Origin of the sequence: Micromonospora psammae (assembly GCF_036902725.1) — a bacterium.
Lineage (GTDB): Bacteria > Actinomycetota > Actinomycetes > Mycobacteriales > Micromonosporaceae > Micromonospora.
Genome location: NZ_JBAKHM010000006.1, coordinates 1 through 113609, shown reverse-complemented (window position 1 = coordinate 113609; position 113609 = coordinate 1). Strand labels below are relative to the sequence as shown.

104 protein-coding genes, 2 pseudogenes and 1 riboswitch (1 of these 107 running past the window's edge) are annotated in these 113609 nt (G+C 74.5%); of the genes and pseudogenes, 36 read left to right on the top strand and 70 right to left on the bottom strand.

The genetic code is table 11. The features are described 5' to 3' along the window. Positions 1-1696: the 3' portion of a DEAD/DEAH box helicase gene (locus tag V6U79_RS11625; protein ID WP_334614647.1), read on the top strand. Its footprint begins 14 nt before the window's first position; the window shows 1696 of its 1710 coding nt (coding positions 15-1710); the start codon falls outside the window, past its left edge; the stop codon is at positions 1694-1696. A gap of 93 nt (positions 1697-1789) precedes the next feature. On the opposite strand, the gene V6U79_RS11620 is transcribed toward V6U79_RS11625, so the two are convergent. After that, a complete protein-coding gene (locus V6U79_RS11620) occupies positions 1790-2254 on the bottom strand; it encodes a MarR family winged helix-turn-helix transcriptional regulator (RefSeq protein WP_334614646.1) in 465 nt (154 codons plus the stop codon). A 55-nt stretch (positions 2255-2309) separates the two neighbouring features. On the opposite strand from V6U79_RS11620, the gene V6U79_RS11615 reads away from it, so the two are divergent. After that, positions 2310-2798 carry an SgcJ/EcaC family oxidoreductase gene (locus V6U79_RS11615; RefSeq protein ID WP_334526713.1) on the top strand — a complete coding sequence of 163 codons (489 nt, stop codon included), beginning with the start codon at positions 2310-2312 and terminating at the stop codon, positions 2796-2798. A 70-nt stretch (positions 2799-2868) separates the two neighbouring features. On the opposite strand, the gene lon is transcribed toward V6U79_RS11615, so the two are convergent. From lon to V6U79_RS11590, 5 genes are all read right to left on the bottom strand, one after another. After that, positions 2869-5199 carry an endopeptidase La gene (gene lon / locus V6U79_RS11610; RefSeq protein WP_334526710.1) on the bottom strand — a complete coding sequence of 777 codons (2331 nt, stop codon included), beginning with the start codon at positions 5197-5199 and terminating at the stop codon, positions 2869-2871. 43 nt (positions 5200-5242) lie between these two features. Beyond that, positions 5243-5485 (bottom strand): hypothetical protein, encoded by a 243-nt coding sequence (locus V6U79_RS11605; RefSeq protein WP_334614645.1) that lies wholly within the window; start codon positions 5483-5485, stop codon positions 5243-5245. A 91-nt stretch (positions 5486-5576) separates the two neighbouring features. Then, entirely contained in the window at positions 5577-6752 is a 1176-nt protein-coding gene (locus V6U79_RS11600; RefSeq protein ID WP_334614644.1) for a putative manganese transporter, read from the bottom strand. 70 nt (positions 6753-6822) lie between these two features. Beyond that, complete coding sequence (locus V6U79_RS11595) at positions 6823-7692, bottom strand: manganese catalase (RefSeq protein ID WP_334526703.1); 870 nt, start codon at positions 7690-7692, stop codon at positions 6823-6825. An 86-nt stretch (positions 7693-7778) separates the two neighbouring features. Next, on the bottom strand, positions 7779-8495 hold the full coding sequence (locus V6U79_RS11590) for a sensor histidine kinase (RefSeq protein ID WP_334614643.1): 717 nt from the start codon (positions 8493-8495) through the stop codon (positions 7779-7781). 65 nt (positions 8496-8560) lie between these two features. On the opposite strand from V6U79_RS11590, the gene V6U79_RS11585 reads away from it, so the two are divergent. Together V6U79_RS11585 and V6U79_RS11580 are read left to right on the top strand one after the other, a co-directional pair. Further along, positions 8561-9199, top strand: coding sequence for a response regulator (locus V6U79_RS11585; RefSeq protein ID WP_334526697.1), 639 nt, complete (start codon positions 8561-8563; stop codon positions 9197-9199). A gap of 250 nt (positions 9200-9449) precedes the next feature. Further along, positions 9450-9797 carry a histone-like nucleoid-structuring protein Lsr2 gene (locus tag V6U79_RS11580; RefSeq protein ID WP_334526695.1) on the top strand — a complete coding sequence of 116 codons (348 nt, stop codon included), beginning with the start codon at positions 9450-9452 and terminating at the stop codon, positions 9795-9797. A 268-nt stretch (positions 9798-10065) separates the two neighbouring features. On the opposite strand, the gene V6U79_RS11575 is transcribed toward V6U79_RS11580, so the two are convergent. Together V6U79_RS11575 and V6U79_RS11570 are read right to left on the bottom strand one after the other, a co-directional pair. After that, on the bottom strand, positions 10066-11382 hold the full coding sequence (locus tag V6U79_RS11575) for a hypothetical protein (RefSeq protein WP_334614642.1): 1317 nt from the start codon (positions 11380-11382) through the stop codon (positions 10066-10068). A 301-nt stretch (positions 11383-11683) separates the two neighbouring features. Next, the gene (locus V6U79_RS11570) at positions 11684-12562 is read right to left on the bottom strand and encodes a hypothetical protein (protein WP_334614641.1); all 879 of its coding nucleotides are present in this window, start codon (positions 12560-12562) and stop codon (positions 11684-11686) included. A 140-nt stretch (positions 12563-12702) separates the two neighbouring features. Here V6U79_RS11570 and V6U79_RS11565 point away from each other — a divergent pair, with 140 nt between their 5' ends. Continuing rightward, a complete protein-coding gene (locus V6U79_RS11565; RefSeq protein ID WP_334614640.1) occupies positions 12703-13797 on the top strand; it encodes a DICT sensory domain-containing protein in 1095 nt (364 codons plus the stop codon). A 57-nt stretch (positions 13798-13854) separates the two neighbouring features. On the opposite strand, the gene V6U79_RS11560 is transcribed toward V6U79_RS11565, so the two are convergent. Beyond that, positions 13855-14703 (bottom strand): phytanoyl-CoA dioxygenase family protein, encoded by an 849-nt coding sequence (locus V6U79_RS11560; protein ID WP_334614639.1) that lies wholly within the window; start codon positions 14701-14703, stop codon positions 13855-13857. 218 nt (positions 14704-14921) lie between these two features. Here V6U79_RS11560 and V6U79_RS11555 point away from each other — a divergent pair, with 218 nt between their 5' ends. From V6U79_RS11555 to V6U79_RS11545, 3 genes are all read left to right on the top strand, one after another. Then, positions 14922-15641: a helical backbone metal receptor gene (locus V6U79_RS11555; protein ID WP_334526683.1), complete on the top strand. Its 720-nt coding sequence runs from the start codon at positions 14922-14924 to the stop codon at positions 15639-15641. A 287-nt stretch (positions 15642-15928) separates the two neighbouring features. Continuing rightward, positions 15929-16489 carry a hypothetical protein gene (locus V6U79_RS11550; protein ID WP_442933326.1) on the top strand — a complete coding sequence of 187 codons (561 nt, stop codon included), beginning with the start codon at positions 15929-15931 and terminating at the stop codon, positions 16487-16489. 235 nt (positions 16490-16724) lie between these two features. Next, complete coding sequence (locus tag V6U79_RS11545; protein WP_334526821.1) at positions 16725-17102, top strand: FKBP-type peptidyl-prolyl cis-trans isomerase; 378 nt, start codon at positions 16725-16727, stop codon at positions 17100-17102. A gap of 115 nt (positions 17103-17217) precedes the next feature. On the opposite strand, the gene V6U79_RS11540 is transcribed toward V6U79_RS11545, so the two are convergent. Then, positions 17218-17583, bottom strand: a complete 366-nt coding sequence (locus V6U79_RS11540) for an anti-sigma factor antagonist (protein ID WP_334526677.1) — start codon at positions 17581-17583, stop codon at positions 17218-17220. A gap of 172 nt (positions 17584-17755) precedes the next feature. On the opposite strand from V6U79_RS11540, the gene V6U79_RS11535 reads away from it, so the two are divergent. Continuing rightward, a complete protein-coding gene (locus tag V6U79_RS11535; RefSeq protein ID WP_334614638.1) occupies positions 17756-18775 on the top strand; it encodes an SMP-30/gluconolactonase/LRE family protein in 1020 nt (339 codons plus the stop codon). Positions 18776-18862: 87 nt separating this feature from the next. Here the strand turns inward: V6U79_RS11535 and V6U79_RS11530 are convergent, their stop codons facing one another. The 4 genes from V6U79_RS11530 to pdhA all read right to left on the bottom strand — a co-directional run bounded on the left by V6U79_RS11530 (position 18863) and on the right by pdhA (position 24066). Beyond that, positions 18863-20134, bottom strand: coding sequence for a L,D-transpeptidase (locus V6U79_RS11530; protein WP_334614637.1), 1272 nt, complete (start codon positions 20132-20134; stop codon positions 18863-18865). 385 nt (positions 20135-20519) lie between these two features. Then, positions 20520-21848, bottom strand: coding sequence for a dihydrolipoamide acetyltransferase family protein (locus V6U79_RS11525; RefSeq protein WP_334614636.1), 1329 nt, complete (start codon positions 21846-21848; stop codon positions 20520-20522). Next, positions 21845-22861 (bottom strand): alpha-ketoacid dehydrogenase subunit beta, encoded by a 1017-nt coding sequence (locus tag V6U79_RS11520; RefSeq protein WP_334526666.1) that lies wholly within the window; start codon positions 22859-22861, stop codon positions 21845-21847. Before V6U79_RS11520 ends, V6U79_RS11525 begins: the two co-directional genes overlap by 4 nt. Further along, positions 22861-24066 carry a pyruvate dehydrogenase (acetyl-transferring) E1 component subunit alpha gene (gene pdhA, locus V6U79_RS11515; RefSeq protein ID WP_334614719.1) on the bottom strand — a complete coding sequence of 402 codons (1206 nt, stop codon included), beginning with the start codon at positions 24064-24066 and terminating at the stop codon, positions 22861-22863. Before pdhA ends, V6U79_RS11520 begins: the two co-directional genes overlap by 1 nt. Before the next feature lie 72 nt (positions 24067-24138). Here pdhA and V6U79_RS11510 point away from each other — a divergent pair, with 72 nt between their 5' ends. After that, positions 24139-24645 carry an Lrp/AsnC family transcriptional regulator gene (locus V6U79_RS11510; RefSeq protein WP_334614635.1) on the top strand — a complete coding sequence of 169 codons (507 nt, stop codon included), beginning with the start codon at positions 24139-24141 and terminating at the stop codon, positions 24643-24645. Positions 24646-24648: 3 nt separating this feature from the next. On the opposite strand, the gene V6U79_RS11505 is transcribed toward V6U79_RS11510, so the two are convergent. Continuing rightward, complete coding sequence (locus tag V6U79_RS11505) at positions 24649-25623, bottom strand: DNA polymerase domain-containing protein (protein WP_334614634.1); 975 nt, start codon at positions 25621-25623, stop codon at positions 24649-24651. A 114-nt stretch (positions 25624-25737) separates the two neighbouring features. Here V6U79_RS11505 and V6U79_RS11500 point away from each other — a divergent pair, with 114 nt between their 5' ends. Then, positions 25738-26358 (top strand): L-threonylcarbamoyladenylate synthase, encoded by a 621-nt coding sequence (locus tag V6U79_RS11500; protein ID WP_334526658.1) that lies wholly within the window; start codon positions 25738-25740, stop codon positions 26356-26358. A gap of 117 nt (positions 26359-26475) precedes the next feature. Here the strand turns inward: V6U79_RS11500 and V6U79_RS11495 are convergent, their stop codons facing one another. The 7 genes from V6U79_RS11495 to V6U79_RS11465 form a co-directional block, all read right to left on the bottom strand. After that, positions 26476-27021 carry a hypothetical protein gene (locus V6U79_RS11495; RefSeq protein WP_334614633.1) on the bottom strand — a complete coding sequence of 182 codons (546 nt, stop codon included), beginning with the start codon at positions 27019-27021 and terminating at the stop codon, positions 26476-26478. A gap of 63 nt (positions 27022-27084) precedes the next feature. Then, positions 27085-29166, bottom strand: a complete 2082-nt coding sequence (locus V6U79_RS11490; protein ID WP_334614632.1) for a YehQ family protein — start codon at positions 29164-29166, stop codon at positions 27085-27087. Continuing rightward, entirely contained in the window at positions 29163-30275 is a 1113-nt protein-coding gene (locus V6U79_RS11485) for a VWA domain-containing protein (RefSeq protein WP_334526650.1), read from the bottom strand. The genes V6U79_RS11490 and V6U79_RS11485 overlap by 4 nt, the downstream gene beginning before the upstream one ends. Beyond that, on the bottom strand, positions 30275-32614 hold the full coding sequence (locus tag V6U79_RS11480; protein ID WP_334526647.1) for a DUF5682 family protein: 2340 nt from the start codon (positions 32612-32614) through the stop codon (positions 30275-30277). Before V6U79_RS11480 ends, V6U79_RS11485 begins: the two co-directional genes overlap by 1 nt. After that, entirely contained in the window at positions 32614-33717 is a 1104-nt protein-coding gene (locus V6U79_RS11475; RefSeq protein ID WP_334526644.1) for an ATP-binding protein, read from the bottom strand. The genes V6U79_RS11480 and V6U79_RS11475 overlap by 1 nt, the downstream gene beginning before the upstream one ends. After that, a complete protein-coding gene (locus tag V6U79_RS11470; protein WP_334526642.1) occupies positions 33714-37364 on the bottom strand; it encodes a DUF4132 domain-containing protein in 3651 nt (1216 codons plus the stop codon). Before V6U79_RS11470 ends, V6U79_RS11475 begins: the two co-directional genes overlap by 4 nt. A gap of 137 nt (positions 37365-37501) precedes the next feature. Beyond that, entirely contained in the window at positions 37502-39448 is a 1947-nt protein-coding gene (locus V6U79_RS11465; RefSeq protein ID WP_334614631.1) for a Xaa-Pro dipeptidyl-peptidase, read from the bottom strand. Between the two features lie 180 nt (positions 39449-39628). Between V6U79_RS11465 and V6U79_RS11460 the strand changes: the two genes are divergently transcribed. Continuing rightward, entirely contained in the window at positions 39629-41878 is a 2250-nt protein-coding gene (locus V6U79_RS11460; RefSeq protein ID WP_334526636.1) for a WD40/YVTN/BNR-like repeat-containing protein, read from the top strand. Positions 41879-41941: 63 nt separating this feature from the next. Here V6U79_RS11460 and V6U79_RS11455 read toward each other — a convergent pair whose 3' ends face one another. Then, positions 41942-42169 carry a hypothetical protein gene (locus V6U79_RS11455; RefSeq protein ID WP_334526633.1) on the bottom strand — a complete coding sequence of 76 codons (228 nt, stop codon included), beginning with the start codon at positions 42167-42169 and terminating at the stop codon, positions 41942-41944. Between the two features lie 150 nt (positions 42170-42319). Between V6U79_RS11455 and V6U79_RS11450 the strand changes: the two genes are divergently transcribed. From V6U79_RS11450 to V6U79_RS11435, 4 genes are all read left to right on the top strand, one after another. Continuing rightward, positions 42320-43051, top strand: a complete 732-nt coding sequence (locus V6U79_RS11450; RefSeq protein ID WP_334526631.1) for a histidine phosphatase family protein — start codon at positions 42320-42322, stop codon at positions 43049-43051. Continuing rightward, positions 43035-43904 (top strand): NAD(P)H-hydrate dehydratase, encoded by an 870-nt coding sequence (locus V6U79_RS11445; RefSeq protein ID WP_334614630.1) that lies wholly within the window; start codon positions 43035-43037, stop codon positions 43902-43904. The genes V6U79_RS11450 and V6U79_RS11445 overlap by 17 nt, the downstream gene beginning before the upstream one ends. A 146-nt stretch (positions 43905-44050) precedes the next feature. Then, positions 44051-45535: a S8 family peptidase gene (locus tag V6U79_RS11440; RefSeq protein ID WP_334526625.1), complete on the top strand. Its 1485-nt coding sequence runs from the start codon at positions 44051-44053 to the stop codon at positions 45533-45535. A 116-nt stretch (positions 45536-45651) separates the two neighbouring features. Next, positions 45652-46152: a hemerythrin domain-containing protein gene (locus V6U79_RS11435; RefSeq protein WP_334526623.1), complete on the top strand. Its 501-nt coding sequence runs from the start codon at positions 45652-45654 to the stop codon at positions 46150-46152. A 51-nt stretch (positions 46153-46203) separates the two neighbouring features. On the opposite strand, the gene V6U79_RS11430 is transcribed toward V6U79_RS11435, so the two are convergent. Together V6U79_RS11430 and V6U79_RS11425 are read right to left on the bottom strand one after the other, a co-directional pair. Continuing rightward, on the bottom strand, positions 46204-47070 hold the full coding sequence (locus V6U79_RS11430) for a metallophosphoesterase family protein (protein WP_334614629.1): 867 nt from the start codon (positions 47068-47070) through the stop codon (positions 46204-46206). Between the two features lie 62 nt (positions 47071-47132). Further along, on the bottom strand, positions 47133-47939 hold the full coding sequence (locus V6U79_RS11425; protein ID WP_334614628.1) for an SDR family NAD(P)-dependent oxidoreductase: 807 nt from the start codon (positions 47937-47939) through the stop codon (positions 47133-47135). Between the two features lie 153 nt (positions 47940-48092). Then, a riboswitch (ZMP/ZTP riboswitch) is annotated at positions 48093-48182 on the top strand. Between the two features lie 17 nt (positions 48183-48199). Here V6U79_RS11425 and V6U79_RS11420 point away from each other — a divergent pair. Beyond that, the gene (locus V6U79_RS11420) at positions 48200-49618 is read left to right on the top strand and encodes a glycine hydroxymethyltransferase (RefSeq protein ID WP_334614627.1); all 1419 of its coding nucleotides are present in this window, start codon (positions 48200-48202) and stop codon (positions 49616-49618) included. Positions 49619-49845: 227 nt separating this feature from the next. Here V6U79_RS11420 and araB read toward each other — a convergent pair whose 3' ends face one another. The 7 genes and pseudogenes from araB to V6U79_RS11385 all read right to left on the bottom strand — a co-directional run bounded on the left by araB (position 49846) and on the right by V6U79_RS11385 (position 58049). Beyond that, a complete protein-coding gene (gene araB, locus V6U79_RS11415) occupies positions 49846-51519 on the bottom strand; it encodes a ribulokinase (RefSeq protein ID WP_334614626.1) in 1674 nt (557 codons plus the stop codon). Positions 51520-51614: 95 nt separating this feature from the next. Beyond that, positions 51615-51866 carry a hypothetical protein gene (locus V6U79_RS11410; RefSeq protein WP_334526609.1) on the bottom strand — a complete coding sequence of 84 codons (252 nt, stop codon included), beginning with the start codon at positions 51864-51866 and terminating at the stop codon, positions 51615-51617. Positions 51867-51951: 85 nt separating this feature from the next. Next, positions 51952-53329: pseudogene (locus V6U79_RS11405) on the bottom strand (aminotransferase-like domain-containing protein). Beyond that, positions 53278-54426 carry an alpha-hydroxy acid oxidase gene (locus V6U79_RS11400; RefSeq protein WP_334614624.1) on the bottom strand — a complete coding sequence of 383 codons (1149 nt, stop codon included), beginning with the start codon at positions 54424-54426 and terminating at the stop codon, positions 53278-53280. Before V6U79_RS11400 ends, V6U79_RS11405 begins: the two are co-directional and overlap by 52 nt. Positions 54427-54565: 139 nt before the next feature. Beyond that, positions 54566-55483: pseudogene (gene lipP1 / locus V6U79_RS11395) on the bottom strand (LipP1 family hormone-sensitive lipase); the annotation flags it as partial. After that, the gene (locus tag V6U79_RS11390) at positions 55480-56709 is read right to left on the bottom strand and encodes a cytochrome P450 (protein ID WP_334614718.1); all 1230 of its coding nucleotides are present in this window, start codon (positions 56707-56709) and stop codon (positions 55480-55482) included. The pseudogene lipP1 and the gene V6U79_RS11390, both read right to left, overlap by 4 nt. 59 nt (positions 56710-56768) lie before the next feature. Next, positions 56769-58049, bottom strand: a complete 1281-nt coding sequence (locus V6U79_RS11385) for an SGNH/GDSL hydrolase family protein (RefSeq protein ID WP_334614717.1) — start codon at positions 58047-58049, stop codon at positions 56769-56771. A 359-nt stretch (positions 58050-58408) separates the two neighbouring features. Here V6U79_RS11385 and V6U79_RS11380 point away from each other — a divergent pair, with 359 nt between their 5' ends. Next, complete coding sequence (locus V6U79_RS11380; protein ID WP_334614623.1) at positions 58409-59971, top strand: class I adenylate-forming enzyme family protein; 1563 nt, start codon at positions 58409-58411, stop codon at positions 59969-59971. After that, positions 59968-61191: an MFS transporter gene (locus V6U79_RS11375; protein WP_334614622.1), complete on the top strand. Its 1224-nt coding sequence runs from the start codon at positions 59968-59970 to the stop codon at positions 61189-61191. The genes V6U79_RS11380 and V6U79_RS11375 overlap by 4 nt, the downstream gene beginning before the upstream one ends. Before the next feature lie 115 nt (positions 61192-61306). Here V6U79_RS11375 and V6U79_RS11370 read toward each other — a convergent pair whose 3' ends face one another. The 6 genes from V6U79_RS11370 to V6U79_RS11345 all read right to left on the bottom strand — a co-directional run bounded on the left by V6U79_RS11370 (position 61307) and on the right by V6U79_RS11345 (position 65099). Further along, the gene (locus V6U79_RS11370) at positions 61307-62641 is read right to left on the bottom strand and encodes a GNAT family N-acetyltransferase (RefSeq protein WP_334532732.1); all 1335 of its coding nucleotides are present in this window, start codon (positions 62639-62641) and stop codon (positions 61307-61309) included. A 37-nt stretch (positions 62642-62678) separates the two neighbouring features. Beyond that, entirely contained in the window at positions 62679-63203 is a 525-nt protein-coding gene (locus V6U79_RS11365) for a hypothetical protein (RefSeq protein ID WP_334614621.1), read from the bottom strand. After that, on the bottom strand, positions 63190-63627 hold the full coding sequence (locus V6U79_RS11360) for a MarR family winged helix-turn-helix transcriptional regulator (RefSeq protein WP_334532728.1): 438 nt from the start codon (positions 63625-63627) through the stop codon (positions 63190-63192). Before V6U79_RS11360 ends, V6U79_RS11365 begins: the two co-directional genes overlap by 14 nt. A gap of 139 nt (positions 63628-63766) precedes the next feature. Continuing rightward, on the bottom strand, positions 63767-64324 hold the full coding sequence (locus V6U79_RS11355; RefSeq protein ID WP_334532726.1) for a dihydrofolate reductase family protein: 558 nt from the start codon (positions 64322-64324) through the stop codon (positions 63767-63769). Between the two features lie 106 nt (positions 64325-64430). Further along, positions 64431-64781, bottom strand: coding sequence for a hypothetical protein (locus V6U79_RS11350; protein WP_334532722.1), 351 nt, complete (start codon positions 64779-64781; stop codon positions 64431-64433). 72 nt (positions 64782-64853) lie between these two features. Next, a complete protein-coding gene (locus tag V6U79_RS11345) occupies positions 64854-65099 on the bottom strand; it encodes a hypothetical protein (protein WP_334532719.1) in 246 nt (81 codons plus the stop codon). Positions 65100-65297: 198 nt separating this feature from the next. On the opposite strand from V6U79_RS11345, the gene V6U79_RS11340 reads away from it, so the two are divergent. The 5 genes from V6U79_RS11340 (at position 65298) to V6U79_RS11320 (ending at position 68913) form a co-directional block, all read left to right on the top strand. Next, positions 65298-65729 carry a YbaB/EbfC family nucleoid-associated protein gene (locus V6U79_RS11340; protein ID WP_334614620.1) on the top strand — a complete coding sequence of 144 codons (432 nt, stop codon included), beginning with the start codon at positions 65298-65300 and terminating at the stop codon, positions 65727-65729. After that, positions 65719-66042, top strand: coding sequence for an ESX-1 secretion-associated protein (locus V6U79_RS11335; protein ID WP_334532715.1), 324 nt, complete (start codon positions 65719-65721; stop codon positions 66040-66042). Before V6U79_RS11340 ends, V6U79_RS11335 begins: the two co-directional genes overlap by 11 nt. Then, on the top strand, positions 66039-67787 hold the full coding sequence (locus tag V6U79_RS11330) for a WXG100-like domain-containing protein (RefSeq protein WP_334532713.1): 1749 nt from the start codon (positions 66039-66041) through the stop codon (positions 67785-67787). Before V6U79_RS11335 ends, V6U79_RS11330 begins: the two co-directional genes overlap by 4 nt. A 32-nt stretch (positions 67788-67819) precedes the next feature. Beyond that, positions 67820-68089, top strand: coding sequence for a hypothetical protein (locus V6U79_RS11325; RefSeq protein WP_334532711.1), 270 nt, complete (start codon positions 67820-67822; stop codon positions 68087-68089). A gap of 428 nt (positions 68090-68517) precedes the next feature. Then, positions 68518-68913: a hypothetical protein gene (locus V6U79_RS11320; protein ID WP_334532708.1), complete on the top strand. Its 396-nt coding sequence runs from the start codon at positions 68518-68520 to the stop codon at positions 68911-68913. A gap of 1296 nt (positions 68914-70209) precedes the next feature. On the opposite strand, the gene V6U79_RS11315 is transcribed toward V6U79_RS11320, so the two are convergent. Both V6U79_RS11315 and V6U79_RS11310 read right to left on the bottom strand, forming a co-directional pair. Continuing rightward, complete coding sequence (locus V6U79_RS11315) at positions 70210-70419, bottom strand: hypothetical protein (RefSeq protein ID WP_334532697.1); 210 nt, start codon at positions 70417-70419, stop codon at positions 70210-70212. Between the two features lie 10 nt (positions 70420-70429). Beyond that, on the bottom strand, positions 70430-70939 hold the full coding sequence (locus tag V6U79_RS11310; protein ID WP_334532694.1) for an SLOG cluster 4 domain-containing protein: 510 nt from the start codon (positions 70937-70939) through the stop codon (positions 70430-70432). A gap of 141 nt (positions 70940-71080) precedes the next feature. Here V6U79_RS11310 and V6U79_RS11305 point away from each other — a divergent pair, with 141 nt between their 5' ends. Next, positions 71081-71776 carry an SGNH/GDSL hydrolase family protein gene (locus V6U79_RS11305; RefSeq protein WP_334614619.1) on the top strand — a complete coding sequence of 232 codons (696 nt, stop codon included), beginning with the start codon at positions 71081-71083 and terminating at the stop codon, positions 71774-71776. Between the two features lie 69 nt (positions 71777-71845). On the opposite strand, the gene V6U79_RS11300 is transcribed toward V6U79_RS11305, so the two are convergent. The 12 genes from V6U79_RS11300 to V6U79_RS11245 all read right to left on the bottom strand — a co-directional run bounded on the left by V6U79_RS11300 (position 71846) and on the right by V6U79_RS11245 (position 83121). Further along, positions 71846-73204 carry a hypothetical protein gene (locus tag V6U79_RS11300; protein ID WP_334614618.1) on the bottom strand — a complete coding sequence of 453 codons (1359 nt, stop codon included), beginning with the start codon at positions 73202-73204 and terminating at the stop codon, positions 71846-71848. Next, complete coding sequence (locus tag V6U79_RS11295; protein ID WP_334614617.1) at positions 73201-74175, bottom strand: alpha-ketoacid dehydrogenase subunit beta; 975 nt, start codon at positions 74173-74175, stop codon at positions 73201-73203. Before V6U79_RS11295 ends, V6U79_RS11300 begins: the two co-directional genes overlap by 4 nt. Continuing rightward, the gene (locus V6U79_RS11290; RefSeq protein ID WP_334614616.1) at positions 74175-75146 is read right to left on the bottom strand and encodes a thiamine pyrophosphate-dependent dehydrogenase E1 component subunit alpha; all 972 of its coding nucleotides are present in this window, start codon (positions 75144-75146) and stop codon (positions 74175-74177) included. Before V6U79_RS11290 ends, V6U79_RS11295 begins: the two co-directional genes overlap by 1 nt. Then, positions 75143-75940, bottom strand: coding sequence for a DUF3050 domain-containing protein (locus tag V6U79_RS11285; RefSeq protein ID WP_334614615.1), 798 nt, complete (start codon positions 75938-75940; stop codon positions 75143-75145). Before V6U79_RS11285 ends, V6U79_RS11290 begins: the two co-directional genes overlap by 4 nt. A 2-nt stretch (positions 75941-75942) precedes the next feature. Further along, complete coding sequence (locus V6U79_RS11280) at positions 75943-76872, bottom strand: phytanoyl-CoA dioxygenase family protein (protein WP_334614614.1); 930 nt, start codon at positions 76870-76872, stop codon at positions 75943-75945. Beyond that, positions 76869-77957, bottom strand: coding sequence for a 4-hydroxyphenylpyruvate dioxygenase (hppD, locus tag V6U79_RS11275; RefSeq protein WP_334532674.1), 1089 nt, complete (start codon positions 77955-77957; stop codon positions 76869-76871). Before hppD ends, V6U79_RS11280 begins: the two co-directional genes overlap by 4 nt. A 73-nt stretch (positions 77958-78030) precedes the next feature. Then, complete coding sequence (locus tag V6U79_RS11270) at positions 78031-79290, bottom strand: beta-ketoacyl-[acyl-carrier-protein] synthase family protein (protein WP_334614613.1); 1260 nt, start codon at positions 79288-79290, stop codon at positions 78031-78033. Next, positions 79287-80903, bottom strand: coding sequence for a class I adenylate-forming enzyme family protein (locus V6U79_RS11265; RefSeq protein WP_334614612.1), 1617 nt, complete (start codon positions 80901-80903; stop codon positions 79287-79289). The genes V6U79_RS11270 and V6U79_RS11265 overlap by 4 nt, the downstream gene beginning before the upstream one ends. Beyond that, complete coding sequence (locus V6U79_RS11260; RefSeq protein WP_334532705.1) at positions 80900-81388, bottom strand: beta-ketoacyl synthase chain length factor; 489 nt, start codon at positions 81386-81388, stop codon at positions 80900-80902. Before V6U79_RS11260 ends, V6U79_RS11265 begins: the two co-directional genes overlap by 4 nt. Positions 81389-81492: 104 nt before the next feature. Next, on the bottom strand, positions 81493-82617 hold the full coding sequence (locus tag V6U79_RS11255) for a beta-ketoacyl-[acyl-carrier-protein] synthase family protein (RefSeq protein WP_334614611.1): 1125 nt from the start codon (positions 82615-82617) through the stop codon (positions 81493-81495). Beyond that, positions 82610-82855: an acyl carrier protein gene (locus V6U79_RS11250; RefSeq protein ID WP_334614610.1), complete on the bottom strand. Its 246-nt coding sequence runs from the start codon at positions 82853-82855 to the stop codon at positions 82610-82612. The genes V6U79_RS11255 and V6U79_RS11250 overlap by 8 nt, the downstream gene beginning before the upstream one ends. Beyond that, the gene (locus V6U79_RS11245) at positions 82855-83121 is read right to left on the bottom strand and encodes an acyl carrier protein (RefSeq protein ID WP_334532658.1); all 267 of its coding nucleotides are present in this window, start codon (positions 83119-83121) and stop codon (positions 82855-82857) included. The genes V6U79_RS11250 and V6U79_RS11245 overlap by 1 nt, the downstream gene beginning before the upstream one ends. A gap of 17 nt (positions 83122-83138) precedes the next feature. Between V6U79_RS11245 and V6U79_RS11240 the strand changes: the two genes are divergently transcribed. Beyond that, positions 83139-83744, top strand: a complete 606-nt coding sequence (locus V6U79_RS11240) for a 4'-phosphopantetheinyl transferase family protein (RefSeq protein WP_334614609.1) — start codon at positions 83139-83141, stop codon at positions 83742-83744. Between the two features lie 29 nt (positions 83745-83773). Here the strand turns inward: V6U79_RS11240 and V6U79_RS11235 are convergent, their stop codons facing one another. Continuing rightward, positions 83774-85165, bottom strand: a complete 1392-nt coding sequence (locus tag V6U79_RS11235; RefSeq protein WP_334532652.1) for a class I adenylate-forming enzyme family protein — start codon at positions 85163-85165, stop codon at positions 83774-83776. A gap of 387 nt (positions 85166-85552) precedes the next feature. Continuing rightward, complete coding sequence (locus V6U79_RS11230) at positions 85553-86005, bottom strand: pyridoxamine 5'-phosphate oxidase family protein (RefSeq protein WP_334614608.1); 453 nt, start codon at positions 86003-86005, stop codon at positions 85553-85555. 132 nt (positions 86006-86137) lie between these two features. On the opposite strand from V6U79_RS11230, the gene V6U79_RS11225 reads away from it, so the two are divergent. The 3 genes from V6U79_RS11225 to V6U79_RS11215 are packed head-to-tail and all read left to right on the top strand — an operon-like array spanning position 86138 to position 88691. Beyond that, positions 86138-87193 (top strand): LacI family DNA-binding transcriptional regulator, encoded by a 1056-nt coding sequence (locus tag V6U79_RS11225; protein WP_334614607.1) that lies wholly within the window; start codon positions 86138-86140, stop codon positions 87191-87193. Positions 87194-87210: 17 nt separating this feature from the next. Then, positions 87211-88197, top strand: a complete 987-nt coding sequence (locus tag V6U79_RS11220) for an arylamine N-acetyltransferase family protein (RefSeq protein ID WP_334614606.1) — start codon at positions 87211-87213, stop codon at positions 88195-88197. Continuing rightward, complete coding sequence (locus V6U79_RS11215) at positions 88128-88691, top strand: NADPH-dependent FMN reductase (RefSeq protein ID WP_334532640.1); 564 nt, start codon at positions 88128-88130, stop codon at positions 88689-88691. Before V6U79_RS11220 ends, V6U79_RS11215 begins: the two co-directional genes overlap by 70 nt. A 185-nt stretch (positions 88692-88876) precedes the next feature. Here V6U79_RS11215 and V6U79_RS11210 read toward each other — a convergent pair whose 3' ends face one another. The 11 genes from V6U79_RS11210 to V6U79_RS11160 form a co-directional block, all read right to left on the bottom strand. Then, complete coding sequence (locus V6U79_RS11210) at positions 88877-89803, bottom strand: phosphotransferase (protein WP_334532637.1); 927 nt, start codon at positions 89801-89803, stop codon at positions 88877-88879. A gap of 61 nt (positions 89804-89864) precedes the next feature. After that, positions 89865-90077, bottom strand: a complete 213-nt coding sequence (locus tag V6U79_RS11205; RefSeq protein ID WP_334532634.1) for a hypothetical protein — start codon at positions 90075-90077, stop codon at positions 89865-89867. 5 nt (positions 90078-90082) lie between these two features. Then, positions 90083-90406: an antibiotic biosynthesis monooxygenase family protein gene (locus tag V6U79_RS11200; RefSeq protein WP_334532632.1), complete on the bottom strand. Its 324-nt coding sequence runs from the start codon at positions 90404-90406 to the stop codon at positions 90083-90085. After that, a complete protein-coding gene (locus tag V6U79_RS11195; protein WP_334614716.1) occupies positions 90403-91653 on the bottom strand; it encodes a beta-ketoacyl synthase N-terminal-like domain-containing protein in 1251 nt (416 codons plus the stop codon). The genes V6U79_RS11200 and V6U79_RS11195 overlap by 4 nt, the downstream gene beginning before the upstream one ends. A 62-nt stretch (positions 91654-91715) precedes the next feature. After that, entirely contained in the window at positions 91716-92984 is a 1269-nt protein-coding gene (locus V6U79_RS11190) for a beta-ketoacyl-[acyl-carrier-protein] synthase family protein (protein ID WP_334532630.1), read from the bottom strand. Continuing rightward, complete coding sequence (locus V6U79_RS11185; protein WP_334532627.1) at positions 92981-93385, bottom strand: cupin domain-containing protein; 405 nt, start codon at positions 93383-93385, stop codon at positions 92981-92983. The genes V6U79_RS11190 and V6U79_RS11185 overlap by 4 nt, the downstream gene beginning before the upstream one ends. Then, entirely contained in the window at positions 93378-94088 is a 711-nt protein-coding gene (locus V6U79_RS11180; RefSeq protein ID WP_334532624.1) for an SRPBCC family protein, read from the bottom strand. Before V6U79_RS11180 ends, V6U79_RS11185 begins: the two co-directional genes overlap by 8 nt. Continuing rightward, on the bottom strand, positions 94085-95521 hold the full coding sequence (locus V6U79_RS11175) for an acetyl-CoA carboxylase biotin carboxylase subunit (RefSeq protein WP_334532621.1): 1437 nt from the start codon (positions 95519-95521) through the stop codon (positions 94085-94087). The genes V6U79_RS11180 and V6U79_RS11175 overlap by 4 nt, the downstream gene beginning before the upstream one ends. 15 nt (positions 95522-95536) lie before the next feature. Continuing rightward, positions 95537-96067 (bottom strand): acetyl-CoA carboxylase biotin carboxyl carrier protein, encoded by a 531-nt coding sequence (accB, locus tag V6U79_RS11170; protein WP_334532700.1) that lies wholly within the window; start codon positions 96065-96067, stop codon positions 95537-95539. Beyond that, entirely contained in the window at positions 96046-97776 is a 1731-nt protein-coding gene (locus V6U79_RS11165; RefSeq protein WP_334614605.1) for an acetyl-CoA carboxylase carboxyltransferase subunit alpha, read from the bottom strand. The genes accB and V6U79_RS11165 overlap by 22 nt, the downstream gene beginning before the upstream one ends. After that, positions 97773-98114 carry a TcmI family type II polyketide cyclase gene (locus tag V6U79_RS11160; RefSeq protein ID WP_334522113.1) on the bottom strand — a complete coding sequence of 114 codons (342 nt, stop codon included), beginning with the start codon at positions 98112-98114 and terminating at the stop codon, positions 97773-97775. The genes V6U79_RS11165 and V6U79_RS11160 overlap by 4 nt, the downstream gene beginning before the upstream one ends. 406 nt (positions 98115-98520) lie before the next feature. Here V6U79_RS11160 and V6U79_RS11155 point away from each other — a divergent pair, with 406 nt between their 5' ends. The 6 genes from V6U79_RS11155 (at position 98521) to V6U79_RS11130 (ending at position 103612) form a co-directional block, all read left to right on the top strand. Next, positions 98521-99405: an AfsR/SARP family transcriptional regulator gene (locus V6U79_RS11155; protein ID WP_334522115.1), complete on the top strand. Its 885-nt coding sequence runs from the start codon at positions 98521-98523 to the stop codon at positions 99403-99405. A 121-nt stretch (positions 99406-99526) separates the two neighbouring features. After that, positions 99527-99874, top strand: a complete 348-nt coding sequence (locus tag V6U79_RS11150; protein WP_334522119.1) for a TcmI family type II polyketide cyclase — start codon at positions 99527-99529, stop codon at positions 99872-99874. Between the two features lie 13 nt (positions 99875-99887). Beyond that, positions 99888-101240 (top strand): FAD-dependent oxidoreductase, encoded by a 1353-nt coding sequence (locus tag V6U79_RS11145; protein ID WP_334522121.1) that lies wholly within the window; start codon positions 99888-99890, stop codon positions 101238-101240. 236 nt (positions 101241-101476) lie between these two features. Then, positions 101477-102697, top strand: a complete 1221-nt coding sequence (locus V6U79_RS29780; RefSeq protein WP_442933279.1) for a helix-hairpin-helix domain-containing protein — start codon at positions 101477-101479, stop codon at positions 102695-102697. Positions 102698-103014: 317 nt separating this feature from the next. After that, complete coding sequence (locus V6U79_RS11135) at positions 103015-103221, top strand: hypothetical protein (protein ID WP_334522123.1); 207 nt, start codon at positions 103015-103017, stop codon at positions 103219-103221. Between the two features lie 187 nt (positions 103222-103408). Beyond that, on the top strand, positions 103409-103612 hold the full coding sequence (locus V6U79_RS11130) for a hypothetical protein (RefSeq protein ID WP_334522125.1): 204 nt from the start codon (positions 103409-103411) through the stop codon (positions 103610-103612). 155 nt (positions 103613-103767) lie between these two features. Here V6U79_RS11130 and V6U79_RS11125 read toward each other — a convergent pair whose 3' ends face one another. The 5 genes from V6U79_RS11125 to V6U79_RS11105 form a co-directional block, all read right to left on the bottom strand. Then, positions 103768-105129, bottom strand: a complete 1362-nt coding sequence (locus V6U79_RS11125) for a hypothetical protein (protein ID WP_334522128.1) — start codon at positions 105127-105129, stop codon at positions 103768-103770. A gap of 259 nt (positions 105130-105388) precedes the next feature. After that, positions 105389-107494: an APC family permease gene (locus tag V6U79_RS11120; protein WP_334522131.1), complete on the bottom strand. Its 2106-nt coding sequence runs from the start codon at positions 107492-107494 to the stop codon at positions 105389-105391. Between the two features lie 110 nt (positions 107495-107604). Further along, positions 107605-108000 (bottom strand): hypothetical protein, encoded by a 396-nt coding sequence (locus tag V6U79_RS11115; protein ID WP_334522134.1) that lies wholly within the window; start codon positions 107998-108000, stop codon positions 107605-107607. A 146-nt stretch (positions 108001-108146) separates the two neighbouring features. Next, positions 108147-108917, bottom strand: coding sequence for a DUF5995 family protein (locus tag V6U79_RS11110; RefSeq protein WP_334614604.1), 771 nt, complete (start codon positions 108915-108917; stop codon positions 108147-108149). A gap of 115 nt (positions 108918-109032) precedes the next feature. Continuing rightward, a complete protein-coding gene (locus tag V6U79_RS11105) occupies positions 109033-111957 on the bottom strand; it encodes a helix-turn-helix transcriptional regulator (RefSeq protein WP_334614603.1) in 2925 nt (974 codons plus the stop codon). A gap of 189 nt (positions 111958-112146) precedes the next feature. Between V6U79_RS11105 and V6U79_RS11100 the strand changes: the two genes are divergently transcribed. Then, on the top strand, positions 112147-113609 hold a 1463-nt coding region (locus V6U79_RS11100), incomplete at its 3' end, for an AAA family ATPase (RefSeq protein WP_334614602.1).

Here is a 113609-nt window from a genome sequence, read left to right as displayed (position 1 = left end):
CGTACCGACCGACCCCACCACGCCCGGCGACCCCGACGAGGGGACCGCCTTCGCCGATCTCGGGCTGCGCGCCGAGCTGCTCGGCGCGCTCTCCGCCCTCGGCTACGAGGAGCCGACCCCGATCCAGCGGGAGGCGATCCCGCCGCTGCTGGCCGGCCAGGACCTGCTCGGCCAGGCGGCCACCGGTACGGGTAAGACCGCCGCGTTCGCCCTCCCGCTGCTGCAGCGGATGCCGGACGGCCGCGGCGGGGGCGACCCGATGTCGCTGGTGCTGGTGCCTACCCGGGAGCTGGCCGTGCAGGTGTCCGAGGCGTTCCACCGGTACGGCAAGGACCTGGGCACCCGGGTGCTGCCGATCTACGGCGGGCAGCCGATCGGCCGCCAGCTGCGCGCGCTGGACGCCGGCGTGGACGTGGTGGTGGCCACCCCGGGCCGAGCGCTGGACCACATCGCCCGGGGCACCCTGCGGCTGGGTTCGCTGGCCACGGTGGTGCTGGACGAGGCGGACGAGATGCTCGACATGGGCTTCGCCGAGGACATCGAGGCGATCCTGGAGCACGCCCCGGCCGAGCGGCAGACGGTGCTCTTCTCGGCGACCATGCCGTCCCGGATCGACGGGATGGCCCGCCAGCACCTGACCGACCCGGTGCGCATCCAGATCGGCCGCGAGCAGCCGGTCGCCGGGGAGGCGCCCCGGGTGCGGCAGAGCGCGTACATCGTGGCGCGGGGGCACAAGCCGGCGGCGCTGGGCCGGGTGCTGGACGTGGAGTCGCCCACCGCGGCGATCGTCTTCTGCCGCAGCCGGGAGGAGGTCGACCGGCTCACCGAGACGATGAACGGCCGCGGTTACCGGGCCGAGGCGCTGCACGGCGGGATGAGCCAGGAGCAGCGCGACCGGGTGATGGGTCGACTGCGGTCGAGCACCGCCGACCTGCTGGTCGCCACGGACGTGGCCGCCCGTGGCCTGGACGTCGAGCAGCTCACCCACGTGGTGAACTACGACGTGCCGTCGGCCCCCGAGTCGTACGTGCACCGGATCGGCCGGGTCGGCCGGGCCGGGCGGGAGGGTGTGGCGATCACCCTCGCCGAGCCGCGCGAGCACCGGATGCTCAAGACCATCGAGCGGGTCACCGGGCAGCGGATCACCATCGACAAGATTCCGACGGTGGCGGACCTGCGGACCCGGCGGCTGGAGCTGACCCAGGCGGCGCTGCGGGAGTCGCTGCTGGAGGACGACCTGGACCCGTTCCGGGTGATCGTGGAGACGCTCTCCGACGAGTTCGACATGATGGAGGTCGCGCTCGCCGCGGTGAAGCTGGCCCACGAGGCGGCCGGACCCACCACCGAGGACGAGGAGGAGATCCCCCAGGTGGCGGTCCGCGCCCCGCGCGAGGGCGGCCGGCCGGAGGCCGGTGGTCGGGGGGACCGGCGCGGCGGTGCCCGCCCCCGGTCGGGCAACACCACCCAGGTCTTCATCGGGCTGGGCCGGCGCGCCGGCGTCCGGCCCCAGGACCTGGTGGGGGCGATCACCGGGGAGACCGGGCTGAACGGGCGGGACATCGGCTCGATCGAGATCGCGGACCGCTTCTCCCTGGTCGAGGTGCCGGTCGCGGTGGCCGACGACGTGATCGCCGGGCTGCGTGGCAGCACCATCAAGGGCCGCCGCACCACGGTGCGCCGGGACCGCGACCGCTGAGCCGTACGCCGACGGCCCCGGCTACCGCCGGGGCCCTCGGCGTGTGTGTGTCCGCGGGGTGGGCCGCCAGGGGCCGCGCCCGACGGCGCTCAGTCATCGGCGTGGGCGGGCGCCGAGCCGCTCGGTGTGCTCCTGCTGCACCGCGCGGGCGGTGGCCAGGAAGTCGATGATGATGTCCAGTTGGGTGCGGTCGTAGCGGTCGAGCGCCCGCAGGCCCGCCTCGCCGACCGGCCGGTAGATCTCCCGCTCCGCGGCGCGGGCCGCATCGGTGGCCGCCACCAGCACCCGTCGCCGGCTCTCCGGGTCCCGGGTACGCGCCACCAGTCCGGCCCTTTCCAACCGGTCGATGACCGTGGTGGTGGCCGCCGGGCTGAGGCGCAGCGCCGCCGTCAGGTCGCCGGCGGTGAGCGGCCCGACACCGAGAACGATGTCGAGGGCCCGCAGGTCTGTGCGGTTGATGCCGAGGCGGGTCGCCGCCGCCTCGTCGAAGGCGTCGAAGCTCTGCTGCAGAAGCCGGATCTGCCGGGCCACCTCACGCGGCAACTCACTTTTCGACATTCGAACCTTTCTGCTAGTGTTTGTTTCGACGATCGAACAGTAGCAGGAGGCTTCCGTGACCGACGAAGACCGCACCGAGATCCGCCAGCTCTTCCACCGGCTGTTGGCTGCCTGGACGGCGAACGACGCGACCGCCTACGGCGCCTGCTTCACGCCGGACTCCGATTACGTCTCCTACGACGGCACCCGGGCGGCCGGCCGGGCGCCGATGCAGGCCGCGCACGACCAGCTCTTCCGGGGCGTCCTCGCCGGCTCGGCGCTGGTCGGCGAGGTGGAGTCGATTCGTCCCGTCACCCCCGACGTGGCGGTGGTGCACGGGACGGGGTCGGTGCTCATGCCGTGGCGCTCCCGGCTGCCCCGGCGCCGGCTGTCCCGCCAGACCCTGGTCGTGGTCCGGACCGGCGAGGGGTGGCGGTTCACCGCCCTGCACAACAGCCGGGTCCGCCCGGTACGGATCCCCACCCCCGATTCGGTGCCCGCCCGGCTCTCCAAGGCCATGGGGCGGTGCGCGCGCACCCTCGGACTCGGCCGGCCCGTCCGCTGACCGCCGCCACCACCGAGGCGACTGACCGGGGGCGCGGAATGCCCGCGCCCCCGGTCATGCCCCGCCACGGTCAGGCAGCGGTGAGCGTCGGTCCGGTGAGGGTGTCGGCGTCGGCCGGGCGCAGCGCCAGGGCGAGCACGTCGGCGACGTCGGCGAGGGTGTGGATGGTCAGCGCCTCGCGGACCTCGGTGGGCAGGTCGTCCAGGTCCGGCTCGTTGCGGGCCGGGATGATCACCTCGGTGAGGCCGGCCCGGTGCGCGGCGAGCAGCTTCTGCTTCACCCCGCCGATGGGCAGCACCCGACCGGAGAGGGTCACCTCGCCGGTCATCCCGAACTCGGGGCGGACCGGCCGGCCGCTGGCCAGCGACGCCAGCGCGGTGACCATGGTGATGCCGGCGCTGGGGCCGTCCTTGGGCACCGCACCCGCCGGGACGTGCAGGTGGATGCGTCGCCCGGCGAGCGCGTTCGGGTCCAGCCCGAGCCGACGCCCGTTGGAGCGCAGGTACGACAGGGCGATGTGTGCGGACTCCTTCATCACGTCACCGAGCTGGCCGGTCAGGGTCAGCCCCGGCTCGCCGTCCATGCTGGTGGCCTCGATGAAGAGCACGTCGCCGCCGGCGCCGGTGACGGCCAGGCCGGTGGCCACGCCGGGCACCGCCGTCCGCTCCGCCGACTCCGGGGTGAACTTCGGCCGACCCAGGTAGCGGGCCAGGTTGCCGGTGTCCACCCGCACCGGGGCCGGGTCGGTGGCCAGCTCGACCGCGACCTTGCGCAGGATCTTCGCCAGGCCCCGTTCGAGCTGCCGGACGCCGGCCTCCCGGGTGTACTCCCCCGCGATCCGCGCGAGGGCCTCGTCGGCCACGGTCACCTCGTCGGCGGTCAGCCCGGCCCGCTCGCGCTGCCGGGGCAGCAGGTGGTCGCGGGCGATCGCGACCTTCTCGTCCTCGGTGTAGCCGTCCAGGCCGACCAGCTCCATCCGGTCCAGCAGCGGGCCGGGGATGCTCTCCACCACGTTGGCGGTGGCCAGGAAGAGCACGTCGGACAGGTCGAGGTCGACCTCCAGGTAGTGGTCCCGGAAGGTGTGGTTCTGCGCCGGGTCGAGCACTTCCAGCAGGGCCGCGGCGGGGTCGCCGGCGTACCCGGCGGTCAGCTTGTCGACCTCGTCGAGGAGCACGACCGGGTTCATCGAGCCGGCCTCGCGCAGCGCCCGCACGATCCGGCCGGGCAGCGCGCCGACGTAGGTGCGCCGGTGGCCGCGGATCTCCGCCTCGTCGCGGACGCCACCGAGGGAGACCCGGACGAAGTTGCGCCCGAGCGCCCGGGCGACCGATTCCCCGAGGCTGGTCTTGCCGACGCCGGGCGGACCGGCGAGGGCGAGGACGGCACCGGAGCCACGGCCGCCGACCACGCCGAGGTTGCGCTCGGCGCGGCGGTTGCGCACCGCCAGGTACTCCAGGATGCGGTCCTTCACGTCGGTCAGGCCGGCGTGGTCGGCGTCGAGCACCGCGCGGGCCGCGGCCAGGTCGGTGTTGTCCTCGGTACGGGTGCCCCACGGCATCTCCAGCACCGTGTCGAGCCAGGTACGGATCCAGCCCGCCTCCGGGGAGGCGTCGCTGGCCCGCTCGAGCTTGCCGACCTCGCGCAGCGCCGCCTCACGCACCTTCTCCGGCAGGTCGGCGGACTCGACCCGGGCCCGGTAGTCGGCGGAGCCGTCGGGTTCGTCCTCGCCGAGCTCCTTGCGGATCGCCGCGAGCTGCTGGCGGAGCAGGAACTCCCGCTGGGACTTCTCCAGCCCCTCGCGGACGCCGGTGTTGATCTGCTCGGTGACCTCCTGCTCGGCGAGGTGGTCCTTGACCCAGCCGACGAGCAGTTCCAGCCGGGCGGTGACGTCCGGCGCGGCGAGCAGTTCGGTCTTCTGGGCCAGGCTCAGCCAGGGCGCGTAGCCGGCGGCGTCGGCCAGCTCGGAGAGGTCGGTCATCCGCTCCATGGCGTCGATGACCTGCCAGGCGCCGCGCTGCTGGAGCACCGAGGTCATCAGCGCGCGGTACTCGCGGCCGAGTTCACGCGCCCGGCCGGCCGGGGCGGGTTCGTCGAGTCGGGTCGCCTCGACCCAGAGGGCGGCGCCGGGGCCGGGCACGCCGGAGCCGATCCGGGCCCGGGAGAGGCCGCGGACCACGGCGGCTGGTTCGCCGTCGGGCAGCCGGCCGACCTTCTCGATGGTGGCGATCACGCCGACGGGGCCGTACTCGCCGTCGATGCGGGGCACGGCCAGGAGGGTCTTGTCGCCGCTGGCGCGCGCCGCGTCGACCGCGGCCTGGGTGGTCGGGTCGAGGGTCACCGGGATGACCATCCCGGGCAGCAGGACGGCGTCGGTGAGAGGAAGTACCGGAAGAGTTGCCATCGAACACCTGCTATCGCGTTGAGTTGAGCGTGTCTGGCTCAAGTCACAAAGCGTTCCCCTTGTTCCGAGCTGTGGTCCAGGTCACTCCCGGCGTCCGGGCCGGGCCGGGCAGCAGCAGTTGACGCAGTCGGCCGCCGCCCACCACGACGGCGACCGGGATGGCCAGGCTGACCAGCGCCAACGCGGCCACGGTCGGGGCGGGCAGGCCGAGCAGCAGCGCCACCACGGTCAGCGCGGCGAAGGCGACGAGCTTGCGGCGGACACCGGCGATGGAGCTGGGCGACATCGTTTCCTCCTCGCGGGACGTCGGCCGGGCTGGCCGGGAAGGGACACGGTCCGCCCGGCTCGTGCGTCGGGCCGGCCCGTGTCGGCGGTGGTCAGAGCAGGACGAGCAGGGCGGCGCCGACGGCCGCGGCCGGCACGGTGGTGATCACGGTGGCCAGCGCGGCCGAGCGCCGCCGCAGGGCGGCCAGCGGGATGAGCGCGTCGCCGTCCTGGCTGATCGCGTTGGCCACCAGCGTCGGCAGTGGGAGGCCGCCGCTGATGAACAGCCCGGTGAAGACGATCTGCACGGCGCAGCCGGGGATGAGCCCGATGCCCGCGCCGACCAGCACCCCGAGCAGCCCGGCCAGCGCCAGCTCCGAACCGTCGAAGCCGGTCGTGGTGCTGAACAGCTGCCAGCCGAGGTAGGCCACGGCCACCCAGACGGTCACGAAGGACGCCTCGTGCGCGCTGTGCCGCAGCGTCGCCCGCAACGACGCGGGCTGCGCCGTCTCCAGCGTGTCGTCGGCCAGCCGCCCGCTACCGGCCAGGAAGATCACCAGTGCGATCAGGGTGCCGAGCACCCCGAGCGCCAGGTACGGGTCGACGCCACCCAGGGCCCGGGTGAGCACACCCGGGTCGACCAGCTGGAACACCACCGGCACCGACACCGCGAAGGCCGGCGTGGTCAGACCCCAGAACGCGGCGGCCGGATCCCGCCGGCGCAACCCGTCGAGCAGGCCGGCCCGCCTCCCGCGCCGGGCACTCCCGGGGAGCGCCGACACCGCCGCGGCGACGGCCCCCGAGCCGGCGGCGCCGGTGCCCACGCCGGTCGGGGCGCCGGCGGTCGCCAGCGCCTGACCGGCCCGCTCCCGGAGCCGTGGCCGGGCCGCCGCCCGGGCCGGGTCGATCCCGAGCGCGTCCACGACGTAACCGGTGACCAGACCGACCGCGAAGAGCAGCAGGTGCAGCCGGAGGGCGAAACCGGGATTCCAGGCCAGCACCACCCAGGAGGAGTCACCCATGGTCGCGGTCAGCGCCGCGACCACGGTGCCGAAGGAGACCTTCCGCCGGGCGTACAGCGGCATCAGCACGATGGCGCCGCCGCAACCGGGACTGACCCCGAGCAGCGCGCCGACCAGCGGTCCGAGCCGCGGGTGCCGGGTCAGCCCGTCGGTGACCCGGTCGCCGTGCCGCCAGCGCAGCCAGCCGAAGAACGCCACCATCACGGCGACGTAGACACCCACCTGCATGAAGGCGTCCGCCAGCGGACGCAGCACGAGTTCGGTCACGGCACACCTCCTGGGATCACGGGCGCCGCCGGGCCGTCCACCGCGGGCGGACGGCCCGGTGCGGACGGCATCAGGTGAGCTTGCTCTTGACCTTGGTGACCACGCCGGCGGCCATCCCCGGGTTCGTGCCGTACAGCCGCGGGTCGCCCGGCGGCAGCACCGGCTCGGGGGCGTGGGCGCGCGGGCTGTGCTCGTACTTGAACTGGCCCTTGCCGTCCGGGGCCGGGCCGGAGGCCCAGCGCCCCTCGGCGGCGTCCTGCCCGGGCGAGAAGTCCAGGTACGTGTAGCTGAAGTCCTCGGTGAACTCCTTGGAGTCCGGGAAGGCCTCCGGCACCGGCATCTCCTCCAGGCCGTCCTCCTTGAGCTGCTCGATCGCCGCCAGCCACATGTTCTGGTGCATGGTGTCCCGGGCCAGCAGGAACCGGAGCATCTGCTTGACCCCGGGGTCGTCGGTCATGTTGAACAGCCGGGAGACCTGGAGCCGGCCCTGGGCCTCGGCCGTGACGTTGAGCTGGAAGTCCGCCATCAGGTTGCCGCTGGCGGTGATGAAGCTGCCGTTCCAGGGCACCCCGTTGCTGTCCGTGGGCAGGGCCCCGCCGCCGCCGTGGATGAAGTGCGCGGGGTTCGACCCGCCGTAGATCGCGCCGACCATCGGGTTGTCGTCGGCCGCCTCCTGCAGCGACAGCGGAGCGTTCTCCAGCAGCCGTGTGATCATCGTGGAGATCATCTCGACATGGCCCATCTCCTCGGTGCCCACGTCGAGCAGCAGGTCCTTGTACTTGCCGGGCAGCCGGCAGTTCCAGCCCTGGAAGAGGTACTGGTTGGCGACGGTCATCTCGCCCCACTTGCCGCCCAGGATCTCCTGGAGCCGGCGGGCGAACGCGGCGTCGGGGCCGTCCGGCTTGGCCTCGAACTGCAGGTCCTTGACGTGGCTGAACATCGGGTCCTCCTCGGTGCCTGATGGGCTGACACCGGGGCAGTTCCCGTTGCGGTGACCCGCCGGGGCCAACCACCGTCCCCCGGGGGTCAGACCCGCGGCCGGCCCGGGGGCAGCAGCACCTCCACGCCGACGCCGCCCGGGCGTAGCCGGTGCGCGCGCACCGTCCCGCCCTCGACGGCCACCAACTGCCGGACGATCCACAGGCCCAGGCCGTGCACGCCGCTGCCGGGGGCCGTGCGGCGCAGAGCTTCGGCCAGCGCGGCGACGGACCGCCCCTGGTCGGTGACGAGAAGGCTCAGACCGTCCCGCCGCAGCGCCGCGTAGAGCCCGATCTCCCCGTCGTGCGGGCCGTGCCACAGCGCGTTCTGCACCAGGTTGACCAGCACCTGCCGGATCCGGCGGGCGGGCACCGGGCAGCGGCCCGCGCGGCCGGTGACCCGGGTGCGCAGCCGGTGCGCCGGGACCAGCGCGGCCACCGCGGGCAGCACCTCGGCCAGCGGCACGGTCGGCTCCGCCCGTACGGCCAGGGGAAGCCCGCCGCCTCCGGCGGCGGCCGCGTCGCGCAGCAACCCGTCCAGGTGGGCGGCCTGCTCGCGGGCCAGCTCGGTGATCGCCCGCCGGTCGGCGTCGGTGAGCCCGGCGCGGTCGTCGGCGAGCGCGCGGGTGAGCGAGGTCAGGGTGCTGACCGGGGTACGGAACTCGTGGCAGAGTACCCGCACCATCAGCGCGGGGTCGGCCCGGCCGTCGAGGTCCGCCCGGCGCCACCGCAGCAGCATGGCCCGGAGCCCCTGTGGTGACCGCATCCGCTCGACCCCCCTCGATCGGTGCATATCCGCATGATCCGTACCCGCCCGGGAAGGGATCAGGCATGCTCGGCTCCCCCATTCGCCTCGCCGTCGTCGACGACCATCCGCTCTTCGTACGGGGGCTGGAGCTGCTCCTGCCGATCAGCACCGAGGGCCGGGCCCGGGTGGTCGGTTCGACCGGCGACGCCTCCGCCGCCGCGTCGCTGGTCAGCCGCTGCCAGCCGGATCTGGCCCTGGTCGACCTGCACATGCCCCCGCCCGGCGGGATCCGGGCGGTCGCCGCGATCCGCCGCACCACCCCGCGGGTGCGGGTGGTGGCGATGTCGGGCGGGGACGACCCGGCGCCCGCTCTGGAGGCGCTGCGAGCCGGCGCCGAGGGGTTCCTGCCGAAGAGCAGCGAGCCGGAGGAGCTGCTGCCCCCGATCGTGGCCATCCTCGACGGCTGGGCGGTGCTGCCGGCGGCGCTGCTGCGCGGCCTGCTCCGCCCGGAGCGGAGCCACTCGGTGGACCTGGACGAGGAGGAGCGCCGGTTGCTGCGGTCGATCGCGGCCGGCCGGAGCAACGTGGAGATCGCCGACCAACTGCACGTCTCGGAGCGCACGGTGAAGCGGATGACGGCCGCGCTGCTGCGCAAGCTGCGGGTGTCGAGCCGGGCGCAGGCGGCCGCACTGGCCGGCCACGCCGGCCTGCTCACCGACTGACGCCCGAGGCCGGTCCCCCCACCTTCCCTCACACGGTGACCCTGACGTCGGCGGCGGGCGGACCACCGTTCCGGCCGCCCACCTCATGATCACCGGCGCGAAGGCGGGCCAGGGGGCGGCCCTTTGTGCGTACCGGGTTTTCCACGATTGGGGCGACCCGCCAACTGAAATGGGCGCATATTGTTGCGGATTTGCCATGGGATGGGCCAAACTCTTGGACACACCCCGCCCGACACAGGGAGCAATGGCGATGGCAAGGAAAGTAATCACCGTTCTGACGGATGACCTCGACGGCGGAAAGGCCGACCGGACCGTCGAGTTCAGTCTGGACGGGGTGGCGTACACCATCGACCTCTCCGACGAGAACGCAGGGGTCCTCCGTAAGACGTTGGACCCGTACATCGGCGCTGGCCGCCGGATGGGGCGGGGGCCGGTGGACGCCGGCCGTCCGGCTCGCCGACCCGCCCGGCCCGCGCCCTCGGGAATGGATCGCGAGCAGAACCGGGCCATCCGCGAATGGGCCGTCAAGAACGGGTACGAGATTTCCGAGCGCGGACGCATCCCGGTCTCGGTCGTGGAGGCGTGGAAGAACCGCTGACCGATCCGGCCGGGTCACCATCCGAGGCGCCGGGGTCACGCTGGGAAATCAGCGGGGCCCCGGCGTTTTTCGTGCCGTTCACAATTTCCACCCGCCGGAGGGGCCCCGATCCCCAGCACCGGCGAAGCCGCTCGACCGCCCGCATGGGCCTGGTTACCGGGTCCGCCCCCGCGGGTGTCCGCGGCTCGCCGTCCCGGTGCCGGCCCGAGCACACGTCGCGGGCCGTCCGGGAGATCCCGGACGGCCCGCGACGATCACGTACCTGCCCCTAGTTGACCTGGATCCGCACCGCGTCGAAGGCGGGGGTCTGGTTGGCCCGCTCCATCATCGGGATGCGGTGCGAGCCGTCGCCGGCCCAGACCGCGCACTGCGCCGTACCCTCCTGCGGCAGGCCCGGAACCTGGATGACCACCTCGTCGGCCTGGGCGCCGCCCCGACCGTCCTCGGTGGCGACGAAGAAGGCCGGCACGTCCTGCGGGTTCGCCGGCGCCTCGTCGGTGCTCTGCAACATCCGGCAGGCGGTGTGGAAGTGGCCCCGGACCAGACCCTGGTCGTTGAGGAGCGAGCTCTCCACGTAGTAGCCGCCCTGGCCGGCGGCGAGGAACCGGTCCCGGACCAGGTTCTTCGTGCTGACCCGCAGGGTGAAGCCCTGGTTGGCCTGGACCTCGTTCGGGAACTCGGTGATCAGCAGCGACGGGTTGTTGGCCGCCGCGCCCACCTCGCCGAACGCGGTGCTGACGCAGCGGTTGCCATTCTGGAAACCGTCGTGCGGTTGCAGCCGGGTGTTGGCGCAGTCCTTCGCGAGAACGCCGAGCGCGTTGCCGTTGTTGTTCCCGCCGTTGTTGTTGCCGCCATTCTGGCCACCGTTCTGGCCACCGGTCGGAGCGCCGGTCGGGCCGGCCGTCGGGGAGCCGGTCGGGCCGTTCTGGCCACCGTTCTGACCGCCATTCGCGCCACCGTTGTTGTTACCGGCGGCCAGCGTGCACTTGGCGAGCTGGTCCAGGCCCTGGGGCCGCTCCCCCACCCGGTCGATGGCGGTGGCGATGCGGTTCAACGTCGCGCGCCGCTTGTCCTCCAGCGGTCGGAGGATGGCGTTGTTGACGAAGTCCTGGCCGCGGCGGCTGCCCTCGGCGGCCAACCGCCGGTTGGCCTCGGCGATCTGGCTCTGCAGCAGGGCCAGGTTGCGGTCCACCTCGGCCCGGGCCCGGGCCGGCACCTGCGGGAGCTTGCTCGTGACGTCCGGGCAGGCCACCGCCGACCCCGCCGTGGTCACCGGGGCGTTGCCGGCCTTGACGGCCTGGCACTCGGCGACCGACATCTGCCCGTCGCCCCAGTGGTTGCGCACCCAGCGGCCGTTCTGCCACGTCTGCGTGGTGCTGACGCGGCCGCTCGGCGAGGTGGCGCCGGGGCTCGGCGCCACGCAGGAGGACGACACCGTGCGGGTGGCCCTCGGCCGGTCGTGGGCCGACGAGATCTGGGTGACGGCGGCGATGGCGCCGAAGACCGCGAGCGCGCCGACCGCCGCCAGCAGCCGCTTGCTCCGCGCGTTACCGGATGACCGGCGCGCCCGTGTGGACCTGCGCATCGAATTGCTCTCCTTCTCGATCCGGTACCTGACTCGCGATCCCGAAGGGCCGACGGAATACGGGGTGGCCCGCCCCGTCGGGATCACTGCGACGTTCCGGTGGCACGTCGATGGCCGACGATGCCCTTTCCGCACCGTCCGCCGCGTCGGGTGGCGCGGCTGGAAAATCCTGCCCATTCCCGCTTAGGTACGGAGCGCCGGCCGGGAAGGTTCAAAGCAGAGCGAGGAATTCCGCGGCGCAGGTAGGGCACCGGGGCCGGACGTGGCGGCGGCGCTCGGCACACCGCCGCGGGGCGTGTCGTCAGTCGACGCAGAGGTGGTCGAAGGCGAAGCCGCCGACCAGCTCCTCGCGGCGGGCCCGCAGGGCGCGGATGTCCCGCCGGAGCTCGTCCCGCGCCACCAGCGCGGGCTCGCCGGCCGCCAGGTCGCGCAGCCGCTCCCCGATCGCGACCGCCGCGAGGTCCTCGGCCAGCCGGGGCGCGTCGACCCCGCACCGGAACCGGTGTTCGCGGACGATCACCCGCTCGACCAGGCACCGGCCGGGACGCACCTCGACCCAGCCCCACCCCTCGGCCGCCCCGTCGGCCCACCGCACGTGCAGGCCCCGGACGATCGGGTCCGCCAGCTGCCGGGAGACGTACGCCTCGACGGCCGCCGCCCGGGCCAGCGCGCCGAGGTCGTTGACCGGACCGGTCCGCCCGTCGGGCAGCCGGCCGACGATGTCGCGGAACCCGACCGGGGCGTCGTCCCGGTCCGCCGGCTCCCCGTCGGCCGGGCCGGCGTAGTCCCGGGCGTCGATCACGTAGGCGAGGATCCGCCGGCCGTGCGGCTCCGGGCGCAGGGTGGGCGACTCGATGCGCAGCACGGGCAGGCCGACCGCCGCACAGACCGCGTCGCGCATCCGCTCGGCCCGCTGCCCCGCCGAGCCGGCCGGGACGGCCGGCCCGATCCGCACCGCGACCACCGGCACGCCGGTGTCGGCGGCGCCGACCACGAGATCGAACTCCTCGCGGGTGGCGGCGCTCCACTGGTGCCCGGTGATCCCCTCCGGACGCCTCGGCACCAGGTCCCCGAGCCGGCGGCCCGCGTGCACCACCTGCCCGGCCCGGGTGAGCAGCCCCGGGTCGCCGACGGCGAGCGGTCGCAGCCGGAGGCCGTCGTCGCTGGCGGAGTGCGTCATCTCGGGGCGGATCCATCCCTGGGTCGGTCGACCGGCCGAGTCTAGGACTTCGATCATGGTCGCCGCCTCGGCGGTGCGGGCCGATGTGGCGGCCCCCGCCGTCGGGTGCGCCGAACGTCCGTTTTCTCTAGGCTCACGGCGTGCTGCACAACGGAACCGGCCCGGAGCGGTTGACCAAACGGCACCTGGTCGCGGTCTCCCACGCCATCGAACGGGCCGCGCTGGCCACCGCCGAGGACGGTCCGCTGCTGGTGATCGCGCTGTTCCAGCGGATGCCGTACTTCGCCCGGGAGCGGGCGCGCTACCAGCGGATCGCCGCCGGGGCGGCGGTGACGGTGGTCGGACTGGTCGGCGACGCGCCGCCGGAGCTGCCCGGGGCGTACGGAGTGCTGCTCGACGACGCCGACGAGCTGGCCCGGGAGTGGAGCCTGGTGGCGTTGACCCCGCGCTTCGGCGCGGCGCTGGTCGCCCGGGACCGCCGCGAGGTGGAGGTCGCCGCGACGTTGGAGGCGGGCCGGCTCTTCGACGGCCGCTGGGGCTTCCGCCGCGACGAGGCCCTGCACGAGGCGCTCCGGCTGCGCACCCGGCTCGCCGACCGGCTTCCCGGGCCGGCCCTGCGGACGATCGACGAGGTGCTGGGCCGGGTGCGGGAGCTGCCCTCCACCCCCGGGGAGAGCCGGGCGGAGGCGGCGATCCGGCTGCTCGCCGAGCGCGCCGGACGCGCCGCGACCGCCCGGCGGGCCGAGGAACCCGCGGAGGCCGGCCTGGTGGACGAGCCGGCCCTGCGCCGGTGGACCGGGCTCGACGGGGTCACCGCCTCCGGCACCCTGCCGGTGGCGCTGATCGGGGTACGGGTGGCCGAGCCGGCCGGCACGCCGGAGCGGTTCGGCCGGCGCAGCGCGGCCCGCGAGGCGCAGGCGGTGATCGGTGCCCTCACCGCCCCGTTGCGCCCGGTCGACCGGGCGGTACGCCTCGCCCCGGACGAGTACCTGCTGGTGCTGCCGTCGGTGACCGAGGAGGAGGCGCTGGCGACGGCCGGCCGGGTGCGCGCCTCGCTGGCCGGCCTGGCCCGGTCGTACCCCTTCGTGGCGTTCGCGGTGCACGCCGCCGTCACGGTCACCGACCGGCGACCGCTGCCGGTGGCCGACGTCCGGCACGCGGTCCGCTGGGCGGCCCGGGAGGACGTCCCGGTGGCCACCCTGGCCCGGGGACACGCGCCGGCCGGCCGCCGCTGACCCACCCCGCCGGAGCGACCGGCGCGGGCCGGGCCGGGCGACCGGCCGGGGGTGCGGTCAGGCCGCGCCCATCACCAGGCCCTCGATGGTGTGCTTCTGCGTGATCGGTACCAGTTCGTCGACGATCGGGCAGCGCAGGTGGGCGCGGGCCAGTTCGGGCAGGTTCGCCCAGTAGTCCCGGGTGACCGCCATGTCGTGCCGTTCGGCGTTGCCCGCGCCGGGCGCGTCCACGCCGAGCACCAGCACCGGCCGGGCCAGCGCGGAGCGGTTCGGGGTGCCCCGGTGCACGGTGAGCGCGGAGCGGGCCGAGATGTCGCCGCGCTGCGGGTACTTGCGCACCGCCCGCCCCTCGTACCGGTCGTAGCGCTCGCGGGGCGGGAACATCTCGTGGTCGAAGTCGGCGCCGTCGTCCCACTGGGTGCCCGGGGCGATCTCGAACGGGCCCATCTCCTCGACGGTGTCCACGGTCGTCAGGTTGAACGCCAGCGAGGTCAGCCGGCGCTGCCGGCGGGTCTCCTCCGGCATCGGGAAGTCCCGGTGCCAGGGCTGCATGGCCGCGCCGGGGAACGGGATGTCGAAACCCAGCTCGACGATCTCGTACTCCGGGCCGAGCACCGCCCGGCTGACGGCGACCACCCACGGGTGGGTGACCAGGTCGGCGAAGCCGCGCAGCTGCTCCGGGTGGATCTCCACGTACCACCGCTCGGCCCCGCGGCCGACGGCGCCGTCGGGGCGGGAGCGGGCCTCCCGGAACGCGGCGTCGATGTCCTCGCGGACCTGGTCGACCCAGTCGACGGAGAAGGCGCCGCGGCAGGCGGTGATGCCGTCGCGGTAGAGGTCGCCGAGCGCCTCCACCGGCGTCTCATCCGGGTCCGTGGGCAGGGTGGTGGTGGCTGGGACGGTCATGGGTCCTCCTCGGGGCGACGGACCCACCGAGTATTACAACGTTGTAGAGGACGGGGCAAGAGAGGGTGCCGTGCGGCTCAACGCCAGACCACCATCTCCGACAGCGGGCAGCCCCGCAGCGCCTCGTCGGCGTCGACGCCGTACCCGGGGAGGGGAAGGATGGGCCGGGTGGTGGGGCCGTCCGCCCGGAGCGGCCCGCCGATCGGAGGGGGAACGCCGTGCGCGTGGTGTCGCTGGTGCCGTCGCTGACCGAGGCGGTCGCGGTGACCGTGCCGGAGGTGCTGGTCGGGGCCACCGACTGGTGCACCCGACCGGAGGGGCTGGACGTGGCCCGGGTCGGCGGCAGCAAGTACCCGGACCTGGACCGGGTGCTGGCGCTCCGCCCGGACCTGGTGCTGCTCAACGTCGAGGAGAACCGCCGCGCCGACGCCGACGCGCTGGCCGCGGCCGGGGTGCCGGTCCGGGTCACCTACCCGCGCACCGTGGCGCAGGCGCTCACCGAACTGGCCGACCTGCTCGCCGCGCTCGGCGTCACCGGCGAGCCGGACTGGCTGGTCGCCGCCCGGCGGGCCTGGGCCCCGCCGCCCGTCCCGGTCGCCGCCCGACGCGCCGTCGTGCCGGTCTGGCGCCGCCCCTGGGTGGTGCTCGGTGGCGACACCTTCGCCGGCGACGTGCTGCGCCGGCTCGGCGTGGTCAACCTCTACGCCGACGACCCCGAGCGGTACCCCCGACCCGACCTCGACGCGCTGCGCGCCCGGAACCCGGAGCTGGTGGTGCTCCCCGACGAGCCCTACGCGTTCACCGCCGACGACGGCCCGGAGGCCTTCCCCGGCACCCCCTGCGCACTGGTCTCCGGCCGCCACCTCACCTGGTACGGCCCCTCCCTGGCCGAGGCGCCCGCGCTGCTCGCCGCACAACTCGCCGATCCGGTGACCTGAGGCGCCGGGGACGCGGGCCCGCCCGACCGGACCCCGCTCCTGTCCCGTGCGTCACAACCTCTTCACGGTGACCGTACGGCCGCCGTGACCAGGAGCTTCAGCGGCGGTGGACGGGGCCTGGACGGCCGACCGGACCGCCCCGGGCCGGGGCGAAGGTCCCGGGCGGAGGCCGCCATCAGGGGTCGAAGGTCCCGCCCCGGGCGTCCCGGTCGGCCCTGACCGGAACGCCCCGACCGGAGTGGGATGAAGGTGCCACCGAGAAGCGCGGTGCCAGGCAGAGAGAGGACGTGGACATCATGACCGCGACGACACAGCGGACCACCACCGCCGACACCATCGCTCCGGCGGCCGAGACCACCCGCGAGCACGCCGCCCGGTACGTCTGGGCCGGCACCCGGATCGCACTGGGTTGGATCTTCCTCTGGGCCTTCCTCGACAAGGCCTTCGGCCTGGGTCACACGACCGAGTCGAAGAGCGCCTGGATCAACGGGGGCAGCCCCACCAAGGGTTTCCTGAGCTTCGGCGCGGCCGGCCCGTTCAAGGGCGTCTACCAGGACATCGCCGGCGCGACGTGGGCGGACTGGCTGTTCATGATCGGTCTGGCGGGGATCGGCGTGGCCCTGCTGCTGGGCATCGGGATGCGCATCGCCGCCGTGGCCGGTGGGCTGCTGCTGGTGCTCATGTGGACCGCCGTCCTTCCCCCCGAGAACAACCCCTTCATGGACGACCACCTGATCTACGCCGCGGTGCTGGCCGGCCTGGCCCTGGTCGGCGCGGGCGACACCCTCGGCCTCGGCCGGACCTGGGCGAACCTGCCCCTGGTCAGGAAGTACGGCTGGCTCAGGTAGCCGATCCACCCGGGAGGGCGCCACCGGCGGTGGCGCCCTTACCGCGCGTCCGGGTCCTGGACGATCCCGTTCGATGGCCGGCCGGGTGCCGCGCCCGGCCGGTCGCGTTCGGGGACTGGCGGGCATTCGCCGCTCACGATCCGGCAGGATCGACAGCGACACCGACGATGCAGGGCCGTGGCCGCGCCCGACGGGTGGGGCCGCCGCCACTACGGCAGGAGAGCAACAGATGAGCATGCCCCAGGCAGCCAAGCCCGAGGTCGGCCCGATCGAGGGCGCACCCCCGGCCGACCTCGTCATCGAGGACATCACCGTGGGCGAGGGCCCCGAGGCGAAGCCGGGTCAGCTGGCCAGCGTCCACTACGTCGGGGTGTCCCACTCGACGGGGCGCGAGTTCGACGCGTCGTGGAACCGGGGCGAGAGCTTCGAGTTCCCGCTCGGCGGCGGCCAGGTCATCGCCGGCTGGGACCAGGGCGTCGTGGGCATGAAGGTCGGCGGCCGGCGCCGGCTGACCATCCCGCCGCACCTGGGCTACGGCAGCCGCGGCGCCGGCGGCGTCATCAAGCCGAACGAGACCCTGGTCTTCGTCGTCGACCTGCTCGACCTCCGCTGACCGGCCGCGGGGCCGCCGGTGGTGCCGGCGGCCCCGCCACCAGCGGGCCGGCCGTTGCAGGCAGGTCGTCGATCCGGTCGCCGCACCGGCTCCCCGGGGGGCCTCGCCGGCCCGGTCAGGCCGCGACCAACGGGGCGCGCCCGGCCGACGGCAACGGCACGCTCCGCACCACCGGGATGACCCGGTGCAGGCCGGTGGCCCGCAGCACCCGGGCGACCGTCGGGTCGGGGTCGACCAGGACCAGCTCGCCGCCACGGGCCCGGACCCGCAGGTGCGCGGCGACGACCGCGCGGACGCCGGCGGCCGAGAGCACCCGCACGCCGGAGAGGTCGAGCCGGAGCACCGGACGGGCCGGCGCGGCCCAGAGCGCGACCCGGAGGGCGCCCACCGAAGCGACGTCGATCTCGCCCGCCACCCGCACCTCGACCGCGTCGTCACCCACGTCGAGCCGCACCCGCAGCCGGTCACCGCACTGTTCCACGAGGACGAAACTAGCCGCCGCCACCGACACTTCCGGTCCTGCCGGGGTCGGGTTCCGGGTACGTCCAGGGTCGACCCCGGGTGGTCCCGGATCCGTCTCAGGGTGACGCCGCCCGCCCGCCGACACGCCGGCCGGGGACGACGGAACCGCATCGGCGGGTGAGAATGATCCGATGGTCGTACCGCGGCAACGCCCGCCCCGCCTGATCCGGCCCGTCCGCGAGCCGGCCACCGCCCCGCCGCCGCTGGACGGCGTCTGGGCGCCCACCGACGTGCGGCTCGACCGGGCCGAGGTGCTGCCGCTGCCGCCCGGAGCGCGCGGCCCCGAGGACGTGCTCGTCGACCCGGACGGCCGGGTGGTCAGCGGCGACGAGGACGGCCGGCTCTGGTGGTGGCCGGCGGACGCGCCGGCGGGCACGCCGCCGCGGCTGCTCGCCGAGACCGGGGGCCGTCCGCTCGGCATCGAACTCGACCCGACGGACGGCACGCTGGTGGTCTGCGACGCGTACCGGGGTCTGCTGCGGGTCACCCCGGACGGCGCGATACGCGAGCTGACCGGCGCCGCCGCGCCGGTGCACCTGGCCGACAACTCCGCCGTCGCCCGCGACGGCACCATCTACTTCACCGACTCCTCCGACCGCTGGCCGCTGTCGCACTGGAAGCACGACCTGCTCGAACACCGCCCCAACGGTCGGGTGCTGGCGTACCACCCGGGCAGCGGGCGCACCGAGGTGGTCGCCGCCGGGCTGTACTTCCCCAACGGGATCGCGCTGACCCCGGACGAGTCGGCCCTCATGCTGGTCGAGACGAGCACCCACCGGTTGGTCCGGGTCGGCCTGCCCGACGGGGTGGTGACCGTGCTCGCCGACCTGCCGGCGTACCCGGACAACGTGGCCGCGGTGGGCGACGGGACGTACTGGATCGCGCTGCCCAGCCCGCGGCTTGCGGTGGTGGAGAAGCTGCTGCCGCACCCGCGGCTGCGCCAGCTGGTGGCGATGCTGCCCGACGTGGCGCGTCCCCAGCCTCAGCGGTACGGACTGGTCGCGCTGGTCGACGGCGCGGGGACGGTGCTGCGGACACTGCACGGACCCACCGGCGCGTACCCGATGGTCACCGGCGTCCGCCAGCACGGCGACCAGCTCTGGCTGGGCAGCCTGACCGGCACCGGGATCGCCCGGGTCGACCTGTCCTGAGTCCGACGCCGCCGCGTACCCCCGGACGTGGGCGACCGGCCCGCCGGCTGGCGGACCGGTCGCACCCGGCCGCTCCTCCCCGTGTCGTCAGCCGCCGCTGGCCGACGGCGCGGGCGCGGGCGCGGATCCCCCGGCCACCGCCCCGGGGTGCCCCGGGTTCAGGGTGGGCGCCGGTTTCAGGCCGGGCGGCACGGGCAGCGCGCTGCCCTTGACGAACTCGTCCCAGCTGACGTTCCAGGCGGTCCAGCCGTTGCCCTGGTCCAACCGCACCTCGGTGCCCTTGACGGTCACCAGGTCGCCGACCTGGGTGATGCCCATCAGCCAGTCCGCCGCCGTCGCCGACACGTTGGTGCAGCCGTGCGAGACGTTGATGTTGCCCTGATCCCCCTCCGACCACGGCGCGGCGTGGATGAACTCGCCGCCCCAGGTGAGCCGCTGGGCGTCCTCCACGTCGACCACGTAGGGGTCGGCCGACCCCCGGGTGTCGAAGGTGGTGAAGTCGTGCTTCTCCATGATCACCATCTTGCCGCTCGAGGTCGGGGTGCTCGGCTTGCCGAGACTCACCGGGATCTTGCGGAGCAGCTTGTGGTCCTGGAAGACCGACATCTGCTTCGTGGCGTTGTCGATCTCGAGGGCCACCTGCCGGCCGATCTTCGAGGTGGACCGGCGGTCGTCGTCACCGATGAACTCCTTGCCGATCGGGAGCCCCGCCAGTCCCGACCGCACGCTGATCTTCGTGCCGGGCTTCCAGAAATCCGGCGCCCGGTATTCGACCTGCTTGCCGTCGGCCACCCATGACCAGGTACCCGGCTGCGGCGGGTCGGTCTTCACGAACAACCGCCGTTGCACCACCGCCCGGGCCTCTTTGGGAATGGGCGGATCGAATGCGACCGTCACCGGGATCGCGGTGCCGTACGTCTGATTCCCGGCGAAATACAACGTGCTCTGTATCGCCTGTCTGGTCGATTTGGGCGACGTGGTGAAGGTCGTCCGCCCGACTGTGGTCCGCCCCTTCTTCCCGGTGGCGGTCACCTCCGCGGTGTAGGTCCGACCGTTCTCCAGCGGGGTGCTCGGCACCCAGCTCGACCCGTCCTCGCGCGGCTCCCCCGAGACCTGCTTGCCCTTGTCGTCGGTGAGCTTGACGCCGGTGACCCTCCCGTGGCTCACGCTCGTCCCGACCTCCGCGCTGATCGGGACGTCCCTCGTCCGGTCGGCGGGGGTCAGCGCGACCGCGGGGTCCACGACCCTGCCCGGCGCCTCACCGGCGGCCTCCTTCCGGTCCGCGGTGCACCCGCCGAGGATCAACGGCGTGGCTGCGATGGTCACCGCCAATAGCGTCAGTCGCCGCCTCACATCCATATTCCGCCCCCCCCGTTTCAATTCCCCTTGGCCACATTCTGTACGGCGCTTCTGGGCCCGTGGCGCACTTTCGCGGGAAATACTCGGAAACGGTCGGGCTTTTGGTCGCCGGTGTGCTGGACGCGATTACCCGGCCCGCCCGTCCCGGAATCGGGGGCGCTGGGTGGTCCGCGTCCCGCCGTCCCGACTCGGACCGGTCAGTCCCAGCCCAGGGTCGCTCCTACCGGCGGTCCGGTCGTTTCCCCGCCGCCGGATTCCCGGCCGACCGAGCGGAGAACACCTCCCCCGCCCACCCCGACAGCCGGGTCGGGAGACGCCCGAACCGGACAGCACGCGCTGAAGCGGCGGAGCCGGCCGGTCCGGCCGGCTCCGCCGAATGTGCCGCTCAGACGTTGGCGACCAGCAGCGCCGGCTGCTCGACGCAGTCGGCGACGTGCCGCAGGAAGCCGCCCGCCACGCCACCGTCGCAGACCCGGTGGTCGAAGGTGAGGCTGAGCTGGGTCACCTTGCGCACGGCCAACTGCCCGTCGACCACCCAGGGCTTGTCCACGATCCGGCCCACCCCGAGCAGCGCCGCCTCCGGGTGGTTGATGATCGGGGTGGAGCCGTCCACCCCGAACACGCCGTAGTTGTTGAGCGTGAACGTGCCGCCGGTGAGCCGCGCCGGCGGCAGGGTGCCCGCCCGTGCGGCGGTGGTGGTCTCCACCAGCGCGGCGGCCAGCTCACGGGTGGTGAGCCGCTGGGCGTCGCGCAGCACCGGGACGATCAGGCCCCGGTCGGTCTGGGCGGCGATGCCCAGGTGCACCCCGGCGGACTGGACGATCCGCTGACCCTCGGTGTCCACGTGGGCGTTGAGCTGCGGGAACTTCCGTAGCCCGCTGAGGCAGATCCGGGCCAGCAGGGCCAGGATGCTCACCGGCTCGTCCGGGGTGGCGGCGTTGATCGCGCGGCGGGTCTCCAGCAGACCGGTGGCGTCCACGTCCACCCAGATGGTCACCTCGGGGATCTCCCGCCGGCTGCGGGAGAGCTTGTCGGCGATCACCTTGCGGATGCCGGTGAGCGGGATGACCACGTCGCCGTCGCCGACGGGAGCGAGGCCGACGTGCGCGGCCGGCTGGTCCGGCACGGCGGCGAGCCGGGTCGCGGGGGCGGTGGTCCGGGCGGCCTCGACGTCCGCCCGCCGGACCACGCCACCGGGGCCGGTGCCGCGCAGCGTCGCCAGGTCCACGCCGTGTTCCTTCGCCAACCGGCGGACGATCGGCGAGATGACCAGCGGGGCGGTCCCCCCGGCAGCGGCCGGGCTCGGCGTACCGCCGGATTCGGGGGCGAGGGCCAGCCGGGGCCGGCGCCGCCGCCGGCCGGCGCCGCCGTGACCCGTGCCGTACCCGATCAGGACGTTGCCGGAGCCGGCCCGCTCCTCCTCGCGGTAGGTGGCGTGCGCGGCGGGCTCGTCGCCGCCGTCCAGCGGCGCGATGGTGATCAGCGGCTGGCCGACCGGGCGGACCTCACCGGCCGCGCCGTGCAGGGCGACGACCCGACCCGCGTACGGGCAGGGCACGTCGACGACGGCCTTGGCGGTCTCCACCTCCACCACGCTCTGGTCCACCGTGACCACGTCGCCGACGGCGACCCGCCACTCGACGATCTCGGCCTCGCTCAGCCCCTCGCCCAGGTCGGGCAGGAGGAAGACCTGCGTCCGGTCGACGGTGGTCATGCGGCGCTGCCCTGGGACAGCCAGCGAGAGTCGGGCTGGTCGTCCCACTGGAGGCGGGCCACGGTGTCCAGCACCCGGTCCACCGAGGGCAGGTGGGTGTGTTCCAGCATCGGCGGCGGATACGGGATGTCCAGGCCGGACACCCGCAGCACCGGCGCGTGCAGGGCGTGGAAGCAGCGCTCCTGCACCCGGGCGGCGATCTCCGCCCCCACCCCGGCGAAGCCCTGCGCCTCCTGGATCACCACACACCGGCCGGTCCGCCGGACCGAGGCGGCGACGGTCTCGTCGTCGAACGGCACGATGGTGCGCACGTCCACCACCTCCAGGTCCCAGCCCTCCTCGCGGGCGGCCTCGGCGGCCTCGAGGGCGACCGGCACCGCCGGGCCGTACGCGACCAGGGTGGCGTCGCGACCGGGCCGGCGCACGACCGCCCGGCCGAACGGCGCGGTGGCCGCGGGCAGCTCCGCCTCGGCGCTGGAGAAGTAGAGCTTCTTCGGCTCCAGGAAGACCACCGGGTCGGGGTCGGCGATCGCCTCGCGCAGCAGCGAGTACGCGTCCTCCACGGTGGCCGGGGTGACCACCTTCAGCCCGGGGGTGTGCGCGTAGTACGCCTCCGACGAGTCGCAGTGGTGCTCGACCCCGCCGATGCCGCCGGCGTAGGGCACCCGGATGACGATCGGTACGCTGAGCGCGCCCCGGGTGCGGTTACGGAGCTTCGCCACGTGCGAGGCGATCTGCTCGAAGGCCGGGTACGCGAACGCGTCGAACTGCATCTCGACCACCGGGCGCAGCCCGGACATGGCCAGCCCGACGGCGAAGCCGACGATGCCGGCCTCGGCGAGCGGGGTGTCGAAGCAGCGCTTGTCGCCGAACCGGGCCTGGAGCCCGTCGGTGATCCGGAAGACGCCGCCGAGCTGCCCGACGTCCTCGCCGAAGACGAGCACCCGCTCGTCGTCGAGCATCGCGTCGGCGAGCGCGGCGTTGAGCGCCTTCGCCATGGTCATGGTGGCCATCAGGCGTCCCCCTCCGCGTCGCGGTCGGCGGCCAGCTCGGCGCGGACCTGCTCACGCTGCTCGACCAGCTGCGGGGTCGGCTCCGCGTAGACGTGCTCGAAGAGGCTGAGCGGGTCGACGGTGGGCTGCGCGTTCATCCGCTCGCGCAGGTCGGCGGCGTACGCCTCGGCCTCCTCGGCGATCGCGGCCACCGCCGCGTCGTCGAGCACGCCGCGGGCCCGCAGGTACGTCTCCAGCCGGGCCACCGGGTCGCGGTCGCGCCACGCCTCGACCTCGTCGGCGCCCCGGTAGCGGGTGGCGTCGTCGGCGTTGGTGTGCGCCTCCATCCGGTAGGTGTGCGCCTCCACCAGGTAGGGGCCCTTGCCGGCGCGGGCGTGCGCGACCGCGCGGGTGAGCACGGCGAGGACGGCGACCGGGTCGTTGCCGTCGACCTGCTCGCTGGGCACCCCGTAGCCGACCCCCTTGTACGCCAGGCTCGGCGCGGCGGTCTGCCGGGACAGCGGGACGCTGATCGCGTACTTGTTGTTCTGCACGAAGTAGACGACCGGGGCCTTGAACACGGCGGCGAAGTTGACCCCCTCGTGGAAGTCGCCCTCGCTGGTGGCGCCGTCGCCGATGAAGGCCAGCGCGACGGTGTCCCGCCCCTGGTAGGACTCGCCGTAGGCGAGGCCGGCGGCGTGCACGCACTGGGTGGCCAGCGGGGTGCACTGCGGCGCGGTGCGCACCTGGGTCGGGTCGTAGCCGCAGTGCCAGTCGCCGCGCAGCAGGGTGAGCACCTCGACCGGGTCGAGCCCCCGGGCGGTCAACGCCATCGACTCGCGGTAGGTGGGGAAGACCCAGTCGTCGTCGCGCAGGGCGAGGACGGCACCGACCTGGCAGGCCTCCTGGCCGCGCGAGGACGGGTAGACGGCGAGCCGGCCCTGCTTGGTCAGCGCGGTGGCCTGGGTGTCGAAGCGGCGCCCGACCACCATCCGCCGGTACATCTCGCGCAGCGCCTCGACGGGCGGCTCGGGGTAGTCGTCGCGGGGCGGCAGCGGGGCGCCGGTCGGGTCGAGCAGTCGGACCGGCTCGGTCTGCGGGAGCAGCCCGGCGGACGGGTCGGGCGGGGCCGGGGTGGCCGGCCGGCGGGTGCGCGGGGATGCCCTGCGGACCGCCTTGGGTGTGGTCGTCACGGCGGGGACCTCCTGGACGTGTGGTGCCCCTATGCTCGTGCTGTCGGATGATTGACTCAAGATCCACGGCGAACGTGGGACGAATGGCACCGCGTGGAGGCCGATGTGAGCCAGGAGACCCCCCGGGGACAGGACGCGGCGGGAGCGGCGGGACGTTCGGCCGGTCCCCTCGACGAGGTCGACCGGCGGATCCTCGGCGAACTGGTCCGCGACGGCCGCATCTCCATCCGCACCCTCGCCGAACGGGTGCACGTCTCCCGTACCAACGCGTACGCCCGGGTGGAACGGCTGCTGCGCGACGGCGTGATCACCGGCTTCCGGGCGCAGGTCGCGCCGGAGCCGGCCGGGCTGGGCACCTCGGCGTACATCTCCCTGACCATCGAGCAGAACACCTGGCGGGAGGTCTCGGCGGAGCTGGCCCGGGTGCGCTACATCGAGCACGTCGCGCTGCTCAGCGGGGAGCACGACGTGCTCGCCCTGGTCCGCGCGCCGGACAACGCCACCCTGCGGGACGTGGTGCTCAACCGGGTGCAGAGCATCGCCGGGGTGCTCTCCACCCGGACCTGGCTGGTCTTCGAGGAGTTCGACGGCTCGCGGAGCCCCTGGGAGTAGCCGTCAGCGCTCCGGCGGGGCTTCCAGCCCCTCGCGGTCGGCCAGCTCCAGCAGCGGCTGCAGCGAGAACCGCCGTTCGTCCAGCCCGGCGTGCGGATCGCCGCGTTCGGCGAACCGGGCCGGCATGCTCACCACGTCGAAGTCCTCGGGCCGCGCGTCGTCCAGCTCCGACCACTCCAGCGGCGCGGAGACCAACGCCGCGGGCGTCGGCCGGATCGAGTACGCCGAGGTCATGGTGTGGTCGCGGGCCATCTGGTTGTAGTCGACGAAGACCGGCCGGTCCCGCTGCTCCCGCCACCAGGTGGTGGTGACCAGGTCGGGGCGGCGGCGCTGCATCTGGCGGCCCAGCGCGAGCACCGCCCGCCGGCACTCGCCGAAGCTCCACCGCGGCTCGATCGAGAGGTAGACGTGCAGGCCGCGCCCACCGGTGGTCTTCGGGTAGCCGACCAGCCCCAGTTCGTCGAGGAAGGCGCGCACCTCGTGGGCCACCGGCACCACCTGGTCGAAGCCGACGCCCGGCATCGGGTCCAGGTCGATGCGGAGCTGGTCGGGGCGTTCCACGTCGGCGGCCGAGACCGGCCAGGGGTGGAACCGCAGGGTGCCCAGGTTGGCCGCCCAGGCCACCACCGCCAGCTCGCTCGGCGCGACCTCGTCGGCGGTCCGCCCGCTGGGGAAGGTGATGTGCGCGGTGCGCACCCAGTCGGGGGCGCCGGCGGGCAACCGCTTCTGGTAGAACGCGTCACCCCGGTTGTCCTGCCGGGTGCCGATCTTCGCACCCTCGAAGACACCGCGCGGCCAGCGTTCCAGCATGGTCGGCCGGTCGCGCAACGCGCGCAGGATGCCGTCGCCGACGGAGAGGAAGTAGCGCACCACGTCCAGCTTGGTCAGGCCCCGCTCCGGGAAGTAGGGCTTGTCCGGGCTGGAGACCCGGACCAGCCGCTCCCCGACCCGGATCTCCTCCGCCGCCGTCGTCGCCACGCCTCACACCGTAGCGGCCACCGCCACCGCGCGCGCCCGGCTCACCGGGACGCCACGACAGCCGGGGTGGCCACCGATGCCGCGCACCGGCGACGCCGCTTCTAAGCTTCCGCCATGGCGACGTACTTCGACGTGCACCCGGACAACCCGCAACCGCGGACGATCAGCCGGGTGGTCGACCTCGTCCGCTCCGACGGGCTGATCGCCTACCCGACGGACTCGTGCTTCGCGCTGGGCTGCCGGATGGGCAACCGGGACGGCATCGACCGGATCCGGGAGATCCGCCAGCTCGACAGCCGGCACCACTTCACCCTGGTGTGCCGGGACTTCGCGCAGCTCGGCCAGTTCGTCCAGATCAACAACGCCCTGTTCCGGTCACTGAAGGCGGCGACCCCGGGCAGCTACACCTTCATTCTGCCGGCGACGAAGGAGGTGCCGCGCCGGCTGCTGCACCCGAAGAAGAAGACGGTGGGGGTCCGCATCCCCGACCACACCGTGGCCCAGGCGTTGCTGAGCGAGCTGGGCGAGCCGCTGGTGTCGAGCACCCTGCTGCTGCCCGACGAGGCCGAGCCGATGACCCAGGGCTGGGAGATCAAGGAGCGGCTCGACCACGTGGTCGACGCCGTGATCGACTCCGGCGAGTGCGGCACCCTGCCGACCACGGTGATCGACTTCTCGCAGGACGAACCGGAGATCGTCCGTCGGGGCGCCGGGGACCCGGCGCGCTTCGAGTAGGCCGCCGCCTGATCCACTCCGTTCGCGGCGGGTGGCGGTGTCCGCGGCTCGGCATACCGCCACCCGCCGCGAACCGTGCCGAGCGCGCCCGGTGAGCGCGGCGACGGACGGGGTGGGTCAGGGCGTCTGGTCGTCCAACGACGGCAGCGGCAGCAGCACGGCCGTGCTGCCGGCGCCCCGCTCGGAGTGCGCGGGCGGCGGCAGGCCGCCGCCCGGTGCCCGGCTGTGCAGCCGGCCCGCCCCGGCCGGCCCGGCGCGCCGGGAGACCTCGCAGGTGACCTGATGGATCGGCGCGGGCGGTACGCCGAAGCGGCCCGGTCCCCAGCGCACCCAGATCGCGACGCGGCCGGCCGCCGCCTCCGCCGCCAGCTTGTCCCAGGTGCGCCGCCGGTCGGTGTGGTCGACCTCGATGACCACGGGCGGCCCGTCCGGTCGGGCACACGCCACATCCAGCACCGAATGCTGGTGGGCCAGCGGCGGCGGCAACGGCACCACGCTCGGGGCCCGGCGGTAGACCCGCCAGCCCTGGTCGCCCGCCCAGGCGAGCACGGACTCGATGATCCGCGCCGTCACCGCGTCGGTGGTCAGGTCGACGAAGGTCAGCCCCGCGAGAGCGCGCCCGAGCGACGCCGCCAACTGTTCCCCGTCCTGCCCGCCGTTCATGGACGCAGGGTAGCGACTCGCCGTCCGGCTGGGCACACGCCGTGGTCGCCCCGCGGCGGCCGCTCACCCGGACTCCGCGGCGACCAGCAGCCGCAGTTGCGCGTCCACCCAGGCGCGGACCGCCGCGTCGCCCGGCGCGGGACCGAGCGTCCCGGCCAGCACGCGCAGCGCCGCCCCGCACCGGTCCAGCCCGGCCGTGGCCAGCGCCGCGCCGGACGCGCGCAGCCGGTCGGGAAACCCGCCCGGCAGGTGCCGCAGCCCCGCGTGCGCGGCCTGCGCGAGCAGTCCCAGCCCCTCGCGCAGCGCGGCGTCCACCGGGTCCGGCGGCTCGGTGTCCGCGCCGGCCAGCGCGCCGTCGCCGGTCCCGGCGGCGAGATCGGGTACGACCACCGTCTGCTCGGCCACCACGGCGAAGGGCTCGATGACCAGCCCACCGGGACCCCGCCGGACGGCGCCGCTGACGTACCGGGGGGTGCCGTGTGCGCCGGTCAGGGCGGCGGCGAGGGTGTCCAGCGCGGCCGGACAGACCGAGCGGTGCGCCGCCGAGACGGTCGCGGTGCCGCCGGACGGGTCGGCGACCACCGCGTCGAGGCGCTGCTCGCCCGCGGCGTACCCGACGGCGCGTACCTCGGCGATCTCCACCACCCGCACCGACTCGGCGTCCGCCCGCGGGCGCAGCGGTCGGGGCGGCAACTCGGCCAGGGCCGCGCCGAGCGCGGCGAGGTCCCGGACCAGCACGCCCGGTGGCAGCTCGCCCCACGAGCCGGCCCCCGGCGAGACGGTGGTCCGGGCGATCCGGCCGGCGGCGAACCGGATCCGCCCCGAGGGGCCCCGCACCGCGGACTCGGTGACCACGTTGCCGCCGGCCAGAGCGCGGACGGTGGTGCCGGCGACCCGACGGCCGGCGAGGTCGTGGCCGGTGACCCGCCCGACGTCGGCGCGCGGCCAGTCCCGGCGTAGCACGAGCACGCCCGCCCCGGCCGGCTGGGCGAGGAAGACCTCGACGCCGAACTCGTCGGCCGACTCGCGCACCCGCGCGCCGAGCCCGGTGAGCCGCTGTCTGCGCAGCGGCGTCTCGGCGGGCTCGTCGGTGCCGAGCACCCGCTCGACCGGGCTGGCGCCCCGGTTCACCACCGCGCGCCGCCGGGCGGGCAGCTCCGCGAGCACCTCGGCCAGCTGGGCCGGCCGGTAGCGGGCGCTGCGGGCGGCGTACGCGTCGAGCTGCGCCGCCAGCTCGTCCAGGGCGAGCAGCGGCCAGCGCAGCCCCGCGGCGTCCAGGTCGCGCCGGGCGGTGGCGAGGGGCGCCGCCAGGCCGGCACCGGTGTGCACCGCCCCGGCGAGCAGCACCTCCCCGGCCAGCGCGACCGCCCGGTCGAGCGCCGCGAGGTCCACCTCGGCCGTCCCGCCGCCGACCCGGACCTGGGCCTCCCACCCGCCGGGCCGGTCCCGGTCCGCCGCCCGGTACGCCCAGACCGCCAGCGCGACCGACTCCGGGCCGCCGTCGGCGGCGTCGGCGTGGGCGAAGGCGATCTGGTGCGGCACCAGGAACCGGACCGTGCCGGTGGGGAGCTCCACCTGCGGCACCGGGTCCTCCGCGGTGGGCCGCCGGACCCGGGCGACGTACCCGCGCCGGTGCCGGCGGCGGGCGGCGGCGAGCGCGGAGTCGCCGACCGCCTCGGCGAGCTCCTCGTCGGTGACCTCCCCCGGCGACCAGGTCTCGAACCGGCCCGCCGGCCCCGCCGCCTCCGCCGTGGGGACCGGGGTGCCGGGCCCGCCCGGGCCGGCCACGGGACCGGAGACGCCGGGCCCGACGGGCGCGCCCGGTGCCGCCGGTGCGGCCGCACCGATGGTCCTCTGGTAGGCGAGGACGAGGACGAGCAGGTGGCGGCAGATGCCGGGCGCGCCGCAGGAGCAGCTGCCCGCGCCGAGGCCGCCGGCCGGCGGCAGGCTGCTGCGGACGCCGTCGGGGTGCTCGGCGTACACGGTGCCGCCGTCGTCGGTGCGCAGCGCGGGTGCCTCGCCCCCGTCCACCGCCCTGCCGGCCCGCTTCACCAGGCCCCGGTTGGCGAGGGTGGCGAGCACCTCCGGGGTGAGCGCCAGCAGATCGGCACGGACCACCGTCGCCCCCTCGGGCCGCCCGGTCACCGGCTCACCCGCTCGGCGACGAAGGCGGCCAGCTCGCCCGGGGTCATCGCGCCGACCCCGGCCCCGACGTCGGCCAGCCGCTGCGCCATCGCCCGGTCGTACGCCGGGTTGGCCTCCTCGTCCAGCGCGGCCAGGCCGAGCACGTGGGTGCCCTGCTCGACCAGCTGCTTGACGGTCCGGACCAGCCGCGCCTCGCTGCCGCCCTCGTAGAAGTCGGTGATCAGCACGACGATGGCCCGGCGCGGGTTCTCGATCAGCTGCGCCCCGTACGCCACCGCGCGGGCGATGTCGGTGCCGCCGCCGAGCTGCACCTTCAGCAGCAGCTCGACCGGGTCGTCCACGTCGGCGGTGAGGTCGACCACCTCGGTGTCGAAGGCGACCAGGTGGGTGCGGACGCCGGGCAGCCCCCACAGGCAGGCGGCGGTGACGGCGGCGTGGATGACCGAGCCGACCATCGACCCGGACTGGTCGACCAGCAGGATCACCTGCCACCGGTCCAGGTGGCGGCGGGTGCGGGAGAAGAAGTGCGGGGTACGCACGTGCAACCGCCGCTCGTCCGGGCGCCAGTGCGCCAGGTTGGCGCGGATGGTGCGCCGCACGTCGAAGTTGCGGGCCTGCCGGAACCGGCTGGGCCGGCGGGCCCGGGCGCCGGAGAAGGACTGCCGCACCTCGGTGGCCATCCGCTCCATCAGCTGCCGGACCACGGTCTCGACGATCCGCCGGGCCAGCCGCAGCACCTCCGGGTTCATCAGGTGCTTCGTGCGCAGCACCGCCCGCAGCAGGGTCGCGCTGGGCTCGACCCGGGCCAGCACCTGCGGATCGGTCACCACGTCGTGGATCTCGTAGCGCTCGACGGCGTCACGTTCCAGCCGTTCCACCGTCTCCCGCGGGAAGAGCCGGGTGATCTGGTCCAGCCAGTCGACCGTGGTCAGCAGCGACGGGCCGCTGCCGCCGCGGCGCACGTCCCGCCGGTCGAGTTCCTCGTCGCGTCCGTAGAGCCAGTCGAGGGCGGCGTCCCGGCCCGCGGCGGCCTCGCCGAGCGCGCCGAGGCTGGCCTGGGCGGGCTCGCCGAGCACCAGCCGCCACCGTTCCAGTGCGGGGTCGGTCATCACGGGCCTCCGTGCGGGTCGGGCCCGTCGGAGAGCAGACCCTCCCGGGCGAGTAGGGCGTCGACCCGGGCGTCCAGCGCCCGGGCCCGGGCGACGAGCAGCGGGTCGGCGTCGAGGCGCAGCAGCGTACGGGCCGGGTCGGCCGCCCCACGCAGGTCGATCACGTGCCGGGCGACGGCCTCCCGCTCGCGGGGCGGGAACCAGCCGAACGCCTGCCGCAGCGCGGGCAGCGCCACCAGGAAGTCGTGCGGGGACATCGCGGCGAGCAGGCCGTCGAGCACCGCGAGCAGCGCCCGGTCGCCGTCGACGACCTCCTCACGGGCCAGCGCGAACAGGCCGGCGAGCCAGTCGCCGAGCACCGTCGGGGCGGCGACGGCCCGGACCGCCCGGGCCGCGTCGCCCCCGGCGCCGAGCGACCAGCGCAGGCCCAGGGCGGCGCCGCGCAGGTCCGGCGGGGCGGTCGGGTCGGCCGCGATCCGGGCGGCCACGGCCAGCGCCGGCGCGGCGTCGATGCCGAGTGTCGGGCCGGCGTACCGCAGGGCGTCGCGGACCGCGACCAGCGCCGCCAGCCGGCCGGGATCGGCGGGGGCGGTGGCCCCGTGCACCCCCTCGGCCAGCCAGAGCGCCCGGTCGACGGCGGCGGTGACGACCGCCCCGAGCGGCGCGGCGCCGGCGCTGCCGAGCAGCCGGTCGTGCCGCCAGAGGCCGAGCGCCACGGCCAGCGCCCGACCCAGCGCGCGCAGCTCGGTGACCGCGCCGACGGCCTCGGCGATGGCCGCGAGCGCCCGCGTCGAGTGCGCTCGCAGGCCGCCGAGCGCGGTGTCGAAGAGCAGCACGGCGAGGGCGTCGACGTCCCCGGCGACCAGGCTGATCCGCTCCTCGACCCGGGCGGTGACCGCGTCGAGGACGGTCGGGCCGTACCCGCCGGCCTCAATCAGCTCGGACAGCCGGTCCGGCGCGGGTCGGGCCGACCAGTGTTCGCTGAGCACCACGTCCGCGCCGACCCGCGGGCCGCGCTCACGGACGTGGCCGGCGACGCCGAGCAGCCGGAGCCGGTGCAGCAGCCGGCTGCGGTCCAGGTCGGCCGGGTCGGTGAGGTCGAGGTCGAGGTCGGCGGAGAGGTCGACCCCGTGCCGACGCAGCTCGACCTCGACGTCGCGCACCAGGGGCGGCAGCGGGGTGTCCGGGTGCAGCCGACCGGTCCGCCGGCCGCTGAGCGCGGCCACCATCTCCACCACCGCCGGGTGGGTGCCGGCGGCGAGCCGCCCCCGGGCGGTCCACGGCAGCGGCTCGTCGAGCGCGTCGGAGACCAGGGCGGACACCAGGCCGTCGAGCACGTCGACGCGGGCCGGGTGGGCGTGTCCACGCAGCCGGGCCAGGCCGCCGGCCATGGTCCGGGCGGCGACCAGGTCGGCGGTGGAGACCGGCTGCCGGCGGGCCCGCAGCCGGGTGGCGACCGTCTCGACCAGGGCGTCGGCGGCCCGCTCCGGGCCGTCCTCCCAGAGCCGCTGGTAGTACGCGGGCGAGGGCATGCCGGACTGGTAGCCGTCGAAGGCGTCCAGCCGCTTGAAGGAGTACGGCACCAGGTAGCTGCTGGCCACCGCGCCCGGGTCCGGCGCGGGCACCGCGGGCCAGCCGGCGTCGTCGACATCCGCCCCGGCGGCGGACCCGGCGGGCGGGGCGGCGTCGACCAGCCGGATCAGCGCCGGCCGGTGGAAACCGCCGGTGACCACCAGCACCGGGCGACCGCCGGCCCGGGACCGGGCCGCGCGCACCCAGCGCGCCATGTACGCCTCCCGCGCCGCGTCGTCCTCCCCCGCCTCGGACTCCCCACGCAGCAGGTCGAAGTAGGTGGCCAGCCGCTCGGCGAGCCCGTCGTCCGACCCGATCTCGAACAGGTGGTCCCAGAGGGCGTCCACGTTGTCCACCGCCAGGGTGGCGCAGAGCCGGGCCACCGCGTCGGCGTACCGCTGGTCGGCGTCGGCGTACCGGTTGGCCCGCCGGGCGAAGGCCGGATGCCAGGCGGGCAGGTCGATGAAGCGGACCTCCGCCCCGGCGGCCCGTCCCTCGGTCAGCGCCACCCACTCCGGGGAGTACCCGCAGAACGGGCTCCACGAGGCGTGCCGCCGCCCCGAGTCCCGGTACGCGGTGAACACGGCGATCGGCAGTTCGTGGCCGAGCAGCAGCTCGTCCAGCCGGTCGTTGAGGTCGACCGGCCCCTCCACCAGGACGTACGCCGGGCGCAGCGCCGCGATGGTGGCCGCCACCAGCCGGGCGCAGGCCGGGCTGTGGTGGCGGACCCCGAGGAACGTGACGCCGTCCGGATCACTGGTCGCCATCAGCCGGGCAGCAGGTGCCGGGCGTCGTGCAACGCCTGCCACTGCGCACCCCTGCGCCGGGAAACCCGCTGCTCCAGGTAGCGGCGCAGCCGGGCCAGGTCCTCCGGGTCGTCCTTGGCCGCGGTGCCGGCCAGGCAGGCGACCACGTCGGCGGCGTCGCCGGCCTCGCCGCGCAGGAACCAGCCGCGCAGCCCGACCGCGTGGGCGACCGAGACGGCCTCGGCGGTGCTCATCACCGCCGAGAGCCGCTCCATCGCCTCGCCCCGCTCGGTGAGCCCGGTGCGCAGCTCGCGGAACGTGGTGACCAGCACCTCCAGCACGTCGCGCCGGGGCGGCACGGCCACCCCGGAGCGCTGGAGCAGCACGGCCGCCTCGGCCTCGACCAGGTCCAGTTCGGTGGAGAGGTCCGGGATCGGAAAGACGGTCTCGAAGTTGAACCGTCGCTTCAGCGCGGCGCTCATCTCGTTGACGCCCCGGTCCCGGGTGTTCGCGGTGGCGATCACGTTGAAGCCCTCCCGGGCGAAGACCATCGCGTCCGGCCCGGGCAGCTCCGGCACGGCGAGGACCCGGTCCGACAGCGGGGAGAGCAGGCAGTCCTGCACCTCGAGGGGACAGCGGGTGATCTCCTCGAAGCGGACCACCCGGCCCTGTGCCATGCCGCGCAGCAGCGGCGCCGGCACCAGCGCCCGCGGCGACGGGCCGTCCGCCACCAGCAGGGCGTAGTTCCACGAGTAACGGATCTGGTCCTCGGTGGTGGCCGCGCCGCCCTGGATGGTCAGCGTCGAGTCCCCGCTGACCGCGGCGGCCAGCAGCTCCGACAGCAGCGACTTGGCGGTGCCGGGCTCGCCGACCAGCATCAGCCCGCGGCTGGTGGCGAGGGCGACCAGCGCGCGGTCGATCAGCGACGGGTCGCCGACGAACTTGCGACTGACGCCGGCCGCCGGGTCGCCCAGGATGAACCGTCGGGCCGCCCGCAGGCTCAGCGCCCAGCCGGGCGGGCGCGGGTCGGCGTCGTCGGCGCGCAGCTTCGCCAGCTCGTCGGCGTACCGCAGCTCGGCCGGGGGGCGCTGGGCCCGCTCGGCCGTCGGGTCGGTGGTGGTCACCGGACCACCTCCGCGAGGTCGCGCAGCACCTCGGAGGCGGTGACCTCGTCGAGGTCGCCGAAGCGCAGCCGACCCTCGCGCGGGAGCCAGGCGCCCTCGGGACGATCGTTGAGCCAGATCTCCTCGATGTTCTGGTCGGGGAACATGTCGACCACACCGACCGCGATGCCCGGTTCGATGTTCACCACCACCGCCCGGTTGCCGGGCAGCTCCCGCTCCAGCCAGGACTGGACGCCGGCGTCCTGCGGCCGGCCGCGGCGCCAGCCGCGCCGCTCCAGGCCGAGCAGCCGACCGGCCGGGACGCTGAGCCCGACGTACCGCTTCAGCTGCCGCTCGTCCCGCTCGGCCGGGTCGAGCCGGTGCACCTCGCGGCCGAGCTGGGCGAAGGGCTGGAGGATCTCGTAGTCGGCGAAGAGCTCGGCCCAGGCGGGCAGCCCGCCGCCCAGGTGCAGCGGGTGGGCGATGCCGATCACCGCCTCGTCCGGCAGCGCGTACGCCTCGTCCTCGACGTCGGCCAGGCTGCGGTCCTCGGCGACCCGGAACGCGGTGCCCACCGCGCCGGCGTCGTCATAGGTCGCCCACACCAGCCGCCGGACGACGTGCCAGAGCAGCGGGTGCTCCAGGAAGTGCCGCCGGAAGTCGGCCGCCGACCAGCGGCGCTGGGCGACCATGGCGGCCTCGAACCGGCGGATCTGGTCGGCGGCGAGGGTGCGCACGTCCTTCTTCAGCCCGCCGAAGCGCTGGTACGCCGCCGGCGCCAGCGTCTGGTCGTCCCGGGCACCCGGCTTGGGCAGCTCCTTGCGCCGCGTTCCGGCACCGTCCACCACGTACGGCTTGAGCTGTTCGTCGAAGCCGACGGTGAACCGCCGCGGGCCGTAGTCGAGGACCAGGCTGCCGTCGGCGTCCAGCCCGAGGTCGGGGACCAGCCGGTCGCCGAGCTGCTCGGCGTCGAGGCCGAGGTCGGTGGCGACCTCGGCGACCTTCTGCGCGGCCCGCTCCCGCAGCCCGCGGAACTTGACCTTCTGCGAGATGCCCCAGAGGTGCATCAGCGCCACGTCGGTGCCGATCGCGGCGAGCACCTCCAGCCCGGTGACCGCCCGGGCGTGCCCACCCTCGCCGGGCCAGGCCCGGATCACCGGGGCGAGCCGACGGGCGGTGGTGTCGTCGCCGATCCACCCGAGCGCCGGCAGCACCCAGCCCTCCTTGGACGGGGCGCCGGCGGCCTGCCAACGCTCGAAGAGGCCCCAGCCGAACTCGGCCAGCGACGTCGGGTCGCAGGCGTCGCGGACCAGGTCGACGCCCGGGTAGACCTCGCCGGGCTTGGAGATGGCCAGCATGGTGCAGAGGTGCCGCAGCGCGTCGGCGGGCAGCGCCGCGGACCGGTCGCGCAGCAGCACCGGCGGCAGCACCACCGGGTCGAGCCACTGCGGCAGGGCCGGGATCCGGGCGGGCAGCTGCTCCAGCGGGTCCACGTCGAGCAGCGCGACGGTGCCGGCCACGGCCGGCTCGCCGTACTCCCGGGCGGCGTCCAGCACCAGGCCGCGGTGCTCGGCCGCGACCATCCGCAGCGCCCGCTCGGCGGCCCGCCGGCGCGGCCCGGCCGGCCCGAGCGCCGTGGGCAGCAGCGCCCGCGCGGCGGCGGCGGGGTGTCGGCGGAACCAGGCCCGCGCGGCCGGACGGGCCGACTTGAGCCGGTCGAGCCAGTCGGCCATCAGGTCGGCGACCTCACCCCCGACGTACGGCAGCAGCACGTCGGCGGCGGTCTGCGGGGTGCTCCGCGCGACGTGCAGGGCGGCGGGCAGGACGTCCAGCTCCAGCCGCCCGACCGCGCGCCGCATCCACGAGCCGGTGTCCCAGGTGTCCCTCGGCCGCCACGACCGGGCCAGCGGCCGGGCCACCTCCTCGGGGGCCCGGGTGAAGAACGCGATGCCGTCGGCGTCGCGGTAGCGCCCGGAGGCGATCTGCGGGGACATGTCGCTGAGGTCCTCGCCCCGGCGCCACCACGACAGGTGGTACGAGTCGGTGGTCGCCCACTGCTCCCGCTCGCCGGGCGCCCAGACGATCGCGGTCTCGTCCGGCCGGACCAGTCCCGGCACCACGGGCGGCGCCGCGCGGTGCCGCTGAGCCAGCCAGGGCGGGCTGACCAGCACCGGCGGCAGCCGGTCCGGGTCGGCCGGGGTGACGGTGCCCTGCTCGGCGCCGATCCGCTCGACCCGCTCCCGGTCGGCCGCGTCCAGCAGCGGCAGCGCGGCGGCGACGGCGGCCGGGTTGGTGAGCACGTGACCGCGCAGCAGCGCGGCGGCGTCCCGGGCGGCGCCGGTGCGTCCCTGCGCCGCCCCGGCGAGCAGGCGCACCCCGCGCACCGGGAAGCGGCGGAGCATGTCCAGCACGCCGGCCTGGACGTACTTCTGGTCGAGGCGGTCGAGCAGCAGCCGCATCGCCTCGTCGGTGGGGAAGGCGGAGAGCAGCGAGACCATCCGCTGCTGCCCGGCCGCGCCGACGTGCTCGTGGTCGAACCAGTCCGCCAGCAGCGGCGCCATCGACGGGCCGATGGTGGCGGCGGCGGTGAGGACCGCGGCCGGGTTGTACATGACGGAGTAGAGGGCGACGTGGTCGACCATGCGGGCGAAGTCCTCGGCGGTGCCGGCCGAGAACATCATCAGCTCGGCGAGGAAATGGTCGCCGCTGCGGTCGACGGCGGGGAGGTCCTCGGCCACCCAGCCGGCCTCGGTGGGCAGCAGGAAGGAGGTGACCACCCGGGTGGCCAGGTCGCCCTCCCGGTACGGGGTCAGGGCGGTGCGGACGGCGGCGTACTCGTCGGCGGTGGCGACCGCGAGGCGCGCGCGGACCCGACCCAGGATCGCCAGCCGGGTGCTCCGGTGACCCCAGTCGGCGGTCCCACCCTTCGTCCGGCCGAGGACGCACCCGTGGTGGTCCCGGTGGCCGGTCGTCCTGATCCCGATCGACTCGGCGACGGCGCGGGCGGTCGCCACCACCCCGTCGTCGGCCACCAGCAGGTCGACCAGGTCGGCGCCCCGGTCGCTGTCCCGCCAGTCGATCTCGTGCCCGGCGGCCACCAGGAGACCAGCCGCACCGAGCGGGGTGCGCTCGCCGGCGAGCTGGGCCCGCACCGCGCCGACCAGCTCGGGGTCGCCGCCGTTGCGGAGCAGCCGCTCCACGTCGGCGGCCAGCGACTCCAGCAGCTCCCCGCCGGCCTTCCGGACCCTGGCCCCGGTGGGCAACGCCGGACCGGGCACCCCGTCGCGGCGGGGCACCAGGCTCCGGCGCCAGCCGGACGGCACCACGAAGGTCTCCTCGTCGGGCAGCGCCGCCGCCGGTTGCCCGACGGCGGCACCCGTCGACCGGGACCCGTCCGCAGCCGGTCCGGCGGGGCCGGCCACCACCGGACCGCCGTCCACCGCGGACGTCGTCGGCGCGGCCGGCGCCGACTCGACGTACCGCTTGCGGAGCTTCTCCGCGATCAGCTTGTCGACGTGCGCGGTGGCGTCCTCGGCGGAGCCGAACTCCCTGACCTGGGTCCGTCCCTGCGACCCGATCCGTCCATAGCTGACGGTCACCGTCGCGCCGGAACGCTCCACCTGCCAGAACTTCGCCGCACTGCCGCTGACGTAGTCGAATCTGCGCACGCCGTCTCCTTGATCACCCGCGTTGTGCGGGGACCATAACCACACCCACCGACAGCGTCCGGTGGCGGCCGGGCGACCTCGGTCGGTCCGCCGCCGCCCCGGCTCGGGGGCGGCGGCGGACCGGTCGGCGACCGTCGTCAGGACCGGTCGGGCAGCTGGCGCCGGTCGGGCGGGGCGGCGCGGCCGGTCGACGGGGCGGGAGCGGTGACCACGTCGGGCGCGACCGTGACCGGCGGCAGGGTGGCCCCGCCGGTGACGGGCAGGGTCAGCGCGCTGCGCCCGAGGTCCACCGAGACGGTAGCGTCCCGGTCGTCGGTCTCGGTGAAGCCCGGGTCGCTCTGGGCCAGGACCAGACCGAGCACGTGGCCGGCCGGCAGCACCGCGTCGTACGCGTTGAGCGGCAGGGTGACGGTGTACCAGCGGTCCGGGCGCAGCGGACTGGCGAAGCGCAGGGACCGGTGGTGCGCCGCGTCGAGCCAGCCGCGGGTGAGCACGCCGTGGTCGGTGACCGCGGTGATCTCGGCGGTGTCGCGGTAGCAGGCGTCGTCGAGCTCGGTGGACTCTCCCCAGCACGACTCGGTGGGCAGGGTCCGGACCCCCTCGGAGGTGCGGTGCTGAATCCGTTCCGCGGTGCCGTAGTCGACGAGTCGCGCGCTCAGCGCGGTGGTCGGCCGGTCCACCTTGATCCGCAGGCGCACCGAGGGGGTCCCGGAGATCCGCAGCGGCGTGGTCAGCGCGCCGGAGAGGAACACCAGCCGTCCGGCGCGGGCCGTCGTCGGCTCGGTGACCACCTGCGGCTCGGTCAGCGACTCGTCGGTGTACGCCCGCACCACGCCCCGGCTCGCGCCGCGACCGCCGAGCGTGCCGGTCGTGCCGTCGCCGGCGCCCAGGGCCACCCGGACGTGCCGGGTGCCCGGGGCGGGCCAGTCCCGCTCCTCGGTCCAGACCCCGGGGGCGGTCTCCAGGGTGGCCCGGGGCTCCCGCATGACCCCGTTGGACAGGCCCTGGAGCCAGTAGTCGAACCAGCGGTGCAGGGTGGCCACCCACTCGGCCCGGCGGACGTCGAACGGGTCCTCGTGCCCGGCCTGGTAGAGCCAGAGCTTGCGCGGCACGTGCCGGTCGGCGAGCGCGTCCCACCAGCGGGCGAACTGGCCGGTGGTGACGTTGAGGTCGTTGACGCCGTGCGCGACCAGCACGCTGGCCCGGACCTGCCCGACCGAGCGGCGGTAGTCCCGCTCCGCCCAGTAGGCGTTGTAGTCGCCGGTCTCCTCCCCGCTCTCCGCGCGCAGCCGGGCGAGCAGTGCGGCGCACGCCTCGGCGGGCCGGCCGTTGACCACCTGGTGCAGGTAGGCGGGGTAGTCCGACGCCCGCAGCAGCCCGTGGTAGCGCTGGTAGTCGTACCAGCTGGAGATGGCGGAGATCGGCACGATGGTCTCCAGGCCGCGCACGCCCGTGGCCGCCACGCCGTTGGCGACCGAGCCGTCCCACGACTTGCCGATCATCCCGACCCGGCCGGTGCTCCACGACGCGCTGACCGGCCGTCCGTCCAGGGTGAAGCCCCGGGCCCGGCCGTTGAGCCAGTCCACCACCGCCTTCGCCCCGGCCACCTCGGCCCGGCCACCGACGTCCTGGCAGCCGGTGGAGCGGGCGGTGCCGGCGAGGTCGACCGCGGCGAAGGCGTACCCGCGGGGGACGAACCAGTTGTCGTAGTACAGCGGAGCCTTGGTGATCACGCCGTTCGCGTCGTACGTCTTGCGTTCGCTCTCGTTGCCCCGGCCGCAGCAGTGGTAGTACGGCGAGGCGTCCATGATGACCGGCACCCGGACGCCGGCCTGCGCCGCCTCGCGGGGCCGCACCAGGTCGACCACGACCCGGTCGCGCACCCCGTCGCCGTCGGCGTCGGTCGGCGTCTCGACCTGGACGCTCTCCCGGACGGCGTCGGCGTAGGAGTAGATCGGCACGGTGTGGTCGCCGGCGATGTGCGGCGGGTCGGGCGCGGCGTGGGCGGGGGTGGTGGGGGCGGCCGTGACCAGCAGCGCCGTGAGGGTGGCGGCGGCCAGCGCCCGGCTCCGGGCAGGCGTCATCGTGGTCCTTCCGACGGGTACGGCAGGTCAGGCCATTCCACCTCATCGATGCGGCTCCTGCCTAGGGCCCGGTGTCGACCCGGTCACTTTCGGCGACGCCGGAGGGTTGACCATCGACATCCGCCTTCGTAACGTTCGGCGGGACCGTCGACCCTCCCCTCCACCGGCGAAGGGACCTCCGTGGCACGACGACGTACCCTCTCCCTGATCCTCGCGGCGACGCTGCTCTCCGGCGGCACCGCGGCCCTCTCCCCCACCGGCGCCGGCGCCTCGCCGCCGCGGCCCGACGACGAGTACCGACCGGTGCGCGGACCCTCCGCCCCCGCCGAGTACCGCTACCTGCAGAAGACCGTGCGCGGGGAGGCGCTGCCGCGGCACGCGTACGACGCCGCGGCGCGGGCCGCGGCCCGGCTGCCCGCCGTCGGCGGCCGGTGGACCCCGATCGGGCCGACCAACATCGGCGGCCGGATCACCTCGCTCGCGCTGGACCCGCACCGCCCCGACACCGTCTACGCCGCGGCGGCCAGCGGCGGGGTCTGGGTCAGCCGCGACGCCGGCAACCGCTTCGAACCGGCCTGGCCGGACGGCTGGACCCAGGCGATGGGCGCGGTGGCGACCGGCCCGGACGGCACCCTGTACGCCGGCACCGGCGAGGTCAATCCGGGCGGCGGCAGCATCACCTACGAGGGCACCGGCCTCTACGCCTCCCGCGACGGCGGAAAGAACTGGCGGTCGCTGGGCCTGCGGGACTCGGGCGCGATCGGCGCGATCACGGTCGACCCGGCCGACCCGAAGCGGATCTTCGTGGCCGCGGCGGGTTCGCTCTACAACGGCGGCGGCGACCGGGGCGTCTACCGGTCGACCGACGGCGGGGCGACCTGGCAGCGGATCCTCGCCGGGGCGAACGAGTTCACCGGCGCGACCGAGGTGCTGATCGACCCGCGCGACGCCGACCGGCTCTACGCCGTGCTCTGGGACCACCGCCGCACCCCGGACCTGCGCACCTACGGCGGGGTCGGCTCAGGGGTCTACCGCTCCGTCGACGGCGGGGCGACCTGGGCACGCCTGGCCGGTGGGCTGCCGGCGGCGGGGCCGGAGGTGGGCCGGATCGGCCTGGGCCAGTCCGCCTCGGACCCGGACCGGCTCTACGTGATCGTCAACTCCACCGCCGGCCCGTTCGCCGGCTTCTACGGCAGCGACGACGGCGGCGACGCCTGGACCCGGCTGCCGGACACCCCCGAGCTGACCACCTCGCAGTCCACCTTCGGCTGGTGGTTCGGCAAGGTCTGGGTCGACCCGGACGAGCCACAGCACGTGCACGTCGCGGGCGTGCCGCTGCTGACCACGAAGGACGGCGGGCGGACCTGGACGGCCGACAGCAGCTCCATCCACGTCGACCACCACGCGATGATCTGGGACCCGCGCCACCCGCAGCGGGTCTACCTCGGCAACGACGGTGGGACCTACCGCTCCGACGCCGACGGGGACGGCGGCTGGGTGAAGGCCACCCACGAGCCGTACACCCAGTTCTACAGCGTGGCGATCACGCCGCAGGACGTCAGCCGGATCTCCGGCGGCACGCAGGACAACGGCTCGCTGCGCTCGTGGGGTGGCCCCGCCTTCAACGAGTACCTGGGCGGGGACGGCGAGGAGAACCTGATCAACCCGACCGACAAGGAGAACGTCTACGCCTGCTACCAGTACGGCAACTGCTTCTGGTCGGTCGACGGCGGCGAGACGATGACGTACTTCGGCAACCGGGTCACCGGGGCCCGGCGCAACTGGTTCACCCCGGTGGTCTTCGACCCGCGCGACCCGGCGGTGATGTACTACGGCGCGAACGTGCTGAACCGGTCGACCGACGGCGGCCGGACCTGGACGGCGATCAGCGGTGACCTGACCGGCGGGCCGGGCCGCGACCCGATCTACACCAACTACGGCACCATCACCACGGTCGCCCCGGCCGGGGACGGCCGGACCGTCTACGTCGGCACCGACGACGGCCGGGTCTGGGTGACCCGGGACCTGGGCGGCTCCTGGCAACTGCTGCTCTCCGGGCAGCCGTGGGTCACCCGGATCGTGGTCGACCCGCGGCGGGCCGACCGGGTGTACGTGACGCTGTCGGCGTACCGGTCCGGCTCCCAGCGGCCGTACGTGCTCGGCTCGCTCGACGGGGGCCGGCACTTCCACGACCTCAGCGGCACCCTGCCAAAGGCGCCGGTCAACGACCTGGCGATCGGCAAGGGGCTGACCCTCTACGTCGCCACCGACCAGGGCGTGTTCGTCAGCCCGACCGGCGGCGGGGTCTGGCTGCGCCAGGGCCGCGGCCTGCCGCTGGTCCCGGTCGACGACATCGAGTACGACGGCACCAACCACCGCCTCGTGGCGGGGACCTTCGGCCGGGGCATCTACGCCGTCCGGGTCCCCTGAGTGTCGCGGCCGCCGGGACCGGACGCGACGGGACTGCCGCGTCCGGCCCCGGCGGCGCGGGTGTCAGCGCCCTTCCTGCTGCATCCGCGTCATGAGCATCTGCTTGGCCTGGTCACCCGCCTTGCGGTTGTTCTCCTGGATCTTGCGGAACCAGGTGGCGAGTTCCGTGTCGCCCCGCTGCTCCGCGTCCGCGATGTAGGTGTCCATCCGGTAGATGTTGTCCAGCGACAGCTGCAGCGTGTGGATCAGGTCGTAGTTCTTGTCCTTCACCGGGCTCTTCTGTTCCTTCACCGCGGTCGCCACGGCGTACCTCCCCTGTCTCGGTTTCCGAACGGGCCAGCGCTTACCCGGCCTCGGCCCGTTCACGCCGGACGCCGGTCGGGGGTTGCCGGCCCGGGCCGAAACGGTTACCGGGCGGCCCGGTCGGGTACGGGGGGCCGCATGGCGGAACTGGCAGCCCTCTGGATCGTGCGGCACGGTGAGAGTACGGCGAACGTCGCCGCGACGGCGGCGGAGACGTCCGGCGCGGACCTGATCGACCTGACCCATCGGGACGCGGACGTGCCGCTGTCGGAGACCGGTGAGGAGCAGGCCCGGGCCACCGCCCGCTGGCTCGCCGGCCTGCCCGAGGAGCGCCGCCCGGACGTCGCGGTGGTCTCGCCGTACCTGCGGGCGGTGCGGACCTCGGAGCTGGCGCTGGCCGGCACCGGCATACCGGCCAGCCAGGACGAGCGGCTGCGCGACCGGGAGCTGGGCATCCTCGACGGCCTGACCGGGCACGGCGTGCAACGCCGCTTCCCCGAGGAGGCGGACCGCCGCCGGCGGCTCGGCAAGTTCTACTACCGCCCGCCGGGCGGCGAATCCTGGACGGACGTCGCGCTGCGGCTGCGGGCGCTCCTGGGCGACCTGCGCCGCGACCACGAGGGTGGACGGGTGCTGCTCTTCGGCCACGACGCGCTGGTCTTCCTGCTTCGTTATCTGGTGGAGGGGCTGACCGAGGCGGAGCTGATGGCGTTGACCCGGGAACACGTCATCGCCAACTGCTCGGTGACCGGCTGGTCGGCCGACGCCGACGGCCGGCTCACCCTGGACACCTTCAACGACGTCCGCCACCTGCGCCAGCAGGGCGCCCGCCCCACCAGGGAGGACGAGGTCCATGCCGAACCGGTCTGAGACCCGGGTCATCACCCCGCAGGTGCTGCGGGACTGGGCGCTGCCGGTGCCGACCGGGGGCAAGGAGCACCGGGGCACGGTGCTGGTGGTTGGCGGTTCCCGATTCACCCCCGGCGCGGTGCTGCTGGCCGGGGTGGCCGCGCTGCGGGCCGGCGCCGGCGTGCTCCAACTCGCCGCCGCCGAGTCCACCGCCGCCGCGCTGAGCATCCAGGTGCCGGAGGCGCTGGTCGTCGGGCTCCCCGAGACCCCGGACGGGGCGGTCGCCGGGGATCCCGGGGAGCTGCTCGGCGGGCTGGTCGGCAAGGCCGACGTGGTCGCGGTGGGCCCCGGCCTCAACGACATCGACCAGACCCGGAGGCTGCTGCACCTGCTCCTCGACGCGGCCGGGCCGCAGACGGCGCTGGTGCTCGACGCGTACGCCCTGGGGGCGCTCAGCCACGAGCCGGACCTGCTGGTCGGCTCGGGCCGGCCGGTGGTGCTCACGCCGAACCTGACCGAGGCGCGGCACCTGCTCGGCCGGGAGCCCGACGCCGACCTCGACGCCGACGCCCGCGAACTGGCCACCCGGTACGACGCGGTGGTGTCGCTCTACGGCCACATCGCCACCCCCGAGGGGGACTGCTGGCGGGAGGAGAGCGGCGACGCCGGGCTGGGCACCTCGGGCAGCGGCGACGTGCGCTCGGGGCTGCTGGCCGGGCTGATCTCCCGGGGCGCGGGGCCGGCGCAGGCCGCCTGCTGGGCGGCGTGGGCGCACGCGGTCAGCGGACAGCGACTGGTCCCCCGGTACGGGCGGATCGGCTTCCTCGCCCGCGAGCTGCTCGACGAGATCCCGCACACCCTGGCCACCGTGTGACGGTCGCCGCCTGACCCGACGAGTGTGTGTAACGCCACACCATCGGCGGGCGCTGTACTCCCGGAAGCGGGCATCCTGCCCTCTTCCCGCCGGTCGCTCCCCGTCAGGGGTCGCACCCGGCTGGAGACAGCCCCCTGGGAGTCTGTGTGAAGAACCTCCGTCGCAAGACACTGGCTGCCGCGTCCGCCGTGGCCCTGGGTGTCGGCCTCGCCGTCACCGGCGGGCTGGCCCCGGCGGCGGCCGCCGGCCCGGACACCACCTTCCTGGTCCTGGCCCCGCAGGGCGCCACCACCGGGAAGGCGGCGGCCCGGGTGGCCGCCGCCAAGGGCACCGTGGTGGCCAGCTACGACCAGATCGGCGTGCTCGTCGTCCGCTCGACCAACCCCACCTTCGTCACCGACGTGGCGGGCGCGGGCGTCGAGTCGGTGGCGTCCACCGCCGGCCTGGGCACCGCTCTCGACGAGGGCGAGACCGTGGAGGTCTCCGCGGCCGAGGCGGCGAACGCCACCGCCGACCCGACCAAGGAGCCCCTCTTCGGCCAGCAGTGGGACATGCCCATGATCGACGTTCCGCAGGCCCACGCCGTCAACGCCGGCAGCGCCGGCGTGGTGGTGGGCGTGCTGGACAGCGGCATCTCCAGCAGCCACCCCGACCTGGCCACCCAGATCGCCAAGGACAAGAGCACGTCCTGCATCGGCGGCACGGTGGACACCGCCGAGGCCGCCTGGAACCCGACCACCTCCGACCACGGCACCCACGTGGCCGGCACCATCGCCGCCGCCGTCAACGGCGTCGGCGTGACCGGTGTCGCCCCGGGCGTCAAGGTCGCGTCGGTGAAGGTGGTCAACGATGACGGCTACATCTTCCCCGAGGCCGCGGTCTGCGGGTTCATGTGGGCCGCCGAGCACGGCATGCAGCTGACCAACAACAGCTACTACATCGACCCGTGGGAGCTGAACTGCCGCAACGACGCACGCCAGCGTCCGGTGTGGCAGGCGGTCCAGCGGGCCATCCGTTACTCGTCGAGCAAGGGCGTGCTGAACGTGGCGTCCGCGGGTAACTCGAACTACGACCTCGCGCACAAGATCACCGACGACGGCAGCCCGAACAACGGCACGCCGGAGACGCGCGAGAACCTCACCAACGCCTGCCTCGACCTGCCGGCCGAGGCGCCGGGCGTGGTGACCGTCTCGGCGGTCGGCCCGACCGGGGCGAAGAGCTACTACTCCTCGTACGGCCAGGGGGTCATCGACGTGACGGCGCCGGGTGGCGACACCCGCTTCCGCACGCAGGGCGCCCGCTCCACCCTCACCGACGGCATTCTGTCGACCACCTTCAACACGGCGACGAAGACCAACGGTTGGGGCTACAAGCAGGGCACCTCGATGTCCGGCCCGCACGCCGCCGGCGTGGCGGCGCTGGCGGCGTCGGCGCACCCGGGCATGAGCCCGGGCCAGCTGGCCGCGTTCCTTGAGCGCACGGCCGAGGCGCAGTCCTGCCCGGAGGGCGTCTACAACCCGGTGCCGCTGATCGCGGCCGGCCCCACTGCCTACAACGCGACCTGCTCCGGCGGCGAGCGCAACGGCTTCTACGGCGCCGGCATGGTCAACGCGTACAACGCGGTGAAGTAGCAGCAGCACGGCACGACCAGTGGTGGGGCCCGGCGGAACACGCCGGGCCCCATCCGTTTTCGCAGCTCACCCTCGGGGTACCGGATCAGACGTCAGCCGAACAAGGAGGTCAGCCGGTGTCCACCGATGCCATCGTCCTGCTCAAAGAGGACCACAAGGAGATGCGCCGCCTCTTCAAGGAGTTCCAGAAGGCCGAGGACGGGCCGGCCAGCAAGCGCCAGCAGCTGGTCACGCAGATCCTGGAGGCCCTCACGGTGCACACCTACCTGGAGAACGAGGTGATGTACCCCGAGGTCCGCAAGCTGCTGCCGGATCTGGAGGACGACATCCTCGAGTCGTACGAGGAGCACCACGTCGCGGACGTGCTCTGCGCCGAGCTGGCCACCATGGATGCCTCCGACGAGCGCTTCGTCGCCAAGACCACGGTGCTGATCGAGAACGTCGAGCACCACGTCGAGGAGGAGGAGCAGGAGTGGTTCCCGAAGGTGCGGGAGGCGCTCGGCCGCAACCAGCTCCAGGAGATCGGCCAGCGCATGATCGACATGCGGGCCGACGCGCCGCGCACCCCGACCGCCCCCAAGGCGATCAAGAAGTCCGTCGACGCGATGACCGCCTGAGCCGGTGCGACGTGACTCGAGGCCCGGCCGCCGGCCGGGCCTCCTCGCGTCTCACCAGGCCGTGGGTGGCGTCCCGGCCGGCGCCGGCAGGATCCGGCGCACCCGCCCCGGGGGTACGGACCGACGCCGCCACTCCCGGGGGTAGCCGACCGACACCTCCTCGAAGCGCACCCCGTCGTACCAGGTGGTGCGGGGGATGTGCAGGTGCCCGTAGACCACCGCGGCGGCGGCGTAGCGCCGGTGCCAGTCGGCGGTGGCCTCGGTGCCGCACCACTGCGCGAAGATCGGGTAGCGCAGCACGTCGGTCGGCCGGCGCACCAGCGGCCAGTGGTTGACCAGCACCGTCGGCAGCTCCGGATCCCGCTCGTCCAACCGGCGGGCGGTCTCGGCGACCCGCGCCGCGCACCAGTCCTGACGGCTGGGGTACGGGTTGGGGTGCAGCAGCATCTCGTCGGTGCAGACGATCCCCGTGCGGTACGCCTCGGCCAGCGCCGCCGCCCGGGTGTCGAACCCCGGCGGCCGCCAGCTGTAGTCGTAGAGCAGGAAGAGCGGGGCCACCAGCGCCGGCCCGCCGGCACCCCGCCACACCCGGTACGGGTCCTCCGGCGTGACCACGCCGAGGCGTCGGCACACCTCCACCAGGTGCCGGTAGCGCTCCACGCCCCGCAGGGTGACCGGGTCCGCCGGTGGGGTCCAGAGCTCGTGGTTGCCGGGCGCCCAGATGACCGTGTCGTACCGCTGGGCGAGCAGGCCGAGCGCCCACTCCACGTCGGCGACGGTGTCGGCCACGTCCCCGGCGACCAGCAGCCAGTCCCGCGGCGACTCCGGTCGCAGCGCCTGCACCAGGGCCCGGTTCTCCGCGTACCGGATGTGCAGGTCGCTGATGGCGACCAGGCTGCCGTCGCCGTCCTCCCGCATCCGCCGATCGTACGCAGGCCGCCCCCGCGGCGCGGGGCACGCGGGGACGGCGCGGCGCACGGTCAGTCGGCCGAGCCCGGCTCGGCCATCTTCCGGTGCTGCTCGGACTTGAGCCGGTCCGGGGTGAACCGGGCGGCGGCCGCCTGGACCTTGTTCTTCAGCGAGCCGGCGACGACCTTCTGCTCGCCCTTCATCATCGCCTGGAAGCCCTGCGCGGCGACCGTGGCCGGGTCGTCCTTGCTGCCGGCGCCGACCCGGGTGTCCTCCATCGCGGCCCGCTCGAAGAACTTCGTGTCGGTCGGGCCGGGCATCAGCGACGTGACGGTGACCCCGGTCTCCTTCAGCTCGTTGCGCAGCGCCTCGGCGAAGGACTGCACGAACGACTTCGAGGCGTTGTAGACCGCCTGGAAGGCCCCCGGCATGGTCGAGGCGATCGACGAGGTGAACAGCACCCGGCCGGAGTCCCGCTCGACCATCGCCGGCAGCAGCCGCTTGGTCAGGTGCACCGTCGAGGTGACGTTCACGTCGATGATGTTCAGCTCGTCCCGCAGGTCGGTGTCGCCGACGAACGCCCCGCCGGCGCCGCGCCCGGCGTTGACCGCGAGGGCGTCGACCGGGCGGCCGGTCGCGCGGACGGCCTCGGCGAGCGCCTCGACGCCGTCGTACGTGGCCAGGTCCACCCGGACCGGCCGCACCTGGGCCCGACCGTCCCGGCGCAGGTGCTCGGCCGCCTCCTCGATGCCGGCGTCCTCGGCGGCGATCACCACGTCGTACCCGTGCGCGACGAACTGGCCGGCCAGCTCGTACCCGATGCCGCTGGAGGCGCCGGTGACCACGGCCAGCGGCCGCCCGTCGGTCGGTGCGCTCATCTGCCTGTCCCCTCTCGTCCACGGACCGCTCGTGCCGGACGGCCCTACCGGTGCAGTGCCCTGCACACGGGCGGCCAACCACGCGGGCGGCCGACCATGCCGGCGGGTCCCGGAGGCGGACCGGAGCCGCCCATCGGCGACCCGGTAGGATCGTCGGCGGGCCGTGACTGGCGCGTGGGGATGGAGCACCATCGGGAAGCGGTCCCGTCATGAGGACGCACGCCGAGCGCCTGGGCCTTCCGCACGTAACTGGAGGTCGCATGTCGCTGAACGCCGAATCCACCGCTTTCCGCAGCGCGCTCGAGGTGATCCGCGCCGTCGAGCCCCGGGTGGCCGACGCCATCGGCGCCGAGCTGGCCGACCAGCGCGAGTCGCTGAAGCTGATCGCCAGCGAGAACTACGCCTCCCCCGCCACCCTGCTGGCGATGGGCAACTGGTTCAGCGACAAGTACGCCGAGGGCACCGTCGGCCGCCGCTTCTACGCCGGCTGCCAGAACGTGGACACCGTCGAGGCGCTCGCCGCCGAACACGCCCGCGAGCTGTTCGGCGCGTCGCACGCGTACGTGCAGCCGCACTCCGGCATCGACGCCAACCTGGTCGCGTTCTGGGCGATCCTGGCCGACCGGGTGGAGTCCCCCGCCCTGAAGAAGGCCCAGGTACGCCAGGTCAACGACCTCACCGAGGCGGACTGGTTCGCGCTGCGCCGGGAGCTGGGCAACCAGCGGATGCTGGGCATGTCGCTGGACGCCGGCGGCCACCTCACCCACGGCTTCCGGCCGAACATCTCCGGCAAGATGTTCGACCAGCGCAGCTACGGCACCGACCCGGCCACCGGGCTGGTCGACTACGACAAGGTCGCCGAGGCGGCGCGCGAGTTCAAGCCGCTGATCCTGGTCGCCGGCTACTCGGCGTACCCGCGGAAGGTCAACTTCCGGATCATGCGGGAGATCGCCGACTCGGTCGGCGCCACCTTCATGGTCGACATGGCGCACTTCGCCGGCCTGGTCGCGGGCAAGGTCTTCACCGGCGACTTCGACCCGGTGCCGCACGCGCACATCGTCACCACCACCACCCACAAGTCGCTGCGCGGCCCGCGCGGTGGCATGGTGCTCTGCGGCCCGGAGCTGGCCGACCAGGTCGACCGCGGCTGCCCGATGGTGCTCGGCGGCCCGCTGCCGCACGTGATGGCCGCCAAGGCGGTCGCCCTGGCCGAGGCGCGGCGCCCCGACTTCGCCGACTACGCCCAGCGCATCGTCGACAACGCGCAGGCCCTCGCCGAGGGGCTGACCCGCCGGGGCGCGAAGCTGGTCACCGGCGGCACCGACAACCACCTGGTGCTCATCGACGTCACCGGCTACGGGCTGACCGGCCGGCAGGCCGAGCAGGCGCTGCTCGACTCGGGCATCGTCACCAACCGCAACTCGGTCCCGCAGGACCCGAACGGCGCCTGGTACACCTCGGGCATCCGGATCGGCACCCCGGCGCTGACCAGCCGTGGGCTGGGCGTCGCCGAGATGGACCAGACCGCCGAGCTGATCCACACCGTGCTCAGCCAGACCACCTCGGGCGAGTCCAAGGCGAAGTACGTCCTCGACCCGGCGCTGGCCGACAAGGTCAGCAAGCAGGCCAACGAGCTGCTCGCCGGCTTCCCGCTCTACCCCGCCGTCGACCTCGGCTGACCCGCACCACCTCCCGACGCCCCGCCCGGCCCCGCCCGGCGGGGCGTCGCCGTCCCGCCCCACTCCCCCACCCCGCTCCCTCCCTGCGGCACCCCGCGCCGCCTCGCAACGGCGGCGGTGATCAAGAGGTTCTGGTCAGGGAACGCGCTCTCCCAGGACGCGAACCTCTTGATCACCGAGCGGGACCGACCCGCGGCCGGGCCGGGACCGGGCCAGGGTGGGCGGGGTCAGGGGGTGGTCAGGGCGCGATGGCGGAGGGCGCGGAGGTGGTGGAGGACGTCGGTGCCGCCGCGGCCGAAGTGGTCGTGCAGGGCGCGGTACCGCGCGTACAGGTCGTCGTAGGCGGCGGCGCGGGCGGGGTCGGGATGCAATGTCTCCCGGTGCCCGGCGCCCATCACCTCCGACGCCGTCTCCACGTCCGGGTACACCCCGGCGGCCACCGCCGCGTGGACGGCCGCGCCCCGGGCGGCCGGGTGCTCCGCGTCGAGCACGTGCAGCGGCCGGCCCAGCACGTCGGCGTAGATCCGCAGCAGCAGCCGGTTGGCGGTGAGCCCGCCGGCCGCGGTCAGCTCGTCCACCGGCACCCCGGCACCGGTGAACGCCTCCAGCACGGTGCGGGCGCCGAACGCGGTCGCCTCCAGCAGCGCCCGCCAGATCTCCTCCGGCCGGGTGGCCAGGGTCAGCCCGACCAGCACCCCGCTCAGCTCGTGGTCCATCAGCACCGACCGGTTGCCGCTGTGCCAGTCCAGCGCCAGCAGGCCGTGCCCACCGACGGGCTGGTCGGCGGCGAGCGAGTCGAGCAGCGCGTACGGGGTGGTCCCCCGCCGCCGGGCCTCGTCCGCGTACGCCGCGGGCAGGTTCCGGTCGACGTACCAGGCGAAGATGTCGCCGACGCCGCTCTGCCCGGCCTCGTAGCCCCACCGGCCGGGCGTCACGCCACCGTCGACCACCCCGCAGACGCCCGGCACCTCGTGACAGGCGTCCGCGTTCATGATCAAGCAGGTGGAGGTGCCGAGCACGGCGAGCATCCGCCCGGGGGCCACCGCGCGGGCCGCCGCCGCGGTGACGTGCGCGTCGATGGCGCCGACCGCCACCGGGGTGCCCACCGGCAGGCCGGTCCAGCCGGCCGCCTCGATGGTCAGCCCGCCGGCCCGGCCGGCGGCCGGGGCGACCGGCCCGTCGACCCTGGGCAGCAGCCCGGGCAGGGCCGGGTGCAGCGCGGCGAGGAAATCGGGGGCCGGGTAGCGGCCGTCCTGGCGCAGCCCCTTGAAGCCGGCGGCCGGGGCGTTGCGGGTCTCCCGGCCGCAGAGCCGCCAGACGATCCAGTCCGCCGCCTCGATCCAGCGCTCCGCGCGGTCGAAGACCTCCGGGTCCTCCTCCAGCAGTTCGAGGGCCTTGGCCAGCTGCCACTCGGCGGAGACCCGGCCGCCGTAGCGGGCCAGCCAGGTCTCGCCGCGCTCGCGGGCCAGCGCGTTGATCCGGTCGGCCTGCCGCTGGGCGGCGTGGTGCTTCCAGAGCTTCGGCCAGGCGTGCGGCCGGTCCCGCAGGTCGGGCAGCGCGCAGAGCGGGGTGCCGTCGGCCAGCGTGGGCAGCACCGTGCACGAGGTGGCGTCCACCCCGATGCCGACCACCTCACCGGGGTCGATCCCGGCGGCGGCCAGCGCGGCGGGCACCGCGGTCCGGAGCACGTCGAGATGGTCGTCCGGGTCCTGGAGCGCCCACTGCGGGGGCAGGGCCGGGCCGTCCGGCAGCCGGGTGGTGAGCACCCCGTGCCGGTACGCGTGCACCGCGCTGCCCAGTTCGGTGCCGTCCTCGACGTCGACCACCACCGCCCGGCCGGAGAGCGTGCCGAAGTCCACGCCGACGGCGTACCGGCGGCCGGTCTGCGCGTGCCTGGTCACCGCGCCTCCTCTCACCGACGGCGGGGACACCGGCGGCGGGAGGAGACGCTAGCAACCGGCGGGACGGAGGGCTCGGAGGCCCGGCACCGGGCGGGTCAGGCGAGCTGGCGCTTGAGGTGGTAGCGGTGCACCTCGGTGCTGCCCTGGACGTTGTTGACGTCCTCGGCGGCGGAGACCAGCTCCCAGCCGTCCCGGCCGGCGCGGTTGAGGTGGGCGATCGCCGTGTCGCCGTACGCGGTGATGTCGGCCCGCGAGCCGTCCGGGCCGTACCAGACGAACGAGACGTGGAAATTGCGGCCCTGCCCCTGGTAGCGGCGGACCAGCAGGGCGTACTCCCAGGCAACCATCCGTCCATTATGGTGGCCGACCGCGGGCCGTCGGAACCGACCTGCGACACCGACCCGCGCCCGGGTCACCGGTGACGGGGCCGGGTCAGCGGGCCGGGGTCGCCGCGGCGCAGCGCAGCTCGTCGGTGACCAGGGCGGCGAACCGGTCCAGCCCGAGGTCGATCTGCTCCGGGGTGACCGCGCTGATCGACAGGCGCAGCGCGCCGACCGGCACGCCGTCGTCGTAGAAGTGCGCCATCGGGGTCCAGAGCACGCCGTACCGCTCGGCGGAGCGGCGCAGCAGCGCGTCGTCCACGGCGAACGGCACGGTGACCACCACGAAGAACCCGCCGGCCGGGGCGTTCCAGCGCACCGGCGAGGGGGCGGGGAAGCGACGGTCCAGGCCGTCGAGCAGGTGGCGCAGGTTGCGCCCGTACGCCGCGCGTTCGCGCTGGTTGGCCGCGGCCAGCGAGCAGTCGTGCTCCAGCAGCGCCCCGCCGACCATCGCCTGGGCCAGCGGCGAGGTGTTCACCGTGACCATGCTCTTGATCTTGGCGAGCTGGTCGGCGAGGAGCCCCACCGTGCCGTCGGAGCCGGCGACCCGCTGGTCGGCCACGACGTAGCCGACCCGGGCGCCGGGGAGCACGGTCTTGGCGAACGACCCCAGGTAGACCACCCGGCGCCGGGTGTCCAGCGCCTTGAGGGTGGGCAGCCGCTCGCCGTCGCCGGCCGGGAAGAGCCCGTACGGGTTGTCCTCGATCAACAGCAGCTCCTCCTCGGCGGCGAGGTCGAGCAGCCGTCGCCGGTCGGCGAGGTCGATGCGGGCGCCGGACGGGTTGGCGAAGTCCGGCATCACGTAGCAGGCGCGCGGGCGCAGCCCCTCGGCCCGCGCCCGTCGTACCTGCGCCCGCAGGTCGGCCAGGTCGACCCCGGCCGGTCCGCCGGCCACCGGTCGGACGGGCAGGTCCAGCAGCCGCGCCGCCCCGGTCAACCCGACGTAGGTGGGGGCGACGGCGAGCAGCACGTCCCCGGGTCCGGCCCGCAGCGCCCGCAGCACCAGCAGCATCGCCTCCTGGCAGCCCACGGTCACCACGACCGCCTCCGGGTCGACGTGCACGTCCTCGTCGACCGCGAGGTGACGGGCGACCAGGTGGTGGATGATCCCCTTGGTGCGGCCGTACTGGAACAGGGTGCGCCGCGCCTGCTCCGGTCGCTGCCCGAGGTCGTCGGCGAGGTGCCGGCGGAACCGGTCCAGCCACCGGCGGGGCGCCCCGTCGTCGAAGTACTCCTCGTAGGGCCGGCCGGCGGCCAGCGACACCGCGTCCGGCCAGTGCTGGGCCACCTCGTTGAGGAAGTTCATCGAGTTCAACGCCGGGTCGTCGACCGCCGGGTGCAGCGAGGCGACGTCCAGGTCCACCGACGCGTCCACGGCTCAGCCTCCGGTCAGGGTACGCAGCCGGCGGGCCGCCGCCGGGTCGGCGCAGCCGGCGAGGGTGAGCGCGTCGCGCAGTTCGGTGGCGAGCAGCGCCAGCGCCGCCTCCGCGCCGGCCCGCCCACCGGCGGCGAGGGCCCAGAGCATCGGGCGGCCCAGCAGCACCCCGGTCGCGCCGAGGGCGAGCGCGCGCAGCACGTCCGTCCCGCTGCGCACGCCGCTGTCCACCAGCACCTCGGCGCGCCCGTCGACGGCGGCGACCACCTCGGGCAGCACCGTGGCGGTGGCGGGGGCGCCGTCGAGCTGCCGGCCGCCATGGTTGGAGACCACCACGGCGTCCGCGCCGACCTCCACCGCCCGCACCGCGTCGCGCGGGTCGAGGACGCCCTTGACCAGCAGGGGCAGCGGGGTACGGTCCCGCAGCCAGTCGAGGTCGGCCCAGGTCAGCGCGGGCGCGAAGGCCGCCCCGGTGTGCGCGGCGATCGCCGACACCCCGGGCGTACCGGTGTGCGCGAGGTCGTCCCGGCTGCCGGGCAGGTTCGCCGCGGTCACGTGCGGCGGCAGCACGAAGCCGTTGCGCACGTCGCGCCGCCGGCGGCCGAGCACCGGCACGTCGACGGTGACCATCAGCGCGGCGCACCCGGCGCGGTGGGCCCGGTCCAGCAGGTCGGCGACCAACCCCCGGTCGCGCAGCCAGTACAGCTGGAACCAGACCGGTCCCGCACCGGCGGCGGCGACCTCCTCGATGGTGGTGCTGCTCAGCGTGCTCAGCGCGTAGGGCACCCCGGCCGCGCCGGCCGCCGCCGCCAGCCCCGACTCGCCGTCGGGGTGCAGCAGCCGCTGGTACGCCATCGGCGCCACCGCCACCGGCATCGCCTGCTGCCGGCCCAGCAGCGGCGCCGTCGTCCGGGGATCGTCCACCCCGGTGAGCACCCGGGGCAGCACGGCGACCCGGTCGAAGGCGGCCAGGTTGGCGGCCAGGGTGCTCTCCGCGCCGCTGCCGCCGTCGACGTAGTCCCAGACGTCCGGCGGCAGGACGGCCCGGGCGGGCCCGGCGAAGTCCCCCAGGCCGACCGGCGGCGGGGCGTCGGGCGGGACCGTGCGGGCGGACCGGGGCGGCGGCAGGTCGGCGCGCACCCGGTCAGCCATCGGCCGGCTCCGCCCCGGCACGGACCGCCGGGGCGGCGGCGGGTCCGCCCGGCCCGGCGCCGGCGGCCCGAGCGCCGGCGGCCGGGCCGTCGTCGGTCCGCGCGTCGGGTGGCGAGCCCGGGCCGGGGAGCGCGAAACATTGCCGCAGGAACGCCGCGGCCTCGTCCTGCGCGCGCCGGCCGGCGTCGAAGACGCCGGGCATCGCGAAGAACCCGTGGATCATCCCGGGATACCGGCTGAGGGTGACCGGCACGCCCGCCTCTCGCAACCGGGCGGCGTACCGCTCCCCCTCGTCGCGCAGCGGGTCGTGCTCGGCGGTGACGACGAGGGCCGGCGGCAGGCCGGAGAGGTCCTCGGCGAGCAGCGGCGAGGCCAGCGGGTTCGCCGCGTCGGCCGGGTCGGCCAGGTAGTGCCCCCGGTACCACTCGACGGAGTGCCGGTTGAACAGCAGCGGATCCTCGTCGCCGCCCGGGGCGCGGTGGCAGCGCTGGTCGGTGTTGGGGTAGACCAGCAGCTGCCCGGCGAGCCGGGGACCGCCGGCGGCGCGGGCGAGCAGGGTGACCGCCGCCGCGAGGTTCCCCCCGGCGCTGTCGCCGCCGACGGCGAGGCGGTCCGGGTCGGCCCGGAACTCCCGCGCGTGCGCGGCGATCCACCGGGTGGCCGCGTGGCAGTCGTGCACGGCGGCCGGGAAGGGGTGTTCCGGGGCGAGCCGGTAGCCGACGGTGACCACCTGGCATCCGGCGGCGTTGGCCAGCCGGCGGCAGATCCCGTCGGCGGTCTCCACGCTGCCCAGCGTCCAGCCTCCGCCGAAGAAGTAGACGAGCGTGGGCATCCGGCCCTCGCCGGCCGGCCGGTGGACGCGTACCCGGAGGTCGCCGGCGGGGCCGGGGAGGTGGGTGTCGCGTACCTCGTGCACCGGCTCGACGTCGCCGCCGCCGGCGCGGATCGCGGCCAGGTCGGCGGCGCGGGCCTCGGCCAGGGTCTGGGTGTACAGCGGTGGGGTGCTGGTCGCGGCCCGCGCGGTGAGATACGCCCGCACCTGGGGGTCGAGGGTCATGCCGTCTCCTGTCCGCCGGTCGAGACGAAGAGCTTGTCGATGCCGCGCAGGAAGAGGCTCCCGCTGTAGGTGGGGGTCCTGGTGACGGCGAGGCGGGGGAAGCGGGCGAAGAGCCGCGGCAGGGCGAGCCGGCCCTCCATCCGGGACACCGCCGCGCCGAGGCAGAAGTGCGGGCCGACGCCGAAGGCGAGCGACGGCGGGCCGCCCCGGTGCGGGTCGAACCGGTCCGGGTCGGAAAAGCGGGCCGGGTCACGGTTGGCCGCCGCGATCATCAGCAGCACGTTCTCGTCGCGCCGCACCGGCACCCCGCCGAGCGTGGTGTCCTCGGGCGCGGCCCGGGCCAGGAAGTGCACCGGGCTCTCCAGCCGCAGCACCTCGTCCACGCAGCCGCCGGCCAGCTCCTCGTCGGCGGGGAGCGCCGCGACGACGTCCGGGTGGGCCAGCAGCACCGGCAGCCCGTTGCTGAACAGGTAGACGGTGGTCACGAAGCTCGCGTTGAACAGCACGATGAGGTTGCTGACCAGCTCGTCCTCGGTCAGCTCCACGTCGCCGGAGTCGAGCGCCTCGACCAGCCCGCTGACCAGGTCCTCGCCGGGATGCCGGCGCCGGTGCGCGATCAGCTCCCGGTACCAGGCGCGCAGCTCCCCGGCGGCCTGGTTGGCCCGGGCGAGGCGCTGCGGGGTCTTGCCGGCCACGTCGAGGAACTCGTCGATGCGGTCCACCCGCTGCCGGTACCAGGACAGGTCGGCCTCGGGCAGTCCGATGAACCCGGCCATCACCAGCGCCGGGACCGGGTAGGCGAAGTCGGCCACGAAGTCCACCTCGCCGCCGTCGGCGCCCGCCTCGGCCATCCGCTCCAGCTGCGCGTCCACCACCCGGACGATCACCGGTTCCAGGGCGCCGAGCCGGCGCGGCGTGAAGGTCTTCGCGAAGACCGCCCGCATCCGGGTGTGGTCGGGCGGGTTGACGAACATCATCGAGGACTGGAGCGTGCGCAGGATCTCCTGCTCCTGCCAGCCCGGCGGGGCCTGCTTGGACCACGCCGGGTCGCGCAGCACCTGGCTCACCAGGTCGTACCCGCCGGCGACGACGCCGATGGCGCGGTGTTCGGGGCGGGGCGCGATGGCGCTGACCGGACCGTGCCGGTGCAGGGCCGCGTACCACGGGTAGGGGTTCTGCCGACCCGACTCGCGGTAGAGCCCGGTCAGGATCTCGTCGACGTCCACGGTGCTGCCCTCTCCCGGGATGGACGGGGGCGGCGGGTCACCCCGCCGCCCCACCGGTGTCACAGTCCGAGCAGTCGGAGCGGCACGGCGTCCGCCATCGCCTGGTTGCCGGCGTCGTTCGGGTGGATGTGGTCACCCGAGTCGTACGCCGGCAGCAGCCGGCTCGGCTGCGCGGGGTCGCGCAGCACCGCGTCGAAGTCGAGCAGCCCGTCGAACTCGCTCGCGCCCGGGCCGCGCAGCCAGGCGTTGACGGCCTGCCGAGTGGCGTCCTTCTCCGGCGTCCACACGCCCGGGTTGCCGTGCCCCTCGTACGGGGTCAGCGTGGCCGCCAGGCTGCGCAGGCCGCGGGCCTTGACCTGCTGGTTGACCTGGCGCAACGAGGCGATGATCCGGTCGGCGGGGTCGTTGGACATCCAGATGTCGTTGATGCCCAGGTGGGTGACGACGGTCTGCACCCCGGTCTGCGGGAAGACGTCCTCGTTGAGCCGGGCCAGGGCGTTCGGGCCCAGCTCGGGGTAGCCGGGGAAGCCGCCGGCGCCGGGCTCCGTGCCCTCGTGGTTGAGCCGGTTGCCGGCGAGGCTCAGGTTGAGCACCCCGGGTGTACGGACCTCCGGCCGGGCGTCGACCAGCCGGTCGGCGAGCAGGTCGGGCCAGCGCTTGTTGGCGTTGACCGTGCTGCCGTTGCCGTCGCCGATGGAGTCGCCGAGGACCACCACCGCGCCGGGGCTGTGCCGGCGCTCCACGTCGATGCCGGAGAGGAACATCCAGCAGCAGTTGGGCTTGATGGTGAAGCCGGCGCCGTCGGCGGCGGTGGTCAGGTCGGTGGCGCCGATGAAGGTGGTGGCCTTGGACTGGCCGTGGAAGGTCACCGGCCCGGTGAGCACCGGGAAGTGCAGGGTGACCAGGAGGTCCTCCTGCTCCCGGACCGGGAAGTCCAGCGGGTCGCTGAGCAGCTCGGCGCCCTTGTTCATGGTGGCCGAGGTGGCGCCACCGAAGGTCAGCTCGCGCAGCGTGCCGGCGTCGATGTCGGACCGGTCGTCGGCGGTGGCGGTGTTGGGGCGGGCGACGGTGGCGTGCCCCACCTGCACCGCCTGCTCGCCGTAGAGGTTGCTCAGCCGAACCCGCAGCCGGTCCCCGCCCACGCTGGTGTGCACGGTCATCCGGATGCTCTGGTTGTTCAGCCCGGTGTTGGTGAGGCCGACGGTGTTGCCGCGGGTGACCGCCGCGGCCCAGCTGCCCGCCCACTCGGCGCGGGGGTGCCGGCGGTCGGTGTCGGACGGGCCGGCGCTGGCCACCACCGCCGGGGCGGCCACGACCAGGGCCGCGGTCGCGGCCGCTATGACATGCCATCTCTTCGGGGTCGACATGGAACCTCCATCGTTGGCAGCCCAGAACCGGCATCCATTGACGGTGCCGACTGGACGATGGTCCGGAAACTAGCCGCTGGCGCTGACGGGCGTCAATCAACCCGATCGACATGGTCAAATGCCTTCGGGGCGGGGTCGGACGCCGTTCGGCTCTGTCCACCGGCGCCGCCACCGACCTAGGCTCGCAATCGGCGGCGGCGCGGTCGCCGACCCGCGCACCCGTCGTCGCGTCCCGGCGGCGACCTGCCGGGGCGTCCTCTTCCGCCGGTCGCCACGGCGCGTCCCACCGGGCCGCCGCGTCGACCGCCACCGCATCGACTGGGGGCTGTGCGATGACCGACGGGTCCGCTCGACCGACGAGCTACGTGCACGACGCGCTGGAACTGTTCGCCGGGTTCGGCGACCGGGAGGCCCTGGTCGGCGACGGCCGTCGGCTCAGCTACGCCCAGGTCGCCGCCGAGGTGCGCGGGCTCGCCGCGGCGCTGACCGGGCACGGCGTACGCCCCGGCGCGGCGGTGCTGGTGATGCTCGGCAACGCGGTGGAGGGACCGCTGCTGCAACTGGCGCTGCACCTGCTCGGCTGCCGGACGATGTGGATCGCCCCGGTGACCTCCCGCCGCGAGATCGACGAGTTCGTCCGGCTGACCCGCCCCGACGTCTTCGTGCACGACGCCCGCGCCGGCGACGGCCTCGGCGGGCAGATCGCCGCCTCGCTGCCCGGAACCCCGGTGCTGCGCCTCGGCGCGGAGCTCGTCGCGGCCCAGGGCGTCGCAGCGCCCCACGAGGTCCCCGCCCCGGAGTCGTTCCTGCAGACCAGCGGCACCACCGGCACGCCGAAGCTGGTGCACCACACCGAGAGCTTCTACCGGCAGATCCTCGCCCTGGCCGCCGACTTCCGCGCGGCCGGCTTCCCGCTGCTGCGGCACCTGTCGCACTCGCCGATGTGGCTGGCCAGCGGGCAGATCACCACCCTGTTCAACCTCTTCACCGGCGGCGTGCTCTTCCTGCGCCAGCAGTGGGACCCGGCGGCGTTCATCCGTACCGTCGACGCCGAACGGATCAACTCGACCTTCGTCACCCCGCCGATGCTCTACGAGGTCCTCGACCACCCGGCGCTGGACGGCGCCGACTTCTCCGCCATGTTCATGTTCAACGTGGGCGCCGGGCCCGCCGCGCCCGCCCGGCTGCGGCAGGCGATCGCGCGCTTCGGCCCGGTCCTGCGCATCGTGTACGGCCTCAGCGAGGCCGTCGTCATCACCGCGCTGCCCGGGCTCACCGACGACCCGGAGCACCCGCAGCGGCTGCGCTCCTGCGGCCGGCCGTACGGCGACGTGACCGTGGAGATCCGGGACGCCGACGGGCGGGTGCTGCCGGCGGGCGACGACGGCGAGGTGTGGGTCCGCACCAACCTCAGCTTCGCCGGCTACCACGGGCAGCCGGAGCTGACCGCCGAGACGCTGGTCGACGGCTGGGTCCGCACCCGCGACGTCGGGCACCTCGACGACGACGGTTACCTCTACCTGGTGGACCGGTTGCAGGACCGGATCCTCACCCGGCAGCGCAGCTGGCCCATCTACTCCCGGCCGATCGAGGACGTCCTCGCCGGCCACCCGCAGGTACGCGCCGCCGCCGTCGTCGGCGTTCCCGACCCGGTCGCCGGCGAGCTGCCGTACGCGTTCGTGGTGCCGGCGCCGGACGCCACGGTGACCGGCGCGGAGCTGATCGCGCTGGTGACCGCCGAGCTGAGCGAGACCTGGGCGCCCGGAGCGGTGGAGTTCCTGGATCGGCTCCCGCTGAACCGCTCGGCGAAGGTGGACAAGAACGCCCTGCGGGCCCGGTACGCGGCGGCCTACCCGCCGGCGGAGGAGGTCACGGCGGCCGGCGGCCGGCCGTGAACCCGCGCCGGGAACTGACCGTCCTGGTCGCCGCGGACCTGATCTCCAACCTGGGCAGCCGCATCTCGGTGGTGGCGATCCCCTGGCTGGTGCTGGAAACCACCGGCAGCCCCACGAAGATGGGCGTGGTGGCGGCGGCGGAGACCCTGCCGTACCTGCTCTCCAGCGCGCTGGCCACCCCCTGGGCCGACCGGTTCGGCCTGCGCCGCACCTCGATCGTGGCGGACGCGGCGAGCGCCGCGGCGATGGCGGTGGTGGCACTGGCGCCCTGGCTGGGGTTCGGGACGCTGGTCGTGCTGGTGGCGGTCGCCGGCGGCCTGCGCGGCATCGGCGACCGGGTCAAGCACGTGATGTTCCGGCCGGCCGCGCTGCGGGCCGGGGTGCCGCTGATCCGGCTCACCTCCGCCTACGACGGGCTGACCCGTGGGGTGACCCTCTTCGGTGCGGTGCTCGGCGGGCTGCTCATCGGCTGGGTCGGGGTGACCCGGGCGATCTGGATCGACGCGGCCACCTTCGCGCTCTGCGCGCTGTTGATCGGGGTGCTGGTGCGCCCGCCGGCGCCGGCGGAGCCGGCACCCCGGGAGAGCTACCTGCGGGCACTGCGCGGCGGCTTCGCCTACCTGCGCACCGACCGGGTGCTGCTGACCATGCTGGTGGTGATCTCCGCGCTGAACATGTTCGCCAACGCCAGCGTGGCCGTCTACATCCCGCTCTGGGTGGCCGAGGTGTTCGGCGATCCGGCCGGTTTCGGGCTGGTGCTGGGGGTCTTCTCCGCGGGCGCGCTGCTGGGCAACGTGCTGTTCACCATGGCCGGGCCGCGGCTGCCGCGACGGCTGACCTTCGCGGTGGGCGCGGCGGCCAGCGGCACGCCCCGGCTGCTGGCGCTGGCGGTCAGCGACGAGCTGGCGGTGGTGCTGGCCGTGACGTTCCTGTCCGGGGTGGCCATCGCCACGGTGAACCCGCTGCTCGGCGCGACGCTCTACGAGCGGGTGCCGGAGGCGTTGCAGACCCGGGTGATCGGCCTCTCCGGCTCGCTGGCGTTCGTCGGGCTGCCGGTGGGGGCGCTGCTCGGTGGCTGGTCGGTGGCCGCCCTCGGGCTGGTCCCGGCGCTGTGGGTGATGTCGGCGGCGTGCCTGGTACTGACCGTGGCGCCGCTGCTGGTGGGGGCGCTGCGGGTGGGCGGGCGGGAACCGGAGGCGGCGGTGTCGGCGCAGCCCTAGGCCGAAGGCCCGGACCATGGCCCCGGACGTAGCTTCCAGCGAGACCAACGACTGCCAGCTGTCCGCGCCTCGGCCGCCGTACCTCTCTGGTACGTGGAGTCAGCTTGCCCGCTGGTCAGTTCCGGGGCCAGATTCGGGCCGGTACCCGGGGGAACGCCACCGTCAGGAAGTGTTCGGTGAGGCGGTCGCCCAAGAGGCAGTCGGGCCAGATGTCCAGCACTTCGGGCAGTGTGCGGTGACCGAGGGTGAGCTGGAGCAGGGCGCCGGGCGGCATGGCGGCGTGGGTGTGCGGGTCGGTGGACGGGCTGACGGCACCGCGTCTGGCCATCACTGCCGTCAGTTCACCGTTGGTGAACTCCAGCCGGGCGGCGCGACCGTAGATGTCGATGGTCAGCGCTGGCTCGTGCCATCGCAGGTCGGCCGCTAGCCAGCGATCGCGCAGGACCGGTAGCAGCCGGGCGAGCAGGTCGACGGGGTCGCCGGTGCGGACGTACCAGCCTCGGGGTCGCCTCGGTACGCCGGGCGGGCCCAGTCGAGCCAGTGGGTGCTGCTGGTCGAGCAGGAGGCGGACCGCGGCGAACGGCTGCCCTGCCGATGCCGCGTACTGCCGGCCGGTGTGGCCCAGGTGTGTGTGCATCGCGGCGGCGGCCCGCGGCCAGTCGGCCGGTCGATTGCAGGCCGCCGCGACCACGGTCAGTTCTCCGGCGGTGGAGAGCCGGACGGTGTGCACCAGGTATCCCCGTACGTCGGCGTCGTGCACCAGGACGGCGACGGCGCGCCGGGCCTGGTCCGCCGGGCGGCGCCCGGCGATCTCGTACCGCCACGCCTCAGCGTTCCTCGGGCAGATCAGGGCGTCCCCGCCGGCGAGGCGCCGGTCGATGTCGGCGAGGTCGTCCGCGTCGGCGATGGTGGCCGGGCGTACCGTCAGGCTGCCGCGGGAGCCTTCCGGCAGATCGTGCCCCCTGGCCGGTAGCGCGGTGGCGGGAACCGTGGGAGCGCCGTCGTTGGCCAGTGCGTAGTCGTAGCCGAGTCGCCGGTAGAAGTAGGGGATCCCCTCGATCATCTGGACGGGCACGCCGTCAGCCGCGCACCGCTGGTGCAGCGCGGCGAACAGCCGGTCGGTGAGCCGGTTCCCGCGGTGCTCCAGCGCCGTACCGACCAGCTCGACCTGGACCACCGGCAGCCGGACCCCGGCCAGGCTCCAGTCCTGTCGCAGCCCTACGAGGCTGGCGACCGGGCGGCCGGTGGTCGAGTCCTCAGCGACCAGGAAGTCGTCGGGTACGACCGAGGGATGACCGTCCAGCAGGTCCTCGACCCAGGCGGCGATGCCGGGGTGCGGTTGCCCGTCGGTCGCCGCCTGAAGCTGGACCGATGCCTGCAGGCGAGCGAGCTCGATGGCGTCGCAGGCTCGGCCCGGTCGGACCAGGTAACGTTCGCTTTCCTCTGTCATACCTTGTCTCGTTGTGGTTGGGCGGCCTTGCTGGTGTCTAGCGGGTGGCGTGCTGGCCGTGGTCGCTGACTTGGGCGTCGAACCAGTGGTGCAGGGCGTTGCGAAGCTGGGCGTCGCTGGTGGTGTAGGTGGCGCGTCCCCCGTCGGGGGTGGGTTCGTAGTCGATGGTGATTCGTCCGCCGTGTGCGCGTAGCGCTTCGAGGCCGGGCATCTGGTTGCCGTGGATGCGGGCGGGATCGGTGAAGTCGCCGCGTCGGAAGCGATCCACCTCTGCGGTGAGGTGTCGCTGTATCAAGGTGATCTGGGTGGTGTCCTGCGGGTCGTCGGCGACCACGGTCTGCACGCCACCGGTGTCGGTCTTGGTGAACTGATGGGTGGTGCGTTCCAGGTCGAACGGCATGACGGACGCGCCCCGTTCGGCGACCTCGGCCTGTCGGCCGGAGGTCGCCGGTGTCGGCGCCGGTGTCGATGAGTCATCGGCGCAGCCGCTGCTCAGCGCGGCGGCAGCGGTGGCGGCCAGGAGCAGGGCCCGACAGGCCCGGGGACGGTCAGGACGGTTCAACAGCGGCCTCCGCGAGGGTCTGGAGGGCGCGCGCCACGGCGGCACGTTCCTCATCGGGTACGCGATCGAGCAGGGCGGTGAGTCGGGCGCGGCGGGCGTCGGCCTGTCGAGCAGCTGCGGTGGCGCCGGCGTCGGTGAGTACCAGCAGAACGCCGCGGCCATCACCGTCGGCGGCCTTTCGGTGCACCCAACCCCGGCCGGCCAGGTTGTTGACCAGGCGGCTGACGGTGCTCTTCTCCAACCGCAACCGGCGACCCAGCTCCACCTGACGGAGCCGTCCCTCACGGGCGATCTCCACCATGGCGTGCGCCTCTGAGACCGGCAGCGGCTGCCCGCACGGCGTGCGGTCGGGCTGATGGAGTCCGAAGTTGCGGACGAACCGCATCAGGGCCTCCTGCGCGGCGTCGACCTCCGCACTCTGCATGGTTCGACCGTACAACCAGAAGGTTCGACGATGCAACCATCATCAGGCAGGGTCGCCGGCGCCGTCCGCAGTAGATGGTTGGCGACAAACGGCCGATGGCCCGCCGACGGCTGCTCGGCAGGCGCCCGGCCCGATCCGGCTACCGCTGGTGGCGCAGCATCACCACACCGTTGCCGAACACCCGTGACTCGACCAGACGCAGATCGACGTGGGTGTCCGTCGGCGCGAACAGCGGCACGCCCCGGCCGATCAGCACCGGGTGGACGAAGATCCGGTACTCGTCGACCAGATCGAGCCGGCGGAAGGTGGCGGCCAGCTCCGCCCCGCCCACCAGCAGGTCGCCACCGGGCTGCTCCTGGAGCGCGCGCACCTGCGCCACGTCGACGTCCCGGACGACGGTGGCGTTCCAGTCGGCGTGCCGCAGCGTCCGGGAGTACACCACCTTCGGCATCTCCCGCCAGATGCCGGCGAACTCCCGCATCGGCGCGCTGCTCGCCGGATCCCGGTCGGCGGTCGGCCAGAACTCGGCCATCAACTCGTAGCTGCGCCGGCCGTTGAGGAAACCGCCCATCGTGGCGATCTCCGCGTTGAAGTAGTTGTGCAGCTCGTCGTCGACCCGGTGCCAGTCGATCTGGTGCTCGGGCCCCTCGAAGTAGCCGTCGAGCGACACCGACATCCACAGGATGATCTTCCTCATCGCACCCCTCCTCCTCGGCCGGCCCAGCTGTGCCCGGGTCAGGGCTGCGCACCGCGCGAGGCCGACCGGCGGCCCGCGAACGACTCCGTCCGCGGCCCGCCCACCATCACAGGCGGGCTTTCCCGGAGTCGGTGATCCGGGCGACCATCAGCCCGGTCCGGGCGGGACCGGGCAGCCAGGTTCCCACGGCGGCGGCCTCGGCGCACAGCCCCTCGCCCGCGACCGGCGCGCCACCGGACCACGCCTGCGGCCAGGTGGCGAACCGCCGCACCTCGACCAGACCCTCTGCGGCCAGCGCCGCGAGCGCCGCGGCGAGCGCCGGGACGGCCTGCTCGACGGTCGGCGGGGCGTCGGCGGTGTTCCGCCAGGCGTCGGCGATCTCCGGCAGCGGCGCGTCGCCGCCGGACTCCCGCAGCACGAAGTACGCCACGCGGGTCAGGCCGCTCCGCTCGCTCATCCGTCCAGTTTCTCCTTCCCGGTCACCCGGCCCGACAGCGCCCCACCCACGGTCGCCCGGCGACCCGTCGGCTCACCAGAGCTCCGACACCGAGTGCGCCGCGGCGAGCAGCCAGAACAGGATGACCCGGTGGTAGACCAGCGCGACGCCGAGCAGCACGATGCCGGCGACCGTCACGGCGATCATCGCCCCGAGGGCGCCCGCGTTCGTGAGCGCGTACCGCCAGGCGGGGCGGGGCGGGGGCTCCTCGGCCGGCGCGTCGGTCTCCTCGAAGACGCGGCCGACACCCGGCCGCCGCCGGATCGTCAAAGCGCTCAAGGCGGCGCTGCGCCACGAGCGCGAGGGCAATTGACCGCTAGACCGGGTGCAGCGGCTCGAGTCCGAGCTGCACCGCCGCTGACCCGGAGCACGCCGGCGGGCCTCCACGTCGGAGGGTGATGGCGTACCGTATGGCGGCCCGCGCCGCACCTGGTGCCTGCCGGCGGCGGCTGACGGGCCTCACACGGGGGAGGTCTGGTGGCACAATTTCCCATGGGCGACTTCGACGCCTCGACCGACCGGTTCGTGGCCTCCTGGGCGGCGGGCATCTCGGAGCGGGCCGCCCAGGCACAGGCATTGTCCGACCAGGTGGCGGCCATCTCGGCGACCGCGGAGGGTGCGCAGGGCGCGGTCCGGGTGACGGTCGCCGCGACGGGTGCCATGACCGACCTGCGGCTCGACGATCGGGTGCTGCGCTGGCGCGCGGACGAGATCGCCGCCGAGGTGCTGGCCGTGCTGCGGCGGGCGCAGGGCCGGCTGGCCGGCCAGGTCGCGGAGGCCGCCGCCGGCACCGTCGGCGCCGACTCGGCGACCGCCCGCGCGGTGGTCAGCAGCTACGAGTCGCGCTTCCCGGAGGAGCCCGAGGAGGAGGACCCGGGGTACGCCGGTTGGAGTGGCCGTGAGCGCTGAGGCACGGGGATTCGAGGTCGCCACGGCCGCGCTGACCGGCCACGCCCGCTCCGTCGACCGGATCGCCGGGGAGGTCGGCACCGCGCACGACGCGGCCGCCCACGTCCGGATGGGTGCCGGCGCGTACGGGCAGCTTCCCGCTTGCCAGGCGATCCCCTTCCTGCTGGACTTCCTCCAGGACCCGGCGGTGGACGCCCTCGCCGCGGCGCGCGAGGCGTTGCACAGCGCCGCCGGGGCGCTCGACGGGACGGTCGACGCCTACCACGACACCGACGAGACGAACTCCGCCTCGTTCCACCGGATGCACCGTTGAGCGCCGACGTGGCGAACCCGCTGATCGCGGCCCGGCAGGACACCACCACCGGCTACAGCGGCGTCGGCATCGTCGAGAGTCTCGTCGACCTGCGCGCCGGCATCGAAAGCGGCTCCTGGATCGACCTGACCATCGGCGGCGTCGGCACCTCCCTGGAGGTGCTGGCAACCTGCGTCGACCCGATCGGATCGGTCGTCTCGTGGGGTGTCGCCTGGCTGATCGAGCACGTCAAGCCCCTCTCCGACGCGTTGGACTGGCTGGCCGGCGACCCGGACCAGATCACCGCCTACGCCCAGACGTGGCACAACGTGTCGCGGCACGTCACCGTCCAGGTCGCCGCCCTCTCCGAGGCGGTACGCACGGAGATCGCGACCTGGACGGGTCCCGCGTCCGACGCGTACCGCCGTTACAGCGACCAGCACGTACGCCACCTCGCCGGCCTGGCGGACGCCGCCGGCCTGATCGGCACGGTCGTCGAGGGTGCGGGTTTGCTGGTCGCCCTGGTCCGGGAGCTGGTCCGGGACCTGATCGCCGATTTCGTCTCCGTCCTCGCCGTCCGTCTGTGGGTGTGGCTCGCCGAGGCTGGCCTCACCCTGGGCGCGGCCACCCCGTTGGTCGCGGCGCAGGTCTCCGCGCTGGTGGCCAAGTGGGCGGCGAAGATCGCGGGGCTGCTCACCGCGCTGGCCCGCAGCGTCAGCCGGCTCCGGCCGATCCTGTCCCGGCTCGGCGAGCTGCTCGACACCCTCCGCACGGCGCTGCGGGGCCTCCGGCGTACCCCCGGCGGGGCCGCCACCCCCGACATGCCGACGCCCGGCCCGGGGGCGCGAGGCGGGACCGACCCCGCAGGTGGCGGCGGGCAGGCACCGCCGTGGGCCCGGGTGGACGATCCCGCGCACGGCGGTCCGCGCGGGGAGCCGGTGCCGGCCGGCGGCCCGGCGCATGACGGCGGTGTGGAGCACGGTGCCGACGAGCCGGACCTCGACGGGACCGATCCTGCGGGGTCCGGGTTCGGCGCCGATCCGGCCATGCCCGATCATGCCAGCGAGGCCGAATTGCGGCTGCTCGGCAGGGAGGTGCACAGCATGGTCGAACTCGACCCCGGCGGACACGTCAACGACGCGTACGACGTGACGTTCACCGACGGCACGCACGGCGTCTACAAGCCGAACGTGCCGGAGAACGAGTTCGTGCAGGTGCGCTCCACCATCCCGGAGAGCGAGCTGGCGGCCCGGGAGGTCGCCGCCTCCCGCCTCAACGAGGACCTGGGCTTCGACCTGGTGCCGACGACCGCCCGCTGGGACGGCCCGCACGGCTCCGGCTCCATGCAGGAGTTCGTGGAGAACGCGAGCCCCGGCCGACCGGTCAGCGACTACTCCGTTCCGGAACGCGAACGGATGGCGGTGCTCGACTACGTCAGCGGCAACACCGACCGGCACCTGGGTAACTACCTCACCGGTCCCGACGGACGCCTGGTCGCCATCGACCACGGCTACTCGTTCCCCCAGTCGAACGCCGAACCGTTGCGCTCCGACTTCGTGCAGCAGCAGATGAACCGGCCGCTCGGCCCGGAGACGATGGCCCGGATCCAGGCCACCGATCCCGCCGTGCTCGCCGACCGGTTACGCGCCACCGGCCTGGACGAGAGGGCGGTCTCCGGCGCGATGGACCGCTTCAACGAGATACGCAGCCGAGGCACGATCACCGGCGAGGCGTGGACGACGTTCCGTCCGCCGAGCCCGTGGTGACCGAAGGAGCAGGGGTGAACCAGGAGGCAGGAATGACGGAGCCGGCACCGACCCGCGTGGCGCTGTACACGTTCGCGCAGCACACCAACCGACGCGTGGCCGAGTTCCGGTGGCAGCCGGGCCAGGCGGTGTCGCTGGCCGTTCTCGACTCCGAGTGGGGGGCGCTGGCGCAGGACTTCTACGACAACGGCGTACCGGCCGGGTCGGGGCGGGTGCCGCCGCAGTCCGGTGCGGAGTTCATGCGCGCCCTGCTGCAGCGGTTTCGGATGAGCTACTACAAGTTCGTGGACGAGAGCGACTGAGGCGGGTCGTGTGACCCGTGTGGCCGCACCTCGCGGTCCCCTGGCTGCCGGCGGCGGGCCGGCCTCGACACTGCTGCCGCCGCCGGCCGCGGTGTGCGGGCTCGACCACGGACCGGCCCGTCGTCAGGTCAGCAGCCGCACGAGACGACCGGGGGCGGGCGCGGACAGGTCATCGGCCGGACGTCGGGTAAGCCCAGGCGCGGTCTGCACCGGCAGGCACGGGCGATTCTCGGATCGAACCAGCGACCTCTTCGGTGTGAACGAATGAGCGGCGGGCGGTGAACTGCCCCTGAGCTCCTGCTGAGCCGCTGCGCCAATCCGCCGTCGTCCGAGTCCATCCGTCAGGGTGCGTACCGATCGTCACTCAGCTGCTCACCCAAGCTGATCGACTCCCATTGCTAACAGACGTCATCGCTAGGCTGCGCGCCATGATCATACGACCGACAGAGAAGTGGGGCCGCGAGGTGCAGGACCAGAAGGGCCGCATCGCCGCAGGAACCCTCGCTGAAAATGACGCCTACGCCCTACACCTCTGGCCAGAGGCATTCATCGCCGCTGTTGATACTGTTCTTGACGCCTACGAAGCAGACGTTCGCTCCTTCTCGTCACCGTCCGATGACGAGGTCTTCGCGTCGGTCGAGCGGGTCGTCATGGCTCTCAACGCAATCGATGAGGAACACGGCCGGATCGAGACGGGCGAGCGCGAGAAGCTGTGTGAGTACATCGATGATGTCCTGACAGATGCGGGCATTGACGTCGAAGGTCTTACCTCCCGACGCGACATCGAGCGGACCGAACTCACTGACGACTGGCGCGACTGGTGAGGCATTGACCCAGCCAGCGGAACCTCGCCATCCCGTCGCCGTCGACCCGCCCTTGTAGGAGCGGGCCGCCGTCGGGGCCGCCACGTCAAGACGGCCTTGACGCACGGACGGACGCTGGCGGTCCCGGCGGCGGTCTGCTCGGCTCGCCTCGGTTCTTCGGCGGTGGGATGGCGCTACCGCAACCACCCACGGACCGCGACCCGCCGACGGAGCCCCGGCCATCCTGGAGCCGGAACGCCCCCGCCGGAGGCGCACTAGCCGCAACCCCACGACCGCCGCCAGCTCGCAGACGCGGCCGGCGTGCGCTCCCTTACGCCGCGCGGGCACGTGGCCGCACGGCCCGGCCGGCTGCCGGCCCACCCCTCACTCGTCAACTGTCTGTCGTTCTGTGGCGGCCCTCCGGGCTCTCCGCTGTCCGCGCCAGCCGCCGGGCGTCTGGCGTGACGGCCGCAGAGCGATAGCGGCAGCGGCCGGCGCGCGCCCAGGCGGCGGCGCGTGCGGCCCGTCAAGGGCCGCCTTGATAGACGTACAGAAAGTTCTCCCACACCGACCGGCAGCCGGCCGTCCCGCCCCGGCCGCAGGAGTCACGACGGGTTGACGTGTCGGTACCCGGTGCTACTCTGACGCTCGTCGAGCACGCCAGCGCGGCCTTCCTACCGGATCGCTGGACTCGATGTCGGAGATGCTGAGCGGCCTTTCTGCCGCTGGTGCGGGCCACGTCCCGCCGGTTCTCGATCGCACCGGCCACCATGCCGGTTCCCCGAATCCGCTGAGCGGCCCATCTCGATCACACCGGCCACCATGCCGGTTTCCCCGAATCCGCTGAGCGGCCCAGCACGGTCTTCCCTGCCGTCCACGATTGCCCGGATCCGCCCGCTCCTCGGGTGGGACAGCCTGCGGCAACCCGCCGGGTGCCGATATCCCAGGCTCCTCACCCGTGCCGGCCCATTCATCAGGTCCACGAGCGCGAAGGGACATGACCCATCGGCGGGAGGTGGCACGACCACGATTTCCGCCCTCCGGCGTCAGCCGCCCTCTCGGCGGTGCCAGGAGACACGACGAACACCACCAGCGGACAGGCGTCCACGGCTGGTGGTGCTTCGTCTCCCGTCCCTGCCACCCCCTGATGAGGAGACAGTCGTGTCCAGCCCTCGCGCCTGCGGTCGTGGCCGCCCAACGCCCCGTGTCTCGCACGCCATCATCATCTCGACGCAACGGTCCTACCGCGGCCCCTCGCTGATGAGCCTGCCCCCGGTCGCCCGGCCGGCAGCGCCCCATCAGCGGTCGCCCGCCGGCTCACCACAGCTCCGACACCGAGTGCGCCGCGGCGAGCAGCCAGAACAGGATGACCCGGTGGTAGACCAGCGCGACGCCGAGCAGCACGATGCCGGCGACCGTCACGGCGATCATCGCCCCGAGGGCGCCCGCGTTCGTGAGCGCGTACCACCAGGTGGGGCGGGGCGGTGGCTCCTCGGCCGGCGTGTCGGTCTCCTCGAAGAAGATCACCGACAGGATGCTACGCCCGCCGGCCGTCCGCGCCGACCCCGCGGACCGGCCGGTCCGCCAGGGCCGCCCGCACCGCCTCCTCCGGCGTGTCCACGTGGTGCGGACCGGGCACCGGTTCGCCGGTGGCGTCGACCACGCGCCAGCCACCGACCACCACCACCGGCACCTGACCGCGACGCATCGCCAGCGCCACCTCGCTGAGGGTGCCCCAGGAGCCACCGACGGCGATGACCGCGTCGGCGCTCCAGACGAGGACGGCGTTGCGGGCCTGTCCCAGGTTGGTCAGCAGCGTCGCCGAGGCGTCGGCTACCGGGCCGGGGGCGGTGCCGTCGTCGGGGCGTACCGCGATGACCAGGCCGTCACCGGAGCGGGCGCCGGCGGCGACCGCGGCCATCACCCCGCCGCCACCTCCGCAGAGGACGGTCGCGCCGCGCGCGGCGAGCAGCTCCCCCACCCGGCGCGCGTGCGTCAGCTCCGCCTCCGTCGCGGACGCCGGCCCGCAGACCGCCACCTGCACCATCCGACCTCACCCCCGCGGCGAGGTTAGCGCCGGGCCCGGGCATCCCGCCGGTACGCCACGGAAAGGCCCACCCCCGGCCCCTGGCGGTCGTGCTCGCGGCGAGGTGTCGACGCCCGCCGCCGGGGTCGGTTAGCCTGCCCCATGTCATCGACGCCGACCGAAGCGACCGATCCGTACTGCCTGCGCGAGGGCGAGAGCGCGACGCTGCTCGCCGGCCACCCGTGGCACCGGTTCGTGGTGCTGGGCGACAGCGTCGCCGAGGGGATGTGCGAGCCGGTGGACGGGTATCCGCCGGTGCAGTGGGCGGACCGGATCGCCGCGGAGCTGCGCGCGGCCCGCCCCGGGCTGGCGTACCTCAACCTGGGCCGGCGGGGGCTGCGGGCGCACGAGGTGCGCGCGACGCAGTTGGACGCGGCGCTGGCCTTCGACCCGGACCTGGCGCTGGTGGTCTGCGGCGGCAACGACGCGTTCCGCCCGGCCTACGATCCGAAGGCCGTCGACGCCGAGCTGACCGCCATGGTCACCGCGCTGCGGGCGGCCGGGGCGGACGTGGTCACCGTCGGCATGTTCGACGTCTCGCACAGTTCGGCCGTGCCGGCCCCCCTGCGGCCCGGACTGAGTGAGCGGATGCGTCGTCTTTCCTCCCACACCGGGGCGCTCGCCGCGCGGCTGGGGACGCTGCACGTGCACCTCACCGACCACCCGGCCGGCGCGGAGGCGTCGTTGTACAGCAGCGACGGCCGGCACGGCAGCGCCCGCAGCGACGCCATCGCGGCGGCGGAGACGGTACGCCGGCTCGGCACCCACCTCGCCGCCCGCCGCGCGCCCCAGCCGTGATCGTCTGTCGTTTCCCGCCGCCCGCCCCGGCGTGTCCCGTCGGGAAACGACAGACGATCATCCCTCGGGTCAGTCGGTGAGCAGCATGCCGGTCATCAGGACGCCGCGGGCGAGATTGAGCACGCCCTCGCAGCCGGGGTAGCCGACCCGGGCCAGCGCGCCGGAGCCGGTGCGGCCGAACAGGTACGGGGCGATGCTGTACGGCACCTCGGCGGTGACGACCTCCCCGGTCTCGATCTGTACGAAGTCCATCGCCACCCGGTCGGCCGGCATGTACGCCTGGAGGATGTTGCCGCCCCGGGCGATCCCGGCGTCGATCCCGTCGGCCCAGTCCGCCGGGCTCAGCTCGGGGCCGATCAGCACGTCGTGCCCGGCGCTGCCGTCGGCGGGCTTGGCGACCAGGCGCACCCGACCGGCGAGGGCGCGGTCCCGCTCGGCCTCGGTGAGTGCGACGGTGTGCGGCACGTACCGGCGGACCAGGGCCTGGTCGTCGGCGGGCAGCAGGTCGAGGTCCTCGTAGAGCCAGGCGAAGTTGACCTTGTTGCCGAGCAGCCAGGCGGCGGTGCTGACGAACATCGGCAGGGTGCCGGCGGCGAGCGCGCCCGCCACCGCCTCCAGGCCCGCGCTGGGCGTGACCCGGTTGGGCACGAAGAGCCGGAACAGCGCGTCCACCGGCGCGCCACCCACCACCAGCCGCCGGTCGACGTCCAGAGTGGCGGTGGCGACCGGGGCGATGACCAGGTCGATGCCGAAGTGCCGGGCCCGGTCGGCGAGGGGCGAGAGGATCCGGATGAACGTCTCCGGGTCGTCCAGTCCCGGGTAGTCGGCGTCGAAGTCCATCAGCAGCGCCACCCGGGCGCCCTCGGCCAGCCCCAGCTCGTCGCGGATCGCCACGAACCGCTGGTCGAGCAGGGACGGGGCCGGTCGGGCCGGCACGCCGTCGAGCAGCCCGCGCTCGCGGTAGAGCTGGGCGAAGCGCTGGATCACCGTGTCCGCGTCGAAGCCGCCGCCCAGGCTGCTGTCGATGTTGTACTCGACGATCCGCGGTTCGCCGCCGGAGAGCAGCACGTCCGGCCGGTACGCGGCCAGCAGCGCCTCGGACAGCGGCTCGTCCTCGTCGAGCAGGCTGGTCTCCCCCACCGGCACGCCCAGCAGCCGGCGCAGCTCCCCGGCCGTGCGGGCGCGCCGTCGGCAGGCGTCCAGGACGAGCTGGGCGATCCGGTCGCAGACCTCGTTGAGTTCGCGGAACGAGTCGGCGGTCATCACCGTCGGCCGGGCCAGCCGCCACTGCTTGTTGTACGTCGCCCGGCCGTGGAAGATCCGCTCCCACTCCTGGGCGCCGGCTTCCACCATCGCCCGGCGGGTGGCCTCCGGCAGGTCGGTCCAGGCCCGGCCGGCCGCTGGCCACGGGTAGTTCACGTCGATCATGTTCCGTCCTTCACTACGTGGTGGATGGCGGCGGTGAGAGCTTCCCGGCCGGGCTGCACGGCCCGGTCCAGCGCGGGCGCGAACGGCAGCACGGCCCCGTCGGGGCGGGTGACCCGCCGGGGCGGCGCGGCGAGGCGGACCCGCTCCACCACGCTGGCGATGATCTCCGCGGCGATGCCGCAGGACCGGTTGGAGTCGTCGACCACCACCAGCCGCCCCGTCCGGGCCACCGAGTCGACCAGCCCGTCGAGGTCGAACGGGTAGAGCGTGCGCGGGTCGAAGACCTCCACCGACACCTGGCCGGCCAGCTCCTCGGCGACCGCGAGCGCGTCGTGCACCAGGTGCCCGACCGCGACCACCGTCACGTCGTCACCGGCCCGGCGCACCACGCCCCGGCCCAGCGGCACCGGGCCCAGGGCGGCGAAGTCGGCGTCCTCCCGGACGTCCAGCGCGCCGGCCGGGGCGAAGAGCACCACCGGGTCGTCGTGCCGGATCGCCGACACCAGCAGCCCGTACGCGTCGGTGGGGGTGGCCGGCACCGCGGTGACGATCCCGACGTGGGCGAAGAGGGAGTACGGGTGGTCGGAGTGCTGCCCCGCCCAGCCCGTGCGGGAGCCCGAGCCGGGCACCAGGTAGGTGACCGGGGCGGCGCACTGCCCGCCGGTCATCAGCGGGAACTTGTGCGCGTGGTTGACGATCTGCTCGAAGACCAGGAAGAGCAGCGACGGGATCTGGAACTCCACCACCGGCCGCAGCCCGGCCAGGGCCGCTCCGGTGGCGAAGCTGGTGAACGCCTGCTCCGACAGCGGGGTGTCCCGCACCCGCTCCGGCCCGAAGCGCTTGAGCAGGCCGGCGGTGACGTTCGACGCGGCCACCCGGATGTCCTCACCGAGCAGGAACACGTTCTCGTCGCGCTCCAGTTCGTCGGCGAGCGCCCGGGTCAGCGCCCTGCGGTACGACAGCCGTGGCATCAGCCACCTCCCGTCCGGGCGGTGAGCCCGCTGGCGTACAGGTGGTCCAGCGCGCCGGCCGGGTCCGGCTCGGGACTGGCCAGGGCGAACTCGGCGGCCGCGTCGAGGGTGGACTCGACCTCGGCGTCGACGGCCGCCCGCTCGGCGGCGGGCAGGCGGGCGCCCTGGATGTCCACCGGGTCACGCGAGCGCCCCTCGGCCACCTCCTCCGGCGGGCGGTAGTCCAGGCGTACCGCGTGTTCGAAGGTGTGGTGGGCGTCGAAGCGGTAGGTGCGGGCCTCGACCAGCTCCGGCCCGCCGCCGGCGCGCATCCGCGCGACGGCGGTGGCCGCGGCGTCGCGTACCGCCTCCGGGTCCTGGCCGTCGACGACCGCCGCCGGCATGCCGAACGCCTCGGCGCGGCCGGTGATGGTGCCGGCCACCGCGCCGGCCACCGGCATGGTGGTGGCGTAGCCGTTGTTCTCGCAGACGAAGAGGACCGGCACCCGCCAGAGCGCGGCCAGGTTGAACGCCTCCAGCAGCATCCCCTCGTTGACCGCGCCGTCGCCGAAGAAGGTCGCGCCCACCACGTCGTCGCCGCGCCGCCGCCGGGCCCAGACCGCGCCGGTGAGGATCGCCCCGGACGCGCCGACGATGGCGTTGGCGCCGAGCACCCCGACCGAGAGGTCGGCGGCGTGCATCGAGCCGCCCCGGCCCCGGTTGAGTCCGGTTTCCCGGCCGAGCAGCTCGGCGAGCGTCCGGGCCGGGTCGGCACCCTTCGCGAGCACGTGCCCGTGCCCGCGATGGGTGCCGGTGACCAGGTCCTCGGCGCGCAGCGCGGCGCACACCCCGGCGGCGATCCCCTCCTGCCCGAGGTACGGGTGGATGCCGCCGACGATGTGCCCGGAGTGGACCAGCTCGACGGCCCGCTCCTCGAACCGGCGGATCAGCCGTACCGTGCGGTAGAGCCCGACCGGGTCGGCTGCCCTCACGTGTCGCGCCCCTCCTTCACGGCGGCGAGGATGTCGTCCCAGAGCCGGGCCCGGGCGGCGAGCGCGGTGTTGACGGCGTCCGCGCACTCCTGCCACTTCGCGTCGTCGTCGCCGCACAGGTCGGCGAGCATCCGCATCGCCATCGGGGTGTGCTGCTCCCCGTCGACCTCGATGTGCCGCTCCAGGTAGTCGACGAAGGTGTGCAGCCGGTTGCTGCGCTCGTTGACGGCGACGACCTGGGCGAACATGTCCGGGATCAGGTCCTCCCGGCCGAAGGCGAACGCCGCGGCCTGGCAGTGCACCGGGGTGGACTCGATGATCTGCCAGGTGGTGGCGGCGAACCGCGCCGACGGAGCGGGCACGCCGGCCTCGACCAGCGCCTCGGTGACCGGGCGGCCCGCCCGCAGCAGGTCGACCAGCGCGTCCACGGCGCCGGTGTCGGCGCCCGCCTCCCGCATGCCCCGCACGTAGAGCTCGAAGTGGCTGATGTGCCCCTCGCCGAGCTCGTCGCTCTCCTCCACCATCACGATGTCGTTGATCAGGCGACGGCTGCCCGTCGGGCCGGTGGGGATCCACGGCACGGTGACGCAGGTGAGCTGCCGCTGCAACGACTTCAGCAGGGACATGAAGTCCCAGACCGCGAAGACGTGGTGCTCCATGAAGGTGACCAGCGCCTCGTGGGTGTCCAGGTTGGCGTAGAGCGGGTGCTTGACCACCGCGTCGCGGCGGTCGGTCACCGCCTTCTCCAGCCGTTCGATGCCCGGGTGCGTCCCACCCCAGTCGTAGCGTGACATTGTCAGCCTCCCTGCTGGGCGCGGTCGCGCCAGATGACCGGGCAGTATTCGGGGTCCGCGTAGTCGGGCCGCCCCTCGTGGGTGCGGCGGACCAGCACGTCGTGGTTGTACGTGGCGAGCGTGCCGTCGGAGAGCGGATACTCCCGCCAGGCGTTGTCGCCGTCCTGCAGGTGCAGCGAGACCGCCTGCCGGGGGCGGCCGCTGACGTTGGCGCCGCTGCCGTGGTAGGTGCGGCAGTGGTGGAAGCTCAGGTGTCCCTTGGGGATCACCATCGGGATTTTGCGGATCTCCGCGCCGTTGTACGCGGCGTTCTCCGCCAGCATCTCCTCCAACTGGCCACGGTCGCGGTCGGCGAAGTGCCGCACCACGGTGTCGTCCGCGCCGATCTCCTGCCATCGGTGCGACCCGTCGACCATGGTGATGGTGCCCATCTCCTCGCCGCAGTCGTGGAAGGGGATGAACGCGGTGAGCATCTTCTCCGACGACGAGGACGCCCAGTAGTGCTTGTCGAAGTGCCAGGGCACGATGTTCGACGGCTCGCCGGAGATCGGCGGCTTGTAAATCAGCGTGGACTGGAAGATCCGGATCTCGTCGGCCGGCGCGAGCCGGGCGGCGACCGCGCCGATCAGCGGCTTGCGCAGGATCGCCGCCAGCCCGTCGTGCTCGTGGTGGACGTAGTCGTTGTGCCGCTGCACCGCGCCCGACGACGGCTCCCAGTAGGCGAGCTTCGGCGGGCGCACCGGCAGCCGGCGGTCCCGTTCGCCGGCGTAGTACCGGTCCGCGGCGGCGGCGAGCGCGTCCACCTCGTCGTCGGTGAGCAGCTTCTTCGACAGGTACCAGCCGCGTTCGGCGTAGCCGCGCACCTCGTCGTCGGAGGGGAGCAGCGCCGCCTCCTCGGCGGTGAGGGTCGGCTCGAATCCGGTCGTCGTCACGCGGTCACCCCCTGCGGTACGGCCGCCGCGGCGGCCAGTTCGCGTTCCTTGGCCTCGTAGAGCGCCTTGATGTTGCCGCTGCCGAAGGTGCGCGCCCCCCGTCGCTCGATCAGCTCGAGGAAGAGGGTGCGGCGCACGTGCACCGACTCGGTGAATATCTGCAACAGCTGCCCGCCGTGGTCGGAGTCGACCAGGATGTTCAGGTCACGCAGCCGCTCCAGGGGCGCGTCGACCGGGCCGACCCGCTCCTCCAGCGCGTCGTAGTAGCTGCCGGGGGTGCCGGCGAAGCGCACCCCCCGCTCGCCGAGCGCGCCCACCGCGGTGACGATGTCGTCGGTGCGCAGGCCGAGGTGCTGCACTCCGGCGCCGTGGTGCTCGGCGAGGAACGCGTCGATCTGGCCGGGCCGCCGGGTGGCGTCCGGTTCCAGCAGCACCAGGGTCACCCGCCCGGAGGGGCTCTGCACCACGGTGGAGTTCATCGCCTGACCGGCGACCTCGATGTGCTCGGTGAAGATCTGCGCGAAGTCGAAGACCCGCTCGTAGTACCGGACGGTCTCGGCGAGCTGCCCGGGCGGCACGCAGACCGCCAGGTGGTCGATCTCGGCGAGCAGCGGGCGCTGCGCCGCGGCCGGCGCGGTCACCTCGATGCCGCCGGGCAGGAACCCGTCCCGGTCGCCGCGCCGCTCGACCAGCCGGTGCAGCACGTCGCCGAAGCCGCCGACCTCGGCGGTCACCACCTCGGCGTGCGCGCCGGTCCAGGTGCGCGGCCGGCTCACCCCGGTCGCGCCCCGGGCCACCAGCTCCGCGTACGCCCCGGCGGCGTCGTCCACCTCCAGCGCCACCACGGCGATCCCGTCGCCGTGCCGGCGCACGTACTCGGCGGCCGGGTGCGCCGCCGTCAGGCCGGTGGTGAGCACCATCCGGATGTCGGCGTGGGTGAGCAGCAGCGAGCGCTGACCGGCCAGCCCGGTCTCCGGTCCGCCCTGGCCCCGCAGCTGGAAGCCGACCGCGGTGCCGAAGTAGAAGGCCGCCTGCCGCGCGTCCCCCACGTAGAGTTCGATGTGGTCTGTTCCACGGATGTCCATCTGTTCCCAGGTCCTTCCCCATGTCCCCCCGTGACTGCCGTCCGGGCGCGCGCCGCCCGGGGTCCAGCGCCGGTCACCCCCTCGCCGGGGAGGTCCGGGTGCCCGCACCGGCGGTGCGGCGCAGCAGCAGGCTGACGTTCTGCCCGCCGAACCCGAACGAGTTGGTGAGCGCGAGGTCCGTCCCGGTCGCCCGAGGTACGCCGCGGACGTGGTCCGCCGGGCAGTCCGGGTCCGGGTCGTCCAGGTGGTACGTCGGGGGCAGCAGCCCCCGACCGAGCGCCAGCGCGCAGGCGGCGGCCTCCACCACCCCGGACGCGCCGAGCAGGTGCCCGGTGAGCGCCTTGGTGGAGCTGACCGGCACCCCGCCGACGCCGAACACCTTCGCCAGCGCGGTGGTCTCGGCGACGTCACCGAGCCGGGTGCCGGTGCCGTGCGCGTTGACGTAGCCGACGTCGCCGGCCGACACCTCCCCGCTGGCCAGGGCGCGGCGCATGCACTCGGCCGCGCCGGCGCCGTCGGGGCGGGGCGCGGTCGGGTGGTGCGCGTCGGTGGTGAGCCCGTAGCCGGCCACCTCGGCGTACCCGGTGACGCCGCGGGCGGCGGCGTGCGCGGCACGTTCGAGCACCAGCAGCGCCGCCCCCTCGGCGAGCACGAAGCCGTTGCGTCGGGCGTCGAACGGCCGGCTCGCCTCGGTCGGGTCGTCCCAGCCGCGGGCCAGGGCGCGGGCGTTGCCGAAGGTGTCGGCGAAGGTCGGGAAGAGCGGCGCCTCGCTGGCCCCGCAGAGCACCACGTCGGCCTCCCCGGCGCGGATCAGCCGGACCGCGTCGGCGACCGCCTGGGCGCCGGACGCGCAGGCCGTGCCGACCGAGGAGCTGTAGCCGCGGATGCCGTGGGCGATGGCGATCCGCGCCGACGGCATGTTCGGCAGGATGCCGGTGAGCAGGTACGGGCTGACCGCGGCCCGACCCCGGGCGGTCCGGGCGACGACCTGGGCCTCCAGGGTGGACATCCCGCCCACCCCGCCGACGATCACGCCGATCCGGCCCGGGTCGACGTCCCGGCCGACCTCGATGCCGGCGTCGGCGAGCGCGTCGGCGGCGGTGAGCAGGGCGAGCACCACGATCCGGTCGAGCACCTTCGTCTCCGGCCCGGAGGCGACGGTGCGCGGGTCGATCGGCGGCAGCAGCCCGGCCACCTCGAGCGACTCCCGGACCGGGTGGCCCTCGGGCGGCCGGGCCAGGCCGGAGCGCCCGGTGGTCAGCGCCGTGAAGGTCTGTTCCACCCCCCGCCCGACCGGGCTGAACAGCCCCATCCCGGTGATGACGACGCTCATGACGTCGCCTCGGTCAGGTAGCGCTCCCGCAGCGCCACCTTGCGGACCTTGCCGGTCACGGTGACGGGGATGTCGTCGGAGCGGACCGGCGCCACCCGGCGCAGGGTCGCCCCGACGTCCGGGCCGAGCGCGGCGCGCACCGCCTCGGTGCGGTCGGTGCGCGGGTCGGCGCCGGCGGCCAGTTCGAGCAGCACGTCGGTGACCACCTCGTCGCCGGCCCGGACGATCACCACCGTGCAGTCGGTGACGTCGGGGCAGGTGGCGAGGATCCGCTCCTCGGACAGCGCGGTGAAGAAGCGCCGCCCGTCGCCGGCGTCGACCGAGTCGACCGCCCGGTCCAGGTGGTAGTAGCGGCCCTCGGTGTCGGCGTACACCAGGTCGCCGGTGAGGTACCAGCCGCGCAGCCGGGACCGGTAGGTGGTCACCGAGTCGTTCCAGTAGCCGCGAAACAGCGACGGGGAGTCCACGCCCAGCCAGCCCACCTGGCCCGGGGGCAGCTCGTTGCCGTCCAGGTCGAGCACGGCCACCCGGGTGAACCGGTACGGGCGGCCGACGCAGCGGCCGTACCGGTCGGTGTCGACGGTGTGGGTGATGTGGAACATCGAGTGCCCCATCTCGCTGGAACCGAGCCCGTCGATGAAGACCGACCCGGCCACCCGGGCCACGCCGTCGCGGGTCACGGTGTCCCGGGAGCCGACCGCGACGAGGCGGCGCACGTGCGGCTCGTGCGAGCAGTCCCCGGTGTTGAACCACAGCCGCACCGAGTCCAGGTCGTACCCGGACAGGTCGAAGCGGGCCAGCTCGGCCCAGGTGACGGAGAAGCCGAACACCCCGTCGGGCCGCCAGCGCTGGATGGCCTCGAGCACCCGCTCGCCACCCTGGTCGGACAGGAGCAGCATCTCCGCGCGGTTGCCGAGCGCCTGGTTGACCATCAGCACGGTGGCGGTGTGCGGGGCGGGCAGCGCGTTGAGGATCCGGCGGGTGCCCTGGGCCTGCGGCATGGACAGCAGGTGCCGGGTGGCGGCGAAGAGACTGGCGTGCGAGTGCAGCACCGCCTTCGGCACCCCGGTGGTGCCGGAGGTGTGGGTGATGACGATCGGGTCGTCGTCGTGGTGGCGGTAGTGCGGCGGGGCGGCGGTCGGGTCGCCGGCGCCGGCCTCGGCGGGCCGGCCGAGCAGCGGCGCGCCCAGCTCGTGGCCGGCGAGCAGGTCGGTGTGCGCGGCGTCGGCGAGCACCCCGGCGGCGCGTAGCCGGCGGATGTACTCGGCGGCGATCTCCGGGCGCAGCCGGCCGTTCATCAGCGCCGGGATGGCGCCGAGCCGGGCCAGGGCCAGGAAGCTGAGCACCATGTCGGCGGCGTCGGTGGCCCAGACCGCGACCGGGTCACGGGGCCGCACCCCCCGCCCGTGCAGCCAGGCCGCCCGGGCGGCGACCCGTTGGTCGAGCGTGCCCAGGGTGAGCGCCTGCCCGGCGGGGTGCCCGTCGACCGGGGTGTCGAAGGTCAACCCCGGACCGTGCGGGTCGGCGCCGTGGGCCAGCACCCGGGCGAGCACGTTGCCGGCGCCCAGTTCGGTGTCGACGGCGAGTGCGCCGCGCAGTCCCTTGGTCCTCATCGTCCTGCTCCTCCGCCCAGCAGCGCCGCGACCGCCCCGGTGGGGGTGCCGTCGGGCGTCTCCTCGATTGCGACCAACAACACCTCGTCGGCGTCGCCGTCGTACAGCAGCAGTTCCGCCTCGACGGTCCCGTCCTCCCCCGCCGGCCCGGTCGGGCTCAGGCAGACCACCGGGCCGTCCAGTCCCCAGCGGGCCGCGACGTGCCCGGCGACGCTGTTCGGCACCGACTGGAAGAAGAACAACGGCCCCACCCGGCCTCCGACGGCCACGGTGGCCCGGACGTGGTCGGCGCTCGGCCGGTCTCCCGCCGCGCTCACCAGCACGATCGCCGTGCCGGTGCCGACCGGCGCCGGGCCCTGTCCGTACCGCCGACGCAGGCATCGGTCGGCCACCGCCACGACCAGCGGCGCGAACGCCGAGTGCACGAACCCGGGCACCCCCGGCGGCGCCCCGTCCCCCGCCTCCGGCCACCGCGCCTCAGCCAGCGCCCGGACCTCCCGCGGCCGGTCGGTTCCGGCCGCCGGTACGGCCGTCCGGCCCGACTCGCCGGGGCCCGGAGTGCGGGATCGACCCGGGTGGGCGGGGGCGGTCACGCGGCGCCGACCAGGAGCGCGGTGTTGGCGCCGCCGAAGGCGGCGTTGAGGCTGAGCGCGTACGGGGTGGTCGCGGGACGGGGGGCGGAGGTGATGACGGTCAGCGGACACGCCTCGTCGGGGCCGAGCCAGCCGGCGTTGACCGGCAGGCTCCCTCGCCGCAGCGCGAGCACGGTCACCACGAGTTCGAGCAGCCCGGAGGCTTCCAGCGCGTGCCCGTGCACCGACTTGGTGGAGCTGACCGGCACCCGGTCGGCGACGTCGCCGAGGGCCAGCCGCAGCGCGGCCGCCTCGGAGGCGTCGCTGAACCCGGTGCCGGTGGCGTTGGCGTTGACGTAGCCGACCGCACCGGCGGGCAGCCCGGCCCGGCGCAGCGCCGCCCCGACCGCCCGGGCCAGCCCGCGCCCGAGCGGGTCGGGCTGGCACGGGTGGTACGCGTCCCCGGCCCGCCCCCAGCCCCTGATGGTCGCCAGCGGCGTGCCGCCCCGGCGGTGTGCCGCCCCGGCGGACTCCAGCACCACCGCGGCCACCCCGTCGCCGAGCAGCAGGCCCTGCCGGCCGGCGCTGAAGGGGCGTACCGCGCCGTCGGCGGCGAGCGCCCGGCCGGCGTCGAAGAGCGCGAACTGGTCCGGTTCGACCAGGTAGCCGGCGGCCACCACGACCCGCTCGACGTCACCCCGGCGGATCATCGTGGCGGCGTCGGCCACCGCGGTGCTCGCCGAGACGCAGGCGCTGGTGTAGATCCGCGTCGGGCCGCCGAGGCCGCCGCGCCGGGCCAGGTGACCGGCGAGCGCCGGCACCTCCGGCCCGCCGTCCGGCCCCGGGTCGGCCGCCGGGCCGCCGTGGGTCGCCAGCAGCAGGGCGCACTCCGCCCTGGCCGCCGCGTCGAGCCCGGCCGCCCGGCACGCCGTGTCGATCGCCTCGGCCAGCTCGTCGGTCAGCGTCCCCACCTCGGGCAGGGTCGCCGCGACGGTGACCCGGCGGCCGGTGGTGTCGAAGCGGCGGACCGGCCGGAACGCCGGCGCGCCGGCGAGCACCCCGGCGAGCTGCGCGTCGGCGCCCCGGCCGAGGGCGCTGACCGCGTGTACGCCGGAGATCGCTACCGCCCCCCGCTCAGCCATCGGCGGGGCTGCTCAGGCAGGTGCGGAACACCGTCAGGGCGTCCTCGACGGTACGGATGCCGGCGAGCTGGTCGTCGGTGAGGTCCAGCCGCCGGTCGTAGCGTTGCTCGACGAGGTGCACCAGCCAGGCGAGTTCCATCGAGCCGACCCGGTGCGGCACCTGGTCGACGGGTTTCGCGGTCATCTCGGCGAGCATGCTCACCAGGTCAGCTCGCCCCAGGTCGGGCTGACCGGCCATCAGCGGTCGGCGGCGGTCTGACCGGCGACCCGGTCGGCGACCATGGCGGTGAACTCGCCGACCGTCATCAGGGCCAGCTTCTCCGACTCGTCGTCGGCGAACGTCAGGCCGTAGCGGTCCTCGACGCGGACGGACAGGTCGGCCAGGGCGAGGGACTCCAGGTCGACCCCGGACGGGCCGAGGGTGGTCTCGTCGTCGATCCCCTCGACGTCGTAGTTCATGTCCTCGAGCTGCTCGATGACGAAGGTACGGACCTCGTCTCGCATGGCTTTAACCTCTCTTCATGGGCGAGCTGACGGTGTCCGGTCGGGACACCGTGCACGTGTGGGTCGGCCGTACCACCGGCGGTCGGCCGGAGGTGGCGCCGCGGCTGCTGCGGCGCGCGGGTGGCGCGCTGCTCGGCGGGCCCGAGCGGGAGGTCGCGGTCGGTCGTACGCCCGACGGGCGGCCCTGGGTACGGGCCGGCGGGGTGGCGCTGCCGGTCAGCGTCAGCCGCGGCGAGGGGCTGGTCGTGGTCGCCGCCCGCCGGGCCGGCCCGGTCGGGGTGGACGTGGAGCGGCGCCGGCCGCTGCCCGCCGTGGCGCTGGCCCGCCGCTGGTACGCCCCGGCGGAGGCGGCCTGGCTGGCCGGCCTGCCCGACGGCGCCCGGGTGGAGGCGTTCCTGCTGCTCTGGACGGCCAAGGAGGCGGTGGGCAAGGCGCTCGGCCGGGGGCTGCGTGGCGGTGGGCTGCGCCGCCGGATGCCCCCGGCGGAGCCCGGCGCGGCGCTGCGCCCGGTCCCCGCCCGACGCGATGTCCTGGTCGGGCATCCGGGGTGCGACGGCGACCTGGTGCTGGCCGTCGCGGTGGGCGGGCCCACCGCGACGGTGACGGTGGTGGTCGAGGGCTGACGCGTCGGCGTGCTGGGACAGCGGGCCGGTCACGGCGCCGTCGCCCGGAGCGCGGTGGCGGAGCGGAGCAGCTTGCCGGTGGTGGTGCGGGGCAGCTGCTCGACCAGGTGCAGGGTGCGGGGGCGCTTGTAGCCGGCCAGCCGTTCGGCGAGCAGCTTCTCCAGCACCTCCTCCGACAGCGGACCGTCGGGCTGCACGTACGCGGTGATCCCCCCGTCGTGGACCACCACGGCCGCGCCCACTCCGGGCAGCCCGGTGAGGGTCGCCTCGACCTCCGTGAGGTCCACCTTCAGGCCGCCGATCGAGACCTGCGAGTCGAGCCGCCCCTTGACGGTGACCAGGCCGGCGTCAGGGTCGACGCTGCCGGCGTCGCGGGTGTGCAGCCAGCCGTCGGCCCACCGGGTCGGGTCGCTGAGCCCCACGTACGGCGTCGCCGGGCAGCTGACGTGGAGTTCGCCGTCGACCTCGCGGACCTCGATGCCGGGCGCCGGGGCGATGGACGGCCGGTGCCGGCCGTGCAGGTCGGTGCCGATCACTCCGACCTCGGTCATCCCGTACATGTTGCCGAGCGGGACGCCGAACCGGTCGGTGAAGGCCTGTGCGGTGGCGGCCGGGACCAGCTCCCCGCCGGTGGTCATCCGCCGGAACTGCGGCAGCGGGCCGGCCGGGCGGGTGGAGGCGAGCAGTCCGATGTGGAAGGGCACGCCGAGCACGGTGGCCGGGGTGGCCTGGGCGGCGATGGCGGCGAGCACCGCGTCGCCGCTGAGCCGCTCCGGCGGCACCAGCTCCACGCCGGCGTGCAGGCCGTAGAGGAGGCCACCGACCAGGCCGAGCACGTGCACCATGGACGGCAGCAGGATGATCCGTTCGCCGGGCAGCGCCACCCCGTCGATCCGGGTGTAGCGGTGCACCTCGGCGACCAGGTCGGCGGCGGTGCGGCCGATCACCTTGGACGGGCCGGTGGAGCCGGAGCTGAGCTGGATCACCGCGTGCCCGCTGGTGGCCGGCCGGTCGGCGTACGCGGTGACCCCCTCGGTCACGTCGACGAAGACCCGCAGCGCGCCACCGCCGGTGCGGACCGGGGCGACCACCACCTGCGGGGTGAGCCGTTCCAGCGCCTGGCGCACCTCGTGGTCGGTGAGCCGGTGGTCCAGCAGGATCGCCTGGGCGCCGGTGCGCCAGGTGGCGAGCAGGTTCACCACGTACGCCAGCGAGGGAGGCAGCCGCAGCGCGGCGGCCCCGCCGGGCCGCAGCCCGGCGGCGGTGAGGCGGTCCTGCGCCCCAACGACCAGGCGGTGCAGGGTGGCCCGGTCGACCGGCTCGGGCAGCCGTAGACAAACATCGGTGGAACGCCCGCTGAACAGAAGGTCATCGACCCAACCGGGGTCCTGCGCCGTAGAATCTTCCGTCGGACGATCCATGGTCACCGCCGTCCACCGCCCAGCATGAAAGAGGGCGAAATCCGCCCATACAGTGCATCTCTTGGGGTGCTGACGGAACCCTACGGCAGCCCGCGAATTCATTGCTACATGCAAATGGCTAGATCAGGCCGGGCGGCCGGTCGGATTGCCGACCCTCGATCGGACGGGCAGGATCGCGCGCGTAACCCACCCCTGGGCCGGGAGGTCCAGGCGCCGGCGGATCGACGAGCGGCGGGACCGGTGGCGCGCCCTGACGCGCCGCCCGGCCGGGGCCGGGTGGCGCGCCCGCGCGGGCGGGCCAGGAGAGCGGCTCGACCCGGATGTCGCGGTAGGGGACGTTCGCCCCGGGGTCGCCGTGGTCCTGAAGCCGCAGCGGACCGGCCGAGGTCAGGCCGATCGGATCGCCGAGCCCGCGTAACTGAGGATTCTCTCTGGCGAAAGTCTGATCCACGACGACGCCCAGGACATGTCCCGTCTCCGCTGTTGCGCAGTCCGCAGGACCCCCTCGTCGGGTCGGTCGACGGCGACGACAGGTCCTTCAAGGATCACCAGCGCATGGGTCGGGCCGGTGCCTTCGAGCATGACCACGGACGCCCACGGGTGGGCGGCGACGTTGGCGAGACGGACGGCGCCGCGGGTGACCGGCAGCCACACCGATCGGTGGTGGAGGACGAGTCCGGTGGGTATGGCGTGCGGGCGTCCGTCAGGCCGGCTGGTGGCGAGCACGGCATGGCGGCCGGACGTGAGCTGAGCGACCAGTTGCGGACCGGTCATCCGGTTCTCCAGCGGGTATGCGCCCGCCGTGGCAGGCATGGCGCGCCGGAAGGTGGCATCCTGCACCTCCGCGAGCCAGCAACCGAGGTGGCGTACGCCGGGTTCCGCACCAGCCGGCAGGTCCTCGGCTCGTGGTCCATTTCTTGACGGCACTCGCTCCACAGTGCACGATGTTAAACGATTAACACGAGGAGAGCCATGGGTACCCGAGTGACACTGCGGTCGGTCGCTGAGGCGGCCGGGGTCTCGACGGCAGCGGTGTCGTACGCCTTCAACCGCCCCGACCGCCTGTCGGCGGAGATGCGGTCGCGGATCCTGGCGGTGGCACGCGAGCTCGGTTACTCCGGACCGGACGCCGCCGCCAGGTCGTTGCGCACCGGGCGGGCCAACGCGATCGGCGTCATCTTCACGACCGAGCTGACGTACGCCTTCAGTGATCCCTATGTCCTCGCCCTGCTCGGTGGCCTCGCCGAGACCCTGGCGCACAGCCGTACCAGCCTGGTGCTCATCCCATTCGTGTCGGTCGTCGCGGGGCTCACCGACGCGGAGGTACGCCAGTCGCTCGACGCCGTACACCGGGCGGTCATCGACGGTGCGGTGGCCGACGGACTCACCGACGACCATCCCGCCGTCCGCGCCCTGTCCGACCGTGCGCTTCCCCTGGTCCGCTCCAGCGAGACGACCACCGGCCGGTGCGTGCTGATCGAGGACCGGCAGGCGGGTCGGGACATCGGGCGCCACCTGGCCAACCTCGGCCACCGTGACGTCGCGGTGGTGGTCTCCTCTCCGGGGGCGCCGGGTCGGATCGTCCCCCGGGTGGACGAAGCGACGCTCTACCCCTACTCGCGCAACCGGCTGGTCGGCATCCGCGAGGGGTTGCCCGCCGACGCCCGGGTGCGTGTCGTCAGCGGAGGCAGCAACGCCTTCGCCTCCGGCCACGCGGCGGCGGCAGCGATCCTCGCGGCTCCCGACCGTCCGACGGCGATCGCCGCGGACAGTGACGTGCTCGCCGCCGCCGTCGTCGAGACCGCCACCGGCCTGGGCCTCCACGTTGGGCAGGACCTGTCGGTCACCGGCTTCGACGACGTACCACTGGCGGCGTCGGCCGGGCTGACCACCGTCCGCCAGCCCATCGAGGAGAAGGGCCGGTTGATGGCACGCATGTTGCTCGACCCCGACGGCACGCCGAACCGCGTGACCCTGCCAACCGAACTCGTCGTCCGCTCCAGTACGGGTCCCGTGCCGGCGCGCTGACCCGGGAGGAACATCACGTGACCGCTCCACCACCTTCACCACTGGGCCTCGCCGACCCTGCCGCCCACTGGCGGATCGACGCACTCGAGCTTGACGCGTACCTGCGCCGCGTCGGCCACGGCGGACCCACCGCGTCAAACGGTACGACGCTGCGCAACCTGCACCGGGCCCACATCGCGGCGATCACGTTCGAGAACCTGGACGTGATGCTCGGGAGGGGCGTCGAGGTGGACCTGCCGCGGGTGCAGGACAAGCTCGTCCACGCCGGCCGCGGCGGGTATTGCTACGAGCATGGGGTGCTCTTCGGCGCGGTACTCCAGCGCCTCGGCTATCGGGTGGACCGGCTGCTCGCCCGCACCGGTGACCCGGCCGAGCAGCCGCGCCCGCGGTCGCACCTGGTACTGCGAGTCGACGACGGCGACCAGGTGTGGCTGGCCGACGTGGGCTTCGGCTCCGGCCTGCTCGAGCCGTTGCCGCTGGTCGAGGGCGACCCGCAGCGCCAGGGCGCGTGGGAGTACCAGCTCCGGCGCGGCGTGGACGGCGCCTGGCGGCTGCGAGAGCGGACCACCGACACCTGGACCACGCTGCTGACCTTCACCGAGGAGCCGCAGTACCCGGTCGACGTCGAGGTCGCCAACCAGAACACCGCCACCAGCCCACACTCGCCATTCACCCAGCAGTGCGTCGTCGTCCGCAAGGACGACATGGCGGTCCGACGGCTCATCGGCCGCGACTACAGCGAGGACCGCCCCGGCACCGCGACCCGCACCCGGTCGCTGACCGACGAGGAGTACGGCGCCGTACTTGGCGCCGAGTTCGGCCTCGCTCTGAGCCCGCCGGAGATCCGAGCACTCGTCGCCACCCTCCCCCCCGCCTGGCGGGGACCGCCCCACCTCACCAGACCTGGGACTCAGACCGCCGACAGGAGACCACGATGCGTGACCCCTATTCCCTCGCCGTCATCACCGCTAGCGTCCGCGCCGACCGCATCGGCCCGAGGGTGACGCGATGGTTCCTCCGCCACCTCGACAGGCACACTGACGCCGCCGTGGACCATCTCGATCTGGCCGAACTCGACCTCCCCGAGGACCTCGCCGGGGGCGGTGACTCCGAGCGGTTCACCAAGCGTGTCGAACGGGCCGACGCCTTCGTCGTCGTCACGCCCGAGTACAACCACGGCTACCCCGGCCCCCTGAAGACGGCCATCGACACCCCCTACGAACAGTGGCGGGCCAAGCCCCTCGGCTTCGTCTCCTACGGCGGCGCCTCCGGCGGTCTGCGCGCGGTGGAACAACTGCGGAACGTCTTTGCCGAACTGCACGTCACCACCATGCGCACCGGCGTCCTGATCCCGAACGTGCACGACGCCTTCGACGACGACGGCGAGCTGCGCGACCCCGGGCCCGCCGAAGCCGCCCTGGCCGAGATGGTGCGCCAGTTGAACTGGTGGGCCCTGACCCTGGCAGGCGCCCGGGCCGACCGTCCATACGACTGCTGAGCCGAGAGCGACGGGGGCCCGACGATGATCATCCGTCCGTACCAGCCCGACGACCGCGACGCCGTCCATGACATCGGTCGAGTGCGGCGAACCCCACCCGGCCCGGTGGACGACCCCCGGCGTGTCACCAACCCGGTGAACGTTTCATGGACAGCTCACTAGCCGTCCGCTCCGGGTCCTCGGCCTCATGAGGTGAGCAGGGCGAGCTCCGCGTTCAAAAGGCCGGTCAGGTAGTCGTGGCGACCGTCGGTGCGCGGGATGCCCCGGCTCGGACCCTCGGCGATCATCAGGACGTAGAGGTGAAGCCGGTAGAGCGACAGCCGGATCCGGGCGGCCGCGTCGAACGGCTCCGGGCGGTAACCGCGCAGGAAAGGGTGCTCCGGCTCGTCCTCGATCCGCCGGAACAGCGCCGGTGACACCAGATCCAACAGTGGATCCCCGTAGAGGTAGCGCTCACCGTCGACCAGGCCGGCGAGCCCGCCCGACGGGGACACCAGCACGTTGCCGTCCCAGAGGTCGAAGTGCAGCAGGGCCGGACGGGTCACCGCGGCCAGCACGTCGTGATGCCGCTCGACCACCCCGTCCAGTGGGGGCAGCGGCACGTTCCACTCCGCGGCATCGGCCCGCAGCGCCGCGAGGACGGCGGCGAAGGCGGTCGGCCAGTCGTGTCCGGACGGCCGGTCGCCGGTGTAGCCGAAGTGCGGGCCGGAGATCTCATGCACGGCGGCGACCGCCGCGCCCAGCTCGGTGCGGGCACGCGGCGCGTCCTCGTCGGTGAGCGGGCGGCCCGGCACCAGCGTCGTAATGATCCAGTCGTTGGAGACGGCCAGGACCGACGGCACCGGCACGCCTGGTGCGCGGTCGCGCACCAGGCGGAAATACTCCGCCTCGGCCGGGATCAACCCATTCTCGTACGTGAGCAGGCGAGCCGCCGGCGGCGGACCCACCTTGACCACGACCTCCCGGCCGTCGGCGAGCGCCGCCCGCCAGACGGTGGCGAAGGTGCCGCCGCTCAGCTCGGCAGCATCGACGATGTCAACTGCGCCGAGGCCGTCGGCCAGCACCGACTCGACGTCGGGTCGCGACAACGCGGGTTGGGTCGGACTGCGCACCCACCGAGACTAGATCCTCAGGTTCGAGACCCAAACCCGGTGAACGTTCATGGTCACCGCACTAGTGGGCGCCGCCCAGGTCGAGGACCACCACTCCCCCGATCACCAGGGCGACATCCACCACCTTCGACACGCTCAACGGCCGCCGAGGAAGGCCGCGCCGATCGCCACGATCGCCGCCGTGCCCGGCCCGGACGAGACGGCACAGGCCACCCCGACCGGGATCCCGCATCGCCGGGGTGAGCAACAGGAAGGCGCCGCGATCCTCCGGCACGCCGGTCAGACCCGGGCCACCTCCGGCGTCTGGGCGTGGACGACGAAGCGCAGCGACCGGGCGTCGGTGAAGCACTCCCGCATCGGGCGTACCAGGTCGCGGTGCTCCGGGCTGCGTTCCCACGCCTCGAAGTCGGCCAGCGCGGCCCACTCGCTGGTGATCAGCCACTGCTCCGGGTCGGTGGCCGAGCGGCACACCTGGTCCACCAGGTGGCCCGGCACCCCCTCGGCGACCAGGTGCCGCACCGCCTCGTACGCCCGCAGGAAGTCCGCGGTGCGCTCCTCGGCCACGCGGACCAGGAAGACCACCCTCGCGCGTTCTCCGCTCATCGTGCCGCTCCTTCCGCCGCCGGTGGCGCGCCGCGCACCACCAGCGCGCTGTTGAAACCGTCGTAGCCGCGCGCGCAGACCAGCGCGAGCCGGCTGCGGGGCCGCCGGGGCGCCCGCAGGAAGTCCAGCTCGCAGCCCGGCGCCGGCTCCACCGGACCGGCCGAGGCGGGCAGCGTGTCGTGCCAGAAGGCGAGCAGCGCGGTCGCCACGTCCAGCGCCGCACCGCCCTGGTGGGCGCGGCCGGTCAGCGCCTTGTGGGTGGTCACCGGCGGCGGCCGGTCGCCGAAGACCGCGCGCAGCGCCTCGGCCTCGGCGCGGTCGTAGCGGAGCACGCCGAGCGCGTCAGGGACCACCACGTCCACCTCGTCCGCCGCGACCCCGGAACGGTCCAGGGCCAGCCGCATCGCCCGCGCGTACCGGGCGGGATCGCCGGCGCTGTCCGGTCCCGTGTGGACGGCGTCGTGGGTGGCGCCCCAGCCGGTCACCTCGCCGTAGATCCGGGCGCCCCGGGCCAGCGCGTGGCCCAGCTCCTCCACCACGAAGACCGCGCCGCCCTCGGCCGGCACGTACCCGCCGGCCGACCGGTCGAACGGCCGGTACGCCACCGCCGGGTCGTCGACGTCGCTGAGCAGGCCGGAGCGAAGCTGGCAGGTCAGCGCGTACGGGCTCAGCGGGCACTCGGTGGCGCCGGCGATCACCACCGGGGTGCCGCGGCGCACCGTGCGCACCGCGTGGGCGAGGCTGTCCAGCCCGCCGGCCGACTCGGCGACCAGCACCCCGCACGGACCCTTGAACTGGTGGTGGATGGAGAGCTGACCGACGCTGGCGGCGTAGAACCAGGCGATCGACTGGTACGCCCCGACGGTGCGGGTCGACCCGCCCCAGAGCCGTTGCAGCTCCCGCTGGCCGAACAGGTTGCCCCCCGACGAGCTGGCCAGGGTGACCGCCCAGCCGTACGGGTCGGGGGCCCGCTGCGGCAGCCCGGCGTCGGCCAGCGCCAGCCGGGTGGCGGCGAAGCCGAGGTGGGTCCACCGGTCGGTCTGCACCAACTGCCGGGTGTCGGCGTACGCGGCCGGGTCGAAGTCGGCGACCTCGCCGGCGACCCGGGTCGGGTAGCCGGCCGGGTCGAAGAGGGTGACCGGTCCGGTGCGCCGGGTGCCGTCGACGACGGTCCGCCAGTGCGCGGCGGCGCCGATCCCGCTGGGGGCCACCACCCCGATCCCGGTCACCACGGCGCGGGCGGTCACCGGGGGCACCGCCCGGTCCACCGGGGCCACCGGCCGCGGCCCACCCACCGCGCGCGGCCCGGTCACGCCGGGACCGCCAGCCGGCGGAAGAGCATCGCGGACTGGAAACCGCCGAAGCCGCTGCCCACCGAGAGCGCCACGTCCACCGGCGTCTCCCGGGCCACGTTCGGCACGTAGTCCAGGTCGCACTCCGGGTCGCGGGTGGTCCAGTTCGCGGTGGGCGGCACCACGCCGTACTCGATGGCCAGGGCGCAGGCGGCCATCTCGATCGAGCCGATCGCGCCGAGCGAGTGCCCGACCATGGACTTGATGGAGCTGACCGGCACCCGGTACGCGGCCTCGCCGAGGGCCCGCTTGAACGCCGCCGTCTCGTGCCGGTCGTTCTGCCGGGTGCCGGAGCCGTGGGCGCTGATGTAGGAGACGTCCTCCGGGGCGAGCCGGGCCTGGCGCAGCACCGCGCTGATCGCCACGGCCATCTCCACCCCGTCGGGGCGCAGCCCGGTCATGTGGAAGCCGTTGCTGCGGCTGGCGTAGCCGGCCAGTTCGCAGTAGACGTGCGCGCCGCGCCGGCGGGCGTGCTCCCACTCCTCCAGCACCAGCACGGCGGCGCCCTCGGCGAGGACGAAGCCGTGCCGGTCGGCGTCGAACGGCCGGGACGCGTGCGCCGGGTCGTCGTTGTCCGGGCTGGTCGCCTTGATGGCGTCGAAGGAGGCGACGGTGACCGGGGAGATCGGCGAGTCGGCGGCCCCAGCGAGCACGATGTCGGCCTCGCCGTCGGTGACGAGCTGGTGGGCGTACCCGATCGCGTCGATGCCGGAGGTGCAGCCGGTGGAGATCACCTGGGCCGGGCCGTGCAGGCCGTGCCGGACCGCCACGTCGGCGGCGAGGCTGCTGGGCACCAGCGCCGGATACAGGTACGGCCCGGCGAGGGCGTGGTCGACCAGCCAGCGGCGACCGGAGTCGCTGACCCGCACGTACTCCTGCTCCAGGGCCATGGTGCCGCCGACGGCGGTGCCGAGCACCACCCCGGCGACCTCCCGCTCGGCGTCGCTCAGGGTGAGCCCGCTGTCGGCCAGTGCCTCGGTGGAGCAGGCCAGGGCGAACTGCACGTACCGGTCGGCGCGCTGCCGCTCGGCCGGGGTCAGCCCGGCGGTGTCGGGGTCGAAGTCGCACTCGGCGGCGAGCTGCGAGCGGAACGGCGACGGATCGAAGAAGGTGATCCGGCGGGTCGCCGTCCGCCCCTCGGTGATGGTCTTCCAGAACCGGTCGCGGGTGACGCCGCCGGGGGCGACCACCCCGATCCCGGTGACCACCGTGCGGCGCCCGGTCACGACGGGCTCCGCTGCTGGGCCAGCTCGGTGTCGACGTGGCCCAGCTCCGGGCGGGGCGCCAGGGGTCCGAGGTGGAACACCACCTCGGCCGGGGCGTCGCCGGTGTTGCGCAGCCGGTGACGCACGTTGCGCGGCACGAAGAGCGCCTCGCCGGCCGCCAGGGGCACCGGTTCGTCGTCCAGGTCGACGGTGATGTCGCCGCGGGCGACGTAGAGGAACTCCTCGCTGTAGGGGTGGTAGTGCTCGGCGATGCGCTCCCCCGGCGCGAGCGCGGCGACCCCCATGAAGCCGGAGGTGCTGCCGACGGTCTTCGGGCCGAGGAGCACCCGCAGTTCCCCGCCGCGCCGCCGGTCGGCGGTCACGTCCCGGGCGGCGACCACGCCACCGGTGGTCTCACTCATCGCCGCCTCCCGCGTACGCCCGCTCGATCCGGTCCTTGATGATGGCCAGCTGCACCCGGCTGTTGGCGTTGATCCGCTCGGTCATCCCGGCGTCGTCCACCGGGGCGGTCGGCTTCATGGCGAAGTCCTGCACCCAGGTCATCCGGGTGCCGCCGGGTACCTCGTCGTAGCGCCAGCGGATCCGCATGTACTCGAACGGCCCGGTCTCCACCCGGTGCGCCCGGACCTGCCGGGTGGCCGGGTCGGCGGTGCGTTCGCTGACCCAGCTCCACGAGGTGCCGTTCTCGTCGGGGTGCATGGTGAGCCGGAATCGCACCGTGTCGCCCTCCTGGTGCAGGATCTCCACCACGGCGTACTCGGTGAACAGCTCGGTCCACCGGGCCACGTCGTTGGTGATGTCCCAGACCAGCGGCAGCGGCGCGGCGATGTCGATGCTGTTCTCGGTGTGGCCGGGTGGGTGGGCGCGGCGGGCGACCAGGTCGGCGACGGCGGGGATGCTCAACTGCCCGGCCTGCTCGGGGATCTGGACCCGCCACCGGTCGGCCACCACGGCGGAGAGTTCCAGCAGGGCGAGCGAGTCCATGCCCAGCTCCTCCAGGGAGGCGGCGGGGGCGCGGGCGGCGGCGTCGGCGTCCAGGCCGCAGTGCGCCACCAGGATGTCGGTGATCTCCGTGGTGAGCGGCTGCCCGTGGGTGACGGTCATCTCGGTTCCTCCTCGGTAGCGGTCAGGACGGTGCGGGGGTGCGGGGCGGCGCGCGGTGGCGGGGCGGCGGTGCCGGCCGGCTGGTCGCCGGCGAGCAGGCGGTCCACCAGGGACGTGCCGTGGCGGCCCTTGCGGAACGCGGCGTCGTCGAGCACCCGGCGGACGAACGGGATGGTGGTACGCATCCCGGGGCCGGTGACGACGAACTCGTCGAGCGCGCGTTCCAGCCGGTTCAGCGCCAGCTCCCGGTCCGGCGCCCAGACCGCCACCTTCGCCAGCAGCGAGTCGTAGTGCGGCCCGACGACGTAGCCGGCGTGGCCGTGGGTGTCGACCCGGGTGAACGGCCCGCCGGGCGGGACGAAGCGGTCCAACCGGCCGGGGGTCGGGGCGAAGCCGCGGTCCGGGTCCTCCGCGTTGACCCGGCACTCCACGGCGACCCCGTGCAGCCGGATGTCCTCCTGCCGCCAGCGCAGGGGCAGCCCCGCGGCGATGTGCAGCTGCTCGTGCACCAGGTCGATCCCGGTGATCATCTCGGTGACCGGGTGCTCGACCTGGATCCGGCAGTTGATCTCCAGGAAGTGGAACCGCTCCTCGGCGTCGACCAGGAACTCCATGGTGCCGGCGCCGGTGAAGCCGACCTCCAGCGCGCCGCGCAGGGCGGTCTCGGCGATGCTGTCCAGGGTCGCGGCGGACAGCGCCGGCGCGGGCGCCTCCTCGACCAGCTTCTGGTGCCGCCGCTGCACCGAGCAGTCCCGGGTGCCCAGGTGCACGCCCGCGCCGTGGGAGTCGCAGAGCAGTTGCACCTCCACATGACGGGCGTCGGTGAGGTACCGCTCGACGTACACCCGGTCGTCGCCGAAGGCGGCCTGCGCGGCGGCCCGGGTCCGGGCGTAGGCCCGGGACAGCTCCGCCGCGGACCGGACCACGGTCATCCCCCGGCCGCCACCACCGGCGGCGGCCTTCACGATCACCGGGTAGCCCACCTCGGCGGCGACCTCCGCCGCCTGGGCGGCCGTCGGCACCGGGCTGACGCTGCCCGGCGGCAGCGGCAGGCCGGCCCGGCGCATCAGCGCCCGCGCGGAGGACTTGTCGGCCAGCGCCGCCATCACCTGCGGTGGCGGGCCGATGAAGACCAGCCCGTTGTCGGCGCAGATCTCGGCGAAGTCGGCGTCCTCGGAGAGGAAGCCGTAGCCGGGGTGCACGGCCTGCGCCCCGACCTGCCGGGCGGCCTCGACGATCGCCGCGGCGTTGAGGTAGCTGCGCTTGCTCGGGGCCGGTCCGATCAGGACCGCCTCGTCGGCCAGGCGCACCGGCGCGGAGTCGGCGTCCGCGGTGGAGTAGACCACCGCCGTGCGTACCCCGAGCTCCCGGCAGGCGCGTAGCACCCGCAGCGCGATCTCACCCCGGTTGGCGATGAGCACCTTCTCGAACATTCCTCACACCCCGCCTCAGACCGGGTCCAACGTGACCAGTGGCTGGTCGTACTCCACCGGCTGGCCGTCGACGGCCAGCACCTCGGCGACCCGGCCGGCACGCTCCGCGGTCACCTCGTTCATCAGCTTCATCGCCTCGACGATGCCGACGACCTGACCGGGCCGCACCGCGTCGCCGACGTTCACGAACGGCGCCGCCCCCGGCTCCGGCGCGCGGTAGAAGGTGCCGACCATCGGCGAGCGCACCTCCGCCCGCCCGGCCGGCGGCGCGGCCGGCGGCGCCGGTGGCGCCGGCACGGCGACCTCCGGCGCGGGGCCGCTCTCCGGCACCGCGGCCGGGGCGGCCGTACCGTGCCACTCCACCTCCAGCACGGTGTCGCCGCTGCGCAGCCGCACCCGACGTACCGGGCCGGCCAGCTCGGCGACGAGGTGCCGCGCCTGCCGGCGCAGCCCGGTCAGCACGGCGTCCACCCCGGCCGTCTCCTCGCCGGCCGCCGGACCGTCGGTCCGCAGCGCGCCGGCGCTCACCGGGCACCCGCCCGGGATCCGATGCGCGCCGCGCCGAACCGGCGGAACCGCTGTCGACGGCGGCGTACCAGGGTCGCGGTCGGCACGTCGAGCAGCGGCAGCAGGTTCGCCCGCACCGCCTCGCGCAGGGCCCGGGTCGTCGCCTCCGGGTCGTGGTGGGCGGCCGGGACCGGCTCCGGGACGACGTCGTCGACGATGCCGAGCCGGCACAGGTCGGGCGCGGTCAGCCGGAGCGCCCGGGCCGCCTGCGGGGCCGCGCCGCGGTCCGGCCAGAGGATGGCGGCGCAGCCCTCCGGGCTGATCACCGAGTAGATCGCGTGCTGGAGCATCAGCACCCGGTCGGCCACGGCGAGGGCCAGCGCGCCGCCGCTGCCGCCCTCCCCGGTCACCACGGCGACGACCGGCACCGGCAGCACGCTCATGGCGAGGATGTTCTCCGCGATCGCCGCCGCCTGACCCTGCTCCTCGGCCCGTACCCCGGGGTCGGCACCGGGGGTGTCGACCAGGGTGACGACCGGCAGTCCGAGGCGGGCGGCGAGCCGCATCAGTCGCAGCGCCTTGCGGTGACCGGCCGGGCTGGCCATGCCGAAGTTGTGGGCGACCAGCTCGGCGGTGGTGTGTCCCTTCTGGTGGCCGATCACCATGAGGTGGCGGCCGTCGAGCCGGGCCAGCCCGCCGACGACGGCCGGGCAGTCCCCCCCGAGCCGGTCGCCGTGCAGCTCCACGAAACCCTCGAAGGCCGAGTCCAGGTAGTCCAGGGTGGTCGGTCGGCCGGGGTGCCGAGCCAGCCGTACCGTTTCCCAGGCGTCACCGCCCGCCGGCTGCCGGGCCGGCGCCGCGGTCGGCTCGGCGACGTCGGCCGGCCGGGCGGCGCCGGGCGGCCGCTCCTGCCGGGGTACGGCCGCGGCCGGCACCGGGCGACGGCCGCTCCCCGCCGCGGCGAGCAAGGCGGCGAGCCGCCCGCGCAGCGCGTGCCGGGGCACCACCATGTCCACCTGGCCGTGCCGGAGCAGGAAGTCGGCGGTCTGGAAGCCCTCGGGCAGCGCCCGGCCGGTCACCTGGCGGATCACCCGGGGACCGGCGAAGCCCATCCGGGCGCCGGTCTCGGCGAGCACCACGTCGGTGTTGGTGGCGAACGAGGCGGCCACTCCCCCGTAGGTGGGGTCGGTGAGCACGCTGACGGTGAGCAGTCCCGCCTCCCGCAGCCCGGCGATCGCCTGGCTGACCGTGGCCATCTGCATCAGCGACAGGGCGCCCTCCTGCATCCGCGCCCCACCGGAGGCGGTGACCAGGACCAGGGGGATCCGGTCGTCGAGGGCCCGCTCGGCGGTCCGGGTGATCATCTCCCCGACGGCGGCGCCCAGGCTGCCGCCGAGGAACCGGAAGTCCATCACGGCCAGCGCGCACCGGTGCCGGCCGACGGCGGCGGTGCCGCAGACGACCGCCTCGTCCAGGCCGGTGCCGGCGCGGGCGGCGGTCAGCCGGTGCGGGTACGGCAGCACGTCGACGAAGTCGATCGGGTCCACCTCCGCCGGCCGGTCCGGCAGCGGGGTGAACGACCCGGGATCGACCAGTTGGGACAGGCGCTCCGGCGCGGCCAGCCGGGCGTGGGCGCCGCACTCCGGGCAGACGTCGAGGTTGCGGCGCAGCCGCTTGCGGTACAGCAGGCTGGCGCACCCCTCGCAGCGGGACCAGAGCTGCTCCTGGTGGGGCGCGGTGGCGGTCACGGCCGCCGCCCCGTGGCGGTCACGGCGTCGAACCGGTAGAAGCAGTGGGCCATCGCGTCCCGCGGCTCCCGCCAGGTCGGCAGGTACGGCGAGACGTAGGGCCGCAGTCGGGCGCTGACCCGCTGGAACTCGGGGTTCCCGCGGGCCGCCTCGACCGCGCTCTCCGCCGGCGACTCGGTCTCCAGCAGGTGCACGTACAGATCGTGCAGCCGGTACAACGACCGGTGCCGGACCCCGACCAGCCGCGGCAGGTCGGTCGCGTCTGACTCGGCGAAGATCTCGGCCACCTGTGCCTCAGCGGTCGGGACCACCTTCGCGACGATCAGCGAACGGTCCATGGTTGGGCCTCCCCCCACGGCCTCGGACGCGGTGCGGACCGCGTCGTCTCCGGCCGGACGACTGCCGACACGATGCCGGGCGCGGCGTCACCCGGGCGTCACGGGCATCGTCTCGTCGGCCGGCTTCCGTGACGATGCGTTGACGCAGCCTGTGTATGAGCTGTGCCAAGATCACAATCAGATGCTTCTATGCGCAGCTCAGAACCCGTGTTACGGGACGCCTTGTCTACCTCGCGATATTGACCGAGAGTGACCACGATTGATAACCTTCGTGGTGGTCAGCCCGGCGACCGCGGCGTGCCACAGACGCCGTGCCGCGGCGGAGCGACCCGACACCGGGGTCATGGGCAGCCGCGCCGGGGACACACAGATGAGTCGGGACGAGCGTTCCGCAGGGGGTGCCGCCGTGGCCGCCGATCCGTCCATGCCGACCGCCGGAGATCCTCCCGGCCCCGCCATCTCGCTGCACCTGCTCGGTGGTTTCCAGCTGCTGCACGGAGACGCGCCGGTCGTGGTGCCGCGCGGCCTGCAACGGGTCATCGCGCTGATCGGGCTTCGCCCCGGGGCCACCCGCAGCCACCTGGCGGGACTGCTCTGGCCGGACGCCACCGAGGACCGCGCCCTGTCGTCGCTGCGCACCGCGCTGTGGCGACTGCGCCAGGACCCCTGCTGCCCCCTGACCACCGCCGGCGACACCGTACGCCTGGACCCGGCCGTCCGGGTCGACGTCGACGCGCTGGTCGGCACCGCCGCCCGGGTCCGCGACGGCGGCGACCCGTGCGCCGCCGCGGCCCTCGCCGCCGGCCGCCACGACCTGCTCCCCGGCTGGTACGACGACTGGGTGCTGACCGAGCGGGAACGGCTGCGCCAGCTCCGGCTGCACATGCTGGAGGAGCTGGCCGGGCAGCACCTCGCGGCGGGCAGGCACGGCGAAGCCCTGGAGGCGGCGCTCGAGGCGATGTCCGCCGAGCCGCTGCGCGAGACGCCGCACCGGCTGGTGGTGCGCATCCACCTGGCCGAGGGCAACGCCTTCGAGGCGGTGCACGCCTTCTACGTCTACCGGGACCTGTTGCTGCGGGAACTGCGGCTGGAGCCGTCGGCGGCGATGACCGCGCTGCTCGACGACACGCTCGCGCCGATCCGGGACGCCACCCGCGACGCGCCGGGTGGCCCCGCCCGGCCGACGAACACCCGGGACGCCTCGGCTTCCCCACGCCACCCCGCCGTACGCGACACGCCGGCTGGGCCGGCCCGCAGCCCGGCCACCCGGGTCGGGCCCCGGACCCGCTGACCGGCGTCACCGTCACCGCACGTCGAGTGACGTGCAGGTGACAGCCGGTAGGTCAGGGTGGGTGCACAGCAGACCGTGGGCTCCCACCCCGATGGGGAGCACCACCGGCGAGAGGGGTTCCATGAGCCGTCTACTGATCGTCAGCAGGATCATCCCGGGCTCGGAGGGTCGGGTGGCGCAGATCTTCGCCGAGTCCGACGCGACCGAACTGCCCGCCCTGACCGGGGTCCGGCACCGTTCCCTGTACTGCCTGCACGACCTGTGCGTGCACCTGATGGAGACCGAGGACGTCGACCCGGACGCGCTCGCGGGCGCCCGCAACCACCCGCTCTACCTCCAGGTCAACGAGCGGCTCTCCGCGCACACCTCGCCGTACCTGCCGACGTGGCGGTCGCCGCGGGACGCGATCGCCGGGTGCTTCTACCGGTGGGACGCCGCCGAGGTCCCCTCACCCCGGCCGGCTGGTTGAGCGGAGCCTCGCCGTGACCTCCGGGGGACCACCGCACGTCCTGATCGTCGGCGCCGGCACCGGCGGCCTCTGCCTCGCGCAGGGGTTGCGCCGGGCCGGCGTCAGCGTCGCCGTCTACGAGCGCTACCGCACCCGCGGCGAGGGGCTGCTCGGCTACCGGGTCGGCATCGGACCCACCGGCAGCAAGGCGCTGCGGGAGTGCCTGCCGCCCGAGCTGTTCGACATCTACCTGGCCACCTGCGCCCGCTCCCCCCGCTACTTCAACGTCCTCACCCAGCGGCTGGGCCGGACCGCGTCGTTCACGCTGCGCCCCGACACCGACCCGGTCCACACCGAACGCTCGGTGGCCCGGATGACGCTGCGCCAGGTCCTGCTCACCGGCCTCGAGGACGTGGTGCACTTCGACAAGACCTTCACCCGGTACGAGCAGCGCGACGACGGCACCGTCACCGCGTACTTCGCCGACGGCACCAGTGCCACCGGCGACCTGCTGGTGGCCGCGGACGGCACCCACTCCGCGGTCCGCCGCCAGTACCTGCCGCACGCGGTGACCCGCGACGCCGGCACCATCAACATCGCCACCCGGATCCCGCTCACCCCGCACACCCGCGCCCTGCTGCCGCACCACGTCGAGCACGGCATCTCGCTGATCTTCGGAGCCGGCGGGATGATGGGCGTGCTGCACGTGATGGAGTTCAAGTGGGACCGGGACGGGACGATCAAGCCCGACGTGGCCGACGCCGACGCGGCGCTGCTGCGGAACTGGCCGGGGCGGCGCCACGACACCACCCGCGACAACATCAACCTGATCATCTGGAGCGCGTCCCACCGCTTCCCGCCGGACGTCATGCAGCGGCGCGGCGACGAACTCGTCCAGCTCGCCCTGGAACTCACCCGCAACTGGCACCCGAACCTGCGGCAGCTGCTGGCCCGCAGCGATCCCGGCAGCGCCCTGCCGATCAAGGTGACCACCAGCGAGCCGGTGCCGGCGTGGAAGAGCAGCACCGTCACGCTGCTCGGCGACGCCATCCACACGATGACGCCGGGGCGCGGGGTGGGGGCGAACACCGCCCTGCGCGACGCCGCCCTGCTCTGCCGGCAGGTCCGCCAGGCCGTCGCCGGCGACAAGACACTGGTCCAGGCGGTGGCCGACTACGAGGCGGCCATGGTGCCGTACGGGTTCGCCCGGGTCGCCGACTCGCTGAACCGCAGCGGCACCAGCGGCGACGACCGGATGTACAAGCCGGTGGTCGGCCGGCTGGCGCTGCTCGGCGCCCGCGGCTACTTCGGCGTCAGCAGCCGGGTCCCCCGGCTGGCCCGCAAGTTCGTCGACGACTTCTACACCTACCGGGGCGAGGACGACTGAGCCGCCCGGCCGGGCCCCGGCGACGGCACCTCGTCGCGGCCCGGCCGGGCCAGTCGCCGTCCCGCGCCCGCCTCCGGCGCCCCACCGTCGGTCATCCCACCGCCACCCGCTGGCACCGGCCGTACCACCTGCGTCGCGAGTCGTGATCCTCCCTGTCGCCGCCGCCACCCGTGTGGAAAGCTGCCGGCGAGTTTTCTTCGCGACTTTCACCGACATATGCAAGAGGGAGGTTCGCCGTGCCGTCGACTTTCGGGCAATGGCTGATCGTGATCCTGGCCCTGGTGGCCGGTGTGGCTGGAGGCTGGGTGTGGCGCGACCGGCAGGCCGCAGCGGCCGCCGGGGCACCGCAGCCCATGATGGAGGGTGATCCGGTGGTCGGACTCTCCGAGGACGAGAAGGCGGCCGCCGCGGCGACCGCCGTCGTCGACCCGCCCCGGCCCGAGGCCACCGTCGACGCCGCGCCCGCGCCCGCGGCGGTCGTCGACGAGGTGGCCCCCGCCGAGGTGGACGCCGCGCCGGTCGCCACCGACACCCCGCCGACCGGGGACGACACCGACCGCGCCCCGGCGACCGTGACCTCGACCGACGTGGGCGCCGCCGACCCCGACCGGCCCGCCGAGGGTGCGGAGCGGGACGCGGACGCTTCGGCCGCCGACGCGGACCACGAGGTCGAGCCGGTGCGGCTGACCGGTGCGGCCGACCCGCAGGTCACCTCCGCCGCCGCGGAGCACGCCGACGAGCCGGCCCACGCCGACCTGCCCGGCGACGCCGACGACGAGCGTGCCGACCGGGTCACGTCGGCCACCGAGGCCAGGACCACCCAGCGGCCGGCCGCGGCGGACACGCCGGGCGACGACGACGCCGGGGCGCGGGTCGAGGTCGGCCCGTCCACCACCGAGCCGACCCCGACCGCCACCACGGTGGACGCGGTCTCCACCGACGAGGACACCGCGCCCGTCGGGACCGGCGCTCCGGTGGGGATCGCCACGCCCGACACCACCGAGGAGGTTCCGGCCGCCGAGCCGGTGACCGCCACGTCGGGAGTTCCGGCGCCCCGGACCCCGGTCGAGGACACGATGACCGGCGGCGCCACCCCCGAGGCCGCCGTGCCGACTCCGGCCGAGGAGTCCGACCTGACGATCGGGTCCGCCCTGGTGGCCGCCGCCACGCCGGTGACCCCGCCGCCCGCCGACGACACCGCGCCGGCGGACGACTTCCGCCGCATCCAGGGCGTCGGACCGAAGATGGCCGCCGCGCTGCACGCCGCGGGCATCCGCACGTACCGGCAGCTGGCCGAACTGGACGAGCCGGCGCTGCGCGACGTCATCCGCACCGCCGGGCTGCGCGCCGCCGCCAGCCTGGCCACCTGGCCGCAGCAGGCGAAGGTGCTGGCCGGCGCCGGCGCCGAGGCCGAGCGGGTACTGCCCGTCGGCACCGGAGCCGGCGAGCAGGGCTGACCCGAAAGAGCGGGCCGGTGGTGGTGCCCCCGGCAGCACCACCGGCCCTCGCCCCACCCGGCGGCGTCGCCGACCACCTGCGCAGCCGGGGAAAGCCGCCGGAGGACCCGTCGCCGCCGCACTGAACGTCCGGGCGGGGGTCGCCGGGTCGGCAGTGGACGGACGCCGGGCGCGGCCCGCGTGGTGGCCGATCCGGCCCGTCCGGCGGCGCCGCCGACGGGTCGCCGGGCCGAGCGTTCCCCGACCCCGTTTACCCGTTCGTCGGGTCTGGGTACTGGGTCGTCACCTCGCACCACCACGACCCGGGAGGCACCCCCATGCGCGGTACGTCGATTTTCGGAGTCCTCGTCGTCATCTGGCTGATCATTGGCGCTGTCGCCGCTGGCCAGCGCGGCTACTACAACAATGACGACACCAACTGCGCCGAGGCCGGGACCATCCTGGTGACGATCGTGGCGGGCCCGCTGAACTACATCGGCGCCAACCCCAAGATCGACTGCGCGCTGCCCGAACCGTCCAAGTAGGCGGTACCGAGAAGCCCGCGCCCCCACCCCCGGGCGCGGGCTTTTCCATGTCCGCTCCCGATCATCCACGACCGGTGGGGGCGCGACTTCAGCGGAGGCCGGCGCCCACTGCGGACCCGCACGGCCGGTCCCCCGGCCCGTCGTCCTGGTCACCACCGGTAGCGCATCCTAGGAGGCTGGGTCACGGGTGGGCGTTTGTCGGTGGGGTCGAGGTGCACCACCTCCGGCGCCAGTTCGCCGTGGGGCCGGAGGTGGTGCACCTGGCGGCGGTTCGCGCTACCTGGACGCCGGCTACGACCACATCGTGCTGCAGAACGCCGGCCCGGACCCGGACGGCTTCCTGGACTTCCTCGCCGGCGAGCTCGCCGGGCGGCTCCGCGCGCTCGCCTGAGCGCCCGGTCCGCCGCCGACGGTGAGGCCGACACCGGCGGGCTCCTGAGGGCCGACCGGCGCACCCGGTCCACCGGCGATCGGGATGATCGTCGCGGTGGACCGGGTGCGCTCGGACCGACGGGCGCGAACCCGGCGGGTTCGCTCCGTCGAGGATCAGCGGAAACAGTTCGGGACCGGCACCGTGCTGCCCACGCAGTTGCCCGGCTCGTTGCCGATGATCTCGGTCTCGTCATCGACCCTGGCGCGGGCCTTGTCCACGAAGAGGCCACCCGGCTCCTCGTTGGAGACGTTGTCGGTGACCCGGCTCTTGTACAGGGAGACCTGACCCATCGTGACGAAGATGCCGCCCGCCTTCTTGTCCGCGTCGTTGCGGCTGACGTGGCTGCGGCGCACCAGCAGGTTCGACTTCTCGGCGTAGATCCCGCCGCCGTCCCCCTTGGAGCTGTTGTGCTCGACGGTGCTCTCGTCGAGCGTGAGCAGACCCTGGAAGGTGGAGATGCCACCGCCCTTGACCGTGGCGGTGTTGGCGCGGATCGTCATGCCCTTCAGGTAGAGCACGGCGTCGGAGTTGGCGACGCCCCCGCCGACCTCGGCGGTGTTGCCGAGCACCCGCACGTCGGAGACCTTGGTACGGGCCGAGAAGCTGGCGAACCCGCCACCCTGCTTCGCCTTGTTGTCGGCGAAGGTGCCCCCATGGATCTCGGCCGCCCCCCGGTAGTTGCCGAGCCCGCCACCGTAGGCGGCGGCGGAGTTCTCGAAGAACTTCGCCCCTTCCACGGTGAGCACGCCACCGTTGAGCAGGCCCCCGCCCTTGCCCTCCTTCCCGATGGCCTGGTTACCGACGAAGGTGCTGTCACGGACCACCATGTTGCCGTCGTTGAAGACCCCGCCGCCGCCGCCCTCGGCGGAGCGGGAGGTGCTTCCGATGATCGTGGTGCCCCGCACGGTGGCGGCGGCACCGTGGACCACGTGGATGGCGCCCCCCTCCGCGGCCGACCGGCCGTTCTTGAGCACGACGTCCCGCAGGTCCAGGTCGCCGCCGTCGCGCACGGTGAAGAACCGGAACTCGTCGGCGTTCGAAGCCCGTTGGATGGTGGCGCCCTCGCCATGGATGGTGATGGGGTGGTAGATGACCGGCAGCCCGGCCTTGTCGTCCTTCGGGTCGCGCGGGGGCGCCTCGGCGTCACCGGGGTTCTCGGCGGTGTCGGCGGCCTCGCGGGCGTCCCGGATGCCCCCGTCGTAGTCGTCCGGTTGCTGGAACGCCTCGGTGAGGGTGTAGGTGCACTTGCGGGCGAGCCGGAGCTCGCCGCCACCCTCGGCGTTGGCCCGAACGAGAGCAGCGATGAGCCGGTCCGAGTCGCAGGGCACGCTCACGCGGTCGGCCGCCGAGGCCGCCACGCCGGTCAGGCCCGTCGTCGCCACCACCATGCCGCCCGCCATCAGGCCACCGGTTAAGAACCACCGGGACCGCCGCCTGGGTTTCGCTGGGCGCCGACTCACTCGGTTCGTGGACATAGGGCTTCCCTGCCTCTCGTACGTGTGATGCGGCCGCACCGAAACGGCGCGGGGTGGCCGAGGTCCCACGAAGCCACCGAAAATTACGATACGACGACCAATTGTGACAAGGCCGGCGAACGTGAAGAACCTTGCGATTTCCGTTTATGCCCCCATCGACCGCCGACCGACCCCAGGCAGGTTGATTGCCCGCGAACTGCCAGGTCAGCGACGCTTTCCGACGCCCCGCGCGCCCGAGCGGGCCGATCTGACCCGGTAATCAGCCGCCGACGTGGATGCCGGGCCGGCGGGCAGGATCCGCCTCGCTCTTGCGGATGATCTCCCGGACCACCGGCGGGGTGTCGCCCCGCCCCAGGATCAGGTAGCGCAGCAGGTGGGCGACCGGGCTCCCCTCGGACCACTCGAAGTGGGCGTGCGGACGCGTTCCGGTGGCGTCGCGCAGGGCCAGCAGGATGGCCGCGATCGCGTTCGGCGCGGCCGGGCTGCTGGCCCGCAGCACCCGGTAGCCGCCGACCTCGATGCCGCGCACCCGCAGCACCTGACTGAACTCCGACGGGTCCACCACGTCGATCTCCAGGAAGAGCACGTCGGCGGCCCCGGGCACGGGGTTCATCCCGCGCTGCGCCCGTTCCTTGACCCGGTACTCCTTGACCGCGCCACTGTCCCGCTTGTTGGCGATCAGGTGCAGCCGATTGTCGTGGGCCAGCGACTCGGCGATGAACCGGCGGGCGGCCGCGTCGAACTCGATCCGTTCCGCGCGCAGCTCGGTGGTGCGGGCCACCCGCGAGACCAGCGAGACGACGATGATGCCGGCGATGAACATGCCGGAGATGGTGATCCCGTCCGGCTTCTCGATCACGTTCTCGACCAGCGCGTAGAGCAGGACCAGGGTCAACACGGTGAAGCCGACCCCGGCGACCCGGTGCCGGGCGCGGAGCGCGGCGATGCTCACCGCCACCGCCGCGGAGACCATCATGGCCAGGATCCCGGTGGCGTACGCGCCGGCCTGGGCGTTGACGTCGGCCCGGAACGCCACCGTGATGGCGATGCTGATCACGGTGTAGACGATCACCACGGGCCGCACCGCCCGGGCCCACTCCGGCGCCATCCCGTACGCCGGCAGGTAGCGCGGCACGATGTTGATCAGCCCGGCCATCGCCGAGGCGCCGGCGAACCAGAGGATGAGCACGCTGCTGATGTCGTAGGCGGTGCCGAACCCCTCACCGAGGTGCTCGTGGGCGAGCCAGGCCAGCGCCCGGCCGTTGGCGGCGCCGCCCGGGGCGAACTGGTCCGGCGGGATCAGCACGGTGGTCACGACGGTGGTGGCGACCAGGTAGACGGACATGATCAGGGCGGCGGTGGTGAGCAGCCGGCGGGTGTTGCGGATCCGCGCCCGCAGGCGCTGCTCACGGTCCGCGCCGTCCCCCCTGACCAGCGGCATCATGCTCACCCCGGTCTCGAAGCCGGAGAGCCCGAGCACCAGCAGCGGGAAGGCCAGCACCGACGTACCGACCAGGTGACCCAGGCCGTCGCCGCCGGCGGTCAGCCGACTGGTCCAGCCGGCCAGCAGCGCCGGGTCGGCGGTCACCTCGAGCAGGCCGGCCACCACGATCACCGCGTTGAGCCCGAGGAAGGCCACGACCAGCGGGACGGCGACGGTGACCGCCTCGCGGAAGCCCAGCAGGAACACCCCTCCGAGGACGATCAGCAGCACCACCGTCACCACCACGGCCGCCCCGGCCCCGTGCGGGAAGGAGGACGGCAGGTACGGGTTCTCCAGCAGGTGCACCGTGGCGTCGGCGGCGGAGAGCGTGATCGTGATGATCCACGAGGTGGCCACGAAGCCGAGCAGCACCAGGACGGAGAGCTTGCCCCGCCAGAACGGCAGCAGCCGCTCCAGCATCGCCACCGAACCCTGCCCGTGCGGGCTCTCCCGGGCCACCCGCCGGTACATGGGCAGCATCCCGAACAGGGTCAGCGCCACGATCAGCAGGGTGGCCAGCGGGGAGAGCGCCCCGGCGGCCAGCGCGGCGATACCGGGCAGGTAGGACAGCGTGGAGAAGTAGTCGACCCCGGTCAGGCACATCACCTGCCACCAGGGGTGGCGCTGCTCCTGCCCCTCCTGGGCCTCCGGCCCCACCGGCTGCACCCGGTGCGCGAAGAGCCAGCGCCGCAGCGGGCCGGCCGCTGGGGCCGGGTGGACCGGGCTGTCCACGCGCTCCGGCACAGTCACCGAGCGACCGGCGTCGGTCGGCTGGCCCGGGTCGCGGGCCGCCCGCAGCGCCCGGTCCGCGCCCGCCGCCGGAGTCTGGCCGCCCCGTCTGCGGGCACGCCGCCCCGGTGCCCCGTCCCGCTCCTGCGCCATGCCCCGTACCACCCTTTCCGGCCCTGAACCGACCGTAGGTGGTGCGCCCGGCCCCACCCGCCGGAACGCCGGGAAGCGGGACGATCAACCGCGGCGGCGGCGGGGCCGGGTCAACCGACGGGTGGGGCGCGCAGCACGCCGAGCAGGGCGTCGGGGTCGGTGACCGTGACCGTGACGGCCGGGTGGCGCAGCCACGGCCCCGGCACCAGGGCCGGTACGCCGGCGGCGAGGCGGATGCAGACCCCGGTGGCGGTGCTGCTGCCGAAGGTGACCCCGCCGTCGGCCAGGGACAGGTGCGGCCCGATCGCCCGCCACCAGCGGTACGGCCCGGAGATCTCCGCCCCGGTGACGTTGCCCCGGGTGGTGCGCAGTCGCCAGGGGCCGAACCGGATCTCGACCGCCTCGTCGTCGACCGTCACCCAGGAGGTCTCCGGCCGGACGCCGAGCAGGGCCAGCGGCAGCCGGAAGGGCGGGTCGAAGCGGAAGGCGGAACGGTGCGCGGCCATGCCGCGGGCGTACCCGGTGTGGGCCGGCCGACACCCGTCCGGGCGTGCCGGGCGCCCGCGGCGAAGCGCGCCCGGGCCCGGGGCCCGAGCGGGACGCGTCCCCGCGCCCCGGTCTCCCGGAGCGCGGGGACCCCCCGTCCCGGCTGCTACTGCAGAAATGCCCCCAGTGGCGAGAGCAGCAGCCGGCCGAGCGCGGCGGCGTTGTCGTCCAGCCGCGCGCGCTCGCAGTCGCGGGCGTGCGGGTCGTGCCGGCAGCGCCAGATGTTCTGCGCGTTGCGCCAGGCCACGTCCCGGGTGTACTCCACCAGCTCGCCCTGGTACCAGTCGTCGATGTCGCCGTTGAGCATGTCCAGCATCAGCTGCCACTGCTCCAGGTAGCCCCGGCGCAGGGTGGGGATCTTGTCGGCGAAGATGTCGTTGATCTTCAGGTAGTCGCGGTGCTGGTCGCTGCCGTCCACCGGCTCCGACTCCAGGTGGTCGAAGGTCGTCACCAGGGCGAACGGCAGGTCGAAGTTGATGTGCGCGTTCACCCCCGCCGCCGCCGACGGCAGCGGCCGGGCGTCCGGGCCGCGCATCCGCTTGAACAGGCACGACCACGCCTTCGGGGTGGTCGGGCTGGACTCCGACCACAGCCGCAGCGCGTCGAAGTACCGGGCGGCGAACTCCACGTCCAACCGGGACAGGAAGGCCGGGTCGGCGAAGTAGTCGTCGTAGAGGCCGTCCAGCACGCTGCTGGTGATGGTCAGGTAGAGCTGGTTGAAGTCCGCCAGCGGGCAGCTGCGCTCCAGCGGAGGGAGCCGGACCAGCAGGTCCTGCAGCTTGGTGAGGTGGTCGACCACCGCCGGCACGTCCGCGGGATGGTCGGCGAGCAGACCGACGATGTCGGCGTGGACAGGGCCCCAGACCGGTTCCGTCATGTCTCCTCCACTGTGGTCGGGGCACCCCCGTGCCATCGGCTCGCTCGACAGCCTTCCAGCGGCGAGCACCCGCGCCATCAGTAGAACGACGTATTCGAGGCGACCACGCGTGACTTCAGTCGGCGCGGTTACGCAGGTGGATCGCGCTCGCCTGCACCCGGGTCCGCACCTGGAGCTTGTCGAAGATGTGCGAGACGTGCACCCCGATGGTCCGCTCGCTGATGAACAGCCGCTGCCCGATCTCCTTGTTGGTCAGCCCCTCGGCGACCGCGGCGAGCACCTCGCGCTCCCGCGCGGTGAGCACCGACAGCTCACCGCCGGCCGGCTCGGCCCGGCGCGCCAGACGACCGGCGGCCGACGGGGGCCGCTCCTCCAACGCCACCCGGGCGCGGCCGGCGAGGGTACGGATCTCACTGGTCAGCGGCACCGCACCGAGCCCCTGGGCCATCTCGTACGCCCGGCGCAGCAGCTTCGCCGCGGTCGTGCTGCGGCTGCGCCGGGCCAGCAGCGCCTCGGCCTGCCGCAGCCGGGAGTACGCCGCCGGGTACGGGTGGTGGCGCCGGTCCCACTCCGCGGCCGAGCGGGCCCAGAGCTCGGGATCGCCCCGCCCGTCGAGCCGGCTCAGCTCGGCGGCGCAGAGCACCAGGAAGCCCTCCGCACCGAGGCGTACCGGCCGGGCCGCGTGCGCGCTCTTGCGGGCCACCTTGTCGACCACGTCGCGCAGGCGCCGGACCGCGGTCTCGTCCACCGGCACCGTACGGCTGGCGTGCGCCTCCGCCTCGGCCCGCAAGCCGTGCCAGGCCAGGGTCGCCAGCAGCATCACGTCGTCGGAGCGGCTCTCGGTGAGCCCACGCTGCACGGCCTGCCGGGCGACGTCGTGCCGCCCCTGCCACATGGCCAGCCCGGCGCGCAGGATCAGCATCGGCAGCACGTGTCGGGCACCGCCACCGGCGAGCACCGTGGCGACCGCCTCCAGGTCCCGGTCGGAGGCCTCCACGTCGCCGTAGCCGACGGAGAGCCGGCAGCGGGCCAGCAGCAGCTCCACCGCGTCGGCGCCCGAGGGACGGTGCCGCAGCGCGGCCGCGACCACCTTCTCCGCCTCGGCCCACTGCCCCACCCGGAACAGCCCGTTCGTGGCGATCGCCAGCAGCCGGGTCTCGTAGGTGCGGCCCAGCCCCAGCTCGGCCACCCGCTCGGCGCCCCGGCGGGCCACCACCACCCCCTCCTCGAGGATGTTCAACGGCCCGGTGAGCAGCTCCGCCAGGTGCAGGTACGCGCAGGCGACGTCCTCCGGCCGGCCGGCCCGCTCGGCGATCTCCAGGGCGCGCCGGACCACCGCCAGGCCGGCGTCCGGGTCCTCCAGGAACGCCTCGCTGAAGCCGAGCGCCGAGCTGGCCAGCACCACCTCGGTGGTGCTGCCGTCCACCGCCGCGGCGAGGTCGAGCGCCTCCCGGGCGCGCCGGCCGGCCTCGGCGTACCGGCCCAGGTGCAGCAGCAGCTCGGCCAGGCGGGCAGCGGCGGACGCCCGCTCCCGCGGGGTGCAGGCGGCGGACTCCAGGACACCCGTGTACTCCGCCTCGGCCGGGGCGGACCGTCCGGCGGCGGCGAGGTAGCGGGCCCGGCGGATGCGCAGCGCGCAGGACGGGCCGGCGTCCACGCCCCCGGCCAGCTCCTCCAGCAGGTGCAGCGCCCGGGCGTGCTCGCCGCACTGGTGCGCGGTCTCCGCGGCGTGCTCCAGCAGCACCGCCCGGTCGACCCGCACCGGCGCCGGGGCGGCCGGGCCGGCGGCCGGCGCGGCGGCCAGGTCCAGCGCCGCCGACCAGTGCCGGTGCGCCTCGGCGAAGCCGTGCAGCCGCTCCGCCTCCCGGGCGGCCGCCATCGCCGCCGGCAACGCCAGGCCGGGTTCGCCGGCCAGCCGCCAGTGGTGGGCCAGGCGCGCCTGGTGCAGTTCCGCCGGTGCCCGGGTCAGCGCCTCGGCGTAGCGCCGATGCAGGGCGGAGCGTTCCGCCGGCAGCAGCTCGTGCGCGAGGACCTCGGCGACCAGCCGGTGGCGCAGCCGGTAACCCTCGTCCACGCCGACCAGCAGCCGGTGCGCCACGGCGGCCCGCACCGCCTCGATCAGCTCCGGCTCGGGCAGACCCAGCACCTCGGCCAGCAGCCAGTGTTCGACCGGTTCGACACCGGCGGCGACGGCGTGCACCACGGCGTGCGCGTGCTGGGGCAGCGCGTCCACCCGGGCCAGGAAGATCTCGCGCAGCGTGTCGGAGAGCCCGTCCCGGCCGTCGCGCAGGTCCCGGGCCAGCTCCTCGACCACGAACGGGTTGCCGCCGCTGCGCTGCCAGACCTGCTCGGCGGCCTCCGGGGTCAACGACGCGCCGGCGATGGCGGCGGCCAGCCGGTCGGTGTCGGCCCGGTCCAGCGGGGCGAGGTCGAGCACCCGCACCGACCGCAGCCGGCGCAGCTCGGTGAGCACCCGGCGCAGCGGGTGGGCGCCCTGCAACGACTCGGCCCGCACCGCGGCCAGCACGGAGAGCTGGAGGTCGCCCAGACCGGCGAGCAGGTAGAGCAGCAGCTGCCGGGTGCTCCGGTCCACCCACTGCAGGTCGTCCAGGACGAGCACCAGCGGCCGGCCCTCGGCGATCAGGCCGAGCCCGCGGGACACCCGTTCGAGCAGCGCGCCGGCGCCGTCCGGGGCGGCGGTCTCCTCGGCGAACATCCGCAGCAGGCCGCGGACCGCCGAGGACGTCCGGGCCTGGGTGGAGGTCAGCTCGCCGTCGAAGCGGCGTAGCGCCTGCAGCACCGGGTGCAGCGGCGAGGCGTCGCCGATGTCCAGGCAGGAGCCGGTCAACACCACGGCTCCCGCGTCGCGCAGCCGCGCCCCCACCTCGTGCAGCAGCCGGGTCTTGCCCACGCCGCTCTCACCACTGAGGAAGACCGCCGCGGTCTGCCCGGGCCCGAGATCGTCGAGCAGGGCGGAGCGCAGCGCCGTCAACTGGTCGGCACGGCCGACGAGCGGTGCGGTGTCCACATCGCTGGCCATGCCCGCAGCCTAGCCACCGGCCCCGCGCCCTTCTACGGCCTCGATCCCGCTGTGGTACTCCTCGCGTCGACATCGCGACTAAAGGTTGTCACCGGCCGACATACGTCGTTCGGCAGATCCCCCGTCGGCCCGGTGGTGACAGTCTCCAGAGATCGTCAGGCACCACTGCTGGGGGGAAGGGTGGGTGCGATGCCACTGTCCACGCTCGTCATGTCTCGGGAGGACGTCACCGGGCCGCCCTGGCCGGTGCCGGAGGAGAGACGCACGGTGACCGTGCTCTTCGCCGACATCGTCGGCTCCACCGCGCTGACCGAACGGCTCGACCCGGAGGACGTCCGGGCGCTGCAACACGCGTACTTCGACACCGTCGCGGGGGTGCTGCGACGGTGGCAGGGGGTGGTCGAGAAGTACGTCGGTGACGCGGTGATGGCGCTGTTCGGGGCGCGCCGCTCCGACGGGCTCGACGCGTACCGGGCGGTCCGGGCCGGCCTGGAGATCCAGGCCGCGCTGGACCGGCGGGCGATGCCGGGGGGCGTCGCGCTGCGGGTCCGGGTGGGCGTCGCCACCGGCGAGGCGGTGGTCGACCTGACCGCCGCCCGGAACGGCGGCCACGGCGCGGCCAGCGGCGCGGTGATCAGCACCGCGGCCCGGTTGCAGGAGTACGCCCCGGCGGGCGGCGTGGTCGTCTGCGCGGCCACCCAGCGGGCCACCGCCGGCCTGACCGACCAGCACGCGCTCGCCCCGGCGGCCCTCGCCGGCAAGGCGCTGCCGGTCGAGCTCTGGCGGGTCACCGGGCCGGCCCGGCCCCGCGCCGACCGGCACCACGGCCCGCTGGTCGGCCGGCGCCGGGAAGTGGCCACCGCGCAGGACCAGATCGTCCGGGCCGTCCGGGAGCACCGTCCAGGATGGGTGTCCGTGGTCGGTCCGGACGGCATCGGCCGGTCCCGCCTCCTGCACGAGCTGCGCCAGGCGGTACGGAAGGTCGACGGGGCGCCGGTGCGCTGGTGCGTCGCGTACTGCCCGCCGTACCCGGAGGGGGTGCTGGCCCCGGTCGCCGACCTGGTGCGCGACCTCGCCGGGGTGCGGCCCGCCGACCCGCCAGCGGTGGTCCGGCGCCGGCTGGCCGCACTGGTCGACGGGCTGGACACGCCGGGACCGGCGGCGCCGACCGTGGACGCGCTGGCGGCGCTGCTGGGCGCGCCGGACCGGCCCGGGACCGGCGGCGCGGCGGCGGGCCGGCAGGTGCTGCTGGCGCTCGCCGCCCGCCAGCCGGTGGTGGTGGCGGTGGACGACCTGGACCGGGCGAGGCCGCAGCTGAGCCGGTTCCTGCACACCCTGTTCGCCACGGCGACGCTGCGCGGGCTGCCGCTGGCAGTGGTGGCCACCCACCGGCCGCACCGGGCCGACCCGGTGCCCGGCCCCGCCGACCGCCACTGCCAGGTGGCGCTGGCGCCGCTCGGCACGGTCGACGCCGGCCGGCTGCTGCGGCGGCTGCTCGGCCGCGCCGGCCGCCCGGCGGCGCTGGCCGCTCGGCTGCTGCCGTTCGTCCGTGGCGTGCCGGGACGCGCCGCCGCCTACGCCGCCGCGGGGGCGGGGGCGGGGTCCCCGCCGCTGCCCGAGCCGGGACGGCGGGCCGCCGAGGCCCGGCTGGA

Excerpts from the sequence above, each read along its gene's own strand:
- V6U79_RS11595 (WP_334526703.1), bottom strand. The coding sequence starts at position 7,692 with ATGTTCAGCCACGTCAAGGACCTGCAGTTCGAGGCCAAGCCGGACGGC.
- V6U79_RS11175 (WP_334532621.1), bottom strand. The coding sequence starts at position 95,521 with ATGTTCGAGAAGGTGCTCATCGCCAACCGGGGTGAGATCGCGCTGCGG.
- V6U79_RS11135 (WP_334522123.1), top strand. The coding sequence starts at position 103,015 with ATGCGCGGTACGTCGATTTTCGGAGTCCTCGTCGTCATCTGGCTGATC.
- V6U79_RS11585 (WP_334526697.1), top strand. The coding sequence starts at position 8,561 with ATGCTCGGCTCCCCCATTCGCCTCGCCGTCGTCGACGACCATCCGCTC.
- V6U79_RS11160 (WP_334522113.1), bottom strand. The coding sequence starts at position 98,114 with ATGGACCGTTCGCTGATCGTCGCGAAGGTGGTCCCGACCGCTGAGGCA.
- V6U79_RS11125 (WP_334522128.1), bottom strand. The coding sequence starts at position 105,129 with ATGTCCACGAACCGAGTGAGTCGGCGCCCAGCGAAACCCAGGCGGCGG.
- V6U79_RS11370 (WP_334532732.1), bottom strand. The coding sequence starts at position 62,641 with ATGACAGAGGAAAGCGAACGTTACCTGGTCCGACCGGGCCGAGCCTGC.
- V6U79_RS11255 (WP_334614611.1), bottom strand. The coding sequence starts at position 82,617 with ATGGCTGAGCGGGGGGCGGTAGCGATCTCCGGCGTACACGCGGTCAGC.
- V6U79_RS11430 (WP_334614629.1), bottom strand. The coding sequence starts at position 47,070 with ATGCGGGAGGACGGCGACGGCAGCCTGGTCGCCATCAGCGACCTGCAC.
- V6U79_RS11250 (WP_334614610.1), bottom strand. The coding sequence starts at position 82,855 with ATGGCCGGTCAGCCCGACCTGGGGCGAGCTGACCTGGTGAGCATGCTC.
- V6U79_RS11200 (WP_334532632.1), bottom strand. The coding sequence starts at position 90,406 with ATGAGCGGAGAACGCGCGAGGGTGGTCTTCCTGGTCCGCGTGGCCGAG.
- V6U79_RS11225 (WP_334614607.1), top strand. The coding sequence starts at position 86,138 with ATGGGTACCCGAGTGACACTGCGGTCGGTCGCTGAGGCGGCCGGGGTC.
- V6U79_RS11105 (WP_334614603.1), bottom strand. The coding sequence starts at position 111,957 with ATGGCCAGCGATGTGGACACCGCACCGCTCGTCGGCCGTGCCGACCAG.
- V6U79_RS11580 (WP_334526695.1), top strand. The coding sequence starts at position 9,450 with ATGGCAAGGAAAGTAATCACCGTTCTGACGGATGACCTCGACGGCGGA.
- V6U79_RS11520 (WP_334526666.1), bottom strand. The coding sequence starts at position 22,861 with ATGGCCACCATGACCATGGCGAAGGCGCTCAACGCCGCGCTCGCCGAC.
- V6U79_RS11235 (WP_334532652.1), bottom strand. The coding sequence starts at position 85,165 with ATGGATCGTCCGACGGAAGATTCTACGGCGCAGGACCCCGGTTGGGTC.
- V6U79_RS11350 (WP_334532722.1), bottom strand. The coding sequence starts at position 64,781 with ATGAGCGAGCGGAGCGGCCTGACCCGCGTGGCGTACTTCGTGCTGCGG.
- V6U79_RS11620 (WP_334614646.1), bottom strand. The coding sequence starts at position 2,254 with ATGTCGAAAAGTGAGTTGCCGCGTGAGGTGGCCCGGCAGATCCGGCTT.
- V6U79_RS11530 (WP_334614637.1), bottom strand. The coding sequence starts at position 20,134 with ATGGATGTGAGGCGGCGACTGACGCTATTGGCGGTGACCATCGCAGCC.
- V6U79_RS11215 (WP_334532640.1), top strand. The coding sequence starts at position 88,128 with ATGCGTGACCCCTATTCCCTCGCCGTCATCACCGCTAGCGTCCGCGCC.
- V6U79_RS11605 (WP_334614645.1), bottom strand. The coding sequence starts at position 5,485 with ATGTCGCCCAGCTCCATCGCCGGTGTCCGCCGCAAGCTCGTCGCCTTC.
- V6U79_RS11560 (WP_334614639.1), bottom strand. The coding sequence starts at position 14,703 with ATGACCGTCCCAGCCACCACCACCCTGCCCACGGACCCGGATGAGACG.
- V6U79_RS11185 (WP_334532627.1), bottom strand. The coding sequence starts at position 93,385 with ATGAGTGAGACCACCGGTGGCGTGGTCGCCGCCCGGGACGTGACCGCC.
- V6U79_RS11525 (WP_334614636.1), bottom strand. The coding sequence starts at position 21,848 with ATGACCACCGTCGACCGGACGCAGGTCTTCCTCCTGCCCGACCTGGGC.
- V6U79_RS11120 (WP_334522131.1), bottom strand. The coding sequence starts at position 107,494 with ATGGCGCAGGAGCGGGACGGGGCACCGGGGCGGCGTGCCCGCAGACGG.
- V6U79_RS11325 (WP_334532711.1), top strand. The coding sequence starts at position 67,820 with ATGACGGAGCCGGCACCGACCCGCGTGGCGCTGTACACGTTCGCGCAG.
- V6U79_RS11245 (WP_334532658.1), bottom strand. The coding sequence starts at position 83,121 with ATGCGAGACGAGGTCCGTACCTTCGTCATCGAGCAGCTCGAGGACATG.
- V6U79_RS11295 (WP_334614617.1), bottom strand. The coding sequence starts at position 74,175 with ATGCCACGGCTGTCGTACCGCAGGGCGCTGACCCGGGCGCTCGCCGAC.
- hppD (WP_334532674.1), bottom strand. The coding sequence starts at position 77,957 with ATGGACATCCGTGGAACAGACCACATCGAACTCTACGTGGGGGACGCG.
- V6U79_RS11150 (WP_334522119.1), top strand. The coding sequence starts at position 99,527 with ATGAGCCGTCTACTGATCGTCAGCAGGATCATCCCGGGCTCGGAGGGT.
- V6U79_RS11265 (WP_334614612.1), bottom strand. The coding sequence starts at position 80,903 with ATGAGGACCAAGGGACTGCGCGGCGCACTCGCCGTCGACACCGAACTG.
- V6U79_RS11465 (WP_334614631.1), bottom strand. The coding sequence starts at position 39,448 with ATGACGCCTGCCCGGAGCCGGGCGCTGGCCGCCGCCACCCTCACGGCG.
- V6U79_RS11420 (WP_334614627.1), top strand. The coding sequence starts at position 48,200 with ATGTCGCTGAACGCCGAATCCACCGCTTTCCGCAGCGCGCTCGAGGTG.
- V6U79_RS11410 (WP_334526609.1), bottom strand. The coding sequence starts at position 51,866 with ATGGTTGCCTGGGAGTACGCCCTGCTGGTCCGCCGCTACCAGGGGCAG.
- V6U79_RS11535 (WP_334614638.1), top strand. The coding sequence starts at position 17,756 with ATGGTCGTACCGCGGCAACGCCCGCCCCGCCTGATCCGGCCCGTCCGC.
- V6U79_RS11570 (WP_334614641.1), bottom strand. The coding sequence starts at position 12,562 with ATGACGCACTCCGCCAGCGACGACGGCCTCCGGCTGCGACCGCTCGCC.
- V6U79_RS11500 (WP_334526658.1), top strand. The coding sequence starts at position 25,738 with ATGGCGACGTACTTCGACGTGCACCCGGACAACCCGCAACCGCGGACG.
- V6U79_RS11360 (WP_334532728.1), bottom strand. The coding sequence starts at position 63,627 with ATGCAGAGTGCGGAGGTCGACGCCGCGCAGGAGGCCCTGATGCGGTTC.
- V6U79_RS11320 (WP_334532708.1), top strand. The coding sequence starts at position 68,518 with ATGATCATACGACCGACAGAGAAGTGGGGCCGCGAGGTGCAGGACCAG.
- V6U79_RS11310 (WP_334532694.1), bottom strand. The coding sequence starts at position 70,939 with ATGGTGCAGGTGGCGGTCTGCGGGCCGGCGTCCGCGACGGAGGCGGAG.
- V6U79_RS11590 (WP_334614643.1), bottom strand. The coding sequence starts at position 8,495 with ATGCGGTCACCACAGGGGCTCCGGGCCATGCTGCTGCGGTGGCGCCGG.
- V6U79_RS11545 (WP_334526821.1), top strand. The coding sequence starts at position 16,725 with ATGCCCCAGGCAGCCAAGCCCGAGGTCGGCCCGATCGAGGGCGCACCC.
- V6U79_RS11110 (WP_334614604.1), bottom strand. The coding sequence starts at position 108,917 with ATGACGGAACCGGTCTGGGGCCCTGTCCACGCCGACATCGTCGGTCTG.
- V6U79_RS11300 (WP_334614618.1), bottom strand. The coding sequence starts at position 73,204 with ATGATCGACGTGAACTACCCGTGGCCAGCGGCCGGCCGGGCCTGGACC.
- V6U79_RS11495 (WP_334614633.1), bottom strand. The coding sequence starts at position 27,021 with ATGAACGGCGGGCAGGACGGGGAACAGTTGGCGGCGTCGCTCGGGCGC.
- V6U79_RS11480 (WP_334526647.1), bottom strand. The coding sequence starts at position 32,614 with ATGGCGACCAGTGATCCGGACGGCGTCACGTTCCTCGGGGTCCGCCAC.
- V6U79_RS11450 (WP_334526631.1), top strand. The coding sequence starts at position 42,320 with ATGGCGGAACTGGCAGCCCTCTGGATCGTGCGGCACGGTGAGAGTACG.
- V6U79_RS11240 (WP_334614609.1), top strand. The coding sequence starts at position 83,139 with ATGGGCGAGCTGACGGTGTCCGGTCGGGACACCGTGCACGTGTGGGTC.
- lon (WP_334526710.1), bottom strand. The coding sequence starts at position 5,199 with ATGGCAACTCTTCCGGTACTTCCTCTCACCGACGCCGTCCTGCTGCCC.
- V6U79_RS11285 (WP_334614615.1), bottom strand. The coding sequence starts at position 75,940 with ATGTCACGCTACGACTGGGGTGGGACGCACCCGGGCATCGAACGGCTG.
- V6U79_RS11485 (WP_334526650.1), bottom strand. The coding sequence starts at position 30,275 with ATGACCGACCCCGCACTGGAACGGTGGCGGCTGGTGCTCGGCGAGCCC.
- V6U79_RS11305 (WP_334614619.1), top strand. The coding sequence starts at position 71,081 with ATGTCATCGACGCCGACCGAAGCGACCGATCCGTACTGCCTGCGCGAG.
- V6U79_RS11355 (WP_334532726.1), bottom strand. The coding sequence starts at position 64,324 with ATGAGGAAGATCATCCTGTGGATGTCGGTGTCGCTCGACGGCTACTTC.
- V6U79_RS11445 (WP_334614630.1), top strand. The coding sequence starts at position 43,035 with ATGCCGAACCGGTCTGAGACCCGGGTCATCACCCCGCAGGTGCTGCGG.
- V6U79_RS11400 (WP_334614624.1), bottom strand. The coding sequence starts at position 54,426 with ATGGCTGACCGGGTGCGCGCCGACCTGCCGCCGCCCCGGTCCGCCCGC.
- V6U79_RS11575 (WP_334614642.1), bottom strand. The coding sequence starts at position 11,382 with ATGCGCAGGTCCACACGGGCGCGCCGGTCATCCGGTAACGCGCGGAGC.
- V6U79_RS11115 (WP_334522134.1), bottom strand. The coding sequence starts at position 108,000 with ATGGCCGCGCACCGTTCCGCCTTCCGCTTCGACCCGCCCTTCCGGCTG.
- V6U79_RS11180 (WP_334532624.1), bottom strand. The coding sequence starts at position 94,088 with ATGACCGTCACCCACGGGCAGCCGCTCACCACGGAGATCACCGACATC.
- V6U79_RS11270 (WP_334614613.1), bottom strand. The coding sequence starts at position 79,290 with ATGAGCGTCGTCATCACCGGGATGGGGCTGTTCAGCCCGGTCGGGCGG.
- V6U79_RS11380 (WP_334614623.1), top strand. The coding sequence starts at position 58,409 with ATGACCGACGGGTCCGCTCGACCGACGAGCTACGTGCACGACGCGCTG.
- V6U79_RS11425 (WP_334614628.1), bottom strand. The coding sequence starts at position 47,939 with ATGAGCGCACCGACCGACGGGCGGCCGCTGGCCGTGGTCACCGGCGCC.